At 71.2% G+C, this 113,123-nt stretch carries 103 protein-coding genes (1 of these 103 running past the window's edge); 79 read left to right on the top strand and 24 right to left on the bottom strand.

Annotated features, from left to right (window positions below; translation table 11 throughout):
* The first annotated feature begins 91 nt into the window (after window positions 1–91).
* A complete protein-coding gene (tuf, locus tag ACFYYH_RS12305) occupies window positions 92–1,285 on the top strand; it encodes an elongation factor Tu (RefSeq protein WP_046503245.1) in 1,194 nt (397 codons plus the stop codon).
* Window positions 1,286–1,606: 321 nt separating this feature from the next.
* Here tuf and ACFYYH_RS12300 read toward each other — a convergent pair whose 3' ends face one another.
* The gene (locus ACFYYH_RS12300) at window positions 1,607–2,920 is read right to left on the bottom strand and encodes a ThuA domain-containing protein (protein WP_388549322.1); all 1,314 of its coding nucleotides are present in this window, start codon (window positions 2,918–2,920) and stop codon (window positions 1,607–1,609) included.
* 353 nt (window positions 2,921–3,273) lie between these two features.
* A complete protein-coding gene (locus ACFYYH_RS12295) occupies window positions 3,274–3,729 on the bottom strand; it encodes a peptidase inhibitor family I36 protein (protein WP_388549319.1) in 456 nt (151 codons plus the stop codon).
* A 663-nt stretch (window positions 3,730–4,392) separates the two neighbouring features.
* Here ACFYYH_RS12295 and rpsJ point away from each other — a divergent pair.
* The 31 genes from rpsJ to truA all read left to right on the top strand — a co-directional run bounded on the left by rpsJ (window position 4,393) and on the right by truA (window position 21,760).
* On the top strand, window positions 4,393–4,701 hold the full coding sequence (gene rpsJ / locus ACFYYH_RS12290; RefSeq protein ID WP_003948644.1) for a 30S ribosomal protein S10: 309 nt from the start codon (window positions 4,393–4,395) through the stop codon (window positions 4,699–4,701).
* Window positions 4,702–4,715: 14 nt separating this feature from the next.
* A complete protein-coding gene (gene rplC, locus ACFYYH_RS12285) occupies window positions 4,716–5,360 on the top strand; it encodes a 50S ribosomal protein L3 (protein ID WP_388549316.1) in 645 nt (214 codons plus the stop codon).
* Window positions 5,361–5,370: 10 nt separating this feature from the next.
* Complete coding sequence (gene rplD / locus ACFYYH_RS12280) at window positions 5,371–6,033, top strand: 50S ribosomal protein L4 (RefSeq protein WP_388549313.1); 663 nt, start codon at window positions 5,371–5,373, stop codon at window positions 6,031–6,033.
* Entirely contained in the window at window positions 6,033–6,350 is a 318-nt protein-coding gene (rplW, locus tag ACFYYH_RS12275; RefSeq protein ID WP_388549311.1) for a 50S ribosomal protein L23, read from the top strand. The genes rplD and rplW overlap by 1 nt, the downstream gene beginning before the upstream one ends.
* A 47-nt stretch (window positions 6,351–6,397) precedes the next feature.
* Window positions 6,398–7,234: a 50S ribosomal protein L2 gene (gene rplB / locus ACFYYH_RS12270; protein ID WP_093600081.1), complete on the top strand. Its 837-nt coding sequence runs from the start codon at window positions 6,398–6,400 to the stop codon at window positions 7,232–7,234.
* A 14-nt stretch (window positions 7,235–7,248) separates the two neighbouring features.
* A complete protein-coding gene (gene rpsS / locus ACFYYH_RS12265) occupies window positions 7,249–7,530 on the top strand; it encodes a 30S ribosomal protein S19 (protein WP_030351437.1) in 282 nt (93 codons plus the stop codon).
* A gap of 41 nt (window positions 7,531–7,571) precedes the next feature.
* On the top strand, window positions 7,572–7,919 hold the full coding sequence (gene rplV, locus ACFYYH_RS12260) for a 50S ribosomal protein L22 (RefSeq protein ID WP_004571827.1): 348 nt from the start codon (window positions 7,572–7,574) through the stop codon (window positions 7,917–7,919).
* A complete protein-coding gene (rpsC, locus tag ACFYYH_RS12255; protein WP_030351439.1) occupies window positions 7,919–8,767 on the top strand; it encodes a 30S ribosomal protein S3 in 849 nt (282 codons plus the stop codon). Before rplV ends, rpsC begins: the two co-directional genes overlap by 1 nt.
* A 5-nt stretch (window positions 8,768–8,772) precedes the next feature.
* The gene (rplP, locus tag ACFYYH_RS12250; RefSeq protein ID WP_046504633.1) at window positions 8,773–9,192 is read left to right on the top strand and encodes a 50S ribosomal protein L16; all 420 of its coding nucleotides are present in this window, start codon (window positions 8,773–8,775) and stop codon (window positions 9,190–9,192) included.
* On the top strand, window positions 9,192–9,416 hold the full coding sequence (gene rpmC, locus ACFYYH_RS12245; protein WP_046504635.1) for a 50S ribosomal protein L29: 225 nt from the start codon (window positions 9,192–9,194) through the stop codon (window positions 9,414–9,416). The genes rplP and rpmC overlap by 1 nt, the downstream gene beginning before the upstream one ends.
* Window positions 9,416–9,697 carry a 30S ribosomal protein S17 gene (rpsQ, locus tag ACFYYH_RS12240; protein WP_388549306.1) on the top strand — a complete coding sequence of 94 codons (282 nt, stop codon included), beginning with the start codon at window positions 9,416–9,418 and terminating at the stop codon, window positions 9,695–9,697. Before rpmC ends, rpsQ begins: the two co-directional genes overlap by 1 nt.
* A 99-nt stretch (window positions 9,698–9,796) precedes the next feature.
* Window positions 9,797–10,165 carry a 50S ribosomal protein L14 gene (rplN, locus tag ACFYYH_RS12235; RefSeq protein WP_003974257.1) on the top strand — a complete coding sequence of 123 codons (369 nt, stop codon included), beginning with the start codon at window positions 9,797–9,799 and terminating at the stop codon, window positions 10,163–10,165.
* 2 nt (window positions 10,166–10,167) lie between these two features.
* On the top strand, window positions 10,168–10,491 hold the full coding sequence (rplX, locus tag ACFYYH_RS12230) for a 50S ribosomal protein L24 (RefSeq protein WP_388549303.1): 324 nt from the start codon (window positions 10,168–10,170) through the stop codon (window positions 10,489–10,491).
* A complete protein-coding gene (gene rplE, locus ACFYYH_RS12225) occupies window positions 10,491–11,051 on the top strand; it encodes a 50S ribosomal protein L5 (RefSeq protein WP_030351443.1) in 561 nt (186 codons plus the stop codon). Before rplX ends, rplE begins: the two co-directional genes overlap by 1 nt.
* Window positions 11,052–11,053: 2 nt before the next feature.
* Window positions 11,054–11,239: a type Z 30S ribosomal protein S14 gene (locus ACFYYH_RS12220; protein ID WP_003948630.1), complete on the top strand. Its 186-nt coding sequence runs from the start codon at window positions 11,054–11,056 to the stop codon at window positions 11,237–11,239.
* Between the two features lie 235 nt (window positions 11,240–11,474).
* Complete coding sequence (gene rpsH / locus ACFYYH_RS12215; RefSeq protein ID WP_030351444.1) at window positions 11,475–11,873, top strand: 30S ribosomal protein S8; 399 nt, start codon at window positions 11,475–11,477, stop codon at window positions 11,871–11,873.
* 22 nt (window positions 11,874–11,895) lie between these two features.
* Complete coding sequence (gene rplF / locus ACFYYH_RS12210) at window positions 11,896–12,435, top strand: 50S ribosomal protein L6 (RefSeq protein WP_388549299.1); 540 nt, start codon at window positions 11,896–11,898, stop codon at window positions 12,433–12,435.
* A 3-nt stretch (window positions 12,436–12,438) separates the two neighbouring features.
* Window positions 12,439–12,822 (top strand): 50S ribosomal protein L18, encoded by a 384-nt coding sequence (rplR, locus tag ACFYYH_RS12205; protein WP_388549296.1) that lies wholly within the window; start codon window positions 12,439–12,441, stop codon window positions 12,820–12,822.
* Between the two features lie 45 nt (window positions 12,823–12,867).
* Window positions 12,868–13,473: a 30S ribosomal protein S5 gene (rpsE, locus tag ACFYYH_RS12200; protein ID WP_066943594.1), complete on the top strand. Its 606-nt coding sequence runs from the start codon at window positions 12,868–12,870 to the stop codon at window positions 13,471–13,473.
* The gene (gene rpmD, locus ACFYYH_RS12195) at window positions 13,473–13,655 is read left to right on the top strand and encodes a 50S ribosomal protein L30 (RefSeq protein ID WP_066943591.1); all 183 of its coding nucleotides are present in this window, start codon (window positions 13,473–13,475) and stop codon (window positions 13,653–13,655) included. The genes rpsE and rpmD overlap by 1 nt, the downstream gene beginning before the upstream one ends.
* 1 nt (window position 13,656) lies before the next feature.
* Window positions 13,657–14,112: a 50S ribosomal protein L15 gene (gene rplO, locus ACFYYH_RS12190; protein ID WP_388549293.1), complete on the top strand. Its 456-nt coding sequence runs from the start codon at window positions 13,657–13,659 to the stop codon at window positions 14,110–14,112.
* Window positions 14,113–14,292: 180 nt separating this feature from the next.
* Window positions 14,293–15,612: a preprotein translocase subunit SecY gene (gene secY, locus ACFYYH_RS12185; protein ID WP_388549290.1), complete on the top strand. Its 1,320-nt coding sequence runs from the start codon at window positions 14,293–14,295 to the stop codon at window positions 15,610–15,612.
* Window positions 15,612–16,277, top strand: a complete 666-nt coding sequence (locus ACFYYH_RS12180) for an adenylate kinase (RefSeq protein ID WP_388549287.1) — start codon at window positions 15,612–15,614, stop codon at window positions 16,275–16,277. Before secY ends, ACFYYH_RS12180 begins: the two co-directional genes overlap by 1 nt.
* 157 nt (window positions 16,278–16,434) lie before the next feature.
* The gene (map, locus tag ACFYYH_RS12175) at window positions 16,435–17,271 is read left to right on the top strand and encodes a type I methionyl aminopeptidase (protein ID WP_388549284.1); all 837 of its coding nucleotides are present in this window, start codon (window positions 16,435–16,437) and stop codon (window positions 17,269–17,271) included.
* Between the two features lie 219 nt (window positions 17,272–17,490).
* Complete coding sequence (gene infA, locus ACFYYH_RS12170; protein WP_003956442.1) at window positions 17,491–17,712, top strand: translation initiation factor IF-1; 222 nt, start codon at window positions 17,491–17,493, stop codon at window positions 17,710–17,712.
* A 67-nt stretch (window positions 17,713–17,779) separates the two neighbouring features.
* A complete protein-coding gene (rpmJ, locus tag ACFYYH_RS12165; RefSeq protein ID WP_003956441.1) occupies window positions 17,780–17,893 on the top strand; it encodes a 50S ribosomal protein L36 in 114 nt (37 codons plus the stop codon).
* A 202-nt stretch (window positions 17,894–18,095) separates the two neighbouring features.
* Window positions 18,096–18,476 carry a 30S ribosomal protein S13 gene (gene rpsM, locus ACFYYH_RS12160; protein ID WP_217307094.1) on the top strand — a complete coding sequence of 127 codons (381 nt, stop codon included), beginning with the start codon at window positions 18,096–18,098 and terminating at the stop codon, window positions 18,474–18,476.
* A gap of 67 nt (window positions 18,477–18,543) precedes the next feature.
* A complete protein-coding gene (rpsK, locus tag ACFYYH_RS12155; RefSeq protein ID WP_003956432.1) occupies window positions 18,544–18,948 on the top strand; it encodes a 30S ribosomal protein S11 in 405 nt (134 codons plus the stop codon).
* Between the two features lie 141 nt (window positions 18,949–19,089).
* Complete coding sequence (locus ACFYYH_RS12150; RefSeq protein ID WP_003956430.1) at window positions 19,090–20,112, top strand: DNA-directed RNA polymerase subunit alpha; 1,023 nt, start codon at window positions 19,090–19,092, stop codon at window positions 20,110–20,112.
* A 142-nt stretch (window positions 20,113–20,254) separates the two neighbouring features.
* A complete protein-coding gene (gene rplQ / locus ACFYYH_RS12145; RefSeq protein ID WP_388549281.1) occupies window positions 20,255–20,782 on the top strand; it encodes a 50S ribosomal protein L17 in 528 nt (175 codons plus the stop codon).
* Window positions 20,783–20,872: 90 nt separating this feature from the next.
* Entirely contained in the window at window positions 20,873–21,760 is an 888-nt protein-coding gene (truA, locus tag ACFYYH_RS12140) for a tRNA pseudouridine(38-40) synthase TruA (protein WP_388549279.1), read from the top strand.
* 25 nt (window positions 21,761–21,785) lie between these two features.
* On the opposite strand, the gene ACFYYH_RS12135 is transcribed toward truA, so the two are convergent.
* Together ACFYYH_RS12135 and ACFYYH_RS12130 are read right to left on the bottom strand one after the other, a co-directional pair.
* Window positions 21,786–25,004, bottom strand: coding sequence for a glycosyltransferase (locus tag ACFYYH_RS12135; RefSeq protein ID WP_388549278.1), 3,219 nt, complete (start codon window positions 25,002–25,004; stop codon window positions 21,786–21,788).
* Window positions 25,005–25,150: 146 nt separating this feature from the next.
* On the bottom strand, window positions 25,151–26,023 hold the full coding sequence (locus tag ACFYYH_RS12130; protein ID WP_388549276.1) for a hypothetical protein: 873 nt from the start codon (window positions 26,021–26,023) through the stop codon (window positions 25,151–25,153).
* Window positions 26,024–26,173: 150 nt separating this feature from the next.
* On the opposite strand from ACFYYH_RS12130, the gene ACFYYH_RS12125 reads away from it, so the two are divergent.
* The 4 genes from ACFYYH_RS12125 to glmM all read left to right on the top strand — a co-directional run bounded on the left by ACFYYH_RS12125 (window position 26,174) and on the right by glmM (window position 30,674).
* A complete protein-coding gene (locus tag ACFYYH_RS12125; protein ID WP_388549274.1) occupies window positions 26,174–27,793 on the top strand; it encodes an ABC-F family ATP-binding cassette domain-containing protein in 1,620 nt (539 codons plus the stop codon).
* 317 nt (window positions 27,794–28,110) lie between these two features.
* Entirely contained in the window at window positions 28,111–28,554 is a 444-nt protein-coding gene (rplM, locus tag ACFYYH_RS12120; RefSeq protein WP_388549272.1) for a 50S ribosomal protein L13, read from the top strand.
* A 42-nt stretch (window positions 28,555–28,596) separates the two neighbouring features.
* Window positions 28,597–29,124 (top strand): 30S ribosomal protein S9, encoded by a 528-nt coding sequence (gene rpsI / locus ACFYYH_RS12115; protein WP_388549271.1) that lies wholly within the window; start codon window positions 28,597–28,599, stop codon window positions 29,122–29,124.
* A gap of 191 nt (window positions 29,125–29,315) precedes the next feature.
* On the top strand, window positions 29,316–30,674 hold the full coding sequence (glmM, locus tag ACFYYH_RS12110) for a phosphoglucosamine mutase (RefSeq protein ID WP_388549270.1): 1,359 nt from the start codon (window positions 29,316–29,318) through the stop codon (window positions 30,672–30,674).
* 400 nt (window positions 30,675–31,074) lie between these two features.
* Here the strand turns inward: glmM and coaA are convergent, their stop codons facing one another.
* Complete coding sequence (gene coaA / locus ACFYYH_RS12105; RefSeq protein ID WP_388549269.1) at window positions 31,075–32,070, bottom strand: type I pantothenate kinase; 996 nt, start codon at window positions 32,068–32,070, stop codon at window positions 31,075–31,077.
* A 152-nt stretch (window positions 32,071–32,222) separates the two neighbouring features.
* Between coaA and glmS the strand changes: the two genes are divergently transcribed.
* From glmS to ACFYYH_RS12070, 7 genes are all read left to right on the top strand, one after another.
* Window positions 32,223–34,070 (top strand): glutamine--fructose-6-phosphate transaminase (isomerizing), encoded by a 1,848-nt coding sequence (gene glmS, locus ACFYYH_RS12100; RefSeq protein WP_388549267.1) that lies wholly within the window; start codon window positions 32,223–32,225, stop codon window positions 34,068–34,070.
* A gap of 85 nt (window positions 34,071–34,155) precedes the next feature.
* Window positions 34,156–34,524: a holo-ACP synthase gene (locus ACFYYH_RS12095; protein WP_388549264.1), complete on the top strand. Its 369-nt coding sequence runs from the start codon at window positions 34,156–34,158 to the stop codon at window positions 34,522–34,524.
* Window positions 34,525–34,528: 4 nt separating this feature from the next.
* Entirely contained in the window at window positions 34,529–35,989 is a 1,461-nt protein-coding gene (locus tag ACFYYH_RS12090) for an NAD(P)H-hydrate dehydratase (RefSeq protein WP_388549262.1), read from the top strand.
* A 137-nt stretch (window positions 35,990–36,126) separates the two neighbouring features.
* Window positions 36,127–37,293 carry an alanine racemase gene (alr, locus tag ACFYYH_RS12085; RefSeq protein ID WP_388549260.1) on the top strand — a complete coding sequence of 389 codons (1,167 nt, stop codon included), beginning with the start codon at window positions 36,127–36,129 and terminating at the stop codon, window positions 37,291–37,293.
* Window positions 37,294–37,430: 137 nt separating this feature from the next.
* Window positions 37,431–38,765: an alpha/beta fold hydrolase gene (locus ACFYYH_RS12080; protein WP_388549258.1), complete on the top strand. Its 1,335-nt coding sequence runs from the start codon at window positions 37,431–37,433 to the stop codon at window positions 38,763–38,765.
* A complete protein-coding gene (tsaE, locus tag ACFYYH_RS12075; protein ID WP_388549256.1) occupies window positions 38,737–39,348 on the top strand; it encodes a tRNA (adenosine(37)-N6)-threonylcarbamoyltransferase complex ATPase subunit type 1 TsaE in 612 nt (203 codons plus the stop codon). The genes ACFYYH_RS12080 and tsaE overlap by 29 nt, the downstream gene beginning before the upstream one ends.
* A 472-nt stretch (window positions 39,349–39,820) precedes the next feature.
* Complete coding sequence (locus tag ACFYYH_RS12070; protein ID WP_388549254.1) at window positions 39,821–39,952, top strand: hypothetical protein; 132 nt, start codon at window positions 39,821–39,823, stop codon at window positions 39,950–39,952.
* 18 nt (window positions 39,953–39,970) lie between these two features.
* Here ACFYYH_RS12070 and ACFYYH_RS12065 read toward each other — a convergent pair whose 3' ends face one another.
* A complete protein-coding gene (locus ACFYYH_RS12065; protein ID WP_388549252.1) occupies window positions 39,971–40,534 on the bottom strand; it encodes a hypothetical protein in 564 nt (187 codons plus the stop codon).
* A gap of 103 nt (window positions 40,535–40,637) precedes the next feature.
* Here ACFYYH_RS12065 and tsaB point away from each other — a divergent pair, with 103 nt between their 5' ends.
* The 5 genes from tsaB to ACFYYH_RS12040 all read left to right on the top strand — a co-directional run bounded on the left by tsaB (window position 40,638) and on the right by ACFYYH_RS12040 (window position 44,044).
* Window positions 40,638–41,417, top strand: coding sequence for a tRNA (adenosine(37)-N6)-threonylcarbamoyltransferase complex dimerization subunit type 1 TsaB (tsaB, locus tag ACFYYH_RS12060; RefSeq protein ID WP_388549250.1), 780 nt, complete (start codon window positions 40,638–40,640; stop codon window positions 41,415–41,417).
* 221 nt (window positions 41,418–41,638) lie between these two features.
* Window positions 41,639–42,109 (top strand): ribosomal protein S18-alanine N-acetyltransferase, encoded by a 471-nt coding sequence (rimI, locus tag ACFYYH_RS12055; protein WP_388549689.1) that lies wholly within the window; start codon window positions 41,639–41,641, stop codon window positions 42,107–42,109.
* Between the two features lie 5 nt (window positions 42,110–42,114).
* The gene (gene tsaD, locus ACFYYH_RS12050; RefSeq protein WP_388549248.1) at window positions 42,115–43,260 is read left to right on the top strand and encodes a tRNA (adenosine(37)-N6)-threonylcarbamoyltransferase complex transferase subunit TsaD; all 1,146 of its coding nucleotides are present in this window, start codon (window positions 42,115–42,117) and stop codon (window positions 43,258–43,260) included.
* 7 nt (window positions 43,261–43,267) lie between these two features.
* A complete protein-coding gene (locus ACFYYH_RS12045) occupies window positions 43,268–43,519 on the top strand; it encodes a hypothetical protein (RefSeq protein ID WP_388549246.1) in 252 nt (83 codons plus the stop codon).
* A gap of 168 nt (window positions 43,520–43,687) precedes the next feature.
* Window positions 43,688–44,044 carry a YciI family protein gene (locus ACFYYH_RS12040; protein WP_388549244.1) on the top strand — a complete coding sequence of 119 codons (357 nt, stop codon included), beginning with the start codon at window positions 43,688–43,690 and terminating at the stop codon, window positions 44,042–44,044.
* A 277-nt stretch (window positions 44,045–44,321) separates the two neighbouring features.
* Here the strand turns inward: ACFYYH_RS12040 and ACFYYH_RS12035 are convergent, their stop codons facing one another.
* Window positions 44,322–44,828, bottom strand: coding sequence for a potassium channel family protein (locus ACFYYH_RS12035; RefSeq protein ID WP_388549241.1), 507 nt, complete (start codon window positions 44,826–44,828; stop codon window positions 44,322–44,324).
* 112 nt (window positions 44,829–44,940) lie between these two features.
* On the opposite strand from ACFYYH_RS12035, the gene ACFYYH_RS12030 reads away from it, so the two are divergent.
* Window positions 44,941–45,609 (top strand): hypothetical protein, encoded by a 669-nt coding sequence (locus tag ACFYYH_RS12030; RefSeq protein WP_388549239.1) that lies wholly within the window; start codon window positions 44,941–44,943, stop codon window positions 45,607–45,609.
* Window positions 45,610–45,680: 71 nt separating this feature from the next.
* Entirely contained in the window at window positions 45,681–46,046 is a 366-nt protein-coding gene (locus ACFYYH_RS12025; RefSeq protein ID WP_388549236.1) for a hypothetical protein, read from the top strand.
* Between the two features lie 136 nt (window positions 46,047–46,182).
* Here the strand turns inward: ACFYYH_RS12025 and ACFYYH_RS12020 are convergent, their stop codons facing one another.
* Window positions 46,183–47,451 (bottom strand): SAM-dependent methyltransferase, encoded by a 1,269-nt coding sequence (locus ACFYYH_RS12020; protein WP_388549235.1) that lies wholly within the window; start codon window positions 47,449–47,451, stop codon window positions 46,183–46,185.
* 212 nt (window positions 47,452–47,663) lie between these two features.
* Between ACFYYH_RS12020 and ACFYYH_RS12015 the strand changes: the two genes are divergently transcribed.
* The 4 genes from ACFYYH_RS12015 to groL all read left to right on the top strand — a co-directional run bounded on the left by ACFYYH_RS12015 (window position 47,664) and on the right by groL (window position 51,444).
* The gene (locus ACFYYH_RS12015) at window positions 47,664–48,677 is read left to right on the top strand and encodes a polysaccharide deacetylase family protein (RefSeq protein WP_388549232.1); all 1,014 of its coding nucleotides are present in this window, start codon (window positions 47,664–47,666) and stop codon (window positions 48,675–48,677) included.
* Between the two features lie 16 nt (window positions 48,678–48,693).
* Window positions 48,694–49,068, top strand: a complete 375-nt coding sequence (locus ACFYYH_RS12010) for a hypothetical protein (RefSeq protein ID WP_388549230.1) — start codon at window positions 48,694–48,696, stop codon at window positions 49,066–49,068.
* 340 nt (window positions 49,069–49,408) lie between these two features.
* Window positions 49,409–49,717 (top strand): co-chaperone GroES, encoded by a 309-nt coding sequence (groES, locus tag ACFYYH_RS12005; RefSeq protein ID WP_023539274.1) that lies wholly within the window; start codon window positions 49,409–49,411, stop codon window positions 49,715–49,717.
* A 101-nt stretch (window positions 49,718–49,818) separates the two neighbouring features.
* Window positions 49,819–51,444, top strand: a complete 1,626-nt coding sequence (groL, locus tag ACFYYH_RS12000; RefSeq protein ID WP_388549227.1) for a chaperonin GroEL — start codon at window positions 49,819–49,821, stop codon at window positions 51,442–51,444.
* Window positions 51,445–51,671: 227 nt separating this feature from the next.
* Here the strand turns inward: groL and ACFYYH_RS11995 are convergent, their stop codons facing one another.
* The 3 genes from ACFYYH_RS11995 to ACFYYH_RS11985 all read right to left on the bottom strand — a co-directional run bounded on the left by ACFYYH_RS11995 (window position 51,672) and on the right by ACFYYH_RS11985 (window position 54,913).
* Window positions 51,672–52,445 carry an SDR family NAD(P)-dependent oxidoreductase gene (locus ACFYYH_RS11995; RefSeq protein WP_388549224.1) on the bottom strand — a complete coding sequence of 258 codons (774 nt, stop codon included), beginning with the start codon at window positions 52,443–52,445 and terminating at the stop codon, window positions 51,672–51,674.
* A 22-nt stretch (window positions 52,446–52,467) separates the two neighbouring features.
* Window positions 52,468–53,982: a multicopper oxidase family protein gene (locus ACFYYH_RS11990; protein ID WP_388549221.1), complete on the bottom strand. Its 1,515-nt coding sequence runs from the start codon at window positions 53,980–53,982 to the stop codon at window positions 52,468–52,470.
* Window positions 53,983–54,232: 250 nt separating this feature from the next.
* Window positions 54,233–54,913: an MOSC domain-containing protein gene (locus tag ACFYYH_RS11985; RefSeq protein WP_388549219.1), complete on the bottom strand. Its 681-nt coding sequence runs from the start codon at window positions 54,911–54,913 to the stop codon at window positions 54,233–54,235.
* An 82-nt stretch (window positions 54,914–54,995) separates the two neighbouring features.
* Between ACFYYH_RS11985 and ACFYYH_RS11980 the strand changes: the two genes are divergently transcribed.
* Window positions 54,996–55,886 (top strand): LysR family transcriptional regulator, encoded by an 891-nt coding sequence (locus ACFYYH_RS11980; RefSeq protein ID WP_388549217.1) that lies wholly within the window; start codon window positions 54,996–54,998, stop codon window positions 55,884–55,886.
* A gap of 144 nt (window positions 55,887–56,030) precedes the next feature.
* Here ACFYYH_RS11980 and ACFYYH_RS11975 read toward each other — a convergent pair whose 3' ends face one another.
* Complete coding sequence (locus tag ACFYYH_RS11975; RefSeq protein WP_388549214.1) at window positions 56,031–56,390, bottom strand: WhiB family transcriptional regulator; 360 nt, start codon at window positions 56,388–56,390, stop codon at window positions 56,031–56,033.
* Window positions 56,391–56,817: 427 nt separating this feature from the next.
* Here ACFYYH_RS11975 and ACFYYH_RS11970 point away from each other — a divergent pair, with 427 nt between their 5' ends.
* The 4 genes from ACFYYH_RS11970 to ACFYYH_RS11955 all read left to right on the top strand — a co-directional run bounded on the left by ACFYYH_RS11970 (window position 56,818) and on the right by ACFYYH_RS11955 (window position 61,174).
* On the top strand, window positions 56,818–57,429 hold the full coding sequence (locus ACFYYH_RS11970) for a response regulator transcription factor (RefSeq protein WP_003948568.1): 612 nt from the start codon (window positions 56,818–56,820) through the stop codon (window positions 57,427–57,429).
* A gap of 297 nt (window positions 57,430–57,726) precedes the next feature.
* The gene (locus ACFYYH_RS11965; protein WP_066949642.1) at window positions 57,727–58,302 is read left to right on the top strand and encodes a sigma-70 family RNA polymerase sigma factor; all 576 of its coding nucleotides are present in this window, start codon (window positions 57,727–57,729) and stop codon (window positions 58,300–58,302) included.
* Window positions 58,303–58,423: 121 nt separating this feature from the next.
* Window positions 58,424–59,926 carry an IMP dehydrogenase gene (guaB, locus tag ACFYYH_RS11960; protein ID WP_388549211.1) on the top strand — a complete coding sequence of 501 codons (1,503 nt, stop codon included), beginning with the start codon at window positions 58,424–58,426 and terminating at the stop codon, window positions 59,924–59,926.
* Between the two features lie 123 nt (window positions 59,927–60,049).
* Complete coding sequence (locus ACFYYH_RS11955) at window positions 60,050–61,174, top strand: GuaB3 family IMP dehydrogenase-related protein (protein ID WP_388549209.1); 1,125 nt, start codon at window positions 60,050–60,052, stop codon at window positions 61,172–61,174.
* Between the two features lie 117 nt (window positions 61,175–61,291).
* On the opposite strand, the gene ACFYYH_RS11950 is transcribed toward ACFYYH_RS11955, so the two are convergent.
* The gene (locus ACFYYH_RS11950; RefSeq protein WP_388549206.1) at window positions 61,292–62,554 is read right to left on the bottom strand and encodes a nucleotide sugar dehydrogenase; all 1,263 of its coding nucleotides are present in this window, start codon (window positions 62,552–62,554) and stop codon (window positions 61,292–61,294) included.
* Between the two features lie 264 nt (window positions 62,555–62,818).
* Between ACFYYH_RS11950 and ACFYYH_RS11945 the strand changes: the two genes are divergently transcribed.
* From ACFYYH_RS11945 to ACFYYH_RS11920, 6 genes are all read left to right on the top strand, one after another.
* Window positions 62,819–64,525 (top strand): glycerol-3-phosphate dehydrogenase/oxidase, encoded by a 1,707-nt coding sequence (locus ACFYYH_RS11945; protein ID WP_388549203.1) that lies wholly within the window; start codon window positions 62,819–62,821, stop codon window positions 64,523–64,525.
* Window positions 64,526–65,038: 513 nt separating this feature from the next.
* A complete protein-coding gene (locus ACFYYH_RS11940; RefSeq protein ID WP_388549200.1) occupies window positions 65,039–66,988 on the top strand; it encodes a serine/threonine-protein kinase in 1,950 nt (649 codons plus the stop codon).
* A gap of 217 nt (window positions 66,989–67,205) precedes the next feature.
* Window positions 67,206–70,508 (top strand): protein kinase, encoded by a 3,303-nt coding sequence (locus tag ACFYYH_RS11935; protein WP_388549199.1) that lies wholly within the window; start codon window positions 67,206–67,208, stop codon window positions 70,506–70,508.
* A 269-nt stretch (window positions 70,509–70,777) separates the two neighbouring features.
* Window positions 70,778–72,496: a protein kinase gene (locus ACFYYH_RS11930; RefSeq protein ID WP_388549687.1), complete on the top strand. Its 1,719-nt coding sequence runs from the start codon at window positions 70,778–70,780 to the stop codon at window positions 72,494–72,496.
* A gap of 189 nt (window positions 72,497–72,685) precedes the next feature.
* A complete protein-coding gene (locus tag ACFYYH_RS11925) occupies window positions 72,686–74,356 on the top strand; it encodes a succinic semialdehyde dehydrogenase (protein WP_388549196.1) in 1,671 nt (556 codons plus the stop codon).
* Between the two features lie 205 nt (window positions 74,357–74,561).
* Entirely contained in the window at window positions 74,562–76,355 is a 1,794-nt protein-coding gene (locus ACFYYH_RS11920; protein WP_388549684.1) for an FAD-dependent oxidoreductase, read from the top strand.
* An 834-nt stretch (window positions 76,356–77,189) separates the two neighbouring features.
* On the opposite strand, the gene ACFYYH_RS11915 is transcribed toward ACFYYH_RS11920, so the two are convergent.
* Window positions 77,190–77,645, bottom strand: a complete 456-nt coding sequence (locus tag ACFYYH_RS11915) for a chorismate mutase (RefSeq protein WP_388549194.1) — start codon at window positions 77,643–77,645, stop codon at window positions 77,190–77,192.
* Window positions 77,646–77,982: 337 nt separating this feature from the next.
* On the opposite strand from ACFYYH_RS11915, the gene guaA reads away from it, so the two are divergent.
* The 3 genes from guaA (at window position 77,983) to ACFYYH_RS11900 (ending at window position 82,019) form a co-directional block, all read left to right on the top strand.
* Window positions 77,983–79,566 (top strand): glutamine-hydrolyzing GMP synthase, encoded by a 1,584-nt coding sequence (gene guaA / locus ACFYYH_RS11910; RefSeq protein WP_388549192.1) that lies wholly within the window; start codon window positions 77,983–77,985, stop codon window positions 79,564–79,566.
* A gap of 354 nt (window positions 79,567–79,920) precedes the next feature.
* Window positions 79,921–81,141, top strand: coding sequence for a hypothetical protein (locus ACFYYH_RS11905; RefSeq protein WP_388549682.1), 1,221 nt, complete (start codon window positions 79,921–79,923; stop codon window positions 81,139–81,141).
* A 359-nt stretch (window positions 81,142–81,500) separates the two neighbouring features.
* A complete protein-coding gene (locus ACFYYH_RS11900) occupies window positions 81,501–82,019 on the top strand; it encodes a DoxX family protein (protein ID WP_388549190.1) in 519 nt (172 codons plus the stop codon).
* 156 nt (window positions 82,020–82,175) lie between these two features.
* Here ACFYYH_RS11900 and ACFYYH_RS11895 read toward each other — a convergent pair whose 3' ends face one another.
* On the bottom strand, window positions 82,176–83,522 hold the full coding sequence (locus ACFYYH_RS11895) for a PspC domain-containing protein (RefSeq protein ID WP_388549188.1): 1,347 nt from the start codon (window positions 83,520–83,522) through the stop codon (window positions 82,176–82,178).
* A gap of 304 nt (window positions 83,523–83,826) precedes the next feature.
* Between ACFYYH_RS11895 and ACFYYH_RS11890 the strand changes: the two genes are divergently transcribed.
* Together ACFYYH_RS11890 and ACFYYH_RS11885 are read left to right on the top strand one after the other, a co-directional pair.
* A complete protein-coding gene (locus ACFYYH_RS11890) occupies window positions 83,827–85,131 on the top strand; it encodes a PspC domain-containing protein (protein WP_388549186.1) in 1,305 nt (434 codons plus the stop codon).
* A 40-nt stretch (window positions 85,132–85,171) separates the two neighbouring features.
* Window positions 85,172–85,897, top strand: coding sequence for a LuxR C-terminal-related transcriptional regulator (locus ACFYYH_RS11885; RefSeq protein WP_388549184.1), 726 nt, complete (start codon window positions 85,172–85,174; stop codon window positions 85,895–85,897).
* A 72-nt stretch (window positions 85,898–85,969) separates the two neighbouring features.
* On the opposite strand, the gene ACFYYH_RS11880 is transcribed toward ACFYYH_RS11885, so the two are convergent.
* The 3 genes from ACFYYH_RS11880 to ACFYYH_RS11870 all read right to left on the bottom strand — a co-directional run bounded on the left by ACFYYH_RS11880 (window position 85,970) and on the right by ACFYYH_RS11870 (window position 89,390).
* Window positions 85,970–86,347 carry a hypothetical protein gene (locus ACFYYH_RS11880; protein WP_388549182.1) on the bottom strand — a complete coding sequence of 126 codons (378 nt, stop codon included), beginning with the start codon at window positions 86,345–86,347 and terminating at the stop codon, window positions 85,970–85,972.
* 178 nt (window positions 86,348–86,525) lie between these two features.
* Entirely contained in the window at window positions 86,526–87,596 is a 1,071-nt protein-coding gene (locus ACFYYH_RS11875; protein WP_388549180.1) for an NlpC/P60 family protein, read from the bottom strand.
* Window positions 87,597–88,172: 576 nt separating this feature from the next.
* Window positions 88,173–89,390, bottom strand: a complete 1,218-nt coding sequence (locus ACFYYH_RS11870) for an NlpC/P60 family protein (RefSeq protein WP_388549178.1) — start codon at window positions 89,388–89,390, stop codon at window positions 88,173–88,175.
* 553 nt (window positions 89,391–89,943) lie between these two features.
* Between ACFYYH_RS11870 and ACFYYH_RS11865 the strand changes: the two genes are divergently transcribed.
* Window positions 89,944–92,604 carry an ATP-dependent DNA helicase gene (locus ACFYYH_RS11865; RefSeq protein ID WP_388549175.1) on the top strand — a complete coding sequence of 887 codons (2,661 nt, stop codon included), beginning with the start codon at window positions 89,944–89,946 and terminating at the stop codon, window positions 92,602–92,604.
* 183 nt (window positions 92,605–92,787) lie between these two features.
* Here ACFYYH_RS11865 and ACFYYH_RS11860 read toward each other — a convergent pair whose 3' ends face one another.
* Both ACFYYH_RS11860 and ACFYYH_RS11855 read right to left on the bottom strand, forming a co-directional pair.
* Window positions 92,788–94,545: a M23 family metallopeptidase gene (locus tag ACFYYH_RS11860; protein WP_388549172.1), complete on the bottom strand. Its 1,758-nt coding sequence runs from the start codon at window positions 94,543–94,545 to the stop codon at window positions 92,788–92,790.
* A gap of 236 nt (window positions 94,546–94,781) precedes the next feature.
* Window positions 94,782–95,621 (bottom strand): esterase/lipase family protein, encoded by an 840-nt coding sequence (locus ACFYYH_RS11855; protein ID WP_388549679.1) that lies wholly within the window; start codon window positions 95,619–95,621, stop codon window positions 94,782–94,784.
* A gap of 443 nt (window positions 95,622–96,064) precedes the next feature.
* On the opposite strand from ACFYYH_RS11855, the gene ACFYYH_RS11850 reads away from it, so the two are divergent.
* Window positions 96,065–96,478: a cobalamin B12-binding domain-containing protein gene (locus ACFYYH_RS11850; protein WP_388549169.1), complete on the top strand. Its 414-nt coding sequence runs from the start codon at window positions 96,065–96,067 to the stop codon at window positions 96,476–96,478.
* Between the two features lie 142 nt (window positions 96,479–96,620).
* On the opposite strand, the gene ACFYYH_RS11845 is transcribed toward ACFYYH_RS11850, so the two are convergent.
* Window positions 96,621–98,450 carry a DUF5691 domain-containing protein gene (locus tag ACFYYH_RS11845; RefSeq protein WP_388549167.1) on the bottom strand — a complete coding sequence of 610 codons (1,830 nt, stop codon included), beginning with the start codon at window positions 98,448–98,450 and terminating at the stop codon, window positions 96,621–96,623.
* A gap of 51 nt (window positions 98,451–98,501) precedes the next feature.
* Window positions 98,502–99,857, bottom strand: a complete 1,356-nt coding sequence (locus ACFYYH_RS11840) for an SWIM zinc finger family protein (RefSeq protein WP_388549165.1) — start codon at window positions 99,855–99,857, stop codon at window positions 98,502–98,504.
* Between the two features lie 173 nt (window positions 99,858–100,030).
* Between ACFYYH_RS11840 and ACFYYH_RS11835 the strand changes: the two genes are divergently transcribed.
* The 5 genes from ACFYYH_RS11835 (at window position 100,031) to sucD (ending at window position 107,258) form a co-directional block, all read left to right on the top strand.
* Window positions 100,031–101,152: an AAA family ATPase gene (locus ACFYYH_RS11835; RefSeq protein ID WP_388549162.1), complete on the top strand. Its 1,122-nt coding sequence runs from the start codon at window positions 100,031–100,033 to the stop codon at window positions 101,150–101,152.
* Window positions 101,149–103,740, top strand: a complete 2,592-nt coding sequence (locus ACFYYH_RS11830) for a DUF5682 family protein (RefSeq protein ID WP_388549159.1) — start codon at window positions 101,149–101,151, stop codon at window positions 103,738–103,740. The genes ACFYYH_RS11835 and ACFYYH_RS11830 overlap by 4 nt, the downstream gene beginning before the upstream one ends.
* Window positions 103,737–104,942 carry a VWA domain-containing protein gene (locus ACFYYH_RS11825; RefSeq protein ID WP_388549157.1) on the top strand — a complete coding sequence of 402 codons (1,206 nt, stop codon included), beginning with the start codon at window positions 103,737–103,739 and terminating at the stop codon, window positions 104,940–104,942. The genes ACFYYH_RS11830 and ACFYYH_RS11825 overlap by 4 nt, the downstream gene beginning before the upstream one ends.
* Before the next feature lie 209 nt (window positions 104,943–105,151).
* On the top strand, window positions 105,152–106,327 hold the full coding sequence (gene sucC, locus ACFYYH_RS11820) for an ADP-forming succinate--CoA ligase subunit beta (RefSeq protein WP_388549154.1): 1,176 nt from the start codon (window positions 105,152–105,154) through the stop codon (window positions 106,325–106,327).
* A gap of 46 nt (window positions 106,328–106,373) precedes the next feature.
* Window positions 106,374–107,258, top strand: coding sequence for a succinate--CoA ligase subunit alpha (gene sucD, locus ACFYYH_RS11815; RefSeq protein ID WP_388549151.1), 885 nt, complete (start codon window positions 106,374–106,376; stop codon window positions 107,256–107,258).
* Between the two features lie 106 nt (window positions 107,259–107,364).
* Here sucD and ACFYYH_RS11810 read toward each other — a convergent pair whose 3' ends face one another.
* The gene (locus ACFYYH_RS11810; RefSeq protein WP_388549149.1) at window positions 107,365–108,921 is read right to left on the bottom strand and encodes a sigma factor-like helix-turn-helix DNA-binding protein; all 1,557 of its coding nucleotides are present in this window, start codon (window positions 108,919–108,921) and stop codon (window positions 107,365–107,367) included.
* A gap of 116 nt (window positions 108,922–109,037) precedes the next feature.
* On the opposite strand from ACFYYH_RS11810, the gene ACFYYH_RS11805 reads away from it, so the two are divergent.
* A complete protein-coding gene (locus ACFYYH_RS11805; RefSeq protein WP_388549147.1) occupies window positions 109,038–111,065 on the top strand; it encodes a DUF6350 family protein in 2,028 nt (675 codons plus the stop codon).
* Window positions 111,066–111,135: 70 nt separating this feature from the next.
* Here ACFYYH_RS11805 and ACFYYH_RS11800 read toward each other — a convergent pair whose 3' ends face one another.
* Complete coding sequence (locus tag ACFYYH_RS11800; protein ID WP_388549144.1) at window positions 111,136–112,197, bottom strand: hypothetical protein; 1,062 nt, start codon at window positions 112,195–112,197, stop codon at window positions 111,136–111,138.
* A gap of 306 nt (window positions 112,198–112,503) precedes the next feature.
* Here ACFYYH_RS11800 and purN point away from each other — a divergent pair, with 306 nt between their 5' ends.
* Window positions 112,504–113,123: the 5' portion of a phosphoribosylglycinamide formyltransferase gene (purN, locus tag ACFYYH_RS11795; protein ID WP_388549141.1), read on the top strand. The gene runs 49 nt beyond the window's last position; only the first 620 of its 669 coding nucleotides appear in the window; the start codon lies at window positions 112,504–112,506; its stop codon lies beyond the right edge, outside the window.

Here is a 113,123-nt window from a genome sequence, read left to right as displayed (position 1 = left end):
CGGAGGGAAAGCCCCGGGCCCCGGCATCCCAGCAAAGATCACCTGGCGCCGATGAGTAAGGCGTACAGAACCACTCCACAGGAGGACCCCAGTGGCGAAGGCGAAGTTCGAGCGGACTAAGCCGCACGTCAACATCGGCACCATCGGTCACATCGACCACGGTAAGACGACCCTCACGGCCGCCATTACCAAGGTGCTGCATGACGCGTACCCGGACCTGAACGAGGCCTCGGCCTTCGACCAGATCGACAAGGCTCCTGAGGAGCGCCAGCGCGGTATCACCATCTCCATCGCGCACGTCGAGTACCAGACCGAGTCGCGTCACTACGCGCACGTCGACTGCCCCGGTCACGCGGACTACATCAAGAACATGATCACGGGTGCGGCGCAGATGGACGGCGCCATCCTCGTGGTCGCCGCCACCGACGGCCCGATGCCGCAGACCAAGGAGCACGTGCTCCTGGCCCGCCAGGTCGGCGTGCCGTACATCGTTGTCGCGCTGAACAAGGCCGACATGGTGGACGACGAGGAGATCATGGAGCTCGTCGAGCTCGAGGTCCGTGAGCTTCTCTCCGAGTACGAGTTCCCGGGCGACGACCTGCCGGTCGTCAAGGTCTCGGCGCTCAAGGCGCTCGAGGGCGACAAGGAGTGGGGCCAGACGGTCCTGGACCTGATGGCCGCCGTCGACGAGGCGATCCCGCAGCCCGAGCGTGACGTCGACAAGCCGTTCCTGATGCCGATCGAGGACGTCTTCACGATCACCGGTCGTGGCACCGTCGTCACCGGTCGTATCGAGCGTGGTGTCCTGAAGGTCAACGAGACCGTCGACATCGTCGGTATCAAGACCGAGAAGACCACCACCACGGTCACCGGCATCGAGATGTTCCGCAAGCTCCTCGACGAGGGCCAGGCCGGTGAGAACGTCGGTCTGCTCCTCCGTGGCATCAAGCGCGAGGACGTCGAGCGCGGCCAGGTCATCATCAAGCCGGGTTCGGTCACGCCGCACACCAGCTTCGAGGCCCAGGCCTACATCCTGTCGAAGGACGAGGGTGGCCGTCACACCCCCTTCTTCAACAACTACCGCCCGCAGTTCTACTTCCGTACCACGGACGTGACCGGCGTGGTGACCCTCCCCGAGGGCACCGAGATGGTCATGCCGGGCGACAACACCGTCATGACGGTCGAGCTGATCCAGCCCGTCGCCATGGAGGAGGGCCTCAAGTTCGCCATCCGTGAGGGTGGCCGGACCGTCGGCGCCGGCCAGGTCACCAAGATCAACAAGTAGTTCACCGATCTGGCAGACCCGGTCGCTCCTCGGAGCATCCAGGGAGCATCCAGCAGGGGCCCCGTATCCCGTCCGTGAGGACGGCGGTACGGGGCCCCTGTGCTGTGTGCGCGGGGCCGTGCGCCTGGGGGCGGGGGGCCGGCGCGGGGCCGCACGCCCGGGGGCGGTCGGCGCGGGACGGTCGGCGCGGGGCCTGGCGGTGTGGCGCCCCCCCCGGACTGATGAGCCCTCCGGCCTCGCGGATCACTCGGTGGGGTGATTCGCGGGGCCGGAGGGCCGGGGTTGCTCAGGGAGAGCCGGGGGACGCGGGGAAGCCGAGGGTCAGGGCTGCTGGACGAGCTGGAAGGACTGGGCCGCCGAGCCGTTGCAGGGGCGCTGGACGAGCTGGGTGCCGGAGCCGGAGCCGTCCGGGGCGCTCAGGCACTTTCCGCTGTGCCGGGCCGTGAAGTGGTAACGGCCCGGCGCCTCCGCCACGGCCTGCCACTGCTGGTTCGTGCCGCCCGTGTAGTTCCAGAGCTGGATCGGGGCGTTGTCGGCGGTCGACACATTGGTGACATCGATGGCCTGCTGGGCGTTGGCGCGGGGCCCGATGCGGGAGAACCCGCTGTCCGTGGAGCGGACCTGGTACTGCTGGGCCAGGGTGCTGTTGCAGGTGTACTGCTGGATCGCCGTCCCGTTCGCGGTCGCCGCGGCGCGGGCGTCCACGCACAGGTTGTTGGCGCCGTTCACGAGCGAGTACCAGGCGGACTCGTTGATCGGTCCCGGCGGGGTCGGGTTACCGCCCTCGCCCGTACCGAGCCACTTGAGGCTGTCCAGGATGAAACGGTTCTGGGTGGCGCTTCCGAAGGTGGAGGAGAGCGTCTGGCCCGTGCTGTAGTTCATGGCGTTGTGGCCGAAGTTGGCGTAGATCATCTTGTAGCCCGTGTTGGTCCACGTGATCGGGTAGTAGCCGCTGTACCAGGACTGGTTGGGGTCCGTACCGAGCGGGAAGCTCACCGGGTCGACCGACGACAGGATCTTGATGTTCGACCGGGTCCTGAGGTCGTTGGTCCAGCTGTACCACTCGCTGACCGACGAGGTGAACGTCCCGGGCAGGCCCACGGTCGTGGGGTGCGCCCGGTCCTCGACCTTGAGCGTCGCGGTCGTCGGGCCCCAGGTGTTCGACCGGAAGTTCCCGGTGCCGAGGAAGTCGTTGTAGTACCAGGACCAGCCGCCCGCGTTGGTGGTGAACGCGGAGACATGGAAGCCCATCCAGGCCCCGCCGCTGCGCATGTACCGCTCGAAGCCCGACCGCTGGGCGGCCGTCTGCGGCGCGTCGTCGAGGAAGAGCACCACCTGGTACTGGTCCTTGGTGATGTTCGTGAGCTGGTTCCAGTTGTTGGTCGCCGTGTACGAGAAGTTGTTGGCGGCGGCCTGCTGGGGGAACCAGGTGTTGGCTTCCCGTACGAAGCTGATGTGGGCGTCGTCCCAGGTGCCGTTGTAGAACGCCAGCACATTGAAGGGGGCGGCGGCGTTCGCCTTCTGAACCGCTCCGTGGGCGGCGGGGGCGGCGGTCAGGCCGAGGAGTACGGCGAGCAGCGCGAGGAGTCGTATGCCGACGTTCCTCGAGCGACCCCTGTCTCTGGTGATGGTCATCGCGGGGACGATCCCTTCTTCTGCCGGCGGTGGGGGGTGCGCGGGCCGGAACGTGCTCTATGTCATGTATATGACATCCATTCACGCATGCGGTCCGCTCGTGATTTAAGAAGTGAACTCACCCCACGTCAAGGTCCTGGTATGGACCAATGCACGGACAGTGTGGGTCCGGGGCGGTCGGGGCGGGCCGGCAGGCCCGCCGAGGGCGAGGGGCGGCCCCCGCCCGGGACGGGACCACCCGGCCTGCCCCGACCGCCCCTCGGTCATCCCCCGCGCGCTCTCCCTGCCGATTTCTCAGGTGACGCGCGTCCGCATCGCCGTCCGAATTCCCCGCCCGGCTCGGAGGTCCGGCGTCAGCCGCAATTGTTGTCGTTGATACGCACCGAAGAGCCCCAGCGGCCGACCGAATAGCCCTGGAGATCGGGGATGCTGCCGCCGGGGCGGATGCAGGTGTGCGATCCGCCGTACAGGCTGTTCCGGTAGATCCGGGCGGTGCGGCCGGAGTTGTTGATCACGGAGAAGGTGTTGTCGTTGATGGGCTGGTTGTGGAAGCGCGCGCCCCCGTCCGAGGCGCGCCGGACGTACGGCACGCCGCGGTAGTTCGTCTGGGGGTAGATGCAGACCATGCCGGCGCCGCAGGCCACCGTGGCCCCCGCCCCCTGTACCGCCGCCTGTACCGCTCCCGCCCTGCTCGCCGGCTGTACCGCTCCCGCCCTGCTCGCCGGCTCGGGCGGCCCTGCCGCGCTCGCCGTCGATGTCCCGGTCGCGAGAGCGACGGCGGCCAGCGCGATACCCATTGCTCGTTTCACCAGAAGTTCCCCGAATTCATTGGCGCGGTCGAATTGCTTTGCGCTTTCCGATGCTCCTCGGGGCGTCAAAGAATTGTCAATGAATGCAGTCAAACCATGATGAAATGCTGAAATGCTTTTCGTGCGGCCCGTCGGGGGTGTGCGGTCAGCCGCGGGCGAGCCGCATCGCGGAGTGCCGCGTCCGTGTCGCGTAGGTGTCACGTCGGCGCGCGCCGACGGCGCGTCGGAGTTCCGTCAGCCTCGGCATGCTTGGGCGATCCCTGGGTGGGGTACTCTTTCCGGCCCGATTGGCCAGGGCCAAGTCGCCTATGGCACACTAGCCAGGTTGCTCGGTTGAGTGCCGATGCTGCGCGCCTCCCGCCGGGAGGACCGGAAGCGAGTCCCACAGTACTCGTCGTCCCAACTGCCTCATGGGCAGCGCTGGGACGGACGTACGGGAATCTTCCGGGAAGTGTCAGCGGGGCTCCGGCCAGGCGCCCGGTGGCCAACGCTTCATACGCGGCCTGCGACCGGCTCGCGGACTTGGGCCGCACCCCCTTGGCTGGGAAATCCTTCGGGAGATCTTCGTGGAGGGGATGCGACACGCCCGACCGCGTGGGTCGGAGCAGAGCGCAAGGCCACCAGGTTCCAGAGCGTGACGAGAGACAGGACTACGAAGTAGCCATGGCGGGACAGAAGATCCGCATCCGGCTCAAGGCCTACGACCACGAGGTCATCGACTCATCGGCGAAGAAGATCGTCGAGACGGTGACGCGTACTGGTGCGTCGGTCGCGGGCCCGGTGCCGCTGCCCACTGAGAAGAACGTGTACTGCGTCATCAAGTCGCCGCACAAGTACAAGGACTCGCGCGAGCACTTCGAGATGCGCACGCACAAGCGCCTGATCGACATCCTCGACCCGACGCCCAAGACCGTTGACTCGCTGATGCGCCTGGACCTTCCGGCCGGCGTTGACATCGAGATCAAGCTCTGAGAGGCGCGGAAGAGATGGCAAAGCAGATCAAGGGTGTCCTGGGCGAGAAGCTCGGCATGACCCAGGTCTGGGACGAGAACAACCGTGTCGTCCCGGTGACCGTCGTCAAGGCCGGGCCCTGTGTCGTTACCCAGGTCCGCACGAATGACTCCGACGGCTACGAGTCGGTCCAGATCGCCTTCGGCGAGATCGACCCGCGCAAGGTGAACAAGCCCCTCAAGGGCCACTTCGCCAAGGCCGACGTGACCCCCCGCCGCCACCTGGTGGAGCTCCGCACCTCCGACGCCGCCGAGTACACGCTCGGCCAGGAGGTCACCGCCGCTGTGTTCGAGTCCGGCGTCAAGGTCGACGTCACGGGCAAGAGCAAGGGCAAGGGCTTCGCCGGTGTCATGAAGCGTCACAACTTCAAGGGCCTCGGCGCCGGTCACGGCACCCAGCGCAAGCACCGCTCTCCCGGTTCCATCGGTGGCTGCGCCACCCCGGGCCGTGTGTTCAAGGGCCTCCGCATGGCGGGCCGCATGGGCAACGAGCGGGTCACCACCCAGAACCTGACCGTTCACGCCGTTGACGCGGAGAAGGGCCTGCTCCTGATCAAGGGCGCGGTTCCTGGTCCGAACGGCGGCCTCGTCCTGGTCCGTACCGCGGCCAAGGGGGCCTGAGGTAATCCCGATGAGTACTCCAACCAGCATCGACATCCTTTCGCCCGCAGGCGACAAGGCCGGGACCGTCGAGCTCCCCGCGGAGATCTTCGACGCCAAGGTCAGCATTCCGCTGATCCACCAGGTCGTTGTCGCCCAGCTGGCCGCTGCCCGCCAGGGCACGCACAAGACCAAGACCCGTGGCGAAGTCCGTGGTGGTGGCAAGAAGCCGTACCGCCAGAAGGGCACCGGCCGCGCCCGTCAGGGTTCGACCCGCGCTCCGCAGTTCGCCGGTGGTGGCGTCGTCCACGGCCCCGTGCCGCGTGACTACTCGCAGCGGACCCCGAAGAAGATGAAGGCCGCCGCCCTGCGCGGTGCCCTCACCGACCGGGCCCGTCACTCCCGTATCCACGTCGTCTCCGGCGTGGTCGAGGGCGATGTGTCCACGAAGGCCGCCAAGACGCTGTTCGGCAAGATCTCGGAGCGCAAGAACCTGCTCCTGGTCGTCGAGCGCTCCGACGAGGCCGCGTGGCTGTCCGCCCGCAACCTGCCCCAGGTCCACATCCTGGCGCCGGGCCAGCTGAACACGTACGACGTGCTCGTCTCCGACGACGTGGTCTTCACCCAGGCCGCCTTCGAGTCCTTCGTGTCCGGCCCTTCCAAGGCCACTGAGAACGAGGGGAGCGAAGCCTGATGGCCGAGATCACCAGCAAGACCTACTCGGACCCGCGCGACATTCTTGTCAAGCCCGTGGTCTCCGAGAAGAGCTATGCGCTGCTCGACGAGAACAAGTACACGTTCATCGTCGCGCCCAACGCCAACAAGACCCAGATCAAGCAGGCCGTGGAAGCGGTCTTCTCGGTCAAGGTCGCCGGGGTCAACACGATCAACCGCCAGGGCAAGCGCAAGCGCACCCGCACCGGTTTCGGCAAGCGCGCCAACACCAAGCGCGCCATCGTGACCCTCGCTGAGGGCGACCGTATCGACATCTTCGGCGGCCCGGCCTCCTGACGGGGGCTGGATCGTTCAGAAGTCCGGAATCTTCCGAGGACTGAGAAATGGGTATCCGCAAGTACAAGCCGACGACCCCGGGCCGTCGTGGCTCCAGCGTCGCCGACTTTGTCGAGATCACGCGGTCCACGCCGGAGAAGTCGCTGGTCCGCCCCCTGCACAGCAAGGGCGGCCGTAACAACGCCGGTCGTGTGACCGTTCGCCACCAGGGCGGTGGCCACAAGCGCGCCTACCGTGTGATCGACTTCCGTCGGCACGACAAGGACGGCGTGCCCGCCAAGGTCGCGCACATCGAGTACGACCCCAACCGCACCGCGCGCATCGCGCTGCTGCACTACGCCGACGGCGAGAAGCGCTACATCATCGCGCCGCGCGGCCTGGCGCAGGGCGCCCGTGTCGAGAACGGCCCCGCCGCCGACATCAAGCCCGGCAACAACCTGGCGCTGCGCAACATCCCGGTCGGTACGACCATCCACGCCATCGAGCTGCGGCCCGGCGGCGGCGCGAAGTTCGCCCGCTCCGCCGGCGCCTCCGTGCAGCTTCTGGCGAAGGAGGGCTCCATGGCCCACCTTCGTATGCCGTCCGGTGAGATCCGGCTGGTCGACGTCCGCTGCCGCGCCACCATCGGTGAGGTCGGCAACGCCGAGCAGTCGAACATCAACTGGGGCAAGGCCGGCCGTATGCGCTGGAAGGGCGTCCGCCCGACCGTCCGCGGTGTGGCCATGAACCCGGTCGACCACCCGCACGGTGGTGGTGAGGGCAAGACCTCCGGTGGTCGCCACCCGGTCAGCCCGTGGGGTCAGAAGGAGGGTCGTACTCGTTCTCCCAAGAAGGCGAGCAACAAGTACATCGTCCGCCGCCGCAAGACGAACAAGAAGCGCTAGGAGCGGGTTTTCAGATGCCGCGCAGTCTCAAGAAGGGGCCCTTCGTCGACGACCACCTGATCAAGAAGGTGGACGTCCAGAACGAAGCAGGCACCAAGAACGTCATCAAGACCTGGTCCCGTCGCTCGATGATCGTCCCGGCCATGCTGGGCCACACGATCGCGGTGCACAACGGCAAGATCCATGTCCCGGTGTTCGTCACCGAGTCCATGGTCGGCCACAAGCTCGGTGAGTTCTCGCCGACTCGCACCTTCCGCGGCCACGTCAAGGACGACCGGAAGTCGAAGCGCCGCTAACGCGGGGTGGAACGACTATGACTTACACCGAAGGGACAACCATGGAAGCCAGGGCCCAGGCGCGGTACATCCGCGTCACGCCCATGAAGGCCCGCCGCGTGGTGGACCTCATCCGTGGCATGGATGCCACGGAGGCTCAGGCGGTCCTGCGTTTCGCCCCGCAGGCCGCGAGCGTGCCGGTCGGCAAGGTGCTGGACAGCGCCATTGCCAACGCCGCGCACAACTACGACCACACCGACGCCTCTTCGCTGGTCATCAGCGAGGCGTACGTGGACGAGGGTCCGACCCTGAAGCGGTTCCGTCCGCGTGCCCAGGGCCGTGCCTACCGGATCCGTAAGCGGACCAGCCACATCACCGTGGTCGTCAGCAGCAAGGAAGGAACCCGGTAATGGGCCAGAAGGTTAACCCGCATGGGTTCCGGCTCGGTATCACCACGGACTTCAAGTCCCGCTGGTACGCCGACAAGCTGTACAAGGACTACGTCAAGGAAGACGTCGCCATTCGTCGCATGATGACGAAGGGCATGGAGCGGGCCGGCATCTCGAAGGTCGAGATCGAGCGCACCCGCGACCGCGTCCGTGTGGACATCCACACCGCTCGTCCGGGCATCGTCATCGGCCGCCGCGGCGCCGAGGCCGACCGTATCCGCGGCGAGCTGGAGAAGCTGACCGGCAAGCAGGTCCAGCTGAACATCCTCGAGGTCAAGAACCCCGAGGTGGACGCCCAGCTCGTGGCGCAGGCCGTCGCCGAGCAGCTCTCCTCCCGCGTCTCCTTCCGTCGCGCCATGCGCAAGAGCATGCAGTCGACGATGAAGGCCGGCGCCAAGGGCATCAAGATCCAGTGCGGTGGCCGTCTCGGCGGCGCCGAGATGTCCCGCTCGGAGTTCTACCGCGAGGGCCGTGTGCCCCTGCACACGCTCCGTGCGAACGTCGACTACGGCTTCTTCGAGGCCAAGACGACCTTCGGCCGTATCGGTGTGAAGGTCTGGATCTACAAGGGCGACGTCAAGAACATCGCCGAGGTGCGCGCCGAGAACGCCGCGGCCCGCGCCGGCAACCGTCCGGCCCGTGGTGGCGGCAACGACCGTCCCGCCGGCCGCGGTGGCCGTGGTGGCGAGCGTGGCGGCCGTGGCCGTAAGCCGCAGCAGAACCCGGCAGCCGAGGCCCCCAAGGCCGACGCCGCCGCTGCGCCGGCCGCTGAGGCGACGTCCTCTTCTACCGGTGGAACGGAGGCCTGACCGACATGCTGATCCCCCGTAGGGTCAAGCACCGCAAGCAGCACCACCCGAAGCGAAGCGGGATGTCCAAGGGTGGGACGCAGGTCTCGTTCGGCGAGTACGGCATCCAGGCGCTGACCCCCGCGTACGTGACGAACCGTCAGATCGAGGCCGCTCGTATCGCGATGACCCGTCACATCAAGCGTGGCGGCAAGGTCTGGATCAACATCTACCCGGACCGTCCGCTCACCAAGAAGCCCGCCGAGACCCGCATGGGTTCCGGTAAGGGTTCCCCCGAGTGGTGGATCGCGAACGTCAAGCCCGGTCGGGTGATGTTCGAGCTGTCCTACCCGAACGAGAAGATTGCGCGTGAGGCGCTTACCCGCGCTGCTCACAAGCTTCCGATGAAGTGCCGGATCGTTCGGCGCGAGGCAGGTGAGGCGTGATGGCGGCCGTGACCAAGGCGTCCGAACTGCGCGAACTGGGCGACGAGGAGCTGGTGAACAAGCTCCGCGAGGCCAAGGAAGAGCTGTTCAATCTCCGCTTCCAGGCGGCGACCGGCCAGCTTGAGAATCACGGGCGGCTGAAGCTCGTCCGTAAGGACATCGCGCGGATCTACACCCTGATGCGTGAGCGCGAGCTGGGCATCGAGACGGTGGAGAGCGCCTGATGACTGAGAACAACGTGACCGAGACGACCGACCGCGGCTTCCGCAAGACCCGTGAGGGCCTGGTCGTCAGCGACAAGATGGACAAGACCGTCGTCGTCGCTGTCGAGGACCGTGTCAAGCACGCGCTGTACGGCAAGGTCATCCGCCGTACGAACAAGCTCAAGGCGCACGACGAGCAGAACGCCGCCGGCATCGGCGACCGCGTCCTCCTGATGGAGACCCGGCCGCTGTCCGCCACCAAGCGGTGGCGCATCGTCGAGATCCTCGAGAAGGCCAAGTAAACCCCTCCGAGGGGGAGTTCCTCCTCGGAACAGTTCCGCCAGGCTCCGGGGGCCGAGTGATCGGCCCCCGGGGAACCGGCAGACGATCAGGAGATAGACGTGATCCAGCAGGAGTCGCGACTGCGTGTCGCCGACAACACGGGTGCGAAGGAAATTCTCACCATCCGTGTTCTCGGTGGTTCCGGTCGCCGCTACGCGGGCATCGGTGACGTCATCGTCGCCACCGTGAAGGACGCGATCCCCGGTGGCAACGTGAAGAAGGGTGACGTCGTCAAGGCGGTCATCGTTCGCACCGTCAAGGAGCGCCGCCGTCCGGACGGCTCGTACATCCGCTTCGACGAGAACGCCGCCGTCATTCTGAAGAACGACGGCGACCCTCGTGGCACCCGTATCTTCGGCCCGGTGGGCCGTGAGCTGCGCGAGAAGAAGTTCATGAAGATCATCTCGCTCGCTCCGGAGGTGCTGTAAGCATGAAGATCAAGAAGGGCGACCTGGTCCAGGTCATCACCGGCAAGGACAAGGGCAAGCAGGGCAAGGTCATCGTGGCCTACCCCGCTCAGGACCGTGTGCTCGTCGAGGGTGTCAACCGGGTCAAGAAGCACACCAAGGCCGGTCAGACGGCCCGCGGTTCGCAGACCGGCGGCATCGTCACCACCGAGGCCCCCATCCATGTCAGCAATGTGCAGCTCGTCGTGGAGAAGGACGGCAAGAAGGTCGTCACCCGCGTCGGCTACCGCTTTGACGACGAGGGCAACAAGGTGCGCGTTGCCAAGCGGACCGGTGAGGACATCTGATGACTGCGACCACTACCGCGCCGCGTCTGAAGCTGCGCTACCGCGAGGAGATCGCCGGCAAGCTGCGTGAGGAGTTCTCGTACGAGAACGTCATGCAGATCCCCGGCCTCGTCAAGATCGTGGTCAACATGGGTGTGGGCGACGCCGCCCGCGACTCCAAGCTGATCGAGGGTGCCATCAAGGACCTCACCACGATCACCGGCCAGAAGCCGTCGGTCACCAAGGCCCGGAAGTCCATCGCGCAGTTCAAGCTGCGCGAGGGGCAGCCGATCGGCTGCCACGTCACCCTCCGCGGTGACCGCATGTGGGAGTTCCTGGACCGTACGCTGTCGCTCGCGCTGCCGCGTATCCGTGACTTCCGCGGTCTGTCGCCGAAGCAGTTCGACGGCCGTGGCAACTACACCTTCGGTCTCACGGAGCAGGTCATGTTCCACGAGATCGACCAGGACAAGATCGACCGGGTCCGGGGCATGGACATCACCGTGGTCACCACGGCGACCAACGACGACGAGGGTCGTGCCCTCCTTCGTCACCTCGGCTTCCCGTTCAAGGAGAACTGACCGTGGCGAAGAAGGCTCTGATCGCTAAGGCCGCCCGCAAGCCGAAGTTCGGCGTGCGCGGTTACACCCGCTGCCAGCGCTGCGGCCGTCCCCACTCCGTCTACCGCAAGTTCGGCCTCTGCCGCGTGTGCCTTCGTGAGATGGCCCACCGCGGCGAGCTGCCGGGCGTGACCAAGAGCTCCTGGTAATTCCCGTACGGGAACGACCAGGACTCTCGGTAAGCAGTTGGCCGGTGAGCGCCCTCCCTCACATGCCGTAGGCTTGTGGGGTTGGGCGCCCGCTGTCCATCAGTGCACGCGGGCCGAGCCCGCTAAGTAATGCTTACTACGCCGTAGGTCCCCGCACCGCACCCGTCCCGGCTCTGACCGGGGAGAGGGATGGCGCATACAGGAAACCCCGGCGAGAGAGGCCGAAGGCCAATTCATGACCATGACTGATCCCATCGCAGACATGCTCACGCGTCTGCGCAACGCGAACTCGGCGTACCACGACGATGTCGTGATGCCGCACAGCAAGATCAAGTCGCACATCGCGGAGATCCTCCAGCAGGAGGGCTTCATCACCGGCTGGAAGGTCGAGGACGCCGAGGTCGGCAAGAACCTCGTCCTCGAGCTGAAGTTCGGCCCGAACCGCGAGCGCTCGATCGCCGGCATCAAGCGCATCTCCAAGCCGGGTCTGCGTGTGTACGCGAAGTCCACCAATCTGCCGAAGGTCCTGGGCGGCCTGGGCGTGGCGATCATCTCCACGTCCCACGGTCTCCTGACCGGCCAGCAGGCCAGCAAGAAGGGCGTGGGTGGGGAAGTCCTCGCCTACGTCTGGTAGTCGGGAACGGAGGAAGAAGCTCATGTCGCGAATCGGCAAGCTCCCCATCCAGGTTCCCGCTGGTGTGGACGTCACCATCGATGGCCGCACGGTCGCGGTGAAGGGCCCGAAGGGCTCCCTCTCGCACACCGTCGCCGCGCCGATCGAGGTCTCCAAGGGCGAGGACGGCATCCTCACGGTGTCGCGCCCGAACGACGAGCGTCAGAACAAGGCCCTGCACGGCCTGTCCCGCACGCTGGTGGCGAACATGATCACCGGCGTGACCCAGGGATACGTCAAGGCGCTCGAAATCAGTGGTGTCGGTTACCGCGTCCAGGCGAAGGGCTCCAACCTGGAGTTCGCCCTGGGCTACAGCCACCCGATCCTCATCGAGGCGCCCGAAGGCATCACCTTCAAGGTCGAGTCGCCCACGAAGTTCTCCGTCGAGGGCATCGACAAGCAGAAGGTCGGCGAGGTCGCGGCGAACATCCGCAAGCTGCGGAAGCCCGACCCGTACAAGGCCAAGGGCGTCAAGTACGCCGGCGAGGTCATCCGCCGCAAGGTCGGAAAGGCTGGTAAGTAAGCCATGGCATACGGTGTCAAGATCGCCAAGGGCAAGGCCTACAAGGCCGCTGCCATCAAGCGCCGTCACATTCGCGTCCGCAAGAAGGTCTCGGGCACGCAGGAGCGCCCGCGCCTCGTCGTGACGCGTTCCAACCGCCACATGGTGGCTCAGGTCATCGACGACATCGCGGGCCACACGCTCGCGTCGGCGTCGACCCTGGACACCTCGATCCGTGGCACCGACGGTGACAAGAGCGCCCAGGCCAAGCAGGTCGGGTCGCTGGTCGCCGAGCGGGCCAGGGCGGCCGGTGTCGAGGCCGTCGTGTTCGACCGTGGTGGCAACCAGTACGCCGGGCGGATTGCCGCTCTGGCTGACGCCGCCCGCGAGGCCGGGCTGAAGTTCTAAGCCCCGGTTCCGGAGCTAGCGGACGTAACAGAGAGAGGTAATCCAATGGCTGGACCCCAGCGCCGCGGAAGCGGTGCCGGTGGCGGCGAGCGGCGGGACCGGAAGGGCCGTGACGGCGGTTCGGCTGCCGCCGAGAAGACCGCGTACGTCGAGCGCGTCGTCGCGATCAACCGCGTCGCCAAGGTTGTGAAGGGTGGTCGTCGCTTCAGCTTCACCGCGCTGGTCGTGGTGGGCGACGGTGACGGCACCGTGGGTGTCGGTTACGGCAAGGCCAAGGAGGTGCCGGCCGCCATCGCCAAGGGTGTTGAGGAGGCCAAGAAGCACTTCTTCAAGGTCCCCCGTATCCAGGGCACCATCCCGCACCCGATCCAGGGCGAGAAGGCCGCGGGCGTCGTGCTGCTCAAGCCGGCTTCCCCCGGTACCGGCGTCATCGCCGGTGGCCCGGTGCGTGCCGTGCTGGAGTGCGCGGGCGTTCACGACATCCTGTCGAAGTCGCTCGGCTCCGACAACGCGATCAACATCGTGCACGCGACGGTGGCGGCCCTCCAGGGCCTCCAGCGCCCCGAGGAGATCGCGGCCCGCCGTGGTCTGCCCCTCGAGGACGTCGCCCCCGCGGCTCTGCTGCGTGCGCGTGCGGGAGCGGGTGCGTAATGGCCCGTCTCAAGATCACGCAGACGAAGTCCTACATCGGCAGCAAGCAGAACCACCGCGACACCCTGCGTTCGCTCGGCCTCAAGCGGGTCAGCGACACGGTTGTCAAGGAGGACCGCCCCGAGTTCCGCGGCATGGTGCACACCGTCCGCCACCTCGTGACGGTTGAGGAGGTCGACTGACATGGCGGAGAACAAGCCGCTGAAGGTCCACAACCTCCGTCCTGCCCCGGGCGCCAAGACCGCCAAGACCCGTGTGGGTCGTGGTGAGGCGTCCAAGGGCAAGACCGCGGGTCGTGGCACCAAGGGCACCAAGGCCCGTTACCAGGTTCCGGAGCGCTTCGAGGGTGGGCAGATGCCCCTCCACATGCGTCTCCCGAAGCTCAAGGGCTTCAAGAACCCGTTCCGCACCGAGTACCAGGTCGTGAACCTGGACAAGCTCTCCGCGCTCTACCCCGAGGGCGGCGAGGTCACGGTGGCCGATCTGGTCTCCAAGGGCGCGGTGCGCAAGAACAGCCTCGTCAAGGTCCTGGGCCAGGGCGAGATCTCCGTGGCGCTCACGGTGACGGTGGACGCCGTCTCCGGGTCCGCCAAGGAGAAGATTGCCGCCGCCGGCGGCACCGTCACCGAGCTCGTCTGAGACAACTCGATGGCTTGAACACCCGACCGGGGATGCCTCTCATATGGGGCATCCCCGGTTGGTCGTTCCAAGGGAGGCACAGTCGCCGGTAAGGTGGCGTGCATTGTTGCTTGTTCCTTATCCGTCGATCCTCAAGACCATCACCCTTGACGCAGTAGCGCGGGGGTCGCAGGAGGCACCGTGCTCACCGCGTTCGCCCGGGCGTTCAAGACGCCCGACCTGCGCAAGAAGCTGCTCTTCACGCTCGGCATCATCGTGCTGTACCGGCTCGGGGCGCACATCCCCGTGCCCGGTGTCAGCTACGAGAATGTCCAGACCTGTGTCGACGCGGCTCAGAAGGGCAATAACAGCCTGTTCGGCCTCGTGAACATGTTCAGCGGCGGGGCGCTGCTGCAGATCACGATCTTCGCACTCGGCATCATGCCGTACATCACCGCGAGCATCATCCTTCAGCTTCTGACCGTGGTGATCCCCCGGCTGGAGGCCCTCAAGAAGGAGGGCCAGTCCGGCCAGGCCAAGATCACCCAGTACACCCGTTATCTGACCGTCGCCCTCGCCGTGCTCCAGGGCACCGGCCTGGTCGCCACCGCGCGCAGCGGTGCGCTCTTCAGCGGCTGCCCGGTCGCCTCGGAGATCGTGCCGGACCAGTCGATCTTCGTCACCGTCACCATGGTGATCACCATGACGGCGGGCACCGCCGCCGTGATGTGGCTCGGTGAGCTCATCACCGACCGCGGTATCGGCAACGGCATGTCCATCCTGATGTTCATCTCGATCGCGGCCGGCTTCCCGGGCGCGCTCTGGGCCATCAAGCAGAGCGGCACGCTGGCCAAGGGCTGGATCGAGTTCGGCACGGTCATCCTGATCGGCTTCGTGATGGTGGGCCTGGTCGTCTTCGTCGAACAGGCGCAGCGCCGGATCCCCGTGCAGTACGCGAAGCGCATGATCGGCCGGCGGTCGTACGGCGGCACGTCGACGTACATCCCGCTCAAGGTGAACCAGGCGGGTGTGATCCCGGTCATCTTCGCGTCGTCGCTGCTCTACATCCCGGCACTGGTCGCGCAGTTCTCCAGCTCGAACTCGGGCTGGAAGACCTGGATCGAGGCGCACTTCGTCAAGGGCGACCATCCGTACTACATCGCGACGTACTTCCTGCTGATCGTGTTCTTCGCCTTCTTCTACGTGGCGATCTCCTTCAACCCCGAAGAAGTCGCGGACAACATGAAGAAGTATGGTGGCTTCATCCCGGGTATCCGGGCAGGCCGCCCGACCGCCGAGTATCTGAGCTACGTGCTCAACCGGATCACTTGGCCGGGCTCGCTGTACCTGGGCCTGATCGCTCTTGTCCCGACGATGGCGTTGGCGGGCTTCGGAGGCGCGAACCAGAACTTCCCGTTCGGCGGGACGAGCATCCTGATCATCGTGGGTGTGGGTCTGGAGACCGTGAAGCAGATCGAGAGCCAGCTTCAGCAGCGCAATTACGAAGGGTTCCTCCGCTGATGCGAATCGTCCTCGTCGGACCGCCCGGTGCCGGCAAGGGAACGCAGGCCGCGTACCTTGCCAAGAACCTCTCGATCCCGCACATCTCCACGGGCGACCTCTTCCGGGCCAACATCAGCAAGGGCACCGACCTCGGCAAGCAGGCGAAGGCGTACATGGACGCCGGGAACCTGGTGCCGGACGAGGTGACCATCGCGATGGCCCTGGACCGGATGTCGCAGCCGGACGCCGCGAGCGGCTTCCTGCTGGACGGCTTCCCGCGGAACGTGTCGCAGGCGGAGGCGCTGGACGAGGCGCTCAAGCGCGAGGGTCTGAAGCTGGACGCGGTGCTGGACCTGGAGGTCCCCGAGGAGGAGGTCGTGAAGCGGATCGCCGGCCGGCGCATCTGCCGCAGCGACAGTTCGCATGTCTTCCATGTGACCTACAGCCCGCCGAAGCAGCCGGGTGTCTGTGACGTCTGCGGCGGCGAGCTGTACCAGCGGGACGACGACTCCGAGGAGACGGTACGGACGCGGCTGGAGGTCTACCACACGCAGACCGAGCCGATCATCGATTACTACCGGGCCCAGGGCCTGGTGGTGACGATCTCCGCGCTCGGCAAGGTCACCGAGGTGACCGAGCGTGCGATGGAGGCGCTCCAGGGGGCCAGGGCCGCACAGGCCTGACCCCGGGAGTGGCAAGAAGGCGGTAAGCGTACGGCCGTGGCGTCCCTCGGGCACCACGGCCGTAGTGTTGAGCGGGGTTGTCGGGGCGGGGGTACGGCGCCGCGGGGCAACCACGCGGGTACGAGTCGGACCGGACGTGAGGGTGGAAGGCAGAACGATGGTGGAGATCAAGACTCCCGAGCAGATCGCGAAGATGCGCGAGGCGGGACTGGTCGTCGCCGCCGTGCACGCGGCCACCCGCGCGGCCGCGGTGCCTGGTGCGACCACCCGGGATCTGGACGAGGTCGCCCGTGAGGTGCTCTCCGAGCACGGCGCGAAGTCGAACTTCCTCGGGTACGGCGGGTTCCCCGCGACGATCTGCACCTCGGTCAACGAGGTCGTCGTCCATGGCATCCCGGACGACAAGACGGTACTGAAGGACGGCGACATCATCTCCGTCGACGCCGGCGCGATCATCGACGGCTGGCACGGTGACGCGGCCTTCACGACGTTCGTGGGCTCGGGTCACGCTCCGGAGCTCGTCGAGCTGTCCCGGGTGACCGAGGAGTCGATGTGGGCCGGTATCGCGGCGATGCGCAACGGCAGCCGGCTGGTGGACGTGTCCCGGGCGATCGAGACGTACATCCGGCGCCAGCCGCGTCCCGGCGGCGGCAAGTACGGCATCGTCGAGGAGTACGGCGGGCACGGCATCGGCTCGCAGATGCATATGGACCCGCATCTGCTGAACTACGTCTCCCGCAAGCGCGGCAAGGGCCCCAAGCTGGTTCCCGGCTTCTGTCTGGCGATCGAGCCGATGGTCTCGCTGGGCACGCCCCGTACCGAGGTGCTGGCGGACGAGTGGACGGTCATCACCACCGACGGCACCTGGTCCTCCCACTGGGAGCACTCGGTGGCCCTCACCGAGCAGGGGCCGCTGGTCCTGACCTCCCCGGACGGCGGCAGGGCGAAGCTGGCGGAGCTGGGTGTCACGGCGGCCCCGGATCCGCTGGCCTGACCGCACCGGCCCGCGGGGGGTCACCGGCCCGCGGGGGTGCTCCCGGCCGCCGGGCGAGCGGTCCGGCCCGGTTCGCTTAATGATCTCCAGGACGGGCAAACTTCACGGATTCGTCTTTCCGGGTGTGCTGCCGTAGACTGACGCGTCGGCTCTGGTGTACCCGTGTGTCCGCATGCGGCTGCCAGAATCGATCAAGGTAGCCGATTCGAAGGGCGAAGCGTGGCCAAGAAGCAAGGTGCCATCGAAATTGAGGGCACCGTGATCGAGTCCCTCCCGAACGCCATGTTCAAGGTGGAGCTCCAGAACGGTCACAAGGTCCTCGCGCACATCAGCGGCAAGATGCGGATGCACTACATCCGGATCCTTCCCGATGACCGGGTCGTGGTGGAGCTGTCTCCGTACGACCTGACGCGTGGCCGGATCGTCTACCGATACAAGTAGATCTTGCTGAGCGGCCCGACCACCTCGTGGCGGGGCTGTCAGCACTGACCCGGAGAACCTCAATCCCATGAAGGTCAAGCCGAGCGTCAAGAAGATCTGCGACAAGTGCAAGGTGATCCGCCGTCACGGCCGGGTCATGGTCATCTGCGACAACCTGCGCCACAAGCAGCGCCAGGGCTGACGTACGACCGCCTGCCTCTCGCAGTACTTCGCGCGACGCGAGCAACATCGTAATTACGCAGTGTCCGGTACCCGTACCACCAGGGCGACCGACACCTCCGGCGGAGGCCGGGGACCCGGACCGGGCGCCTCTCGTGCAGACGAGGGGCCGGCCGCCGGGACAGCCACTGCGGAAGACCTCCGAACATCAACAGGAGCCATGAATGGCACGCCTCGCAGGCGTTGACCTTCCGCGCGAAAAGCGCGTCGAGGTCGCCCTCACCTACGTCTTCGGTATCGGGCGCACCCGGTCCAAGGAGACCCTCGCCGCCACCGGCATCGACCCGAACGTCCGCGTCCGCGACCTCGCCGAGGAAGACCTCGTCAAGATCCGCGAGTACGTCGACGCCAACCTCAAGACCGAGGGTGACCTCCGTCGCGAGATCGCCGCCGACATCCGCCGCAAGGTCGAGATCGGCTGCTACCAGGGTCTGCGTCACCGCCGTGGCCTGCCGGTGCACGGTCAGCGCACCAGCACGAACGCCCGTACCCGCAAGGGCCCGCGTCGCGCCATCGCCGGCAAGAAGAAGCCGGGCAAGAAGTAGTCCTCAGCGGACGCTCATCAGCGGTCTTCGCTGTAGGACCGATCACCTCCTCGCAGGAAGTCAAAACATGCCTCCTAAGGGCCGACAGGGTGCAGCCAAGAAGGTGCGCCGCAAGGAAAAGAAGAACGTCGCTCACGGGCACGCCCACATCAAGAGCACGTTCAACAACACGATCGTCTCGATCACGGACCCCTCGGGCAATGTGATCTCCTGGGCCTCCGCCGGCCACGTCGGCTTCAAGGGCTCGCGCAAGTCCACCCCCTTCGCCGCGCAGATGGCCGCCGAGTCGGCCGCCCGCCGCGCGCAGGAGCACGGCATGCGCAAGGTCGACGTCTTCGTGAAGGGTCCCGGCTCCGGCCGTGAGACCGCGATCCGCTCGCTCCAGGCCACCGGCCTGGAGGTGGGTTCGATCCAGGACGTCACCCCCACCCCGCACAACGGCTGCCGCCCGCCCAAGCGGAGGCGCGTCTGACCCGGACGCGGTAACCCGCGTCCGTGACTGATGTGTGGTATGGGCGGCTCGGCGCTTTCGCGCGGTGCCGCCCGTACGCTTGAACCGAGCAGTACCCAAGGACGTCAAATAGCGGGCGTCCCCAAAAAAAGGATTTCACGCATGCTTATCGCTCAGCGTCCGTCGCTGACCGAAGAGGTCGTCGACGAATACCGCTCGCGGTTCGTCATCGAGCCGCTGGAGCCCGGCTTCGGCTACACGCTCGGCAACTCGCTCCGCCGTACGCTCCTCTCCTCGATCCCGGGCGCGGCTGTCACCAGCATCCGGATCGACGGGGTCCTGCACGAGTTCACCACCGTGCCGGGCGTCAAGGAGGACGTCACCGACCTCATCCTGAACATCAAGCAGCTCGTGGTCTCCTCGGAGCACGACGAGCCGGTCGTGATGTACCTGCGCAAGCAGGGTCCCGGCCTGGTGACCGCCGCCGACATCGCGCCGCCGGCCGGTGTCGAGGTCCACAACCCGGATCTCGTGCTGGCGACGCTGAACGGCAAGGGCAAGCTGGAGATGGAGCTGACCGTCGAGCGCGGTCGCGGCTATGTCTCCGCCGTCCAGAACAAGCAGGTCGGCCAGGAGATCGGCCGTATCCCGGTCGACTCGATCTACTCGCCGGTGCTCAAGGTCACGTACAAGGTCGAGGCGACCCGAGTCGAGCAGCGCACCGACTTCGACAAGCTGATCGTCGATGTCGAGACCAAGCAGGCCATGCGGCCGCGTGACGCCATGGCGTCCGCGGGCAAGACGCTGGTCGAGCTGTTCGGTCTGGCGCGCGAGCTGAACATCGACGCCGAGGGCATCGACATGGGTCCGTCGCCGACGGACGCCGCGCTCGCCGCCGATCTCGCCCTGCCGATCGAGGAGCTGGAGCTCACCGTTCGGTCGTACAACTGCCTCAAGCGCGAGGGCATCCACTCCGTGGGTGAGCTGGTGGCGCGCTCCGAGGCCGATCTGCTCGACATCCGTAACTTCGGTGCCAAGTCGATCGACGAGGTCAAGGCGAAGCTCGCGGGCATGGGCCTGGCGCTCAAGGACAGCCCGCCCGGATTCGACCCCACCGCCGCCGCGGACGCGTTCGGCGCGGACGACGACGCGGACGCCGGTTTCGTGGAGACCGAGCAGTACTGAACCACCCCGTCCGGGGCCTGACCGGCCCCGGACGGCCTGGTCGCCGGTCCCCGGCGACCGTGCACGCTTCCGGCGGGCAGCAGCCCGCCGGTAACTGACACCGGTACCTGATACGGCCGGTGCAGACACAGGGAGAAACATCATGCCGAAGCCCGCCAAGGGCGCCCGTCTGGGCGGCAGCGCAGCGCACGAGAAGCTGCTCCTCGCGAACCTCGCGAAGTCGCTCTTCGAGCACGGCCGCATCACCACGACCGAGGCCAAGGCCCGCCGCCTGCGTCCGGTCGCGGAGCGTTTCATCACCAAGGCGAAGAAGGGCGACATCCACAACCGTCGTCTGGTCCTTCAGTCGATCACGGACAAGAGCGTCGTCCACACGCTCTTCACCGAGATCGCGCCGCGGTACGAGAACCGCCCCGGTGGCTACACCCGTATCACCAAGATCGGCAACCGTCGTGGCGACAACGCCCCGATGGCGGTCATCGAGCTGGTCGAGGCCCTGACCGTCGCGCAGCAGGCGACCGGTGAGGCCGAGGCCGCGACGAAGCGCGCGGTCAAGGAAGACGCCCTCAAGAAGGACGAGGCTCCGGCCGAGACCGTCGAGGACGCCGCTCCGGCCGACGACGCCGAGGCCAAGGCCAAGGCCGACGAGTCCGAGTCCAAGGACGCCTGAGCGTACTGACGACGACTGACGGACGGGTCCGCTCCCTCTGGGGGGCGGGCCCGTTCGGCCGTGAAGGGGAGCGGGCAGGTGAACGGGACCATGGAAGAGACGGGCGCGGGCCGGGGCGAGGGTGCGGCCGAGGGAGCGGCGCCCGGGTTCGTACGGGTGCGGCTGGATCTCTCGTACGACGGCAAGGACTTCTCCGGCTGGGCGAAGCAGGCGACCCGGCGCACCGTCCAGGGGGAGATCGAGGACGCGCTGCGCACGGTCACACGCTCCGCGCGGACCTATGAGCTGACCGTCGCCGGGCGCACGGACGCGGGGGTCCACGCGCGCGGGCAGGTCGCGCACGTCGATCTGCCGGAGTCCGTGTGGGCGGAGCACCGCGAGCGGCTGCTGCGGCGGCTGGCGGGGCGGCTGGCCCATGACGTACGGGTCTGGAGGGTCGAGGAGGCGCCCGCGGGGTTCAACGCGCGCTTCTCCGCGCTCTGGCGCCGGTACGCGTACCGCGTGGTGGACCATCCCGGCGGTGTCGATCCGCTGCTGCGGGGCCATGTGCTCTGGCACGACTGGCCGTTGGACGTCGCGGCGATGAACGCGGCGTCGGCCGGGCTGCTCGGTGAGCACGACTTCGCGGCGTACTGCAAGAAGCGCGAGGGCGCCACGACCATCCGTACGCTCCAGCGGCTGGAGTGGGAGCGGGACGCGCGCGGTGTGATCACCGCGACCGTACGGGCCGACGCCTTCTGCCACAACATGGTGCGTTCGCTGGTGGGCGCGCTGCTGTTCGTGGGGGACGGGCACCGGCCCGTGGAGTGGCCCGCGAAGGTGCTGGCGGCGGGGGTGCGGGACTCGGCGGTGCATGTCGTACGGCCGCACGGGCTCACGCTGGAGGAAGTCGGTTATCCCGCCGATGAGTTGCTGGCCTCGCGGAGCCGGGAGGCCCGCAACAAGCGGACGCTGGGCGGCGCGGCGGGCTGCTGCTGACCTCGGTGCCGGGGCTCGTGCGTGCTCAGGGGCGCCGCAGGCGCCTCCCCGCCCGCCGCAGCAGCCCCGGCTTCCCGGGCTCGGGCGGCCTGGCGACGGAGACCCGCAGCGACAGGTCAGCCCGCGGATCGGTCCAGTACGGCGTGATGCGGCGGTCGGGCGCGGCGGGGTGCGGTACGGGGGTGAGCCGCTCGGGGACACCGGGGCCGCGCACCCCGCCGAGCCGGGCGTTCTTCGTCCAGCCGAGGGCGGTGAGCCGTACGTACAGGTCCCAGACGCCGTCCGTGAGCGGTGTCCCGTCCACGGCGGTGGCGGGATCGAGGGACGCGGTCCCGGTCACGCCCAGGGCGCCGCCCTCCCGGCGGACGGTGATCTCCGTGGGCAGCCGGTGTTCGGCGCCGCCCGCGCGCTCGCGCAGGACGAGTACGGCGGTGGCCTTCCCGGGGGCGGCGGCGCCGGTGAGCGGCTCGCGCGCGAAGCGCTCCCGCAGGGCGGGGGAGAGCCCGTCCGGGGCCAGGGCCGGTGCGCCGTCGTCGGTGGTGGTCAGGCCCACGGGGCCCTCGGCGGCCAGCGGCTCGGCGGTGAAGCCGATCCTGAGCCGCCCGTCGTCCCGCCACGAGAGCGCGTCCAGCCGGGCACGGCAGCCGATGGAGGACTCCCAGCGGGTGAGGGCCAGGAGATCTTCCGGGCGGTCGTCGACGATCAGTCCGACGGCCAGCCGGCGCGCGGCGGGCAGTCCCGCCACGGCTGTGGGGGAGATGCCGTCCACGACGACCTTGCGGATCTCGTGGAAGAGCTCACGCCGGGCGTCGTCGTCCAGGTCGAGCAGCCGCTTGCCGCTCAGCCGGTCCAGGATCTCCACCCGCAGCCAGCGCCGGTGCAGCCGGTCCCGTGCGGCGCCGGGCCCGGTGAGCCGGTCGGTCATCTCCAGCAGCCCGCTCAGCGCGCCGTAGAACACCCCGGGCGGTACGGGCGCCTGCCCCTGGCGCGGGGGCCCGTACCGGTAGCAGACATGGCTGCCCAGGACGGCCGTACGGCCCGCCCGTAAGGTCGCCTCGGCCGTGAAGGCCTGACCGGCCAGGGGACGGCCCTCGGTGAAGCGGAGCCCGTGCCCGGCGAGGAAGGCGCGGTCGAAGAGCTTGTCGGGGGTGAGGCTGTCGGCGAGCGGGTCCCTGGCGAGGGTGGCCCGGGGCCGGTCCCGTACGAACAGCTCACGGGGAACGGGCCTGTCCTTGGCCGCCGGCTTGCCCGCGACGATGTCGGCGTCGTGCTCGACGCCGTACGCGTACATGCGCTCCAGGGCGTCCTCGGTGAGACGGTCGCCGGGCTCCATGAACATCACATACGCGCCGGTGGCGGCGTCGGCGCCCGCGTCGCGCGGCTCGGTGCCCGGCGGGGTGTGCGCCACCGGGATCACCTCGACGTCCCGGGCGGGCAGGGTCTGGGCGGTCAGCGAGGCGAGCGTGGCCCCGACGGCCTCCGGGTCCGCCCCGGCCGTGGGCAGGACGACGCTGACCTTCGGCGGACGGGGGCGGGGCGCCGCGTCGCTCGCGCGTACGGTCAGGGCCAGCCCGTCGCCCGAGAGCACGGGGGTGATCTCGTGGCCGCCGAGGATCTCGGGGGCGGGCAGGTCCACCTCGTCGGCGGCGGTGCTCCCGCCGAGCCGTGCGTACCGGTCGAATCCGGCGCCCATCAGCCGGATCCGCACCTCCCACACCCCCTCGGCCAGCGGCGCGCCGCCGGCCGCGCGGAGCGGGTCGACGGCGAAGCTGCCACGGACGACGGGACGGACGAGCACGGCCGTACCGTCGGCGCCTTCCCCGCTGCCGTCCGCCGTGGCGTCCCTGCTGCCGTCCGCCGTGCCGACTCCGCCGCTGTCCGCCGTGCCGACTCCGCTGCCGTCCGGCGTGCCGACCCCGCCGCTGTCCGGCGTGCCGCCGCCGGCCTCGGGGGTCTCCCGTGTGGTCCTCGGCGCGGGTTCCTCCTCCAGGGCGAGGGAGGTCTCGCGCGGCATCACCCACACATGCGCGCTCTCCGTGTGGCGCAGCAGCACATCGGCCTTGAAGCTCTTCAGTTCGTCGGTCACCTCGACGGGCTCGGAGAGCACACCGTCCGTGAGGGCGGGCGCGAGGAAGTACCGCTCGCCGCGGCGGGCCAGCAGCAGCCCGGAGCCGCCGGGGTCCCCGGCGAAGCGCGCGGTGAAGGAGGCCTTGAAGCGGTCGCGGTTCCAGAGCGGACGCTCGACCGAGCACCGGGCCACCAGATCGCTCTGGCGGCGGGTGAACTCGGTGAGGTCCTCGCGGCGGTCCTCCCGGAGCAGGACCGACCGGGTGCGCGGGACGGCGGCCAGCCCCTGGTGCACACCGTTCGTCATGAACTCCATGGCCAGGTCGCGCACGGCCTCGTACGGATCGTCACGGAACGGCGGGTCGGCCGGCAGCCCCCGGGGCGGCACACCGACCCGGGACAGCATCTCCACCCGGTAGAAGCGGCGCAGCAGCCGGTCGCGCTCGGGTCCCGGCCCGGTGCCCGCGACGACGGTCGCCATGACCTCGCGCAGATTGCCGTAGTACCACCGCGGGTCCATCGGCGAGGTGCCCGCGTTCTCGGCGTCCTCGCGGGCCCAGTACGTGTAGCAGACGTAGTCGCCGAGGACGGAGACGACGGACGCCTTGAGATAGGAGCGGACCATGAAGAGCTGGTCCTCCAGGATCCAGGGCCCCTCGGGGTGCGTGATGCCGTGCTCGCGCAGGAACGCGGTACGGAACATCTTGTGCGGGGTGAGGCTGTCGATGAGCGGCGCGTCCCACACCGTGCAGCGCTCGCGGGTCCGGCTCATCAGACCGTAGGGGACGCCCCGGCTGCGGAAGTTGCTGGCGACCTTGCCGATCACGATGTCGGAGCCGTTGCGCCGCCCCATCCCGGACAGCCGCTCCAGCGCCTGCGGCGCCAGCCGGTCGTCGTGGTCGACGAACTGGACGTACGCGCCGTTCGCCTGCTCCACCCCGACGTTGCGCGGCTTCCCCGGCCAGCCCGAACGGGGAACGCGTGTCAGACGGAAGTGGTCATGGGCGGCGACCAGCGCGTCCAGATGATCGGGTGTGCCGTCGGTCGAGCCGTCGTCGACGAAGAGCACCTCGAACCGGGAGCGCGGCAGCGTCTGCCGGAGCATCGACTCGACCAGTGGCTCGATATGGCGCCCCGAGTTGTACGTCGGGACCACCACCGTGACTTCGACCGCCATCCGCCCCACACCTCTTGATGTCTCGCTTACCGCACAAGTCGCATCGACTCTACGCGTACCGGACATCTACCCGGACCCGGACATGAGGGGCTCCGGGCCGGTGAAACGATGGGCGCTCGTCGTGCGCCGTGTCCCCGTGATCCGCGTCAGGCGGCGGGAGCGGTGGCCGCCGCCGAGGCCTGGGCCCGGCCCCGGCCCAGGATCTGACGGAACGTGAACTCCGCGATGTCGTCACCGGTGGTGTAGACGTCCTTGTCGGACTCGGTGACGTCCTTGCCGCTGGTGAACCCGCCGACCGTGAAGTAGACGTACCGGCCCACGGAGTTGGTGACCTTGCGGCAGACCGAGGGGGCCCGGCAGAAGGTCGGGACCCCGTCGCCCGAGAGCGAGGCGATGCCGCCCTTGGCCTCGTCCTTGGCCTTCAGCGCCTGCGCCTCCTTCTCGAAGACGGCGACCCCGACGGTCACCGCGACCCCGTCCTTGCTGTAGGTGGCGCGGATGACCTGGTCACAGCCGTTCGAGGCGAGGATGGAGCCGAGGGTGCCCTGCGCCGCCGCGGCGCAGTTGGTCGTACGGGTCGTGGCGCCCTTGCGGTAGACGCGGTCGCCCATCGTCAGCCTCCCGCCGGGGAAGAGGGTGTCGGCGCTCAGCGGCGCCTTGTCCTTGTCGGCGCTGGAGATGAAGTCCTTCGGGTTCGGCGGGGGGAGCGGATCGACCGAGGAGAAGGTCGGCTCCGGCGCCGCGCTCTCGGTCGGCAGCTCGGGCGGCGCGGGCAGCTCGGTGGCGTTCTTGTCCGAGGCCCGCTCGCCGCCCTTGTCCATGGAGACGACCGCGGTCGCCACGATCGCGCCGACCGCGGCGGTCGCCAGCACCCCGCCGCCGATCATCAGCCAGCGCTTGCGGCGCGCACGCGCGGCCGAGGCGTCCGCCAGCGCGGCCCAGTCCGGCGTCTGCGATCCGTACGGGTCCTGTCCGGGTCCGCCGGGGCCGCCCCAGGATCCCCCTTGCCCATAGCTCATGCCGCGCAGTTTAAGGCCGCCCGCGCGGGCGTCGCGCCCCGGAGGGAGAAGAGCCCGGCGACGAGCGCGACGGGAGGAACGGGAAGGGGTTCGGGAAAGGGGCCGGGAAAGGGTTTGGGTTCTCGCGGCGGCTGCCCCGACAATGCGGCCATGGGACATCTAGAGGCCGCGCACCTGGAGTACTACCTCCCCGACGGACGGGTGCTGCTCGGCGACGCCTCGTTCCGGGTCGGCGAAGGGGCCGTCGTGGCCCTCGTCGGTGCCAACGGCGCCGGCAAGACCACCCTGCTGCGTCTGATCGCGGGCGAGCTCCAGCCGCACGGCGGCACGGTGACCGTCAGCGGCGGGCTCGGGGTGATGTCGCAGTTCGTGGGCTCGGTACGGGACGAACGTACGGTCCGTGACCTGCTGGTCTCGGTCGCCCAGCCGCGTATCCGCGCCGCGGCGGACGCGGTCGACGAGGCCGAGCACGGGATCATGACGGTCGACGACGAGGCCGCCCAGATGCGGTACGCGCAGGCGCTGAGCGACTGGGCGGAGGCCCGCGGCTACGAGGCCGAGACGGTCTGGGACATGTGCACGATGGCCGCGCTCGGCGTCCCGTACGAGAAGGCGCAGTGGCGTGAGCTGCGCACGCTCAGCGGCGGCGAGCAGAAGCGGCTGGTGCTGGAGGCGCTGCTGCGCGGCCCCGACGAGGTGCTGCTCCTGGACGAGCCGGACAACTATCTGGACGTGCCCGGCAAGCGCTGGCTGGAGGAGCGCCTCAAGGAGACCCGCAAGACGGTCCTCTTCGTCTCCCACGACCGGGAGCTGCTGGCCACGGCGGCCGAGAAGATCGTGAGCGTGGAACCCAGCCCGGCCGGCTCGGACGTATGGGTGCACGGCGGCGGGTTCGGTACGTACCACGCGGCGCGCAAGGAGCGGTTCGCCCGGTTCGAGGAGCTGAAGCGGCGCTGGGACGAGGAGCACGCCCGGCTGAAGGCACTGGTGCACCGGCTGCGGCAGCAGGCGGCCATCAGCCCCGACATGGCCTCGCGCTACCGGGCGATGCAGACACGCTTCAAGAAGTTCGAGGACGCGGGACCGCCGCCCGAGCCGCCGCGCGAGCAGGAGATCACCATGCGGCTGCGCGGCGGACGCACCGGTGTACGGGCCCTGACCTGCGAGGGTCTGGAGCTGACCGGGCTGATGAAGCCGTTCTCGCTGGAGATCTACTACGGGGAGCGGGTGGCCGTCCTCGGCTCGAACGGCTCCGGCAAGTCGCACTTCCTGCGGCTGCTGGCCGGGGAGGACGTCCGGCACGAGGGGAAGTGGAAGCTGGGCGCCCGGGTGGTGCCGGGACACTTCGCACAGACCCACGCCCACCCGGAGCTGCTGGGCCGCACGCTGGTCGACATCCTGTGGACCGAGCACGCGAGGGACCGGGGCGGCGCGATGAGTGTGCTGCGCCGGTACGAGCTGGAGCGCCAGGGCGACCAGCCCTTCGAGAAGCTCTCCGGCGGCCAGCAGGCGCGCTTCCAGATCCTGCTGCTGGAGCTGCGGGGCACCACGGCGCTGCTGCTGGACGAGCCGACGGACAACCTGGACCTGGAGTCGGCCGAGGCCCTTCAGGAGGGCCTTGAGGCATACGAGGGCACGGTGCTCGCGGTCACCCACGACCGCTGGTTCGCGCGCTCCTTCGACCGGTATCTGGTGTTCGGCTCGGACGGGGTCGTACGGGAGACACCGGAGCCGGTGTGGGACGAGCGACGGGTGGTACGGGCGCGGTAGCGGCGGGGCGGGACCTCTTCCCCGCCCGCCCGGCCCCCGTCTCCGCCCGGCCCCCGCCCGCCCGTACCTCGTCTCCGCCCGGCCCCGGCCGGTACCGCACCCATCGTTTTGACCCGTACGGGGCCGCGACGGTATTCTTCTGGTTCGTTATGCGTATTGGCTTGGTCGTTCTCACGCGAGGGGCCCTTACGCCGGTCCACCGGGCCGATGACCAGCGGCAGGCTACGGGTTGCGTCCCCGTATGTCCGTCAAGGCTGTCGTGATCGTCCGGGTGGCCTTGTCAGGACCCACTCACTGAAGAAGCGAAGGCTACGACCGTGCGTACGTACAGCCCCAAGCCCGGCGATGTGACGCGCCAGTGGCACATCATCGACGCGCAGGACATCGTCCTGGGCCGTCTGGCGACCACTGCCGCCACCCTTCTCCGGGGCAAGCACAAGCCCATTTACGCGCCGCACGTTGACACCGGTGACTTCGTCATCATCATCAACGCGGACAAGGTGCACCTGTCCGGCAACAAGCGGACCCAGAAGATGGCGTACCGCCACTCCGGTTACCCGGGTGGTCTGCGCTCCGTCCGTTACGACGAGCTGCTCGACAAGAACCCCGAGAAGGCCGTCGAGAAGGCCGTCAAGGGCATGCTTCCCAAGAACACCCTGGGCCGCCAGATGCTCTCGAAGCTGAAGGTCTACGCGGGCGACCAGCACCCGCACGCCGCTCAGCAGCCGGTCCCGTTCGAGATCACCCAGGTCGCGCAGTAGTTCCGGCCACCCCCTAAGACGAAAAGAAATCTGAGGAGCATCGTGGCCGAGACCACTGTCGAGAACCCCGTCGAAGGCGCCGAGGGCGAAGAGACCTTCGAGGCGGTGACCACCTTCGAGTCGGAGGTCCCCGTCGAGGGCGAGTACACCTCCGAGTCCCTGGCGTCCCGCTTCGGCGACCCCCAGCCGGCCGCCGGCCTGGGCCGTCGCAAGAACGCCATCGCCCGCGTCCGGATCGTCCCGGGCAGCGGAAAGTGGAAGATCAACGGTCGCACCCTTGAGGACTACTTCCCCAACAAGGTGCACCAGCAGGAAGTCAACGAGCCCTTCAAGGTGCTCGAACTGGACAACCGCTACGACGTCATCGCCCGTATCTCGGGTGGCGGCGTCTCCGGCCAGGCCGGCGCGCTGCGCCTCGGCGTGGCCCGTGCGCTGAACGAGGCGGACGTGGACAACAACCGCGCCCCGCTGAAGAAGGCCGGCTTCCTGAGCCGCGACGACCGCGCGGTCGAGCGCAAGAAGGCCGGTCTCAAGAAGGCCCGTAAGGCCCCGCAGTACAGCAAGCGCTAATCGCTCGCTGGCCGGTCCAGGCATTACGCCTGTACGGCATTCGTTCGCCCCGGCGGCACTCCGTGCTGCCGGGGCGTTCGTTTTCTTGGTGATCTCGGGCGTATAACAGCATCAGGCGATCAATAGTTTGCATTTTCGGAGCATTTTCGCTCGGAGCGGTAATGGCTCGGAGTGTTCTCGGAGGGAGAGCTGTGGGACGACTCTTCGGTACGGACGGTGTGCGCGGTGTCGCCAACGCCGATCTGACGGCGGAGCTGGCGCTCGGTCTGTCGGTCGCGGCGGCGCATGTGCTCGCCGAGGTGGGGACGTTCGACGGGCATCGGCCCACGGCGGTGGTCGGACGTGATCCCCGCGCGTCCGGCGAGTTCCTGGAGGCCGCGGTGGTGGCGGGGCTCGCGAGCGCGGGCGTGGACGTCCTGCGCGTCGGTGTGCTGCCCACCCCCGCGGTGGCGTATCTCACCGGCGCGTTGGGTGCCGACTTCGGCGTGATGCTGTCCGCGAGCCACAACGCCATGCCGGACAACGGCGTCAAGTTCTTCGCGCGCGGCGGGCACAAGCTCGCGGACGAGCTGGAGGACCGGATCGAGACGCTGTACGAACAGCACCGCACCGGCGCGCCCTGGCAGCGGCCGACGGGGGCGGGCGTGGGCCGGGTCCGTACGTACGACGAGGGCTTCGACCGGTATGTGGCGCATCTCATCGGGGTGCTGCCGAACCGGCTCGACGGGCTCAAGGTCGTCCTGGACGAGGCGCACGGCGCGGCGGCCCGGGTCTCGCCCGAGGCCTTCGGGCGGGCCGGCGCCGAGGTGATCACCATCGGCGCGGAGCCGGACGGGCTGAACATCAACGACGGCTGCGGCTCCACCCATCTCGACCAGCTCAAGGCCGCGGTGGTCGAGCACGGCGCGGACTTCGGCATCGCGCACGACGGCGACGCGGACCGCTGCCTCGCGGTGGACGCGGCGGGCGAGGAGGTCGACGGCGACCAGATCCTCGCGGTGCTGGCGCTGGCGATGCGCGAGGCGGGCACGCTGCGCGGGAACGCGGTGGTCGGCACGGTGATGTCCAACCTCGGTTTCAAGCTCGCGATGGAGCGTGAGGGCATCCACCTCGTCGAGACGGCGGTGGGCGACCGGTACGTACTGGAGTCCATGAAGGAGCACGGCTACGCCCTCGGCGGCGAGCAGTCGGGCCATGTCATCGTGCTCGACCACGCGACGACCGGTGACGGCACCCTGACCGGGCTGCTGCTGGCGGCCCGGGTCGCGGCGACCGGCAGGACACTGACGGACCTCGCGGGTGTGATGCGGCGGCTGCCGCAGGTGCTGGTCAATGTGCCGGATGTCGACAAGTCACGGGTGCACACCTCGGCGGAGCTGGCGGCGGCGGTGTCCGAGGCGGAGTCCGAGCTCGGCACCACGGGCCGTGTCCTGCTCCGCCCCTCGGGCACGGAACCGCTGGTACGGGTGATGGTCGAGGCGCCGGACATCGACCAGGCGAGGTCGGTGGCGAGCCGGTTGGCGGACGTCGTGAAATCGGCCCTGGGCTGACGGACCCGACGAGGATCCGGGCCGTCCGGGCTCCGGAGTCCAGGGCCCGACCAACGGCACGGCGGGACGGAAACCGCCCGGGAACCACCGGGAAGGAACGATTTGCCGGAGTACGGGCGCCGGCGCCGGCTCCGGCCCAGGGCCTGGAGCCCGGCGTTCGTCGTTCGGCTCCCGGCGTTCGGCCCCGGACCTCGGGCCGCCCGGCCGCTGCGGCTGTGGCCGGGCTGCCGGGTCCCGGTGCCGCCGGGTGGCCCGGCCGCGGGCCCGTCATTTCTTCCCGGCGGTCCGGCACCTCGGCCTTCCCGGCGGGCCGGCCCCCGCCCGTCCGGCGGGCCGGAGCACCGCCCGGCCTACGCGACGGCGGGCCCGTCCCCCCGGGGCCGCATCTTCACGGAAGGGCTCAGAGCTTGCGGAGCGAGAGCCGCTGGACCTTGTGGTCGGGGCCCTTGCGCAGCACCAGCGTGGCACGGCCGCGGGTGGGGGCCACGTTCTCCAGCAGATTGGGCCGGTTGACGGTCCGCCACATCGTACGGGCGTACTCCAGGGCCTCGTCCTCGGAGACCCGGGTGTACTTCGTGAAGTACGAGGCGGGGTTCTGGAACGCCGTCTCGCGCAGCCTGCGGAACCGGTTCAGGTACCAGCTCTCGATGTCCTCGGCGCGGGCGTCCACATACACACTGAAGTCGAAGTAGTCCGCGAGCGCGACCCGTGTCCTGCCGTCCTTGCCGGGCAGCGCGGGCTGGAGGACATTGAGCCCCTCGACGATCAGGATGTCGGGGCGCCGTACGGTGAGCAGTTCGCCCGGCACGATGTCGTAGATCAGATGCGAGTAGACGGGCGCGGTGACCTCCTCCTTGCCCGCCTTGATGTCGGCGACGAACCGGGTCAGGGCCCGCCGATCGTACGACTCGGGAAAGCCCTTGCGCGCCATCAGCCCGCGCGCCGTCAGCTCCTCCATCGGCAGCAGGAAGCCGTCGGTGGTGACGCGCTCGACCCGGGGGTGCTCGGGCCAGCGCGCGAGCAGCGCCTGCAACAGCCGGGCCACGGTCGACTTCCCGACGGCCACACTCCCGGCCACCCCTATGACGAACGGTGTACCGCGCTGGGCGCCGTGCCCGTTGCCCGCGTCCCCCAGAAAGGTGTTCAGCGCGCCCCGCAGCCCGGCCGTGGCCTGGACATAGAGATTCAGCAGCCGCGACAACGGCAGATAGACGTCCCGCACCTCGTCGAGGTCGATGACGTCCCCCAGCCCCCGCAGCCGCTCCACCTCCTCGGCGGACAGCGGCAGCGGCGTCTTGTCCCGCAGCGCGCTCCATTCCTCCCGGGTGAGGTCCACATAGGGGGTCGGCCCATGGTCCGTCCGGCGGAGGGCACTTCGTGGCGACGAATTGATCACGCCCCATTGTCGGCTCCCGGCGCCCCGCGCGGAGGGTGTGCTCAGTCACGTACCGCCGGGCGCGGGGGCCGGACGGGTACTCGTGCGAGGGGTGTGAGGCGGGCGCTCCGCGGTTACGCGGGGTGCGGGGGTGTGCGCCGTAGGCTGCCGACATGTGTGGAATCGTGGGTTATGTCGGTGGACAGTCGGCGCTCGATGTGGTCATCGCGGGCCTCAAGCGGCTCGAGTACCGCGGATACGACTCGGCCGGGGTCGCGGTGCTCGCCGACGGGGGGCTGGCCGCGGCGAAGAAGGCGGGCAAGCTCGTCAATCTGGAGAAGGAGCTGGTGGAACGGCCGCTGCCGGCCGGAGTCACCGGGATCGGGCACACCCGGTGGGCCACGCACGGCGGGCCGACCGATGCCAACGCGCATCCTCATCTCGACAACGCCGGGCGGGTCGCGGTCGTCCACAACGGGATCATCGAGAACTTCGCCGCGCTCAGGGCCGAGCTGGCCGACCGGGGCCACGACCTCGGGTCGGAGACCGACACCGAGGTCGTGTCCCATCTGCTCGCGGAGGCGTTCTCGTCGTGCGGCGCCCTGGCCGAGTCGATGCGGCAGGTGTGCCGGCGGCTGGAGGGGGCCTTCACCCTGGTCGCCGTGCACGCGGACGAGCCGGACGTGGTGGTCGGGGCACGCCGCAACTCACCGCTGGTGGTCGGCGTCGGGCACGGCGAGTCGTTCCTCGCCTCGGACGTGGCCGCGTTCATCGCCCATACGCGCTCCGCGATCGAGCTGGGCCAGGACCAGGTCGTCGAGCTGCGCCGCGACGGGGTGACGGTGACGGACTTCGAGGGCGCCCCGGCCGAGGTGCGTTCGTACCACGTGGACTGGGACGCGTCGGCCGCCGAGAAGGGCGGCTACGACTACTTCATGCTCAAGGAGATCGCCGAGCAGCCCAAGGCCGTCGCGGACACGCTCCTCGGCCGGATCGACGCCCAGGGCGCGCTGACCATGGACGAACTGCGTATCCCGGAGTCCGTGCTGCGGGAGGCCGACAAGGTCGTCATCGTCGCGTGCGGTACGGCCTTCCACGCCGGGCTGATCGCGAAGTACGCCATCGAGCACTGGACCCGGATGCCCTGCGAGGTGGAACTGGCCAGCGAGTTCCGCTACCGCGACCCCATCCTGGACCGGCGCACCCTGGTGATCGCCATCTCGCAGTCCGGCGAGACCATGGACACCCTGATGGCGCTGCGGCACGCCCGGGAGCAGGGCGCGAAGGTACTGGCCATCTGCAACACGAACGGTTCGACCATCCCGAGGGAGTCGGACGCGGTCCTCTACACCCACGCGGGCCCCGAGGTCGCCGTCGCCTCGACCAAGGCGTTCCTCACCCAGCTCGTCGCCTGCTATCTGGTCGCGCTCTATCTGGGCCGGCGGCGCGGTACGAAGTGGGGCGACGAGATCCGGGCCGTCATCAGGGACCTGTCGCAGATCGCGGGCGAGGTGGAGCGCGTACTGGAGACGATGGAGCCGGTACGGGCCCTGGCGCGCTCGCTCGCGGACAAGCGGACGGTGCTGTTCCTGGGCCGGCACGTCGGATACCCGGTGGCCCTGGAGGGCGCGCTCAAGCTCAAGGAGCTGGCGTACATGCACGCCGAGGGATTCGCGGCCGGTGAGCTGAAGCACGGCCCCATCGCGCTCATCGAGGAGGATCTGCCGGTGGTGGTCGTCGTACCGTCGCCGCGCGGGCGTTCGGTCCTGCACGACAAGATCGTGTCGAACATCCAGGAGATCCGGGCCAGGGGCGCGCGGACGATCGTCATCGCGGAGGAGGGGGACGAGGCGGTGGTGCCGTACGCGGACCATCTCATCCGGATCCCGGCGACGCCGACGCTCCTTCAGCCGCTCGTCGCCACCGTGCCGTTGCAGGTGTTCGCGTGCGAACTGGCGACGGCGCGCGGCAACGAGGTCGACCAGCCGAGGAATCTGGCGAAATCCGTCACGGTGGAGTGAGGGGTGGTGAGGGGCGGGGGTGACGGGCGGGACGGGGGCGGGATCATGGCGGGTGAGCGTCGGACGATGGTGAAGGGATGGCGCAGTGATTATCGGGGTGGGGATCGATGTCGCGGAGATCGACCGGTTCGCGGAGTCCCTGGTGCGGACTCCCAAGCTGACCGAACGTCTCTTCTCGGAGCGGGAGTTGTACCTCCCGAGCGGTGAGCGGCGCGGTATGGCCTCCCTGGCGGCGCGGTTCGCCGCCAAGGAAGCCGTGGCCAAGGCGCTGGGCGCGCCCGGCGGACTGCGCTGGACCGACGCCGAGGTGTGTGTGGAGGACAGCGGGCAGCCACGGCTGCGGGTGCTCGGCACGGTCGCGGCGCGCGCCGCCGAACTGGGCGTACGGAGCTGGCATGTGTCGCTCAGCCACGACGCGGGAGTGGCGTCGGCCGTGGTGATCGCGGAGGGTTGACCGTATGCGAATCGCTTACAGCGTGGAGAGCGTCAGGAACGCCGAACGGGAACTGATGGGGCGGCTGCCCGACGGCACGCTCATGGGGCGTGCCGCCAACGGCCTCGCCGTCGTCTGCGCCGGACTGCTGGGAGATCTGCTGGGACGGGTCTACGGGGCGCGGGTCGCCGTACTCGCCGGCAGCGGGGACAACGGCGGTGACGCCCTGTACGCCGCGGCCCGCCTCGCCCGCAGGGGCGCCGGTGTCTCGGCGGTCCTCCTCGCCCCCGACCGGGCGCACGCGGGCGGGCTCGCCGCGCTGCTCGGCGCCGGCGGACGGGTCGCCGAGGACCCCGTCGCCGTCCTGGCCGCCGCCGATCTCGTCCTCGACGGCATCACCGGCATCGGCGGGCACGGCGGGCTGCGTCCCGACGCGGTGGCGTGGGCACGGGCGGCCCGGGAGTCGGGCGCGGTGGTCGTGGCCGTCGATCTGCCCAGCGGGGTGGAGGCGGACAGCGGGGAGGTGGCGGGCGAGGCGGTGCGCGCGGATGTGACGGTGACCTTCGGCACATACAAGCCGGGTCTGCTGATCGATCCCGCGCACGCGTACGCCGGCGCGGTACGGCTCGTGGACATCGGGCTCGCGCCGTATCTGCCCGCCGTCCCCGAGTTCGAGGCGCTCCAGCACGAGGACGTGGCACGGCTGCTGCCGATGCCGACGGGCGAGAGCGACAAGTACCGCCGCGGTGTCGTCGGCGTCGTCGCCGGGTCCGCGCGCTATCCCGGCGCGGCGGTGCTCGCCGTGGCGGGCGCGCTGCACGGCGGCGCGGGGGCCGTACGGTACGTGGGCCCCGGCGGCGACGCGGTGATCGCCCGCTTCCCCGAGACGCTGGTGCACGAGGGCCCGCCGTCGAAGGCGGGCCGTGTCCAGGCGTGGGCGGTCGGCCCCGGCCTGGGGGAGAGCCTCGAGGCCGGCGACGGGCAGGGGGTGGCGGAGGTGCTGGCCTCGGACGTACCGGTCCTGGTGGACGCGGACGGCCTGCGGCTGCTGGACCCCGCGACGGTACGGAGGCGGAGCGCGCCGACCCTGCTCACCCCGCACGCGGGCGAGGCGGCGGCGCTGCTCGGTGTGCCACGGGAGGAGGTCGAGTCGGGCCGGCTGACGGCCGTGAGGGAACTCGCGTCCCGCTACGGCGCGACCGTTCTGCTCAAGGGCTCCACCACCCTGGTCGCCGCACCGGACCATGACGTCCCGGTCCGGATCAACCCGACGGGCACGCCCTGGCTCGCCACGGCGGGCAGCGGTGACATCCTCTCGGGTCTGTCGGGCGCACTGCTCGCCACGGGCCTCGCGCCGCGCGACGCGGCGTCGGTGGCGGCCTATCTGCACGGCCTGTCGGCCCGTCTGGCGTCGCGGGGCGCGCCGGTCTCGGCGCTGGACGTGGCGGCGAGCCTGCCGGAGGCCTGGCGGAACGTGAAGGGCTGACCGGCCCCGGAGACAGGACCGGGGCGGCGCGCCGCCCGGTCCCCGGGCCGGGCGCCGTGCGGTCCCCGGGCCGTGCCGGTCCGAGGGGCCCGGGACGGCGCCCGGCCCCGGCCCCGCGCTCTGAGAGACTGGGCGTGATGACCGGAACCATGCAGACCTCGACCCACCTCAGGGCCCGCGCCGAGGTCGATCTCGCCGCCCTGCGGGGCAATGTGCGCGCCCTGCGCGACCGCGTGGGCCCCGGCACCGCGCTGATGGGCGTCGTGAAGTCCGACGCGTACGGCCACGGGATGGTGCCCGTCGCCCGCGCCGCCCTCACCGCCGGGGCCACCTGGCTGGGGACCGCCACCCCTCACGAGGCGCTCGCCCTGCGGGCCGCGGGCATCACGAGCAGAGTGCTCTGCTGGCTGTGGACCCCGGGTGATCCCTGGCGCGAGGGCATCGAGGCCGATCTCGACATGTCCATCAGCGGGATGTGGGCCCTGCGCGAACTGACCGCCGCCGCCCGCGAGGCGGGCCGCCCCGCCCGTATCCAGCTCAAGGCCGACACCGGCCTCGGCCGCAACGGCTGCCAGCCCGCGGACTGGCCGGAACTGGTCGGCGCCGCCCTCGCCGCGCAGGCCGCGGGCGAGGTGCGGATCACCGGCCTCTGGTCGCACTTCGCCTGCGCCGACGAGCCGGGCCACCCCTCCATCGCCGCCCAGCTCGACGTGTTCCACGAGATGGTCGCTTACGCCGAGAAGGAGGGCGCCGAGCCCGAGGTCCGGCACATCGCCAACTCGCCCGCCACGCTCACCGTCCCCGAGTCGTACTTCGATCTCGTACGGACCGGCATCGCGATGTACGGCATCTCGCCCAGCCCCCAGGTGGGCACCTCCGAGGACTTCGGCCTGCGGCCCGTCATGACGCTCTCCGCCTCCGTCGCCCTGGTGAAGCACGTCCCCCAGGGCCATGGCGTCAGCTACGGCCACCACTACCTCACCCCGCGCGGGACGACCCTGGGCCTCGTGCCCCTCGGGTACGCGGACGGCATTCCCCGCCATGCCTCGGGCCGCGGGCCCGTACTCGTCGGCGGGGTGACACGGCGGGTGGCCGGGCGGGTCGCCATGGACCAGTTCGTCGTGGACCTCGGCGGCGACACTCCCGAACCGGGCGCCACCGCCGTCCTGTTCGGCCCCGGCGACCAGGGCGAGCCGACGGCCGAGGACTGGGCCCAGGCCGCGGACACCATCGCGTACGAGATCGTCACCCGGATCGGCGCACGCGTCCCTCGCGTCTATGTCAACGAGCACGAACCCGTGTGAACACCGGGGCGAAGGCGCGTGCTTGGGGGGGCGTGAACGCGCGCGGACCCCGGGGACGACGCGAACAACCGGAGTGATCTCTCCGGGGTGAAGCGCGGTGCGGCGGGGAAGGCAACGCTGGACGACGAGGAGCGACGGTGAGCGAGAACAGCCCGGTGGGGGACGCGGCGGCCACGACGGCCGCCGCGGTGGCGACGGTCTCGGCGGCCTCGGCGGCGGCTGGCGGCACCTGGCGCAGGGCGGGGGTCGCCGGCGCCGCGATAGGCGTGATCGCCGCCGGAGCCGCCGCCGGTGTGGCGATAGAGAGGCTGACCGTCGGCCGCGGCATGCGCAGGAGGGCGCGGCTCGCGCTCGACGCGTCGGGACCGTACGGAGCGATGCGCGGCACACCGGGCAAGGCGCTCGCCGACGACGGTACGGAACTGCACTACGAGGTGGACGATCTGGACGCCATGGCTCCGCCGGGCGCCCTGGGCGCCGGTGGCGGTGTCGGTGGAGCCGGTGGCGGCGTCAGCGGGGTCGGTGGCGGGGCGTCGCCGGGTTCGCGCCGCCGGCGGCTCTTCGGCCGCAGGACGGCCGTCCCCGTGACCGTCGTGTTCAGCCATGGGTACTGCCTCAACCAGGACTCCTGGCACTTCCAGCGCGCCGCCCTGCGCGGACTTGTCCGTACCGTCCACTGGGACCAGCGCAGCCATGGCCGCTCCGCGCGCGGCGTCGGCCAGAGCGGTACCGGCGCCGTGCCCCTCACCATCGACCAGCTCGGCCGTGACCTCAAGGCCGTGATCGACGCGGCGGCGCCCGAAGGACCGCTGGTGCTGGTCGGCCACTCCATGGGCGGGATGACGATGATGGCCCTGGCGGACCAGTTCCCCGAGCTGGTGCGGGAACGGGTCGTCGGGGTCGCCCTCGTCGGGACGTCGAGCGGAAAGCTCGGCGAGGTCAATTACGGGCTGCCGGTCGCGGGCGTGAACGCCGTACGCCGGGTCCTGCCCGGCGTGCTCAAGGCGCTCGGCTCACAGACCGAGCTGGTCGAACGGGGCAGGCGGGCCACCGCCGATCTCTTCGCCGGGCTGGTCAAGCGGTACTCCTTCAGCTCGAAGGACGTGGACCCGGCCGTCGTACGCTTCGCCGAGCGGCTCATCGAGGGCACCCCGATCGATGTGGTCGCGGAGTTCTACCCGGCCTTCACCGACCACGACAAGGCGCAGGCGCTCTCGGTCTTCCTGGAGGTCCCGGCGCTGGTCCTGGCGGGGGAGAGCGATCTGATCACCCCCAGCTCCCACAGCGAGGCCATCGCCGATCTGCTGCCGGACGCGGAGCTGGTGCTCGTACCGGACGCCGGGCATCTCGTCATGCTGGAACATCCCGAGGTGGTCACGGCCCGGCTCGCCGAGCTGCTCGCGAGGGTGGGCGCGGTGCCCGCGGAGGCTAACGTTGGCAGACATGGAAGCACCGCACAGCCCGGCGGCTGAGACGGCCCCCGGGGCAGCCCGCACCCGCACCACGGGGACGGACGCCGTCCCCGGCACGACCGTCGCCATCGATTCCCCCGAACAGATGCGGGAGCTGGGGCGCGCGCTCGCCGCCCTGCTCCAACCCGGTGACCTGGTGATGCTCACCGGCGAACTCGGCGCGGGGAAGACGACCCTGACCCGGGGCCTCGGTGAGGGCCTCGGCGTCCGTGGCGCCGTCACCTCGCCCACCTTTGTGATCGCCCGGGTCCATCCGTCCCTGGCCGGCGGTCCTGCCCTGGTCCATGTGGACGCGTACCGGCTCGGCGGGGGGCTGGACGAGATGGAGGACCTCGATCTGGATGTCTCGCTGCCGGACTCCGTGGTGGTCGTGGAGTGGGGCGACGGCAAGGTCGAGGAGCTGTCGGACGACCGGCTGCGCGTCGTGATCCACCGGGTGGTGGGCGGCGCCCCCGGGAGCGAGGGCGCGGGGGACGGGGCGACGGGTCCCGGGGGCATGGAGTACGACGACCGGCGGACCGTCACGCTGACGGGATACGGAAGCCGCTGGTCGGACATCGATCTCGGGGTGCTCACCCACTGAGCCGCCGCGGCCCCGGCACCGATCCCCCCCGCCGGGGTCCGGCCGTCCGTTCCTCTTCCCCGGCCTTCCCCGGCTTTCCCCGGCCTTCCTCGGCTTTCCCCGGCCTTCCTCGGCTTTCCCCGGCCTTCCTCGGCTTTCCCCGGCCTTCCTCGGCCGTTCGTTCCTCCCCGGCCCGTTCTTCGCCCGTCCGTTCCCCGTCGGCCCGCTCTTCGTCGGTCCGACCGACGATTCCGTGGCGATTCGGCCAGCCGTTCCGTACGTTCCGACAAGACGTCGGCAAAATGTTGCGCGTGCCATGCCATGCGTGGTCACATGGTATCGAGACTTGGTTAGGTCTACCTAACTACCTACCTGACCACGCCTGCCCCCGGAGCCTCAGGAGGCACCCATGTCGGCGTCAGAACGCGCACCGCGTCCGCAGCCCTCAACGCCCCGGTCACCGTCCACGACGCCTTCGCCGTCGTCCGTATCCATGAGCGCGCTGCTCGCGTCGTGCGCGGCGGCCTCGGCCGTGTCCACACCGCCGAAGGAGCCCTCGGCGGTCGCGACCGCACGGGCCGCCGCGGAGGCGAGAGAACGGGAACGGCGGCGCGACGCCGCCTGACGGAGGGGGCTACGGAGGCTACGGAACGACAACAACGGTCGAGCCGACCGTCGCGAACGTCCACACCGCGTTTCCGTCCGCCACCTTCATCCTGACCCCGCCCGTCTTCAGCGTCGGGTCGGGGCTGGACAGCGTGCCGTCCACCGCGGCGCTGAATCCGATCGACACGTCGTTGACGGTCGTGAACCGTACGACGTGCTCGACCCGTACGCCGTCCGAGCCGGTGACCGCGCCGGAGCGCGAGGTGACCCGGTACGAACCCGGCAGCGGGCTGACCGTGCTCGGCATGACGGCGAAGCTCCGCGTCGCCTGCTCGTTCTGGTTCACCAGCCACACCCGGCGCTGGCCCAGCGCGTACACCACCCGTGCGCCGGTGCCTGATTCCGCGGGGATCGCCAGCGGGTTCTTCTTCTTCTGCGCGGGGGCGCCGCCCGAGGCGGGGGGAGAGGCGGACGGTGCGGTGGCGGGCTTCCCGAGGGTCTTGTCGGGAACGTTCGCGGACGCCTGGTAGGCGAGGAAGCCGACCACGGCGACGGCCGCCGCGGTGAGCCCGGCCACGATTCCCGAGCTGCTCCTGGACACCTTGATCCACCTCTCGTACGTATGACTCCGTGGTGACGGTAGCAGCAGCGGGCTGACGGTACGGGGCGCCGTGCCTTGGGCGCCGGAGCCGTAGGCTGTTTGCGTGCTTCTGCTCGCCGTTGATACCGCCACGCCCGCCGTCACCGTCGCTCTCCACGACGGAACCTCCGTCCTGGCCGCGGAGAGTCAGGTCGACGCGCGCCGCCACGGAGAACTGCTCCTTCCCGCCGTCGACCGTGTCCTCGCGGAGGCCGGGCTGAAACTGGACGCCCTCACCGATGTGGTCGTGGGGGTGGGGCCGGGACCGTACACGGGACTGCGCGTCGGACTGGTGACGGCCCTGACCTTCGGCTCGGCGCTCGGGGTGCCGGTGCGCGGGCTGTGCACCCTGGACGGGCTCGCGTACGCCTCCGGGCTGGAGGGGCCGTTCGTCGTGGCGACGGACGCCCGCCGCAAGGAGGTCTACTGGGCACGGTACGCGGACGCCCGTACGCGGCTGACCGAGCCGGCCGTCGACCGTCCCGCCGATATCGCCGGTCATGAACACGTGGTGGGGGTGCCCGCCGTGGGCGCGGGGGCGCTGCTCTATCCCGATGTCTTCCCGGACGCGCGCGGTCCCGAGCACCAGTCGGCCGCCGCGCTGGCGTCGCTGGCCGTGGAGAGACTCGCGGCGGAGGCCGGGTCCGGGGCCGCGCTCGGCTCCGGCTCCGGACCCGGTTCCGGTCCCGGAGCCGGACCCGGTCCCGGTTCGGATACCGGTTCGGATCCTGGGGCAGGGGCGTCCACCGGGCCCGGCGGGGGCTTCCTGCCGGCGCTCCCCCTGTATCTGCGCCGTCCGGACGCGCAGGTGCCCAAGAACTACAAGGTGGTCACCCCGAAGTGACCGATGCGACTGGCGCGGCGGACGAGGGCCGGAACGGGACAGAGGCGGTGCGGGCGGCCGGGGAGACCGGGACGGCCGGGGAGACCGGGACGGCCGGGGCGAGGGGGGCCACCGGGGAGCCGGACGGGTCCGGAGCACCCGGCGTGACGGCTCCTCCGGGCGCGGCGGCGGCTGCCTCCGTGCCGCCCGCCCCCGCCCGCTCTTCCGTTCTGCTGCGGGAGATGCGCTGGTGGGACATCGAGCCGGTGCTCGCCCTCGAACACGATCTCTTCCCCGAGGACGCCTGGTCCCCGGCCATGTTCTGGTCCGAGCTGGCCCACGCGCGCGGCCCGCGGGCCACCCGCCACTATGTGGTGGCGGTCGAGCCGGAGGACGGCCGGATCGTCGGCTACGCCGGACTCGCCGCCGCCGGGGGCCTCGGTGACGTACAGACCATCGCCGCGGCCCGCGGCCAGTGGGGCAGCGGCCTGGGCTCCCGGCTGCTCACCGATCTGCTCCAGCACGCCACCGCCTTCGAGTGCGAGGAGGTGCTGCTCGAAGTGCGGGTCGACAATCTCCGGGCCCAGCGGCTGTACGAGCGGTTCGGCTTCGAGCCGATCGGATTCCGGCGCGGCTACTACCAGCCGGGCAATGTCGACGCGCTCGTCATGCGCCTCCATATGAAGACCCATGAAGACCCATCAAGGAACTGAGATCCATGGCTGACGAACCCCTCGTCCTCGGTATCGAGACCTCCTGTGACGAGACGGGGGTCGGCATCGTCCGCGGGACGACGCTGCTCGCCGACGCCGTCGCGTCGAGCGTCGACGAGCACGCGCGCTTCGGCGGTGTGGTGCCGGAGGTCGCCTCCCGCGCGCATCTGGAGGCGATGGTGCCGACGATCGAGCGCGCGCTGAAGGAGGCGGGTGTCTCCGCCCGTGACCTGGACGGTGTCGCGGTGACCGCGGGGCCCGGCCTGGCCGGTGCGCTGCTGGTGGGGGTCTCGGCGGCGAAGGCGTACGCGTACGCCCTCGGCAAGCCGCTGTACGGCGTGAACCACCTGGCCTCCCACATCTGCGTCGACCAGTTGGAGCACGGTCCGCTGCCGGAGCCGACGATGGCGCTGCTGGTGAGCGGAGGGCATTCGTCGCTGCTGCTCGCGCCGGACATCACCAGCGACGTACGGCCCCTGGGGGCGACGATCGACGACGCGGCGGGTGAGGCGTTCGACAAGATCGCGCGCGTGCTGCACCTCGGCTTCCCCGGTGGTCCCGTGATCGACCGGCTGGCGAAGGAGGGCGATCCGGCGGCGATCGCGTTCCCGCGCGGGCTGACCGGGCCGCGTGACGCGGCGTACGACTTCTCCTTCTCCGGCCTCAAGACGTCCGTGGCCCGCTGGATCGAGGCGAAGCGGAACGCGGGCGAGGAGGTGCCGGTACGGGATGTGGCGGCCTCCTTCCAGGAGGCGGTGGTGGACGTACTGACCCGGAAGGCCGTACGCGCCTGCAAGGACGAGGGCGTGGACCATCTCATGATCGGGGGCGGGGTCGCGGCCAACTCACGGCTGCGGGCGCTCGCGGCCGAGCGCTGCGAGCGGGCGGGGATCCGGCTGCGGGTGCCGCGTCCGGGGCTCTGCACGGACAACGGCGCGATGGTGGCGGCGCTGGGCGCGGAGATGGTGGCGCGCGGCCGGCCGGCGTCCGACTGGGAGCTGTCGGCGGACTCGTCGCTGCCGGTGACGGAGCCGCACGTACCGGGCGCCGCCCCCGGCCACGACGAGGGCGATCGGCACGGCCACCATGGCCACCACGACCACGGTCATGATCATCTGCATGAACTGGGCAAGGACAACCTGTACTCGTGAGGCATTCATGACCGTGGCGCTGATGTGGGAGGCGAAGGCGGTGCCCGGCCGGGGCGCGGAGCTGCTGGCATGGGCGCGGGCGCAGGACCTCCCGTACGCCCCGCTGCGGCGCGAGGTCTTCCGGGCGCCGCAGGACCGCGTGCTGGTCATCACCTGGTGGGACGGTCCGTACGACGCCGATGTCCCCGAACTGCCGGACCCGGCGCCGGACATGACGGCCCGGCCGGTCCACCGCTGGCGCTTCGAGGCGCTGGATTAGCGGGGGGCGGGGGAGCGGACGGGCGGATTCCGCGGAAGAGGTTCCCGGCGTGTGTCGATCCGGGTGGCTTCCGCTCGACGTAGAGGTGAGGAGCGGGAAACGGTCCGCCCCTGCCGACACCGACACCCACACGGACCCCGACACCGGCCCCGACACCGAGGAGTCACCATGCCGCGCTTTCTGTCCTTCATCAGCGTCGACGAGAAGAACGCGCCCGAGGGCGGGCCGAGCCCCGAGCTGACGCGGCGGATGGGCGAGCTGATCGAGGAGATGACCAAGGCCGGGGTGCTGCTCGACACCGCCGGGCTGACCTCGTCCGCCCACGGCGTGCGCTTCCGGCGGACCGGGGGGAGGCTCACGGTCACCGACGGCCCGTTCACCGAGGCCAAGGAGGTCATCGGCGGGTACGCGATCGTGCAGGCGAAGGACAGGGAACAGGCCGTCGAGTGGACGCGGCGCTTCGTGGACGTCCACGAGGACGAGTACGACCTCACGGTCGAGCTGCGCGAGATCGCCGAGCCGTAGGCCCTGTCCGGCGGAGCTGGACGGCGAGGGGTGGCTCGTTCCGGTCGGTGTGCCCAGGGGGCGCCTTCCGGTTCTGCTGGGGAGACTTGACGTGGTGCGGACGGGGACGAGGAGGCTGGGGTGCTGCGGATTCACTTCACGGCCAACGATCTCGCGTGAACGCGGATCTCGACCACGTGGGGGCCTCTGGGTGAGACCTTCTTCGGTCGGGCTGAAGGAGTTCGCCGACTGACGGGCGCCGGTCCGGCCGGAGCGGGCCGAGGGGCTTCGCCGGGTGTCAGTCGCCTCTGTTCCTCGACGGGCCGCCCGGGGGTTTCAGCAGGAGTTCCAGGCGGTCGAAGCGTTCGTGCAGGGCGCGCATGTCCTCGGAGACATCGGTCCTGCCCTCGCGTTCGGCGTGTTCCAGGGTCAGGGCGAACCGGCGCATACGGTGGGCGGCGCTGCTGACGAACCAGGTGGCCAGGGACGCCGTGACGATGCTGAAGACGGAGATGCCGACGAGCATCACCACACCGGCGACGACCCGCCCCCACGGGGTGACCGGATACATGTCCCCGTAGCCGACGGTGGTGGCGGTCTCCACGGACCACCACAGGGCGCGGGGGAAGGACGTGATCGTCGCGCGGGAGGCCGATGCCTCGACCGGGACGATGATCCACGAGCCGATCAGCAGGACGAGCACCAGGAGCAGGGTGGCCCATACGGCGGCCTTCACATGGAGCCGTTGCCAGGGTTCACCTCTCAGCAGCCGTTTCAGCAGGTACGTGAGGGAGATCGGCGGCATGGCCCCGAAGCTACTGCCGGCCGGGCCGGGGCGCCCCGCCCGACACTCGCCCCCTGGTCCCGAACGTCACCCCGCGTCGTCGGGCCCCGCCCGTCCCGTTACCCTCGGCCGGGTGATCAGCAAGGTCAGCGTGGCCGGCCGTCTGCGGCTGCCGCCGCCCCCGCCGCCCCCGCATCTGCGCTCCTGGCCCGACCGTGAGGCGCTGCTCGCCGACCGGGCCGCCACCATGGCCGCGCTCGCCGGACGGCGGCTCGGCATCGGGCGGCTGGTGCTGCTCTGGCTGACCGGAGCCGTCGCCGCGCTCGGCTGGGCGTCCGTGGGGCTGGCGATCCAGAGCTTCGAGCAGGGCGGGCTCGGCCAGGTGACCGGGCTGGTGGCGCTCTTTCTCGCGGCGGTCCTGCTGATACCCGCCGGGGTCGCGCTCGGTTACTGGCTGGAGCGTGGCCGTACCGTACGGCAGCGGCTGGAAGCCTGGGCCGAGCTCGACCAGGACCCCCCGAGGGACCTCCGTGTCCGCGCGCACGGGCGGAGCGTGATGTGGCTGCTGCTCTCCGTGGTCCTGTGCGCGCTCGGGGTGTGGGCGACGGCCGCCGCCTGGACGGGGGCCGCGCCGGGACCCGGTTCTGTCACCGTGGGTGAGACGGTCTACGCGCTGGGTCTCGCGGTCACGGCCCTGGCGACCGGGGTCCTGGGCGCTGTCCAGTCGTATGCGCATCAGGCCTGGTCAGGGCGGTTGCTGAGTCCTGTACCCGAGCGCAGGGGCGGGGGCGCCCACCGCTGAGGCCGTTCCTCGGGTGTCCGTCCTATGCTGAAGAGAGAACGCATGCGCCATTCACGGTGAAGGGGCGGCGGATGGAATGGCTTTGGTGGATTTTCGTCTTCTTCATCGTGGGCGGATTCGGATGGATCGCCGACACCGGCCGGACCGCGCTCCGGACCCGGCACGAGCGGCGGATCGAGCTCCTGAGGCTGGAGAAGAAGGAACGGCTGGCCCTGGAGCAGGCGCACAAACCGCCGGAGCCCGTCTGTGGCTGTACGCACCATCTCGCGAAGCATGACAAGCGGGGCAAGTGCCACGAGGAGGTCGAGGTCGCGACGGAGTGGGACGAGAACAAGAAGCCCCTGCGGTACGAGCGCAGGCAGTGCAACTGCCAGCAGTACGTCGGCCCGCAGCCGCTGTCGCAGATCTACGCGGACGAGCTGACCGACCTCCAGTAGCCGCGGACCTCCAGTAGCCACGGACCTCGCCACGGACCTCGCCACGGACGTCGCATGGACCTCCGGTGGGCAGGCGGGTCACGCCCCCGCCCCCTCCGGGCGGTGGCCGCCGTTCTCGCGGGCCCTTTCGGGGGCCCTACTTTTTCGCCGGGTGGCCGAGCAGCATGGTCGGGGCGCCCGCGACGCGGGTGAGGAAGACCGTGGAGGCGTGCGGCCCCTTGAGCTTCAGCCGGCGGCGGAGTTCCTCCGGTTCCACGGCGGAGCCGCGCTTCTTCACCGTCAGGACACCGACCTCGCGTTCGCGCAGCAGGGCCTTGAGTTTCTTGAGGCCGAAGGGGAGTTCGTCGGTGATCTCGTAGGCGGTGGCGTACGGGGTGGAGCGCAGTTCGTCGGCCGTGATGTACGCGATCGTCTCGTCGAGCAGTCCGCCGTCCAGCTCTTCGGCCACCTCGGCCACCAGATGCGCGCGGATGACGGCCCCGTCCGGCTCGTACAGGAAGCGGCCCGTCCCGCGGACGGCCGGGTCCGGCAGGCCACGGCCGGTGAGCGTGCGGACCGAAGGAGCGCCGTCGGTGCCAGGAGCGCCGACGGCACCGGCGGCGGGCGGCGTGGCGGTACCGGCGGTGAGCAGCGTGGCGCGGCGGCTGCCCGGGGTGACGGAGCCGGGCGTTCCGCCGTGCCAGAGCACGGCCTCCTTGACATCGCCGCCGTCCGAGATCCACTCGGCCTCGAAGTCGTCGGGGATCAGCTCGTGCGGAATACCGGGCGCGATCTTGACCGCGCCCGCGCCGGCCCGGCGCACCGCGTCGACCGCCCAGGACAGGGGTGGCGAGTAGGCCTCCGGATCGAAGATCCTGCCCCGGCCGCCACGCCGGGCCGGGTCGATGAACAGGGTGCGGGACCCCGTCAGGTCGTACTCCAGGACGTCCGCCCGCGTCACCGTCGCGGCCGGTGCCGCCGGTGCCAGATTCCGTAGGTTCTCGGCCGCGATCTCGCAGGTCAGCGGGTCGAGATCGACGGCGGTCACGGCGAAGCCCGCACGGGCCAGCTCGATCGCGTCGCCGCCGATGCCGCAGCACAGATCGGTGATCCGGAGCTCCGGCGCCAGGGCGCGCAACCGGTCGGCCCGGTACGCGGCGACGCTGCCGCGCGTGGCCTGTTCGATCCCGTTCGGCGTGAAGTACATCCGGGACGCGTCCCGTGCGCCGAACTTCGCCGCTCCGCGCTGGCGCAGCCGCGCCTGGGTCAGCGCCGCCGAGACCAGTTCCGCCGGGTGCTCACGGCGCAGCCGGGTGGCGAGAGCCAGTTCGCCGGCCGGGTCGTGGTCGCGCAGGTCGGCGAGGAGCGCCTGGCCCTCGGCGGAGAGCAGCGGGGCGAGGAGGGGAGGGAGAGGCGAGGGAGACATGGCGGACGGGGCGGTCGTGGGAGGCAGGGGAGACGACGAGGGAGACGAGGGGGACGAGGGGGACGTGCGCGACGAGGAGGGCGAGCGGGGGGAGACGGGGGAAGGGGCGCGGTCGGTCACCCGGTCCATTGTGGGCCAGCCGGGGGACGGTGCGCGCCGGGGCGGCGGTGTCGGCCGGACGCGGACGTGGCGCGCTGACAGGATACGACACCATGCAACTAGTACGACAAAAAGAAGAAATGACCGCAAAGGTGACGGAGACGGCGAAGGGGGTCGGGAGCGGCATGGGTGGGGGCGGTAAGGGGGGCAGCCACGGCAGACGAGGGCGTGCGGTGCTGGCCGCCCTGCTCGTCGCGGCGATCGGTTCGGGATGCGCCGTCGGATCCGGTGAGGTGCCCAAGCCCACCGCCGGGCACCCGGGCCAGCCGGGCGGACCGGGCCATCCGGACGCGAAGAAGGAGGCCCCGGCCGGGATGATCACCGGCTATGCCGAGAACCTCCGCCGCAACCAGGCGGCCCGTGCGATCGCGGCCAAGAAGTGGGGGCTCGGCGCCACCCCGCTGCCCGCGCCCAGACCGCCCGCGGTCAAGCCGGCCATCACCACCCGCGAGGGCTTCGAGGTCGAGAGCAGCGAGGATCTGCCGCCGGTCTTCACCACCGTCCCGACCAAGGACAAGGTCGTCTTCCTGACCATCGACGACGGCGTGGAGAAGGATCCCGAGCTGCTGCGGATGATGAGCGAGCTGAAGATCCCGTACACCGCCTTCCTCAGCGACTACGTGATCAACAGCAACTACGACTACTTCAAGAAGATGCAGGACAACGGGGTGACGCTGAACAACCACACCCTCAACCACCCCTATCTGCCCGGTCTGACCTACGACGAGCAGAAGCGGGAGATCTGCGGCCAGCAGGACAAGCTCCAGAAGCGGTACGGCCACCGGCCCGCGCTCTTCCGGCCGCCGTTCGGCAACTACAACCGGGACACCCTGGTCGCCGCCAAGGAGTGCGGTGTGAAGGCCGCACCCCTGTGGGCGTCGGAGGCATTTCCCGACCACATGGAGTGGCGGGAGTGGGACCGCGACATGCACCCCGGGGACATTATCCTCACCCACTTCCGCGGGCCCGACGAGTGGTCGGGCTCCATGCCCGACATGATCCGGCATGTGATGAAGGTGATCACGGACAAGGGGTACGCCGTGGGCAAGCTGGAGGACTACGTATGACACCGGCGGAGTACCTGTGAGGCTCGGGGAGGACGCGTGCGGCCCCGTCGCCCCGGTGGGCGCGGCACGGGCGCGGAGAGCCGCCGGGGGCCGCGGGAGAGCCGAGTACCGGCTGCTGGCCGGTGCGCTGGCGGCCGGCGCGCTCATCACCGCCGGCTGCGCGCAGTCGTCCGATCCGGTGGACCCGATCGAACGGCTCGGCCGCAAGGCGGCGCAGAAGGTCGGTCCGCACGCCCCGCCCCCGGTCTCGCGGCCCGAGCACCGGCCGGGCGCCGTACGGCTCGCCCCGCAGCCCCGGGAGATGTGCCCCGGGGAGGAACCGCGGGAGGGGCGGCCGGTCATGGACACGGGCCCCGGCGGCCCCGGCGGGAACGCGGGGGCCCGGCTGTGAGCGCCGGTGTCGCCCCGGGATGAGACCGGGGCGAGCCATGGCCGCCGGAGCCGGGCCGTTCGCGTCGGCGCGGGCGCGGGCGTGTGCGCCGCTCGTACGGGTGTGCGGAATCAGGGGCCTCACACGGGCGTTTCCGTACCGGTACGGAAACGCCACGCGCAGCCGTATTGGCACTCCGCTTGACCGAGTGCTAATCGCGGTCATAGTCTCGGGTCTGGCACTCCCCACTGGAGAGTGCCAAAGCGCGACTGGCAGATCCGGCACCCGCGACGACGGATCGACCTGGTCGCCACCCTCAGACAGTTAACCCCGTGAGATCTCCGAAGGGGGAGGTCGGATCGTGACGACCGCCAGCACCAAGGTTGCCATCAAGCCGCTCGAGGACCGCATTGTGGTCCAGCCGCTCGACGCCGAGCAGACCACGGCCTCTGGCCTGGTTATCCCGGACACCGCCAAGGAGAAGCCCCAGGAGGGCGTCGTCCTTGCTGTCGGTCCGGGCCGTTTCGAGAACGGCGAGCGGCTTCCGCTCGACGTTTCCGTCGGCGATGTCGTTCTGTACAGCAAGTACGGCGGCACCGAGGTGAAGTACAGCGGCGAGGAGTACCTCGTCCTCTCGGCTCGCGACGTGCTCGCGATCATCGAGAAGTAATCACCCACGTACGAGTTTGCTTGTGAACCGCGCCCCTGGCCGCCCTTCGATTGCCGGGCGGACAGGGGCGCGGTTCGTGTGAGAGGACAGAGAAAGCTCCCATGGCGAAGATCCTGAAGTTCGACGAGGACGCCCGTCGCGCCCTCGAGCGCGGCGTCAACAAGCTTGCCGACACGGTGAAGGTGACGATCGGCCCCAAGGGCCGCAACGTCGTCATCGACAAGAAGTTCGGCGCCCCGACCATCACCAACGACGGTGTCACGATCGCCCGCGAGGTGGAGATCGACGACCCGTTCGAGAACCTGGGCGCGCAGCTCGTGAAGGAGGTGGCGACCAAGACCAACGACATCGCGGGTGACGGCACCACCACCGCCACGGTGCTGGCCCAGGCGCTGGTCCGCGAGGGCCTGCGCAATGTCGCCGCCGGCGCTTCCCCGGCCGCCCTGAAGAAGGGCATCGACGCCGCCGTCAAGGCCGTCTCCGAGGAACTGCTCGCGACCGCCCGTCCGATCGACGACAAGTCCGACATCGCCGCCGTGGCCGCGCTCTCCGCGCAGGACCAGCAGGTCGGCGAGCTGATCGCCGAGGCGATGGACAAGGTCGGCAAGGACGGTGTCATCACCGTCGAGGAGTCCAACACTTTCGGTCTGGAGCTGGACTTCACCGAGGGCATGGCCTTCGACAAGGGTTACCTGTCCCCGTACATGGTGACCGACCAGGAGCGTATGGAGGCCGTCCTCGACGACCCGTACATCCTGGTCCACCAGGGCAAGATCTCCTCCATCCAGGACCTGCTGCCGCTGCTGGAGAAGGTCATCCAGTCGGGTGGCTCCAAGCCGCTGCTGATCATCGCCGAGGACGTCGAGGGCGAGGCGCTCTCCACCCTGGTCGTCAACAAGATCCGCGGCACCTTCAACGCGGTCGCGGTGAAGGCCCCCGGCTTCGGTGACCGCCGCAAGGCCATGCTCGGCGACATCGCCACCCTCACGGGTGCGACCGTCATCGCCGAGGAGGTCGGCCTCAAGCTCGACCAGGCCGGTCTGGACGTGCTGGGCTCCGCCCGCCGCGTCACCATCTCCAAGGACGACACGACCATCGTCGACGGCGGCGGCAACTCCGCGGACGTCGTCGGCCGCATCAACCAGATCAAGGCCGAGATCGAGGGCACGGACTCCGACTGGGACCGCGAGAAGCTCCAGGAGCGCCTCGCGAAGCTGGCCGGCGGCGTGTGCGTGATCAAGGTCGGCGCCGCCACCGAGGTGGAGCTGAAGGAGAAGAAGCACCGTCTGGAGGACGCCATCTCCGCGACCCGCGCCGCGGTCGAGGAGGGCATCGTCTCCGGTGGTGGCTCCGCCCTGGTGCACGCCGCCAAGGTGCTGGAGGGCAACCTCGGCAAGGAGGGCGACGAGGCCACCGGTGTCGCGGTCGTCCGCCGCGCCGTCGTCGAGCCGCTGCGCTGGATCGCCGAGAACGCCGGTCTTGAGGGCTACGTCATCACCTCGAAGGTGGCGGAGCAGGACAAGGGCCACGGCTTCAACGCAGCGACCGGCGAGTACGTCGACCTGGTGAAGGCCGGTGTCATCGACCCGGTGAAGGTCACGCGCTCCGCGCTGGAGAACGCCGCGTCCATCGCGTCGCTGCTGCTCACGACCGAGACCCTGGTCGTCGAGAAGCCGGCCGAGGAAGAGGCCGAGGCGGGCCACGGCGGCCACGGCCACAGCCACTGACCGCCGGCACGTCCGCGCGTACGGTCTGAACGCACCGAGGCCCGGCGCCCCCTCCACGGGGGCGGCCGGGCCTCGGCGCGTTCCACCACCATGACCCGCCCGCCCGGCACGGGCCCGCACGCGTCCGCAGGTGCCGCACCGGGGGCGGGGGTCTTCCGTTCGGATCAGGCCGCGCGGCCCGGGGGTCTTCCGTGCTCCCCGACCCAGCCGGATCCGAACGAAAGACCCTAGCGCGGGCCGTACTTGCGGCCCGTCTTCGCGGTGATTCCGCCCAGCAGGCCGCGCGGTGCCAGCTTGGCCGCGCCCATCAGCGCCTTGTACCGGGGGTCGGGCACGGACACCGTCCTTCCCCGGGACAGATCCGCCAGCGCCGCCGTCACCACCTTGTCCGCGTCGAGCCACATCCAGCCCGGGATGTTGTCCGTGCCCATCCCGGCCCGTTCGTGGAACTCGGTCCGTACGAAGCCGGGGCACAGCGCCATCAGCCGCACCCCCGTCCCCGCCAGATCCCGGGACACGCCCTGGGTGAACTGCACGACCCAGGCCTTCGAGGCGCCGTACGTACCGCGCGGCAGGAACGCCGCCACCGACGCCACATTGACGACTCCGCCCCGGCCGCGCTCCCTCATCCCCGCGACCCCCGCCGAGGTCAGCCGGAGCACGGCCTCGCAGTGCACCTTCAGCATCGTCAGCTCATCGGCCATGGAGACATCGAGAAAACGGCCCCTGTTGCCGAAGCCCGCGTTGTTGACGAGGAGATCGACCGGCTGTCTGCGGTCCGAGAGCCGCCTCTCCACCGACTCGATCCCGCTGTCGGTGGAGAGGTCGGCCGTCAGCACCTCGGCCTCGATGCCATGCCGGTCGTGCAGCTCGGTGGCCTGTTCCCGCAAGCGCGTGGTGTCGCGCGCCACCAGTACGAGATTGTGCCCGTCCGCCGCCAGCCGGCGCGCGAAGGCGGCACCGATCCCGGCCGTCGCGCCCGTAATCAAAGCAGTCGTCATACGCGGCACGTTAGTGCCTGAGTCAGTGCCCCTGATGTGCGTGGACAGCAGATGGACGGCCCGCCCGCCGCCCCTTCCCGACCACCACGAACTGGCCCATCATCCCCTGGTCCTCGTGGGCGAGCAGATGACAGTGGTACATGTACGGGGAGTTGGGGTCGGCCGGCCCGTCGAAGCGCATCGCCAGCACGACGGTCGTACGGTCGGGGACGAAGACGGTGTCCTTGGCGCCGCGCAGCGCCGGTCGCGGCGCACGGCCGTTGACCGACAGGATCCTGGACTGCACGCCGTGGACATGGAAGTTGTGCGGTATCCCGTTGGTGTTCCGTACGGTCCAGACCTCCGTCGTACCGCGCGCGACCGTGGCGTCGACCCGGCCCATGCTCATCCTCCGGCCGTTGATCCCGGAGACCTTGAGGTCGAAGAAGCGTGTGCGCGCGGCCTGCGAGCCGTCGGGTATCTCCGGTTTTCCCAGGGTGACCGGCAGGGCGGAGGAGTGACGCAGCCGCTCGCGGGCACGCAGTTCCAGGATGTCGAAGCTGTCGTCGCCCCCGTTGAAACGCTGGTTGTAGAAGTCCTGGCCGATGGAGAGCGGATAGCTGCGCAGTACGGTCCGCTCCCCGGGCCGCACCCGCACCACGATCTCGGCGCGCTCGCCCGGTGAGAGCTGGATCCGGTCCATGGACGCGGCCTTCTCCAGCAGTCCGCCGTCCGTGGCGATCAGCGAGAAGGCGCGGTTGTCGTCGAAGCCGAAGTCGTAGGTGCGGGCCGTCGAGGCGTTGAGCAGCCTCAGCCGTACGAGGTCGTCGCCGACCACGCGGTACGGGTCGAGCGTGCCGTTCACCATCGTCCGGTCACCGAGGAAGCCGGTGGTCTGCAACAGCCCGTGCCCGTGGTCGAACCGCGCTCCGTCGAACTTCACGTCCTGGACGATCAGCGGCAGATCGTTCACCCCGTAGGTGTCGGGCAGTCCGAGTCCGAGGGACTTCGCGTCGTCCAGGATGAACATCCCGGCGAGCCCGCGCTGCACATGGTCCTCGGTCTCGCCGTGCGGATGCGGGTGGTACCAGAGGGTCGCGGCCGGCTGGTCGACCTTCCACTGCGGCGACCAGGTCGCTCCGGGAGCGACCATCTGGTGCGGGCCGCCGTCCATCCGCGCGGGCAGACGCATCCCGTGCCAGTGCACGGTCGACGCCTCGCCGAGTGCGTTGCGCACCCGTACCCGCACCTTCTCACCGCGCGCGGCGCGCAGTGTGGGCCCCAGATAACTGCCGTTGAAGCCCCAGGTCGGAGTCCTTCTCCCGGCCGTGAACTCCGTCTCGCCGGCCTGCATCCTCAGGTCGAAGACCCGGGTGCCGTCGGGACCGACCGTCGACCGGGCGAGCGGCGGAACGGCCAGTTCGTTGCGGAAGCCGCCCCGGCCGGCCGTGGACACCTTGGCGCCGGAGTACACCCAGAGGAAACCGCCGCCGGCCGCCAGGGTGAGAACGATCCCGGCCGACAGGAGAATGATGAGAACGCGCTTGAAGCCAGACATGCTCAGAGCGTCCCGGCGGGGCCCGTCCCCCTTCATCGGGGGCGCCCCCGAGGCGCCCCCGAGACCCCACCCGTCCCTCTCAGGGGCATCCCCTACACAGGAAGTATTCCGTCCGAGGAGCCCCAGGTCAGGGCCGTTTCACCGGGCCTCATGTGCCGCTCGCCCATGTGCCGCCGACCTATGGTGCCGCACCCCCTGTGCCGCCGACCTATGTGCCGCACCCCCTGTGCCGCCGGCCCGTGTGACGCCGCTATGCCGTGGTGCCCGCTCCGTACCGGGCGACGTACTCCCGTGCCGTCCTCAGCTTCTCGGCGTGCAGCGCCTCCCCGGCCACGAGGATGCGCGGCAGCAGTTCACGCTCGGTGGTGACGGCACGGAAGGCCATGGACACCGTGACCTCGTGCGCGGGCCGGTGGATTATCTCGATCGCGTCGCCCGCGCGGATCTCGCCGGGGGTGATGACCCGGAGATACGCCCCCGTCACGGCCTGCCGCGTGAAGCGCTTGAGCCAGCCCGTCTCGCCCAGCCAGCCCTGGAACGTACGGCACGGAATCCGGCCGCTCGTCGTCTCCAGCACCACCTCGGAACCGATCCGCCAGCGCTCACCGATCTTCGCGCCGGTGATGTCGAGCCCGAGCGTGGTGAGGTTCTCACCGAACGCGCCGTTGGCCAGCGGCCTGCCCAACTCCCTTTCCCAGTAGTCCAGATCCTCCCGCGCGAACGCGTACACCGCCTGGTCGCTGCCACCGTGGTGGCGCAGATCGCAGACGGTGTCCCCGGCGAGACCGCTGCCGCCCCGGCCCTTCGGCCCGGGATCGGTCACCCGTACGGGACCGTCGGCCGGCCGCTTGTCGATTCCGGTGGCGCCGCCAGGGGCGTCGGTGTACCCCACGGCCTTCGGCCGCCCCACATTCACGGTCAGAAGCTTCATGGCCGTCACGTTATCCGGCCCTCATTCAAAGCAACCAGCCGTTATATGGCGGTGGCCCAAAGACTCTCTTATGGTGTGGCGTGTGATCGAGGCCCGTCATCTCCGTGTTCTGCGCACCGTGGCCGCCACCGGCTCCTTCTCGGCGGCGGCGCGCGAACTGGGCTGCACCCAGCCCGCCGTCAGCCAGCAGATGAAGGCGCTCGAATCGTCCGCGGGCACCCCGTTGATCGTCAGGACCGGCCGGGAGACGCGGCTGACGGAGGCGGGCGAGGTCCTCGTGCGCCATGCGACGGGCATCCTCGCCGGACTCACCGCCGCCGAGGAGGAGATGGCGGCCATCGCGGGACTGCGGGCGGGCCGGGTCAGGCTCGTCTCGTTCCCCAGCGGCAGCTCCACCCTGGTGCCCGCCGCGCTCGCCGCCCTGCGCGCGGCCCATCCCGGCACCCGGGTCTCGCTCGTCGAGGCCGAGCCGCCGGCCTCCGCGGCGATGCTGCGGGACGGCGACTGCGATGTGGCGCTGGCGTTCCGGTACGGCGGCTCCGCCACGGAGTGGGACGACCTGGTGGTGCGCCCCCTGCTGGTGGACCGGCTCGTCGGGGTCGTCCCCGAGGGCCACCGGCTCGCGGACGCGGGGACGGTCGCGGTCGGCGCGCTGGCGGACGAGTCATGGATCGCGGGCTGTCCGCGCTGTCGTGAACAACTCGTCGGCGCCTGCGAGGAGTCGGGGTTCACGCCCCGGATCGACTTCGCGACGGACGACTATCCGGCCGTGATCGGCCTGGTCGCGGCGGGGCTGGGGGTGGCGATGCTGCCGGAGCTGGCGCTGGAGGCCGTACGCCCCAAGGGGGTCCGTACGCTCACGGTCGAGCCGTCGGTCCACCGGGAGATCGTCGCGCTCACGCTGCCGGATCTGGCGCGGGTGCCGGCCGTGGCGGCGACTCTGGATCAACTGGTCCTGGCCGCCGCGCGCTGAATCCTTCGCGGGCGGGAGGCGGGGAGCGGGGGTGGCGGGAGCGGGAGTGGCGGGAGTTGCGGGAGTAAGAAGTTCAGGAGGTGCGGAAGGCGCGGGAGGTGCAGGAGGTGCAGGAACGTTTCTGCGTCGGCTGTGCGCGTGGGGTCAGTCGTTGTCGTGGCCGTCGTGCCCGTGGGTGCCGCCCGGCCCCGGTGCGGAGGCCGAGGTCGACGCTGTGATCAGCCGGGTACGCGCGCGCCCCATCAGTTCCTCACGCTCGTCCTCGGTCAGTCCGCCCCACACGCCGTACGGCTCCCGTACCGCGAGCGCGTGCGCCGCGCACTCCGCGCGGACCGGGCATCGCATGCACACCTCTTTCGCCGAGTTCTCGCGCGCGCTCCGTGCCGCGCCTCTCTCCCCCTCCGGATGGAAGAAGAGTGAACTGTCTACACCACGACAAGCCGCCAGGAGCTGCCAGTCCCACAGATCCGCGTTCGGTCCGGGAAGGCGGGAGAAATCTGCCATTGCTCATGTCCCCTTGGAAACCGTGCTGAGGCGGGTGCGGGCCGCGTGGACGCCGGGTTCGAGCCCGACGCGCAACTCGCACCGGTGCTCACGACCGTACATCTACTATCCAAGTAGATGTAAATATGACTCATTGCGAATCTAGCCACAGACACCAGCAAAAGTGAAGAAAAGCCGCTAAATGGGGCATAGCTCTGTGTGAACCGCCCGCCCACCTGCGACGCTCTGCTCTGTGTCCGACCCCTCACAGGGAGTGCTGAACTCCGCCGTCCGACCCGTAACTCTTTCGAGTGACCGTCGTTGAGTGTGTGAGGCGGTTGAGAGAACGAGCGCTCGGGCACATGTCCGAGCGCGTCAATCGCACAGGTGACGATATGTACCCAGCCTGGAGGCTCAAGGTGACGCGCATCAGCTGCGGAGGACGGTCATGACATCCGTCCTCGTCTGTGACGACTCCCCGCTTGCCCGAGAGGCGCTCCGCCGCGCGGTCGCGACCGTGCCCGGCGTCGAGCGCGTGACGACGGCCGCCAACGGCGAGGAAGTCCTCCGCCGCTGGGGCGCCGATCGGTCCGACCTGATCCTGATGGACGTCCGCATGCCCGGCCTGGGCGGTGTCGAGACGGTCCGCCGACTGCTCTCGGCCGACCCCGGGGCCCGGATCATCATGCTCACGGTCGCGGAGGACCTGGACGGGGTCGCGCTCGCGGTCGCCGCCGGTGCCCGCGGCTATCTCCACAAGGACGCCTCGCGCGCCGAGCTGCGTGCGACCGTCACCCAGGCGCTCGCCGACCCGACCTGGCGGCTCGCGCCGCGCCGGCTCCGCTCGGCCGAGATGGGGGCCGCGCCCACGCTCACCGCGCGGGAGATCCAGGTGCTCGAAGGCATGAGCCACGGCCGCTCGAACGCGGAGATCGGCCGTGAGCTGTTCCTCTCCGAGGACACGGTCAAGACCCACGCCAGGCGGCTCTTCAAGAAGCTCGGTGCCTCGGACCGCGCGCACGCCGTGGCGCTCGGCTTCCGCTGGGGCCTGGTCCGCTGAGGCGACAGGTCCTCACCACCCGTCCGCTGCCGGGTCCTGTTCAGCCGGACAGGACCTGGGCGGGGCGGGGCGCGGGGGGCCGCAGGATCTGGGCGGGACCGGACGACGTACGCCCGCGGGCATCCGTTTCCCGCGCGATGCCGCATCCTTGAGGGTGTGGAGTTCCTCGGGGACGAGTCGGACGAGCGCGAGGGGAGGGCGCAGGGGATGAGTTCTGCCGCACCCGCTCATAACGCTTCGGTGCACAACTACGGACGCGGTGCCACCGATCAGCAGCCGCCAAGGCACCATGGTCCGATGCGCGATGACGAGACCACGGTGATCGGTGCGCTCGTTCACCGTGCCGTCGACGGCGACGCACAGGCCACGCACGATCTCCTGGCCCGCGTGCACCCGCTCGCGCTGCGCTACTGCCGTACGCGCCTGAGCAGGCTGCCGGGCGACGCGCGGCACTTCGTGGAGGACCTCGCGCAGGAGGTCTGTGTCGCGGTTCTCATGGCCCTGCCGCGGTACCGCGACACCGGCAGGCCCTTCGAGGCGTTCGTCTTCGCCATCGCCGGGCACAAGGTCGCCGATCTCCAGCGGGCCGCCATGCGCCATCCGGGATCCACGGCCGTACCGTCCGACGAGATGCCCGAGCGGCCGGACGATTCGCTCGGCCCGGAGGAGCGGGCCCTGCTCAGCAGCGATGCCGAGTGGGCCAAGAAACTGCTCGCCAATCTGCCGGAGAACCAGCGCGAACTGCTGGTGCTCCGGGTCGCGGTCGGGCTGACCGCGGAGGAGACGGGCCAGATGCTGGGGATGTCCCCGGGCGCGGTCCGGGTCGCCCAGCACCGCGCGCTGAGCAGGCTGCGGGCGCTGGCGGAGCAGTGACACCGCCCACGGCCGAGGGCCCGGGGGTGACCCGATCGGTATACCGGGTGTGGAATGTGAGGCGTGCGGAGCCCGTTAGCATGGACATCCGCACCGATCAAGGCCATTTGGGGAAGGTGTCATGACTGCAAACGTCGACGGAGTGCCCGAGAAATTCGCGACGCTCGGGCTGACATACGACGACGTGCTGCTGTTGCCGGGCGCGTCCGACATGTCGCCCGACGCCATCGACACCTCCTCGTACCTCTCCAAGAACGTACGGGTGAACATCCCGCTGCTCTCCGCGGCGATGGACAAGGTCACCGAGGCCCGGATGGCGATCGCCATGGCGCGGCAGGGGGGCGCGGGTGTGCTGCACCGCAACCTCTCCATCGCCGACCAGGCCAACCAGGTCGACCTGGTGAAGCGTTCGGAGTCCGGCATGGTCACCGACCCGATCACGGTCCACCCGGACGCGACGCTCGCCGAGGCCGACCAGCTCTGTGCCAAGTTCCGGATCAGCGGTGTCCCGGTCACCGACCGCGGCGGCAAGCTGCTGGGCATCGTCACCAACCGTGACATGGCCTTCGAGGCGGACCGCTCGCGCCAGGTGCGCGAGGTCATGACCCCGATGCCGCTCGTCACCGGCAAGGTCGGCATCTCCGGTGTGGACGCCATGGAGCTGCTGCGCCGCCACAAGATCGAGAAGCTGCCGCTGGTCGACGACTCCGGTGTCCTCAAGGGCCTGATCACGGTCAAGGACTTCGTCAAGGCCGAGAAGTACCCGAACGCGGCCAAGGACAAGGACGGCCGGCTGCTCGTCGGCGCGGCCGTCGGGGTCGCGGGCGACGCGTACGAGCGCGCCCAGGCGCTGGTCGAGGCCGGTGTCGACTTCATCGTCGTCGACACCGCGCACGGCCACTCCCGGCTCGTCGGGGACATGGTCGCCAAGATCAAGTCCAACTCCGCGGTGGATGTCATCGGCGGCAACATCGCCACCCGTGAGGGCGCGCTGGCGCTGATCGACTCCGGTGCGGACGGCATCAAGGTCGGTGTCGGACCGGGCTCCATCTGTACGACGCGGGTGGTCGCCGGTATCGGCGTGCCGCAGGTCACCGCGATCTACGAGGCCTCGCTCGCCGCGAAGGAGGCCGGGGTCCCGGTCATCGGCGACGGCGGTCTCCAGTACAGCGGCGACATCGCCAAGGCCCTGGTCGCGGGCGCGGACACGGTGATGCTGGGCTCGCTGCTCGCCGGGTGCGAGGAGTCGCCGGGCGAGCTGCTCTTCATCAACGGCAAGCAGTTCAAGTCGTACCGCGGCATGGGGTCGCTGGGCGCGATGCAGTCCCGCGGCGACCAGCGTTCGTTCTCCAAGGACCGTTATTTCCAGGAGGGCGTGGCCTCCGACGAGAAGCTGGTGCCCGAGGGCATCGAGGGCCAGGTGCCCTACCGCGGCCCGCTCTCCGCGGTCGTCCACCAGCTCACCGGCGGACTGCGCCAGTCGATGTTCTATGTCGGCGGGCGCACGGTGCCCGAGCTCCAGGAGCGCGGCCGGTTCGTACGGATCACCTCGGCGGGGCTCAAGGAGAGCCACCCGCACGACATCCAGATGACGGTCGAGGCGCCGAACTACACCAGGAGCTGACCGAGCACTGAGCGTGTGTGCCCATGAGGGGCGGCCCCGGGAGTACGGGACCGCCCCTCAGGGATGTGCGAGAGGTGTCGGCGATACTGGAAAACGCAGACGTAGAGGGAAAGGCCACACATCGTGACTGAGATCGAGATCGGGCGCGGCAAGCGCGGCCGCAGGGCGTACGCCTTCGACGACATCGCCGTCGTCCCGAGCCGGCGCACCCGGGACCCGAAGGAGGTCTCGATCACCTGGCAGATCGACGCCTACCGGTTCGAGCTGCCGCTCCTGGCGGCTCCGATGGACTCGGTCGTCTCCCCGTCGACCGCGATCCGGATCGGGGAGATGGGCGGTCTGGGGGTGCTCAACCTGGAAGGCCTGTGGACCCGGTACGAGGACCCGGCGCCGCTGCTCGACGAGATCGCCGGTCTCGACGGGCCGAGCGCCAACCGCAGGCTCCAGGAGATCTACGCCGAGCCGATCAAGGAAGAGCTGATCGGGCAGCGCATCAAGGAGGTGCGGGACTCGGGCGTGGTCACGGCCGCCGCGCTCTCGCCGCAGCGCACCGCGCAGTTCTCCAAGGCCGTGGTGGACGCCGGGGTCGACATCTTCGTCATCCGGGGGACGACGGTCTCCGCCGAGCATGTCTCCGGAGCCGCCGAGCCGCTGAACCTGAAGCAGTTCATCTACGAGCTGGACGTGCCGGTCATCGTCGGCGGCTGTGCCACGTACACGGCGGCGCTGCATCTCATGCGTACGGGCGCGGCGGGCGTGCTGGTCGGCTTCGGCGGCGGCGCCGCGCACACCACGCGCAATGTGCTGGGCATCCAGGTCCCGATGGCCACGGCGGTCGCGGATGTCGCGGCGGCCCGCCGGGACTACATGGACGAGTCCGGCGGCCGGTACGTCCATGTGATCGCGGACGGCGGGGTCGGCTGGTCCGGCGATCTGCCCAAGGCGATCGCGTGCGGCGCGGACGCGGTGATGATCGGCTCCCCGCTGGCGCGGGCGTCGGACGCGCCGGGCAAGGGGCACCACTGGGGCATGGAGGCGGTCCACGAGGACGTGCCGCGCGGCAAGCTGGTGGATCTGGGCATCGTCGGGACGACGGAGGAGGTTCTGACCGGGCCTTCGCACATCCCGGACGGCTCGATGAACTTCTTCGGCGCGCTGAGGAGGGCGATGGCGACGACGGGGTACAGCGAACTCAAGGAGTTCCAGCGGGTCGAGGTGACGGTGGCGGACTCGCAGCACCGCCGCTGACGCGGGCGGCTCCCGGGCCGGATACCGCCGCGGGCGGCGGGTGTGGCTGTGGGGGCAGGGTGTCGCTGTGGGGGGTCGGACGGCCGAGGCTGTCCGGCCCCCTCGGACGTGCCTGTCTCACAACCGGTACGCGGTGCCCGCCGGGCTCGCCCCCCGTGTGTCCAGCAGGAGTTGCGCCTTCACCGCCAGGCCCTGGAGGTCGTACGTACGGTGGTGCTGGAGCAGCACCGTCAGATCGGCGGCGGCGGCGTCGTCGTAGAGCGAGTCCGCGCGCGGGACGGGCACCTGGCGCACCCGCCAGTCGGGCACATAGGGATCGTGGTAACTGACCGTCGCGCCCAGGTCCATCAGCCGGCAGGCGATCTCCGTGGCCGGTGAGCGCTGCTGGTCGGCGAGGTCCTGCTTGTAGGTCACACCGAGGAGCAGGACCCGTGCGCCGCGCGCGGACTTGCCGTGCTCGTTGAGCAGCGTGGCGCAGCGCTGGATGACGTACTGCGGCATGCGCGTGTTGATCTCCTGGGCGAGACCGACCATGCGCAGCGGATGGCCGGGGGTGCGGCCCGCGTGCGGCAGATAGCTGGGGTCCATCGGTACGCCGTGGCCGCCCACGCCGGGGCCCGGCCGGAAGGCCTGGAAGCCGAAGGGCTTGGTCTCGGCGCAGCGGATCACGTCCCAGAGGTCCACATCGAGTTCGTGGCAGAGCACCGCCATCTCGTTGGCGAGCGCGATGTTGACGTGCCGGAAGCTGGTTTCGAGGAGCTTGACGGTCTCCGCCTCGCGCGGACCGCGCGCGCGTACGACCTTCTCGGTCAGCCGTCCGTAGAAGGCGGCGGCCGATTCGGTGCAGGCGGGGGTGAGACCGCCGATCACCTTGGGGGTGTTGGCGAAGCCGTGGGTGCGGTTGCCGGGGTCGAGCCGGCCGGGGGAGTACGCGAGATGGAAGTCGCGGCCGGCGCGCAGGCCCGAGCCCTCTTCCAGGATGGTGCGGAGGAAGCCCTCCGTGGTGCCGGGCGCGGCGGGCGACTCCAGCAGCACGGTGGTGTGCGGGCGCAGCCGGGCGGCCAGCGCGCGGGCCGCCTCGCCGACCGCGCCGAGATCGGGGGTGCGGTCGGGGCCGAGGGGGGTGGGGGCGCAGATGACGGCGGTACGGACCCGGCCCAGCTCGGTCGGGTTGGTGGTCGGCCGGAAGCCCCCCGAGAGCATCCGGCGGATCTCCGAGGCGGTGAGCGAGCCCTCGACCGGGGGGTGCCCCGCGGCCAGCTCGGCGACGGGCCACGGGTCGGTGTCGTAGCCGATGGTGTCGACGCCGGCGGCCACGGCGGCCTGGGCGAGGGGCAGGCCGAGGTGGCCGAGTCCGATGACGGCGAGATCTGCGGGCACGGTGGTGGCCGTCCTTCCCTTAGCCGAGGTGGACAGTGAGCGCAAGCCCGGTGGACAGAATGGGGAAGCGCAATGTCAGACTAGGGTTAAATATGACCGTTATGCGGTATTGCGCGGCCGGGCATGTTCGGTTTCTCCCGCCTGGCCGTCTCCTCGTCACCCCAGGTGTGACCGGCGTTATCCACAGCCGGTGGCTGAAGTCGTGCCGTGCGGACAGAATCGATGATGTGAGCCCGACCAGACGGGGGACGACGGGAGGCAGCGGTGAGGACAGCGACACTGGGACCGGCCGAGCGCGTGCGGGCGCTCGCGGCGATGGCCGAGCGTGAACTGGACGTACTGGTCGTGGGCGCGGGTGTGGTCGGAGCCGGGACCGCCCTCGACGCCGTGACCCGGGGACTGTCGACCGGACTCGTCGAGGCGCGCGACTGGGCGGCCGGCACGTCGAGCCGTTCGAGCAAGCTGATCCACGGCGGTCTGCGCTATCTGGAGATGCTCGACTTCGCGCTCGTGCGGGAGGCACTCAAGGAGCGGGGACTGCTGCTGGAGAAGCTGGCGCCCCATCTCGTCAAGCCGGTGCCCTTCCTGTATCCCCTGCGGCACAAGGGGTGGGAGCGGCTCTACGCGGGCTCGGGCGTCGCGCTGTACGACGCGATGTCGGTGTCGTCGGGGCACGGCCGGGGGCTGCCCGTCCACCGCCATCTCTCCCGCCGGCACGCGCTGCGGGTGGCGCCCTGCCTGAAGAAGGACACGCTGGTGGGCGCGTTGCAGTATTACGACGCGCAGATGGACGACGCGCGCTATGTGGCGACCCTGGTCCGTACGGCGGCGACATACGGCGCCCATGTGGCGGCCGGGGCACGGGTGGTGGGCTTTCTGCGGGAGGGCGAGCGGGTCGTCGGCGCCCGTGTGCAGGACGTGGAGGCCGGCGGGGAGTACGAGATCAGGGCCAAGCAGATCGTCAACGCCTCCGGAGTGTGGACGGACGACACCCAGGCGCTGATCGGTGAGCGCGGACAGTTCCATGTCCGGGCCTCCAAGGGCATCCATCTCGTCGTGCCCAAGGACCGGATCCACTCCACGACCGGGCTGATCCTGCGGACGGAGAAATCGGTCCTGTTCGTCATCCCCTGGGGACGCCACTGGATCGTCGGCACCACCGACACCGACTGGGATCTGGACAAGGCCCATCCCGCGGCCTCCAGCGCCGATATCGACTATCTGCTGGAGCGGGTGAACGAGGTGCTGTCCGTCCCGCTGACACGGGACGACGTCCAGGGGGTGTACGCGGGGCTGCGCCCGCTGCTCGCCGGGGAGTCGGACGCGACCAGCAAGCTCTCCCGCGAGCACACGGTCGCGCATCCGGTGCCCGGCATGGTGGTGGTCGCCGGCGGCAAGTACACGACGTACCGGGTGATGGCCAAGGACGCGGTGGACGAGGCGGTGCACGGCCTCGACCAGCGCGTGGCGGAGTGCGTCACGGAGGATGTGCCGCTGCTCGGCGCCGAGGGATATCACGCCCTGTGGAACGCGCGAGCGAGGATGGCCGCGCGCACCGGCATCCATGTGGCGCGGGTCGAGCACCTGTTGAACCGGTACGGGACCCTGGTCGAGGAGCTGTTGGAGATGATCGCCGCCGATCCCGGTCTGGGGGAGCCGCTGGCGGCGGCGGACGACTATCTGCGCGCCGAGGTGGTCTACGCGGCCTCGCACGAAGGGGCACGCCATCTTGAGGATGTGCTCACCCGGCGGACCCGGATCTCGATCGAGACCTTCGACCGGGGCACGCGCAGCGCGCGGGAGTGCGCGGAGCTGATGGCGCCGGTGCTCGGCTGGGACAAGGACCAGATCGAGCGCGAGGTGGAGTACTACGAGAAGCGGGTGGAGGCGGAGCGGGAGTCGCAGCGGCAGCCGGACGACCAGACGGCGGACGCGGCGCGGCTCGGGGCGCCGGACATCGTGGCGATCTGACGGCCGTGACGCCCACCGTGACGGGGCGGGACGGGGACGGGGCGGGACGCGCGACGGGGCTCCGGCGCCGGGGCTCCGGCGCCGGGGCCGGCGCGACGCGGGTGCGCCAGGACGCGTGTGCGCGGCGACTGGTGCCGGGGTGGCTCGGTCGCCTGTCGCCTGTCGCCTGTGCCCGGTGGCCCGGTGGCGCGGTGGCGCGGTGGCGCGATGTCCCGGGGCCCGGTGCTCGGTTCTCCGGTGGTTCGGGGCTCTTGTGCCGTGGTGGCCCGCCGACTTGACGAGGGCGGGGCGGCTGTCGGCTTTCGCTGTAACTTCACTCACTTCAGCCCCCTGAGGCACACGCGGCACGCAGCACATTTGTGTCAAGTCCGAACAAGGCCATGATGGACTCGGGCCCCGGGAGCAGTGACGGTCCCGGAGTGAGGGACAATGAAGGCTCTGTCAGGGCGCGTTACGGCACCGCGCGGGCGGCCGGTGGTCGCGGGCCAGGATCAGGGATCGCAGAGGGGACGCATGTCGGAGTCGAAGCAGTCGCGGGACACGGCGCAGGAGCCTCAGCGGGACGAGGAGAAGAGCGCCGACGCCGTCGGCAGCCCGGAAGGGCGCCTCCTCGCGGGCAGGTACCGGCTGGGCGCGGTGCTCGGCCGCGGCGGTATGGGGACGGTCTGGCGGGCGCTCGACGAGACGCTCGGCCGTACGGTCGCCGTGAAGGAACTGCGCTTCCCCTCCAGCATCGACGAAGACGAGAAGCGCCGGCTCATCACGCGCACCCTGCGCGAGGCCAAGGCGATCGCCCGGATCCGCAACAACGGCGCGGTCACGGTGTACGACGTCGTCGACGAGGACGACCGGCCGTGGATCGTCATGGAGCTGATCGAGGGCAAGTCGCTGGCCGAGGCGGTCCGCGAGGACGGCACCCTGACCCCGAGGCGCGCCGCCGAGGTGGGGCTCGCGATCCTCGACGTGCTGCGCTCGGCGCACCGCGAGGGCATCCTGCACCGCGATGTGAAGCCGTCCAACGTGCTGATCGCCGAGGACGGGCGCGTGGTGCTCACGGACTTCGGCATCGCCCAGGTCGAGGGCGATCCGTCGGTCACCTCGACCGGCATGCTCGTCGGCGCCCCCTCGTACATCTCGCCGGAGCGCGCCCGCGGTCACAAGCCGGGGCCCGCCGCCGACCTCTGGTCGCTCGGCGGTCTGCTCTACGCGTCGGTGGAGGGCTGCCCGCCGTACGACAAGGGCTCCGCCATCGCCACCCTGACCGCCGTGATGACCGAACCGCTCGACCCGCCCAAGAACGCGGGCCCGCTGGAGGAGGTCATCTACGGGCTGCTCGCCAAGGATCCGGCGCAGCGCCTCGACGACGCGGGCGCGCGGGCGCTCCTCAACGCCATCATCGACGCGCCCGAACAGCCGCCGGGCGGGGCCGAGCCGGCCCCCGACGCCACCCGGGTCGTACCGCTGCCGCCCCTGCCCTCCGAGGACACGTCCGCGCGTGCGGCGGCCGCCTCGGCCGGTGACACGGGTGGGGACCGGGTACGCGGTGCGCTGCGCTCCGTACGGAACGCCACCGGGGCCACGTCCACGTCCGGGGCCGGGCAGCGGTCCGAGCCGGTCCAGCCGGCGCGGCCCGCCCCGCCGCGTGCCTCGCTCACCGATGTGGTGCCCCGGCGCACGCTGGTGATCATCGCGATCGTGGCGGCGCTGGCCCTGGTCTCCACGGTCCTGATCGTCGCTCTGAACGGGGGCGGCGGCGAGGCGTCGGGGCAGGGCGAGGACACCACGGCCTCGTCGGCCGGCTCCGCCGACGACAACGCCAAGGGCGGGGACCAGGGACAGAGCCCGGAGCCGGGCACGAGCACCGACGGCGAGGGCCAGGGGGACCCGGCGGCCTCGGCGGGGCAGGAGTCCGACGATTCCGATTCCGATTCCGGGTCCGGGTCCGGCTCCGGCCCGTCGGACGGCTCCGGTGGTTCCGGCGGTAAGGAGGCCGGGGGAGACGCGCTGCCCGCGGGGTACTCCACGGTGACCGACGGCCGGTTCCGGTTCTCGATGGCGATGCCCAAGGGATTCCACCGAACGGGCATAGCCGGGCAGAACTCCGGTGGTATCTACAGCGCCGACGGCGGATTCCCGCGTGTGCAGGTCGACTTCAACAGCAGCCCGACCGACGACGCGGTGGCCGCCTGGCAGGGGCTTCAGTCGGCCGTCAGCGGCAGCAGCAGCAACTACAAGCTCCTCGGTATCAAGAAGGTCGACTACAACGGCTATCCGACCGTCGCCGACTGGTCGTTCGAGCGCGACCAGAGCGGCCAGCGGATCAGGATCCTCAACCGAGGCTTCAAGATCGACGCCAAGCGCGGCTATTCGATCATGGTCAGTTGCCCGGCGGCCGAGTGGGACGCGACGGAGTGCAGGACGCTGCGCGAGACGGCGTTCGCCACATTCAAGCCGAAGGGCTGACCGGACCGGAGGATTCCAGCCGCCGGGTGATCGGCTCCGCGCCACGGATGTAAACGTTCCGCACCGGGTTGCCCCGACCCTGCGGCATGTTGGGCTGCCGCCACGTATCGTGAGAGGCGGCGAACCGTACGCATCCACAATGAGCCGGTAAACGACCGGAATTGGCGGTTTCGCGAGTCTCCGGGACCGGGAGACGGCGTGTGTGTGGGGAGGCGTTGTGGACGACTACGCGGGGCGGGTGCTGGCCGACCGCTATCGCCTGCCGTTGCCGCCGTCCGACGAGTACGAACTCGTCGAGACCCGGGCGTTCGACACGTACAGCGGGCAGGAAGTCCTCGTCAGACAGGTGCCGTTGCCGGAGGTCGTGGAGGCGGAGGTCGTCGACGCGGAAGGGGCCGCCGCGCCCCGGCGTGTCCCCGGGCGCGCGCCGCGCAAGGCCACCGACCCGGCGGTGCGGCGGGCCATAGAGGCCGCGCAGAGCGCCGCGCAGATCCCCGACCACCCCCGGCTCGACCAGGTCTTCGACGTGTTCGCGGACGGCGGCTCGCTGTGGATAGTCAGTGAACTCGTCGCCGCCAGACCGCTGGCCGCGCTGCTCGCCGAGAAGCCGCTCAATCCGTTCCGGGCGGCGGAGATCGCCTCCGATGTGCTCACCGCCGTGCGGGTGCTGCACGCGCACGGCTGGACCCACCGCAACATCACGGTCCGTACGGTGCTCGTCTGCGACGACGGCCGGGTCGTGCTGACCGGGCTCGCGGCGGGCGCGGCGGAAGAGGCACTGTGCGGATACGCGCCGGTCCCCGAGCCCCCGGAGCAGCGCGGGTCCGACGAGCAGCCGGCACACGAGAGGGAGCTGGGCTCCGACGGGCGGCCGGGCGCCGAGCGGCAGTTGGGCACCGACGAGACCTCCGGTACGCACCGGCTCGGCGCCGACCCCGGGTTTGGCGCCGCCGGACAGCTCGGACAGCGAGAGGGGTTCGCGGCGCAGCCGGAGGCGCCGGCGGGACGTGAGACACCCGGGCTGCCGTACGACCCCGGGCCGACCGCGGGGGTGCCCGGAGCGCCGGGCCGTGCCGCGCTGGGCACCGGCCGGACCGCCGAGAGCCCGTACGACGACGGCACCTCGTCCGGTACGTCCGGCGCGATGCCGCGTCCGCACACCGGTACACCGGGGATTCCCGCGCCGTACGGCGGACGCGCCGCGCTGCCCGGCGGGACGGCCTCCGGGGACATCAGGGCCGCGCGCGCCGGTGCCATCGCGGCGTACCGCGCGGGAGCACGCGCCGCCGCGCGCGCCAGCGAGGACCAGCGCGCCGCCGGACAGGGCGGGCCCGTGGTGCCGCCGCTGCCCGAGTCCCCCGGCGGTACGGGCCCGCAGGACCCGCCGCAGGGCGCCAGCCCCGATCCCGACTGGTGGGCCCAGCCCCGCGCGTCCGAGGAGACGGACGCCGACGAGGACGACGACCCGCGGACGCCCCGCCGCGCCGAACTGGCCGGCACCTGGCGCGACGGCCCGGCCCCCTGGAACGACGCCTCCGGCTCCGTCCCGGCGGGCGGGAGCCCGTACGGCCCGGACTCGGCGGGCCCCTTCGCGGGCGGTACGTCCGGCATCCCCGTCGGGGAGAGCGGCACGGGCGGTACGGGCACCGGTGGCGCGAGCGGCGTGGGCGGTACAAGCGGTCCGGGCGGCCCAGGTGGTGCGGGCGGCGCGGGCAGCGCGCCCGGCGGCGGCCGGAAGCAGACCGGAGCGCCCGGCGCGGGCGGCCCGGCGCCCGCGCGCGGTGGTGCGCCCGCGCTGCCGCCCGGCGGAAGCCCGTACGGTCCGGCCGGGACCCCGGGGGGCGGTGAGGTCGTCAGGGCCCGGGGCGGGGACTCCCCGTACTCCGGGCCCGGCAGCGGTGGCGGCGGCTGGCCGTCGGGCGGTGCGAGCGACGCGCTGCGCGCCGACGCCCAGCGGGAGACCGCCCGGCTGCCCGCCGTGGCGGCCCGGAGCGCGGGCGCCGGGCGGTGGGACGACATCGTGGCGAGCGGGTCCGTGCCCGCCTACCGCGGCCCCGCCACCCCGCTCGCCGCGGAGCGCGCGCGGCAGGCGCGGATCGCGGTCGTCGGCGCGGTCACGGAGCGCTGGGCCCCCGAGCAGGCGGGCCCCGTGCACGAGAACTGGCAGCTCGCGCCGCCCATCGGCCCCGCCACCGACCTGTGGGCGCTCGGCGCGCTGCTGTACCGCGCGGTGCAGGGGCACGCCCCGTACCCCGAGGAGAGCGCCGTCGAGCTGGTCCAGCTCGTCTGCGCCGAGCCGCCCGCCTTCGCCGAGGAGTGCGGCCCGCTGCGCCCCGTCGTAGAGTCGCTGCTGCGTCAGGATCCCACCGAACGGCCGGACTTCGAGGAGCTGCGCGGCTGGCTGCGTTCGCTCATCCGGTCGGCGCCCGAGCCGGAGGCCGGGGTGGACGTCGTACCGGTACCGGCGGACGAGACTCGGCTGCCCATAGTGCGCCGGCGCGGTGAGCTGGTGCGCAGGCGCCGTGGACGCAAGGGCGACGCGGGACGCCACCGCCACAAGAAGGGCAAGGAACGCAAGGAGAAGGGCGGCAGGGGCGGTCCGGACGACCAGCGGCCGTATCCGTACGAGCAGCGGCCCGAGGCTCAGTACCAGCAGCCCCGTCCGCCCGCGCACCCGCAGGCACACGAGCCCGACGAGCCGTACGACGAGCGGCTGGACCGGCTGGAGCGCCGGTCGGACAGGTCCGAGCGGTACGAGCGCCATGAGCGGGAGGGGAGGAGCGGCGGCCGTGGCCCCCGTTCCCTGGGCCGTACGCTCCTGGTGCTGATACTGGTCCTGCTCGTGGCCGCCGTCGTGTATGCCGTGATGTTCATGCCCAAGTCCGGTACGGGGCAGGGGCAGAGCGTCGGCGAGGCGACCCCCGGCGCGTCCTCCGCGCCGCAGGTCCCGGACGACCAGGCTCCGGACGACCAGGCTCCGGACGACCAGGGTCCGGCCGAGGAGGAGCCCCCTCCCTCGGACACCGGGACGTCCGTCCCGCCGACGTCCGGTTCCGCCGTCGATCTCGCCGACGGATACGCCCTGCGCACGGACTCCGAGGGCTTCCGGATCGGGGTCGACAAGGACTGGCAGCGGCGGCCCATCAACGACAGCGGCCAAGTCCGCTACGAGGGCGGCGACTTCACCCTGATCGTCGTCCCGGGCCGGGACAGCGTGGCGGACAACGGCGACGATCCGCTGGCCTACCAGCGCGACACGGAGCGGGAGCTCCAGCCCTTCCGCGACTCGTCCTGGGCCACGTCCACCGGCGTGCGCCGGATAGACGTGGGCCGGCAGGCCATGGCGGAGGGGCAGTTCACCTGGCAGGACAGCAGCGGGCGGGATGTCTTCGTACGGAATCTGGCCATGATCGTCGGTGGCCGGTACCACATCATCCAGGTCATCGGCCCGGACAGTCAGCGCGACAAGGTCGACGAGATCTACCAACAGGCCACGACCGCCTACCAGGTCACCGGCTGAACGCTCCTGCCCGGGGCGCCGGCTCACCGGCCGGCGCCGCGGCGGGCGTTCCGCGTCACAGTGATGTCTCCGTGGGCGACCCGAGGTTCCGTGCGCGCGGGTCCCCTCCGTAACCTGTGATCCCAAGGAACGGGGCGGGGGACGTGGATCATTCACAGAGCACGGGCACGGGCGGCACGGGCACGGGCGGCGCGGGCACAGGCGCGGCCGCGGGGGCCGGCGCGGGTGCGGGTGCCGGCGCCGGTACGGGGGCCGGCACGGGCGCGGGGCTGCTCGCCGGACGCTACCGGCTCGGCGAGACCATCGGCGCGGGCGGCATGGGCAAGGTGTGGCGCGCGCACGACGAGGTGCTGCACCGGACCGTCGCCGTCAAGGAGTTGACGGCCGGGCGCTATGCCTCCGAGGCCGACCGCGCCGTACTGCACCAGCGCACCCAGAAGGAGGCGCGCGCCGCGGCCCGTATCACCCATCCCGGCGTCGTCACGGTCCACGATGTCCTCGACCACGACGACCGGCCGTGGATCGTCATGCAGTACGTGGACGGCCCCTCGCTCGCCGACACGGTGAAGGAGTCGGGCCGGGTCGACTTCCGTGAGGCCGCCAGGATAGGGATCGAGGTGCTGAGCGCCCTGGGCGCCGCCCATGCCGCCGGGGTGCTGCACCGCGATGTGAAGCCGGGCAATGTGCTGCTCGCACGCGACGGCCGGGTACTGCTCACGGACTTCGGCATCGCGGCGATCGAGGGCGATTCCAGCCTCACCAGGACCGGTGAACTCGTCGGGTCCATCGACTATCTGGCACCCGAACGGGTACGGGGCAGCGACCCCGGCCCCGCCTCCGACCTCTGGTCGCTGGGCGCGACGCTCTACACGGCGGTCGAGGGCAGCTCACCGTTCCGCCGCACCTCGCCCCTCTCCACGATGCAGGCCGTGGTCACGGACGAGCCGGTCCACCCGGGGCACGCCGGGCCGCTGGCCCCCGTGATAGCCGCGCTGCTGTGCAAGGACCCGGCCGGGCGGCCCGGGGCGGCCGGGACCGAGCGGATGCTGCGCGCGGTGCTGGAGGGACGCGCGTCCGACGAGGCGCGGACCCGGGTCGTCCCGTACGGTGAACGGCCGTCGGCCACCACGCCGCCGCCGTACACCGCGACGGCCGTGTCTTCGCCCGTGCCCGGACCCGTGCCCGGCCCCGCACCCGCGTTCGTATCCGCGCCGGCGGCCGTGCCCGCGCCCGGGTCGGCTCCCGCCACCGTCGTCGGCACCCCGCCCGCGAGCGCGGGGAACGGCCGCCGTGGCCGGTGGCGTACGACGGTCGTGGCCGTCGTCGTCGCTGCGGTCCTCGGCGGTGGCGCCGGATACGCCGCCCTGAAGTACTCCGGGAACGGCGACGGCAAGGACGAGGGCGCGCAGAGCGCGGGGATCACCGGCGGCCGGTCGGCGAGCGCCGGTACGGGAGAGAGCGACGGCACCCAGGGGACCGGGGACACGCAGGAGATCGGCGGCGCGCCGGAGGACAGCGCCTCCATAACCGAGGGGTGGGTGCGCGTCGAGGCTCCCGAGGGCTTCAGCCTCAGCGTTCCGCCGGGATGGGAGCGTCAGATGGACGGCGACCAGATCGACTTCACCCCCGACAACGGCCGCCATCTGATCCGGATCAGCGTCGGTCCGCCCGAGTTCGAGAACCCGTATCTGCACATGCTGAGCATGGAGAAAGCCCTCCAGCGGCTGCCGGAGTACGCGCGGGTCAAGCTGGCGCCGAACACCTTCCGCGGTCAGACGCAGGCGGCCCTCTGGGAGTTCACCTGGACCGAGGAGAAGGGGCAGTCGGGGGAGCGGCACGCGATCGACCAGATCTACTACTCGGACGACAACAGCACCGAGTACGCGATCTACATGTCCGGTCCCGAGGAGGACTGGAGGACGACGCGCAAGCAGTTCGACGCCGTACTCCAGAGCTGGCAGCCGCCGCCCGGAGTCTCCGGCCGGTGACCGCGGGGGCCGGTCACGGCTCTGTACCCGCTCGGCTGCCACGGTGGCGACCGCGACCGCTCTTCGCAAGGATGTGCGCATGACCGACAACATGACCGACAAGGGGGGCGTCGGCGTGACGCCGGGCGGCCGGTGAAAGGTGTTACCGACGGGTATCCAAAGCCTCGGATGCGGCCTACCCTCGGCCTCATGACGGACTCGCAGGCCTCCGCCGCCACCCCCGGTCCTGGCGCCACCCCCGGTCCCGGTGCGGATGCCGCCCCCGGCCCGGACGTCCGCACCAACCCCGTGGCCGCCGCCCCGGCCGGTGCGCGCACCGCGGCCGATGTGGTCACGCCCGAGGTGGTCGCCCAGCTCACGCACGGCGTCATCGGGTCCGGCCGTACCGCCGGCCACAGCCCCTTCACCGGTCAGAAGCTCGCGGACCTGCCCGAGTCGACGCCCGAGGACGTCGCGGCCGCCTTCGAACGGGCCCGTTCCGCGCAGCCCGTCTGGGCCGCCCTCCCGGTGCGGCAGCGGGCCGCCGTACTGCTCCGCTTCCACGATCTCGTCCTGGAACGCCAGGCCGAGGTCCTGGACCTCATCCAGCTCGAAACCGGCAAGGCCCGGCTGCACGCCCATGAGGAGGTCCAGGCCGTCGCCGTCGCCGCCCGCCACTACGGGCGCACGGCACGGTCGTATCTGCGGCCGAAGCGCCACATCGGCGCCGTACCGGCCCTGACCAAGGTCACCGAACTGCGCCGGCCGCGCGGGGTCGTCGGGCAGATCGCCCCCTGGAACTACCCCTTGGAACTGTCCGCCGGGGACGCCCTGCCCGCGTTCGTGGCGGGCAACGCCGTGGTGATGAAGCCCGACACCGGAACGGCGCTCACCGCGCTCTGGGCACGCGATCTGCTGATCGAGGCCGGACTGCCGGCCGAGGTCTTCCAGGTGGTCCTGGGCGAGGGCCCGGTCGTCGGCCCGGAGGTGGTGAGACACGCCGACTACGTCTCGTTCACCGGCTCCACCCGCACCGGCCGTGAGGTCGCCCGGGGCGCGGCGGACCGTCTCGTCGGTGTCTCGCTCGAACTGGGCGGCAAGAACGCCATGCTGGTCCTGAGGGACGCGGATGTGGAGAAGGCGGCGGCGGGCGCGGTCCGTGCCTGCTTCTCCTCCGCGGGGCAGCTCTGCGTCTCCATCGAGCGGTTGTACGTCCATGAGTCGGTGGCCGACGCGTTCGTGGCGCGGTTCGCCGCCCGTACGAAGGCGATGCGGCTCGGCAACTCCCTCGCCTACGGGGCGGACATGGGCTCGCTCGTCGGTGAGCGCCAGTTCACCACGGTCACCCGCCATGTCGAGGAGGCCGTCGCCAAGGGCGCCACGGTCGTCGCGGGCGGGGTCGCGCGCCCCGACATCGGGCCGTTCTTCTACGAGCCGACCATCCTCGAAGGTGTCGAGGCGCCGATGGCGGTGTGCACGGAGGAGACGTTCGGACCGGTCGTGTCCGTCTACCGGTTCGATGACGAGGACGAGGTGATCCGCCTCGCCAACGCCACACCGTACGGCCTCAACGCCAGCGTGTGGACGAAGGACGCGGGACGCGGACACGCGGTGGCGGCCCGGCTGCGGACGGGCACGGTCAACATCAACGAGGGGTACGCGTCGGCGTACGGCAGCGTGCGGTCGCCGATGGGCGGCATGAAGGACTCCGGGCTGGGCCGGCGGCACGGCTCCGAGGGCATCCTCAAGTACACCGAGGCCCAGACCGTCGCGCAGCAGCGGATCATGCCCATCGCCCCGTCCTTCGGGATGGACGACGAGAAGTACGCCGCCTTCATGAGCCGCGGTCTGCGGGCCATGAAGGCGTTGCGGCTGCGGTAGTGCCCGAGGAGGAGAGCCGGTGTCACAGAACAGCCATGCCCGGAATCAGGGTGACGCGGGGGACCGGGGGGACGCACGGCGGGAACCGGCCCCCGACGGCCACGACCACGGCTACGGGTGCGACCACGGCCACGACCACGGCTACGGGTGCGACTGCGACTGCGACCACGACCACGGGTGCGACTACGACTACGACTACGACGTGATCGTGGTCGGCTCGGGTTTCGGCGGCTCGGTCTCCGCGCTGCGGCTGACCGAGAAGGGATACCGCGTCGGCGTCCTGGAGGCGGGCCGCCGCTTCACCCGCGAGACCCTCCCCAGGAACTCGTGGGACCTCAGGAACTACCTCTGGGCCCCGGCCCTCGGGCTCTACGGCATCCAGCGCGTCCATCTGCTCGGCAATGTGATGGTGCTGGCGGGCGCCGGGGTCGGCGGCGGCTCGCTCAACTACGCCAACACCCTGTACGTACCGCCCGCCGCCTTCTTCGACGATCCCCAGTGGGCGGCCATCACCGACTGGGAGCGGGAGCTGAGGCCGTACTACGAGCAGGCCCGGCGGATGCTCGGGGTACGGCTCAATCCGACCATGACCCCCTCGGACGTCCATCTCAGGGCGGCGGCCGAGGCGATGGGCGTCGGTGACAGCTTCCATCCGGCGCCGGTCGGCGTCTTCTTCGGGGACGGCGCGGACGCCGACGGCACGGCGAGGGCCGAACCGGGGGCGGCCGTGGACGATCCGTACTTCGGCGGGGCCGGCCCGTCGCGCACGGCCTGCACCGAGTGCGGCGAGTGCATGACGGGATGCCGGCACGGCGCGAAGAACACCCTCAACGAGAACTATCTGTATCTCGCCGAGCGGGCCGGGGCGGTCATCCACCCGATGACCTCGGTGATCGCCGTGGAGGAGGAGAGCGCGGGCGGCTTCCGCGTGACCACCGTCCCGACGGACGCGCGCGGCAGGGGCCGCCGACGGCGCCGTACGACGACCCTGCGCGCCCGCCGGGTCGTGATCGCGGCGGGCACCTACGGCACCCAGACCCTGCTGCACACCATGCGGGACCGGGGGCTGCTGCCACGGATCTCGGCGCGGCTGGGCGAGCTGACCCGTACCAACTCCGAGGCGCTGGTGGGCGCGCAGACCGACGACCGGCGCTACCGCGCGCGGCACGGCACCGCGAAGGCCGACTTCACGCGGGGTGTCGCCATCACGTCCTCGATCCATCCGAACGGTTCGACGCATATCGAGCCGGTGCGGTACGGCAAGGGCTCCAACGCGATGGGCGCGCTGTCCATCCTCCAGGTGCCGCCGAGCGACCGCCGCGTACGGGCCTGGCTCGGGAGCGCCGCCAGACACCCCCTGCTGCTGCTCCGTTCCCTCTCCAACCGCCGCTGGTCGGAGCGGACCATCATCGGCCTCGTCATGCAGTCGCTGGACAACTCGCTGACGACCTACCGCAGAACGGGCGGCCCGGGGAAGGGCCTGCTCACCGCCCGCCAGGGGCACGGCGCCCCCAACCCGAAGCAGATCCCCGAGGCGACGCGGGCCGCGACGCTCATCGCCGAGGAGATCAACGGCTTCCCCGGCAGCAATGTGGGCGAGCTGATGGGCACACCGCTGACCGCGCACTTCCTGGGCGGGTGTGTGATCGGCGCGTCGGCCGAGGAGGGCGTGATCGACCCGTACCACCGGCTGTACGGACACCCCGGCATCTCGGTGGTGGACGGCTCGGCGGTCTCGGCGAACCTCGGTGTGAACCCGTCCCTGACGATCACGGCCCAGGCGGAGCGCGCGATGTCCTTCTGGCCGAACAAGGGTGAGCAGGACCCCCGGCCCGAGCAGGGCGCGGGCCCCGCGTATGCGCCGGTCGCCCCGGTCGGACCGGTGTCCCCGGCGGTCCCTCCGGAGGCGTTCGGCGCGCTGAGACTGCCGTTCCTGGGCCTGCCGGTGGTCCCGCCGAAGGAGTCCCCCGCAGCGGACACCCGAGCCGCGGAGGCGTGAGCCCGAGGCGGAGAGGCTTTGGGACGTGGACGCGCCAGAGGCGCTGCACCCCCCTCCGAGTGCAGCGCCCCTGGCGTGTATGCGGGCCGTACGCGGGTTACGCGGTGGCGTCAACCCCGACGGCGCTCCCGCGGCGCCGAGAACAGCGCCTCGGGAGCGATGACGGCGGTCGCGGCGGCGACGGCCATGGCGCGGCGCGGTTTCATGAAGACCTCGGCGAAGTCCGGCGCACCGCGCGGACGCGGTACGGAGTCATGGGGCCTTTCCCAGCGTGACGTTCCCAGGTGAGGCCGTTCATTACGCAAGCAAGACCCGCGACATGGGGGGAAGGTTGCGGCCGACTTCACAGAATCTTTAAGTGTCCTGCGTCACATGCGCGAGGTCACATGCGCGAGGTCACATGCGCGAGGCCCGTACGGCGTCCCGCGTCGGAGCGGGCGCGCGGCCGTGCGTACGCGGATACAGCTGTACGTACTGCCGTGCGTACGGCAGTACGTACAGCCGTACGCACGAAAGCTACGGAGCGTCATGGAGCGTCATCGGGAGCGGGGACGCTCGCCGGAGCGGCCGGTCCGGGCGTCCCCGGAGCCGGCCGCCGCTGGGTGACCGGGCTGCTGTCCCCTGCCTACCGGTCACGAGCGCCGGGGCGAGGTCCCACGACGTATCTGCGGTACGTCGCACGCCCCGGCGGTGGCCACGCGTGGTTCTCATCCATCTCTGCGAGCCCGCCCCTGGGTGACACGGACGCCTGGTCCAACGAAGCCCCGTCGGGGCCGGTCACGCGCCGTACGGGTGAGAGCGGTGCCCGAACTCAGATACGGCCCCGGCTCAGCCTCAGACACGGCCCCGGCTCAGCTCCAGCAGGGTCATCGCCAGCGCCGTACCGGGCCTGCCGAGGGCCTCCCGGTAGCGGCCGAGGATCTCCATCTCGCGGGAGAGGCTGACCCGCCGTCCGCCGGAGGTGATCCGCGCCTCCTGGATGACGGCCGAGACGGCCATCCGTTCCTGGACGAGACCGATGATCCGGTCGTCCAGCGTGTCGATGCGGGTCCGCGCGTCACCGATCAGCGCGGCGGCCTCGCCCGTACGCGCGCCCGTGGTTCCGGTGTCCACCGGTGCGGTGGGTGCGGTGGGTGCGGTGGTGGCGGCGGTCGTCACCGTGCCGGTGCCGGTGCCGGTGCCGGTGCCGGTGCCGGCGGTGGCGGTGGCGGTGGCGGTGGTGGTGGTGGTGGTGGGGGTTGCGGTGGCCGTGTCGGCGGACGAGTCGCCGGTGGTCGGGTCGGTCTTCATCTCGGGTTCCTTGTCGGGGAGTGCGGTGCGCCCCGGAGGTCGTAGGGCCCCGAACGCGACAGGCGCCCCGGGCCTTGTCGGCCCGGGGCGCCTGGGAAGTCGCGTGTCAGCTCACGCGGCACGACCATGGCAGCCGGACGGGCCGGTGCCATAGGTAAAGACGAAGGTCTGCTGCGCGCGCATGCGGACAGTATGGACCCGGCGGCCCCACCCGGGTCGAAGCGGGCCGCATGCTGAGACATATCGGGAGACATATCGGCGGCCCCGGGCCGTCGTCGCTCCCCGTTAGAATCGACATCACCAGATCCCACGCAAGTCACCGCCGGAAGGCCGCCCCGTGCCAGCAGCGCCCCCCGCCGCCCCCGACGTCGTCCTCGTCGTCGACTTCGGCGCGCAGTACGCCCAGCTCATCGCCCGACGCGTCCGCGAGGCCCGGGTCTACAGCGAGATCGTTCCGTCCACGATGCCCGTGGCCGAGATGCTGGCGAAGAAGCCCAGGGCGATCATCCTCTCCGGCGGCCCCTCCTCCGTCTACGCGGAGAAGGCGCCCAGCGTCGACCGCGCGCTCTTCGAGGCCGGCGTTCCCGTCTTCGGTATGTGCTACGGCTTCCAGCTCATGGCGACCGCGCTCGGCGGGACCGTCGACAACACGGGGGCGCGCGAGTACGGCCGTACGCCGCTGCATGTCTCCAAGACCGGTTCCACCCTCTTCGAGGGCACCCCCGCCGAGCAGGCGGTCTGGATGTCGCACGGGGACGCCTGTTCCGCGGCGCCCGCCGGGTTCACCGTCACCGCCTCCACGGCCGTCGTGCCCGTCGCCGCCTTCGAGAACGACGAGAAGAAGCTGTACGGGGTCCAGCACCACCCCGAGGTGATGCACTCCACCTACGGCCAGCAGGTCCTGGAGCACTTCCTCTACCGGGGCGCCGGTATCGAGCCCACCTGGACCACGGCCAATGTGCTGGACGAGCAGATCGCCCTCGTCCGTGAGCGGGTCGGCACCAAGCGAGCCATCTGCGGTCTGTCGGGCGGCGTGGACTCGGCCGTGGCCGCCGCGCTGGTCCAGCGGGCCATCGGTGACCAGCTCACCTGCGTGTATGTCGACCACGGCCTGATGCGCAAGGGCGAGACCGAGCAGGTCGAGAAGGACTTCGTCGCCGCCACGGGTGTGCAGCTCAAGGTCGTCGACGCGCAGGAGCGCTTCCTCGCCGCGCTGGCCGGGGTCTCCGACCCCGAGCAGAAGCGCAAGATCATCGGCCGGGAGTTCATCCGGGTCTTCGAACAGGCCCAGGCCGAGATCGTCGCCGAGGCGGGCGCGGAGGGCGAGGACGTCGCCTTCCTCGTGCAGGGCACGCTCTACCCGGACGTCGTCGAGTCTGGCGGCGGCACCGGCACCGCCAACATCAAGTCCCACCACAATGTCGGCGGGCTCCCCGACGACATCGAGTTCGAACTCGTCGAGCCGCTGCGTCAGCTCTTCAAGGACGAGGTCCGGATGGTCGGCCAGGAACTGGGCCTGCCGGACGAGATCGTCCACCGCCAGCCCTTCCCCGGCCCCGGCCTCGGTATCCGTATCGTCGGCGAGGTCACGCGCGAGCGTCTCGACCTGCTGCGGGAGGCGGACGCGATCGCCCGCGAGGAACTGACCGCGGCCGGTCTCGACCGTGAGATCTGGCAGTGCCCGGTGGTCCTGCTCGCGGACGTACGGTCCGTCGGTGTCCAGGGCGACGGACGGTCGTACGGTCATCCGATCGTGCTGCGTCCCGTCTCGTCCGAGGACGCGATGACGGCGGACTGGACCCGCATGCCGTACGACGTCCTGGCCAGGATCTCCACGCGGATCACCAACGAGGTCGCGGAGGTGAACCGCGTGGTCCTCGATGTGACGAGCAAGCCGCCGGGCACCATCGAGTGGGAGTGACCGCGGACGGGGAGTGAGCCCCCGGCGGGGAATGAGCACGGCGGGGAGTGAGCGCGGCTGGGCCATGGGTCCCGGCGGCGGGGACGGGTCCGGACGGCGGGGGACGAGCTCGGACGGCGGCGGAGATCGCGTCCGGACGGCGGCGGAGATCGCGTCCGGGGTGCGCGTCCGGGCCGGTGAGTCAACACCGTAACCGTGTTCTCACCCGTGGCGACCGGGCCGACCGCGCGCGTACCTCACCGAGTACGGCACAATTCCCAGGCGTAGCAAGGAAGTTCGTGGGCGGGGCGGGGAAGGCGGGCATTCGGCGTGGCGGTGCAAGTGGCGAGAGAGGGCGCGCACGGCGGGGGCTGTATGTGCGGCGACTGCCCGCACGGTGCGCGCGAGGGGCACCGGCGGGCCGTGGCCGCGTTCCTGGAGAAGCGGGACGAACTGGCCGCCGGACAAGGGCTGCCCGCCGCGGTCGCGCACTCGGCGGGAGCCTCCCGGCAGTGGGTGTCGGACGAACTCACCCAGTCCGCGCGCGCGGTGGCCGATCGCAGCCGTGAGGCGGGCGAGGCCTGGCTCTACACCGTCTGGCGGCACACGCTGCTGGTGGTGTGGGGCGCCGTCGTGGCGCTCGCGCTGGCACAGACCGCGACCGCGATCGGGGCCGGCTGGAGCGCCGCCCGTACGGCCGGACTGGTCGCCGCCGTGGTCGTCGCGGGACTGCTGACCGTCGCGGCGCGACTCCACCGGGCCCGTGGCGGACTGCTCGCGCCGCTGATCGGTGAGGACAACCGGCTGTCGACCTCCCGGACCGTCGCCTCCGCCTGGGTGCTGTTCGTCGTCTTCTCGGTGCTCGTGCTGGCCCTTCAGCTCGCGGGTGCCTCCGGCCACGGCCGGCGCGACGAGCTGATCGCCGGGCTCGATCTCGCCCGGGGCGCGGGCATGGTGACCGTCCTGGCCGTGGTGTGCGGTATCGCCGTCGTCGTCCGGGGTGTGGTGTCCGTACGCGTCCTGGCCCAGCGGCTCCAGAAGGTACGGGCAGAGCGCCCCCGGCCGGCCGATCTCCTCTGCGACGACGGCGGGCGCGGCAGCTTCACCGATGTGCAGTACACGGTGGTCAATGTCGTCGCCCTGCTCTTCGCGGGTGTCCGGCTGGCCCGGCGGCCCGAGCAACTGCCCGATCTGCCCTGGGCGCTCGCCCTGCTGGTCGCCGTCTCCGCCGCCACCTACTTCGCCGGAAAATACGCGGAGGGCGGTCGGCCCCTCGTTCTGTCGGTGGTGCGCGCCAGGGAGGCGGGCGATCTGGACGCCCCCATCCGTACCGGCGACGACATCGAGATCCGCGGTGCCGGTTTCGTACCGCCGGGCGCGGGCACCCCGGACCGGCTGGCCCGGATGGTCGTGCGGATCGGCTCCGTGCACGTCCATGTGCCGCTGGTGCCGGTCCCCGGAGGCTTCGCCAACCCTTCGGACACCGTCCTCACCGTGCCCGTACCGGTGGATGTGGAGCCGGGCTCCGTCGAGGTGCAGGTCGTGACCGCGGCGGGCGTGGAGACGAACCGCGTGATCGTCGAGGTCATGGACTGACTGTCCTGCCAGGGGGGCCGATGACCTCACCTCACCGCCTCCTTGCGTGATCGCCTCACCGCCTCACCGCCTCACCGCCTCACCGCTCGCCGCTCACCGCCCCCCCATGTCACCGCCCCCCCATGTCACCGCCTCCCCATGTCACCGCCTGAGCCATCACTGGATCTGATCGGTCGCGACAGCGACTGAACGTATCCCAGGCGCAGTTGTTCACATCCTTCACAGACATGGCCGGATTTCTGGCTCCGGCGGCTGGTTCACTGAGCGTCGTACGGGTCGTATCCGTATGTATGGGCAAAGGCATGCGGGAGCACTGGCTTTCGTGGCAGCGGCGTGGGACAGGGAGAGGCGGACCGGCGATGACGTATGGCTACCGGACGGACACCTACGGGCAGCTCGGCGGTGAGCGCGGCGGCTGGCGGGAGAACGCCACCCGCTACGCCCTGCTGCCGTTGCGGATCTTCCTCGGCGTCACCTTCATCTACGCGGGAATCGACAAACTGACCCAGGGCGGGTTCTTCGCGGCGACCGGCACGGGGTCCGTCGGCGAGCTGATGCGCGGGGTACGGGACAGCTCGGCCATCCCCGCACTGGTCGATCTCGCGCTCAAGAGCCCCTCGGGATTCGGGTACGCCATCGCCTTCGGCGAACTCGCCGTGGGCCTGGGCACCCTCTTCGGCGTGCTGGCCCGGCTCGCCGCGTTCGGCGGCGCCCTCATCTCGCTGAGCCTGTGGCTGACCGTGAGCTGGCAGAGCGACCCGTACTACTACGGCAACGACCTGGTCTATCTGATGGCGTGGCTGCCGCTGGTGCTCGCCGGTGCCCCGGTCTTCTCCCTCGACGCCCTCTGGGCCGGCCGGCGGCGGCGTATGACGTAATCCGCCGCCGACACGAAGGAGGCGAGGAGGAGACCGCCGAAGACCACCGGGAAGACGGTGTACCACGGGGTGTGCCAGGAGCCCGCCGCGTCCCCGGCGTACGCGACGGCCGCGCCCAGCACCGCCAGGCCCGCGATCAGCCGTCCGGGCCGGATCTCATGACGTGGCACGGGTCACCTCCACCTGGCCGAGGCCGACCTCCAGCGTGAGATCCAGGGTGCCGGCCGGGGCGGTGCCCGCTCCTGGTGTCAGCGTCCGCCGCCGCGACTGGTCCGGGGCGATGTCCACGTCGTTCGGCGGATCCCCGGGCAGCCGGACGTCCCCCAGCCCCGCCTGGGCCCGCAGCCTCACGGTCACTCCTCGCGGGACGACGACCTTGAGCTGTCCGGCGCCCACCTCGGCGGACGTGCTGACCGTCCGGCCCTCCGGCACGGCGAGCCCGGACAGGTCGAGGGTGCCGACGCCCGAGCCCAGCTCGTACCTCGGCTGTACGGCGGCGGCCGACGCGGGCGTCCAGTGCTGGCGGCCCCACTCCGTGGTGATGTTCTTCGGGACGGCCGACGCGGCCGCGAGCAGCCCCGCGGTGACGACCGTCAGAAAGATCGTGCCGACACCGGTACGGCCGACGAACGCACTGACCGCCAGACCGATACCGAAGGCCGCGAGCGCGCAGGCCAGACCTATCTCCAGACTCGTGCCGAACGGCCGGCTCTCCCACGACAGGCCCGTGCCGAGCCCGCCCGCCATCAGCGCGAGCAGCAGGACGCTGCCGCCGATCCCACGCCGTCCCGGGGGCCGTGACGGGCGCGGGGAGACGGGCGAGTGGTGCCACGACCGCTTCTGTCCGGCCCCGGTGTCCTCCGGGCCCCACAGATAGATCCCCACGCCCGGTCCCGTGGTGCCGTCCTTGACTATCGGGTCGCGCCACCACGAGTGGATGGCCGGAGTGGGCGGCGCCATCGTCTCCGGGGGTGCCTCCGCCACGGCCTGTGCCGTGGCCGGGCCGAGCGGTGAGCCGTCGGGCACGGCGGCACGGCGGCGCTGGGACCACACCGCCGAGCCCACGACGGCTATCGAGAGCATGGCGGCGAAGCCGAGGGTGCCGTCATTGCCCAGCATGGACAGGAACAGCCCGCAGCCGATCAGCGCCAGCAGCACCGCGATCAGCGAGGCACCGTCGACCCGTCCCGACAGCAGTCTGCGGGCCTCGTTCTCCTCCTCGCCGTCGAGCGGGATCAGCAGCCACGCGAAGCCGTAGAAGATCAGCCCTATACCGCCGGTGACCGTGAGCACCCCGACGACGATCCGGAAGATCACCGGATCCACGTCGCAGTACCGCCCCAGTCCGCCGCACACACCGGCGAACACCTTCTGCCGCGGGCTGCGGTGAAGATGCGGGGGCGCGGCGGGCGGCGGCGCGGAACCCGGGGCGGACGCGGAGGCGGACACCGGGGGCGGCGCGGCGGCCGACGCGGGGGGCGACGGGGCCGACGGCTGGGTCATAGGTCCATGGTGACGGTCCGTGTCCCGCGCCTCCAGCCACCCCGACCCTGGGCTCACCCTGATATTGGCCCGGGGCGGATCTCGGGGATCTTGGACGTTTGCGCTCCCGTGCCGCCCCGTGTGCTCCCGTGCCGCCCCCCTGCCGCTCCGGCACGGCGTCCCCTGCCGCTCCCGGCACGGCGTCCCCTGCCGCTCCGGCAGGGTGCCCCCTTGCCGCTCCGGCAGGGTCAGGGGCGGCATCAGGGTCGCGTCAGGGGTCCGACCCTGATGTCCCCCGGCACCCCGCCGTGTGACCATCGAAGGCATGCCAGCCGCCCCGCCCCGCCCCGCCGCGCCCTCCTCTCCCCGCGCCCCCGCGCCGGAGGAGCAGCCGGCGCGCAAGCTGTACCGCAGCGCGGACGGCCGTCTCCTCGGCGGTGTGGCGCGCGGTCTCGCCGGTCATCTCGGGCTGCCGGTCGTCTGGGTACGGCTCGTCTTCCTCGGCCTCTTCCTCTCCCAGGGCCTCGGCGCGCTGCTCTACGCCGTCTTCTGGATCGTCGTCCCGCTCGGCGTCGGCGGCACCGCGCTCCAGTCGTCGCGCTCCGTCTTCGAGATCAGCCCCGACGGCAGACGCCGGCTGCGCAAGCCCGACAAGGGCCAGGTGTTCGCGCTGATAGCCCTGGTGATCGGCGCGGGCGTCTTCGTCGGCAACATCAATTTCGGGCGCAGCCACGCCGACCGTTACATCTGGCCGGCGCTGCTGATCGGTGCCGGTGTCGTCCTGGTCTGGCGGCAGGCGGACAACGCACGCCGCGCCCGCTGGACCGAGGTCGGCCGGCGCCGGAGGCTGTTCCAGCTCGCCCGCACCCTCGCGGGAGTCGCCCTGGTCGGTCTGGGCCTCGCCGTCTTCATGGTGGTGCGCGGTGCGGCGGCCCAGCTCGGCAACGTACTGACCGGCGCCATCGCCGTCGTCGCCGGGGTCGCCCTGCTCGCCGGGCCCTGGCTCGTACGGATGACCCAGGACCTCTCCGAGGAACGTCTGATGCGCATCCGCGCCCAGGAACGTGCCGAGGTCGCCGCCCATGTCCATGACTCCGTGCTGCACACCCTCACCCTCATCCAGCGGAACGCCGACGAGGCGGGCGAGGTGCGCAGGCTCGCCCGCGCCCAGGAGCGTGAACTGCGCGCCTGGCTCTACAGGCCGGAGGGCCGGGGCAAGGACGAGGAGGACGAACCCGCCACGCTCGCCGAGGCGGTGAAAAGGACGGCGGCCGAGGTGGAGGACTACCACGGGGTGCCGATCGAGGTCGTGGTCGTCGGTGACTGCCCGCTCGACGAGAAACTGGCGGCGCAGATGCAGGCCGCACGCGAGGCGATGGTCAACGCCGCCAAGTACGGTGGCGAGGGGGGCGCGGTACAGGTCTTCGCGGAGGTGGAGGGCCGTACGGTCTTCCTCTCCGTACGGGACCGCGGCCCCGGGTTCGACCTGGACGCGGTGCCGGCCGACCGGATGGGCGTACGGGAGTCGATCATCGGCCGGATGCAGCGCAACGGCGGGACGGCCCGGCTGCGCTCGGTGCCGGGCGGCGGCACCGAGGTCGAGCTGGAGATGGAGCGGGCGGACGGATGACCCGTGGCCCGCGCGGTGACGAGGACGAGGGGCAGAGGCCATGAACGAGGGCGTACAGGCCGAGGGCGGTCCGGCGGACAGCGGCGCGAGCCCGGCCGGGGACGGCCGCCGGGTGCGGGTCGTGCTCGTCGACGACCACCGGATGTTCCGTACCGGCGTACAGGCGGAGATCGGCCGCACCGAACAGACGGGCGTCGAGGTCGTCGGTGAGGCGGCCGATGTGGACCAGGCGGTCACCGTGATCACGGCGACCCGCCCCGAGGTCGTGCTGCTCGATGTCCATCTGCCGGGCGGCGGCGGGGTGGAGGTGCTGCGCCGGTGCGCGCCGCTGATGGCCGCCGGGGAGAACCCGGTGCGCTTCCTGGCGCTGTCGGTCTCCGACGCCGCCGAGGACGTCATCGGAGTGATCAGGGGCGGCGCACGCGGCTATGTCACCAAGACGATCACCGGCACCGATCTGGTCGACTCGATCTTCCGGGTGCAGGAGGGCGACGCGGTCTTCTCACCCCGGCTGGCCGGGTTCGTCCTGGACGCCTTCGCGTCGACGGACGCGCCACCGGTGGACGAGGACCTGGACCGGCTCACCCAGCGGGAGCGCGAGGTGCTGCGGCTGATCGCCCGGGGGTACGCGTACAAGGAGATCGCCAAGCAGCTCTTCATCTCGGTGAAGACCGTGGAGTCGCATGTCTCGGCGGTCCTGAGGAAGCTCCAGCTCTCCAACCGGCATGAGCTGACCCGCTGGGCGACGGCGCGCAGGCTGGTCTGACGGGGCCGCCGCACGGCACACCCGCGCGACGTCAGTACACCTGCGGGACGGTCAGTACACCCGCGGGAACGGTCAGGAGCAGTGCCACTCGGTCACATATGTCGTGTCCCCGTGCTCCAGCAGGCCGCGGACGCACTCGCCCGGCGCAGTGTCGAGCGTGCCGCCCAGCTCGGCGCGGCCGTGCCGGGTGTGCTGGGTCCCGAACCAGCCGGGGAACGCGACGATCCGGTCGTCCTTGCGCTGATAGCCGAGGCGTACGGCGGTGCCCGGCCGGTCCGCGTGCTGGACGTACCACGTGGTGAACCGGCCCGCACCGCCGACGGGGCCCTCGATACAGAGCCGGCCGCCGGAGAGATCGCCGCAGCCCCTGGGCGTGACACCGACGGGGGCCAGGACGAAGAGCGCGCCGACGGTGAGGACGGACGCCCTGACGGCGGCGGTTCGTCTCACGGTTCGTCTCACGGCTCGTCTCACGGTTTCCCTTCCACGGCCGACGGCACACTGCTGCTCATCGTGGCGCGGGGAAGGGAACCGGGCACCCCGGCATGGTCCGTCCTGGTGACGCGGTGACGCGGTGACGCGGTGACGCGGGCCGGTCCGTCGGGCGGGTGGTCCGTCCTGGTTACGGTTACGCGGGCCGGGTGGCGCCCGCGAACGGCATCTGGCCGATCGGTGCCAGACGGACCGCCGAGCCGGGGCGCGGGGCGTGGATCATCTGCCCGCCGCCGACATAGATCCCGACATGGCTGACACCGGAGAAGAAGAACACGAGATCGCCGGGGGCGAGCCGGTCGCGTGTGACGCGCTGTCCCGCGTTGATCTGCGTGTACGTCGTACGGGGCAGGGAGACACCCGCGGCGCGCCAGGCCGCCTGGGTCAGCCCCGAGCAGTCGAAGGCGCCGGGTCCCGTCGCGCCCCAGACGTACGGCTTGCCGAGCGCCCCGTAGGCGAAGGCGACGGCCGTGGCCGCGCGGGCCCCCGGCGCCGTCGCCGCGCTCCCGGCCGCCCCGAGGCCGGTGCGTGCCGCGTACGCGCCGTCCTGGCGCCCCTCGGGCCCGCCCGCCGCGCCCGAGGCGTACTGGGCGCGCTCCGCGGCCGTCAGCCGGTCCAGCAGCCGCTGGGCGGAGTCGAGCTTCCCCTCGACGGTGGCCTTGTGCCGGGCGAGCTCCGACCGGCGGGCTTCGAACTCCCCGAGCCGGCTGTCGGCCCGGGTGCGGAGCTGGGCGATCGAGGCGAGTTCCTTGCGGATCCCGGTGACCATGGCGGCCTGACGGGCTCCCGCGCGCTCGGCCAGCCCGGCGCGTTCGAGGAAGTCGTCGGGCTTCGAGCTGAGGGCGAGCTGTACGGCGGGGTCGAGGCCGCCCGTGCGGTACTGGGCGGCGGCGATCGAGCCGAGTGCGTCGCGTGAGGCGTTGAGCAGGTCCGTTCTGCGGGTGGCCTCGTCCCGTAGCTCCGTCAGCGAGGCCCGTGCCGCCTCCGCCTTCTCCTTCGCCCCGTTGTACCGCTCCGTGGCCGCCTCGGCCTGCTCGTACAGCCCGTCGACGTCGGCCTTGATCTGCGCCGGGGTGAGCCGGGGATCGGTGTGCGCGGGAGCGGCCGAGGCGGCGGCGGTCGCGGCGCCGGCGATGGCGAGGGTGGCCGCGGTGCGGCCGGTCGGGCCGGTGAGCCGGCGCTGCTTGGGTTTTCGGTGCGCTGCCACGAGGGCGTCCACTTCCTTCGGTTCCCTGGGTCCGTACGGTCCCAGTGGTCCACGTGGACCACGTGGTCCAGGTGGTCCATGTCGTCCGTACGGTCCGGCGGTACGAGTCGGCCGCCTGGAGAGGGACGCTAGGGCGCAAGGTCACAGCTCGGTGTCGGCAGGCCGCTATTGGCCGGAGGTGACGTTTCCGCGGCGTTTTGTGACCGGGATGATCCCGGCGGAACCGTTCCCTTTCGGTCCGACCCGGTCGATTGGGAACAGCGCCCCCACCTCGCCTCGGGGAGCTGCTACGGGCCTCGTTAGGCTCCGGCCATGGACGTACTCATCAACGCCGTCGTCGCCCTGCACATCATCGGCATAGCGTCGCTGCTCGGCGGCAGGGCCTGTTCACCACGGTCGGCGGCCTGACCACGGCCAATATCTTCATCGCCACCCTCTGGACCTGACGGACGGACCGGTCGTCGACGGACCGGTCGTCCGTCCGTCAGGCCGGGCGGAAGATCCAGAGGGCGTGGCGTGGCGTGACGCTGCGCGGTGCGCGGTGCGGCGGTGCGGCGGTGCGCGGTGCGGTGTGTGTCAGGCGGGGCGGATGCTTCCGTAGATCGGCATGTAGTAGATCGACTCCTCACGGACGTTCGCGCCCGGCTTGGGGGCGTGGATCATCATCCCGTCACCGATGTAGATGCCGACATGGCTGATGTCGTCGTAGAAGAAGACCAGGTCTCCCGGGAGCAGATCCCCGGTCGCGACCCGGGTGCCCGCCTCGACCTGGTCCCAGGTGGTACGCGGCAGCGCCACACCCGCCTCCCGCCAGGCGGCCTGGGTCAGGCCCGAGCAGTCGTAGGAACTGGGGCCGGACGCGCCCCAGACGTACGGCTTGCCTATCTGCGCGCGTGCGAAGGCGAGCACCTTCGCGGCCTTCGTGGCATAGCCGCTGTCGGAGGAACCCGAGCCGGTGCCGGTGCCGGTGTCGGTGCCCGAGTCGGTGCCCGTTGCCGAGTCCGCCCCCGTGGCCGTTCCCGTGCCTGTGCCCGTCCCGGACGCCGGGGCCTGGGCCTCCTGCCGCTCGCGCTCGGCCTCCGCCTTCGCGCGGGCCTCCTCCTTGGCCTTGGCCTCCGCCTTCCGGCGGGCCTCCTCCTCCTTCTTGCGCTCCAGGGCCGCCAGCCGCTCCTGCTCCGCCGCGGTCAGTTGCGACAGCAGCGCGCGAGCGGTGTCGAGCTTCTTCTGTACGTTCTCCTTGCTGGTCCGCAGCGAGGCCTGCGACGCCGTGAGCGACTCCAGGCTCTCCGTCGCCTCGGCCCGCTCCTTCGCCGCCGCGGCCTGCTGCGCCTGGTAGTCGGCGAGGACTCCGCGCTGACGGTCCGCCAGCCGGTCCATCACCTGGTTCTGCTCGAAGTAGGCCTGCGGGCTGTCGGAGAAGAGCAGGGCCGCGGTCTGGGTGAGCCCGCCCTCGCGGTACTGCTCGGCCGCGAAGCTGCCGAGCGTACGGCGGGCCTCGTTCAGCTTGTCCGCGCGCTTGGCGACCTCGTCCAGCACCCGGCCGACCGAGCGCTTCTGCTTCTCGGTGGCCTCCTTGGCCTTGTTGTACTGCTGGGTCGCCCCACCGGCCTGGCGGTACAGGTCGTCGACCTTCTTCTGCACCTCTTCGACGGACGGCCTGGGCTCGGTGGGAGCGGCGTTCGCGCTCTGCGTCGAGAGCAGTGTGACCGAAGCGAGGGCGGCCGTCGTGATCCCGACGGCGGGGGAGTTGGTGCGTACTCCGCTACGGGTGCGCGACTTGCGATGCGACGCCAAGGCCAGCATCTCCTTCCGTCGAACTTCCTTATGGAATGTCCGATTTCGGCATAGGCGGCCCGCGCGGCGCGGGTCGCCTTCGGGGGTACGGGCTGCCTGACCGTGCACGCTAGCCAAAGTGTGGTCCTGATGTGAAGGACGATGGGCGATATGCCCGATACATTTCCGTGACCATTTGCTCATGCGACGAGGGAATGTCTCCGTGAAGGGCCGAACGGGGTCGGACGGGGCTTTCGGTCACACCGTGTGATCGAGTGGCTGCCGTGCGGCGGACGCCCCTTCGCCGGGCGGCCGACGTGCAGTCGCCGGGCGGCCGACGTGCCTCTGCCGGGTGGCCGAAGGGCCTCCACCGAGCGGTTGACGGGCCTCCACCGGGCGGTTGACGGGCCTCCACCGGGCGGCGGCGCACCTGCCCGGGGGCGGCGCGCACCCGCCCGGCGCCGGAGACTTCCCACGCCGTGCGCGGACTGTCAGTGCGGCGGCCTAGGCTCTGTCCGTCGGTCTTCACGGGCCCATGAAAGACCGGCCGGACAGCGCCTAGACTCGGAGAGCGATGAGCAGCCTCTTTGACGACAGTTTCCTGGCGGATCTCCAGCCCTCCGGCGACGAGCACCCACCGCCGCCCGAGGACCACGACGAGCATGCCCGGGAGGCGGTGCCCGAAGATCTCTTCGAGGGCGCGTTCGACGTGCCGCCGCGCGATCCGTACCACCGGGGCGGCTCGCCGCGTACGGTCGTGGACCCCGCCGCACTGCTCGAAGGGCTGAACGAGGAGCAGCGCGCCGCTGTCGCGCACACGGGTTCGCCTCTGCTCATCGTGGCCGGCGCCGGCTCGGGCAAGACCCGGGTCCTGACCCACCGGATCGCGTATCTGCTGGGCAACCGCAGGGTCCACCCCGGCGAGATACTGGCGATCACCTTCACCAACAAGGCCGCGGGCGAGATGAAGGAGCGCGTCGAGCAGCTCGTCGGACCGCGCGCCGGGGCCATGTGGGTGATGACGTTCCACAGCGCCTGTGTGCGGATCCTGCGGCGCGAGTCCAAGCGGCTCGGATTCACCTCGTCGTTCTCGATCTACGACGCGGCCGACTCCAAGCGGCTGATGGCCCTGGTCTGCCGCGATCTGGACCTCGACCCCAAGCGGTATCCGCCGAAGTCCTTCAGCGCCAAGGTCTCGAATCTGAAGAATGAGCTGATCGACGAGGAGACCTTCGCCGACCAGGCCGCCGACGGCTTCGAGAAGACGCTCGCCGAGGCGTACCGGATGTATCAGGCGCGGCTGCGCGAGGCCAACGCCCTGGACTTCGACGACATCATCATGACCACCGTCCATCTGCTCCAGGCGTTCCCCGATGTCGCCGAGCACTACAGGCGCCGCTTCCGCCATGTGCTGGTGGATGAGTACCAGGACACGAACCACGCCCAGTACACGCTCGTACGCGAGCTGGTGGGCCCCTCCGGCGAGGGCCAGGACCCCGCCGAGCTGTGCGTGGTCGGTGACGCCGACCAGTCCATCTACGCCTTCCGTGGCGCCACCATCCGTAACATCCTCCAGTTCGAGGAGGACTACCCGGACGCGACCACCATTCTGCTGGAGCAGAACTACCGCTCCACGCAGACGATCCTCAGCGCCGCCAACGCGGTCATCGAGCGGAACGAGAGCCGCCGCCCGAAGAACCTCTGGACCAAGGCCGGCGCCGGCGCCCAGATCACGGGCTATGTCGCGGACACCGAGCACGACGAGGCGCAGTTCGTCGCCGACGAGATCGACCGGCTGACCGACGCCGGCGAGGCCAAGGCCGGAGATGTCGCGGTCTTCTACCGTACGAACGCGCAGTCCCGTGTCTTCGAGGAGATCTTCATCCGGGTCGGCCTGCCGTACAAGGTCGTCGGCGGTGTGCGCTTCTACGAGCGCAAAGAGGTCCGCGATGTGCTGGCCTATCTGCGGGTGCTGGCCAACCCGGAGGACAGCGTTCCGCTGCGCCGCATCCTCAATGTGCCCAAGCGCGGCATCGGGGACCGCGCGGAGGCCATGATCGACGCCCTCGCGCAGCGGGAGAGGATCACCTTCCCGCAGGCGCTGCGCCGGGTGGACGAGGCGTACGGCATGGCCGCCCGCTCGGCCAACGCCGTCAAGCGCTTCAACACGCTGATGGAGGAGCTGAGCACGGTCGTCGAGTCGGGTGCGGGGCCCGCGACGGTGCTGGAGGCCGTGCTCGAACGGACCGGTTATCTGGCGGAGCTTCAGGCCTCGACCGACCCGCAGGACGAGACCCGTATCGAGAACCTCCAGGAACTGGCCGCGGTGGCGCTGGAGTTCGAGCAGGCCCGCGCGCAGGCAGCCGGGGCGACGGGCGACGGCACCGACGACGGTACGGGAGCGGCCGCGGGTACGACGGATGCCGCTGGTGCTGGTGCTGGTGCGGGCGGGGGCGCGGACGCGGACGCGGGCGCCGACGCGGGCACGGCGGGTGGCGGTGCGGCGGGCGGTGACGGAGGCGCGGCGGGAGGCGCGGCCCCGGCCGCCCCGGCCGCCCCGGCCGGCACGCTCGCCGAATTCCTGGAGCAGGTGGCGCTCGTCGCGGACTCCGACCAGATCCCCGACGAGGACGAGGAAGGCTCCGGTGTCATCACGCTGATGACCCTGCACACCGCGAAGGGCCTGGAGTTCCCCGTGGTGTTCCTGTCGGGCATGGAGGACGGCGTCTTCCCGCACATGCGCGCGCTCGGTCAGACGAAGGAGCTGGAGGAGGAGCGGCGGCTGGCGTACGTCGGTATCACGCGCGCCCGTGAACGGCTCTATCTGACGCGCTCGTCGATGCGGAGCGCCTGGGGCCAGCCCTCGTACAACCCGCCCTCACGGTTCCTGGAGGAGATCCCGGGACACCATCTGGAGTGGAAGCGGACCGGAGCGCAGATTCCGGCCGGTCCCACGGCCGGGATCGCGTCCTCGCTGTCCGGAGCCATGTCGGGGTCCGGGGCCGGATCTTCGCGCTCCAGGTCCGGTGGCCCTTCGGGCTTCGCCACCCGCCGTACGAACGACAAGCCGGTGATCTCCCTGGCGGTCGGCGACCGTGTCACACACGACCAGTTCGGTCTGGGCACGGTGACGGCGGTGACGGGGACGGGCGCGGACGCCCAGGCGACGGTCGACTTCGGGGACACCAAGCCCAAGCGCCTGCTGCTGCGTTACGCACCGGTGGAGAAGCTCTAGCCGTCCTGCCGTCCCGCCGGCCCGGGATCCCGGGCCGGAACAGAAAGCGGTGAGCCCCTCGGTCCAGGACCGAGGGGCTCACCGCTTACCGTTCACCGCTGGGCAACCGTGCGCATGCCCATGCGCATCCGCGAATTCGCTACGCGTGGAGGCTCCGATGGGGCCGAGGCCCTCGGTCTGGTCCTAGGTCGGGTCGAGGCCGTGGCTGCGGAGCCAGGACAGCGGGTCGATCGCAGAGCCACCGGCGGGACGTACCTCGAAGTGCAGATGGGGGCCGGTGGAGTTGCCCGAATTCCCCGAATAGGCGATCACGTCACCGGCCTTGACCGTACCGGACCGGATCTTCGTGCTGCTGAGGTGGCAGTACCACGTCTCGGTGCCGTCGGGTGAGGTCACGATGGCCATATTGCCGTAGGCGCTGTTGTACTGCGTGCGTACGGTGCCGTCGGTCGCGGCCATCACCGGTGTGCCGTACGAGACCGGGAAGTCGATCCCGGTGTGCACGGACATCCAGTTGACGCCAGCCTGGCCGTAGTAGGCGCTGAGACCGTGCAGGGACACGGGAAGGGCGAACTTGGGGCGCAGGGCCTCCTTGCGGGCGGCGTCCGCGAGGCGCTGCTTGCGCTCCGCCTCCTGCCGCGCCTTGAGGTCGATGCGCTCCTGCGTACGGCTGGCGCGGTCACCGAAGTCACGTGCGTCCGCGCTGAGGGCGGCGAGCTGGGTGTCCAGCTTGTTGTTGGCGGCGACCGGCTTCACGGAGCCGGGGTCGGCGGCCGTCGCCGTAGTCTTCGTGTCGTCCTGGGCCTCTTCCGCGCTGAGGCCGCCGACCGAGGCGGCGGCGATCCCCGCGACGCCCATTACACAGGCGGAGGGGACGGCGACGGTGAGGAGCGCGGAGCGTTTGGCGGGGGTGCGGCGGCGGCCACGGCTGCCGTTTCCGCCTCCGCCGGCCCGGCGTCCCGGGCGGGACGTCACCGGTGCCACGGTTATGGCGGGCACGGTCATGGTCGGAGCCATGTGCAGCGAATCGACCGCGGGGTCGAACTCGAACTCGGCGTCGGCCCCCGCCTGGTCACCGGTGCGGTCCCGGTCGTCGGCCTCGTAACCGGTCGCCGCGTCGAAGCCGTGCTCGGCGTCGGCGCGTTCAGGTTCGGGCCCGGGGGCGCCGTACTCGGCCTCGGGGTCGTAGGAGGCGTCGGCGTCGTACGAGCTGTTCGTGCCGTACTGGCCATCGGGGCCGTACTGGCCCTCCGGGGTGTACTGCCCCTCGGCGTCGTAGTGGCCCTGCGCCGGATCGGGCGCCGTCCCGGCCGAGTTCCACCCGGTGGCGTCGAACGCGCCGGTCTCGAACGAGGGCGCCACCCACAGCGCGGTCGGTTCGTATCCGACGGGCGCGGTCCTGAACTGCTCCGCGTCGAACGCGGCGGTCTCGAACTGCGCGGCCTGCGCCGGGTCGAACGGTGCCGTCAGGATCTGGCCCGACGCGTCGTAGCCGAACGGCGCGTTCTCGAACTGCCCTGGGTGGCCGGTGCCGTTGAGCTGGTTCGCCTGGTTCGCCTGGTTCCAGGAGTCGGCGTCCCACTGGCCCGTCATGTCCGGCTCGGAGGCCTGGGCCGGGATGTCCGCCGACGGCTGATAGTCCGTCGACTGCTGGTAGTCCCCCGAGGGGTGGTACCCGGTACCGCTGGTGGTGACGTCCGCCCACTGGCCGCTCGTGTCGTACTGCGGCGCGGCGTACGCGTCGTACCCGGCGCTCTGGTGCTGATGCGCGCCGTTGTCCCACTGGCCGCCGGCGTCGTACTGCGTCTCGTACGGCCCGTTGGGGGCCGGAGCGCCTTCATAACCGCCCGGCAGGGAGCCGAAGAGCGGGTCAGTCTCATAGCTGCCGGTCTGGTAACCGTCGTATGCGGCGTACCCGGCGTGGGCGTGCTGGTCGTTCACCAACTTCTCTCTCGCCTCGGCAGCAGAACCAGGGTCTGGGAAATCCGGTCCTGTGTGGAGAGGATCCCAGAGGGAAAGCAGTGGCCGCGACTGTACCCGGCGGTATGCGACGGCGACAATCTTCCGCAGGGTTTGGGATTTACGGAAACGGGCATTCGGCCGTGTTTCGGCGGACGGCGGGCACAGGCTTGGCCGTACGTTCGAAGGGTGTTCGAGTGGGCGAGGCGTTTCCCGGGTCAGGCGACGGACGCCGGCCCGTCGCTCCCGGACCCCTCGGCGAGCTCGCTGCCGGAGCCGAGATCGGGCAGAAAGTCCGATTCGAGAATCTGCCGGACACCGGCCGCGACCGCGGGGTGCACCGGGAGGGTGAGATGGCCGAGACCGCTCACACGGACGTTCTGCGTGAAGAGATCGGGATGCTCGATGCGCGCCGCCTCCACCGGGTCCATGAACTGGTCGAGATCGCTCCAGAAGCTCGCGAACCGGGTGCGGCAGCCGGGCGCGGGCATGCGCAGCTCCTCGATCAGGGCCGATCCCGGGCGCATCTGCCGCACCACGGGGTGCGCGTCCGCCAGCGGCACGGCGGTGGTGCCCTCGTGGGGTGTACCGAGCGTGACCAGGGCGCGGATCCGGAGGTCACCGCCCAGACGCTGTGCGTAGTAGCGGGCGATCAGACCGCCCAGGCTGTGCCCCACCACATCGACCTGACGGTGGCCGGTACGGGCACAGATCTCCTCGATGTGCCTGCCGAACAACTCGGCGGCCGTGCGGATGTCGAAGGTGAGCGGTGAGTAGTTGAGCGAGATCAGACGCGTCCAGCCGTGCCGTGAGAGGGAGCGGCGCAGCATCACGAAGACGGAGCGGTTGTCGACGAAGCCGTGGAGGAGCACGACGGGGGGCCGGGCGCGGCCCTCGGTGGGGAGCTGAGGGGTCTCGGGTGGCAGAGGGGCGGCACGGCGCTCCTGGATGATTCCGGCCGGGTAGAGCACGAGGTGGCCGGTCAGGATGGCCAGATCGATCGCGCTGGCGCGGAGCAGGGCGGCCGGGGGCGTCGTCACCTGGCATACGCGGCTCATCTGGCGCAGCAGTGGAGGCAGGAGCGGAGAGAGCGGAAAGAACGGCGGAATGTGCATGGCCGACCTCCGAACGGCACCCGGGAGGCGGCTCTGACGCCCGCGTGCCCTCATGGGGCGCCGCTCACGGCGGTTCGGGTCGCGGCCGACGTGCTCGAACCGGCGGACGAGCGCCTCCACCGCACCGCCGCCCGGCGGTCCGGTGGAGCCGCGCCCGTATGGCGGCTCCTCTGCGGCTCCCCTTGCGGTTGTCCCGACCCGGCCCTACGGCCGAGTGGTACCGGAACACCGCAAAGCGAACATGTCCCACGTGTGATTTCCCCCTCGCCGACCGCCGCGAAACAGCCGGGTACGGGATGCTGTGGATAACGTTCGTTCACCTCTCCGGGCCAGGCGGGCGCGGGGACCCGTGCCAGTGACGGCGCAGTCGGTATGTGGAGGCAGTGATGGGTGTGACCGGTCCGATCCGCGTGGTGGTGGCCAAGCCGGGTCTCGACGGCCACGATCGCGGGGCCAAGGTGATCGCGCGTGCGCTGCGTGACGCGGGTATGGAGGTCATCTATACAGGGCTCCACCAGACCCCCGAGCAGATCGTGGACACCGCGCTCCAGGAGGACGCCGACGCGATCGGGCTGTCCATCCTCTCCGGAGCGCACAACACCCTCTTCGCGAAGGTGATCGAGCTGCTCAAGGAGCGGGACGCGGAGGACATCAAGGTCTTCGGCGGCGGTATCATCCCGGAGGCGGACATCGCCCCGCTGAAGGAACTGGGCGTGGCGGAGATCTTCACCCCCGGCGCGACGACGACCTCGATCGTCACCTGGGTCAACGAGCACGTCCGCCAGCCGACGGACGTGTGACACCCGGCCGCCGTCGGGGCGGGACCACCGGTGCGCACCAGGGCCGGAGCCCGGCCTGATGAGGCATGCCGGGTACGGCTACGGCAGGCGGGCAGGCGGGCAGGCGGGCAGGCATCCGAACCGGTACGGCCGCGGCCGGCCGCTACGGCGCTGACGGCTCGGCCGGTACGGGCGATATCGGCGGCAGCGACGGTTCGGCGGGTCCTGCGGGTCCTGCGGGTCCTGCGGGTTCGGCAGGTTGGGCGGGTTCTGCCAGTTCCGCCAGCATCGCCGCGCGCAGGCGCAGGGTGGAGACCAGACGCTGGAAAGCCTCCGACCAGTAGCCGCCCGCGCCCGGCGAGGCGTCCTCGGACTCGTCCGGAGTCGCCGTGAGCAGCTCAAGCCGGCCCGCCTCCGCGGGGTCGAGGCACCGCTCGGCGAGTCCCATCACTCCGCTGAAGCTCCAGGGGTAACTGCCCGCGTCCCGGGCGATGTCGAGCGCGTCGACGACCGCCCGGCCCAGCGGCTCCGCCCAGGGGACCGCGCAGACCCCGAGCAGTTGGAACGCCTCGGACAGACCATGGGCCGATATGAACGCGGCGACCCAGGAGGCCCGTTCACCGGACGGCAGCGTCGCGAGCAGTTTCGCCCGCTCGGCGAGGGACGGGGTGCCGGGGCCGCCCTCCCGGGACGCCACGGGTGTGCCCAGCAGCGCGGCGGACCAGCGCGCGTCGCGCTGCCGGACGGCCGCCCGGCACCAGGCGGCGTGGAGTTCGTCCGCCCAGTCGTCCAGGACGGGCAGTGCGACAATCTCCTCCGGAGTGCGGCCTCCGAGCCGGTCCGGCCAGATGCTCAAGGGGGCGGCCTCGACCAACTGGCCCAGCCACCAGGAGCGTTCGCCCCGCCCGGAGGGCGGTGTCCTGACCACTCCGTCGCGCTGCATGTCCGCGTCGCACTCGTGCGGGGCCTCGACCACGATGACCTGGCCGCCGCCCGTACGGTCCATGCTCACGCAGGTCGCCGCCCGCGCCGCCATCCGTCCCGCGAACGCGGAACGCGGCAGCGCCGAGAGCAGCTCGGCCGCCGTGGAACGGACATTGCGGCTGCGGTCCGACAAGGCCCGCTCCAGGAAGGGTTCGTCCGCCCCGGACAGCCCGGTCCGCAGGGAGTCGAGGAACATCAGCCGGTCCTCGGCGCGCTCCGCCGGCCAGGTGGAGCCCAGCAGGGCGAGGGCCGCCGCCCCGTCCTGGGCCCGTACGGCGCCGAGCAGGGCGATCCGTTCGGCGAACAGGCCCTCCTCCCAGAACTGCCGTACGGCCTCGGCGTCCCGCACATCGGGCAGCAGCGAGCCGCCGGAAGCGCCGCGCAGGGCGAACTTCCACTCGGGATTGAGCCGGGCGAGCCAGAGTCCGCGCGGCCCCGCGAACGCCAGGGCCTGCGGGCGCAGATCGGTGCGCGCGCGGGCCGCGTCGAGAAGCGCCGGGAGTACGGGGGCGGGGGCGCCATAGCCCTGTTCATTGGCGACGGCCAGCCACTGGGGGAGCAGCTCGGTGAGGTCGGGCGCCGTACCACGGCGCCCTCCGCCGCCCGAGGGGGCCGACCGGTCGGTGAGCAACTGCCCGAGCCGTCTCCTGGCCGGCTCGGGCAGCAGCCGGCGCCCGTCATGGGGCGCGGGAGCGGGACGGGCGGCGGCGGGCGCGGGGAGAAGGCCCGCCCTGCGCCGGACGGTGTGGAGGGCGGCGGCGTCCAGCAGGGCGACCGGCGCGTCCTGGCCGGGCGTCATGATCTCCGCGGGCGGGGTGCGGCGGTCCGTACCGAGCAGCGCCGCGGTGACCAGCCCTTCCCAGGCGGTCGTCCCGTCGTGCGCGCCGCCGGTGGTGCCCTCCCCTCTGCCGGTCGAGTGGGTCGAGCCGGTCGCGTGGGTGGTGCCCGTCGTGCCGGTCGTCATGGGCGTGGGGGTGGGGGTGGGGGTGGGGGTGGTGGAGCTTGTCATCGGGTCCTCCGTCCGTGCATCGGGTCCTCCGAAGGTGCGCGTGCGGCGCGGTCAGGTGAGCGGGACCGTCCCCGGTATGTCCTCGGCCCAGGCCGCGAGCGGATGGAAACCGCGGTGGCCGCACTCCCCGAAGACCGTCACGGGCCCGCCGCCGGAGACCGCGGCCAGCTTCCACAGCCCGGGGTGCCCCAGCGCGGCGGGAGCCACGGGCAGGGCAGAAGCGCCGTCGGCGTCGGCCACTTGCCAGCCGCCGCCCGCCTCGGGCACGGGGATGACATCCCGCAGCGTCACCGGCCACGCGTCGAGCCACGGGTCGTCCCGCAGCGCGACGCCGTACGCCTCGACCGCCGCTGACGTGGATCCGCCCGGCGGCGGCTCCTGGATCGGGCCGGGCACACCGAACTGCCGCCCCCAGTCGGCCCGTAGCTGCCCCGCCCCCGCGTGCGGGGTGACCTCGGCGTCGATCACCAGACCCACCGGCAGCCCCAGCTCCGGGGACCGGCCCGCGGCACCGAAGGAGAGCAGCAGCGCCGAGCGCCCCGACTCCCGTCCGTACAGCCGGATCCTGCGGGTGACCAGCTTGCCGTCCGAGGAGTCGTACTGGGCGAGGATCAGCCAGTGGTCCCTGACCGGAGCGCTCTCGACGGGCGACGGGAGGCCCACCCGGGTGCGGACCGTCGTGGCCAGGGACTCCGGCAGCCGGTCGAGCCCCTGCCAGCCCGCGTTCAGCAGATGCAGCAGCGCGGACTCCTCCAGCAGCCGCACCGGCCAGCCGGCCCCCGAGCCCGGGATCGCCCCCAGCTCCCGCACCCGGCCCGCCAGCCCCGGTGCCTGCGCGTCGACCATCCGGGCCGCCGTCTCCTCCCACAGTCCGTACCCCGACTGCTCCGCCGCCGCCAGCCCACCACGCAGCAGGTCCGTCAGCCGCTGCTCCAGCTCCGACGTCCCCGCCGTGATCCGCGCGGCCCTGCGCTCGGCCCTGCGCCGCGCGGCCTCGGGATCGGCCGTCCTCGCCGGTCCGTCCCCGCCCGCCGGTCCGCCGGCCGTCTGCTCCTCGCTCCGCTTCCTGCGTCCTTCGAGCCACTCCTCGGCCCAGTCCGGCGCCTCCGCCTGTCCTACGGCCTTCTCGTCGGCCGCCCAGAGCAGCAGCAGTCCGAGCGCGTGCTTGCACGGGAACTTCCGGCTGGGGCAACTGCACCTGTACGCGGGCCCCGTGGTGTCGACCACCGTCTGGTACGGCTTGCTGCCGCTGCCCTTGCACAGCCCCCACACGGACCCGGTGCCACTGGCGCCCGCGTCCGACCACGGTCCTGCCGTGCCCAGTCTGTTCCCCGCCTTGCGTGACGCCGCGTCAGGAGCCAGAGCCAGCACCTGTTCCGTCGTCCAGCGCACCCCCGTTGGATTCATGACCACGACGTTAGGACCCCCCACTGACAATCGCCCTGACCTGCGTATTCGAGGCCGTCCCTGTCCCGGCTCAGAGAGCCCGGACCCCCTCTCGGGGGCCGTCGGCGGCCGATTGTCAGTGGCGTGGTGCACCGTGGAATCCACATCCGGCCGAACGATCTGGAGGGGGATCCATGACCGTGCCCGAAACCACCGCAGCCACCGCCACCACGGGAGGCGAGGCGCTGCGTCCGCACGCCGAGGACGCGTTCGCCGACGAGCTGAAGGCCCTGGCCGCGGCCGACGACCGGCAGCGGCCCGCGAGATGGCGGCTGTCGCCCTGGGCCGTGGCCACCTATCTGCTCGGGGGCACGCTGCCCGACGGCACGGTGATCACACCGAAGTACGTGGGCCCGCGGCGGATCGTCGAGGTCGCGGTCACCACCCTCGCCACCGACCGCGCCCTGCTGCTCCTCGGGGTGCCGGGCACCGCCAAGACCTGGGTCTCCGAGCATCTCGCGGCGGCCGTCAGCGGTGACTCCACGCTGCTGGTGCAGGGCACGGCGGGCACACCGGAAGAGGCGATCCGGTACGGCTGGAACTACGCGCAGTTGCTCGCCCACGGCCCCAGCCGCGGCGCGCTCGTGCCCAGCCCGGTGATGCGGGCCATGTCCGAGGGCATGACCGCCCGGGTCGAGGAACTGACCCGTATCCCCGCCGATGTGCAGGACTCGCTCATCACGATCCTGTCCGAGAAGACGCTGCCCGTCCCCGAGCTGGGACAGGAGGTGCAGGCCGTCCGGGGCTTCAATCTGATCGCCACGGCCAACGACCGCGACCGCGGGGTCAACGACCTCTCCAGCGCGCTGCGCCGCCGGTTCAACACCGTCGTCCTGCCGCTGCCCGCCACGCCCGAGGCGGAGGTCGACATCGTCTCCCGGCGCGTCGACCAGATCGGACGCTCGCTCGACCTGCCCGCAGGACCCGAGGGCATCGACGAGATCCGCCGGGTCGTGACGGTCTTCCGCGAACTGCGCGACGGCGTCACGACCGACGGCCGTACGAAGCTCAAGTCCCCGTCGGGGACGCTCTCCACGGCCGAGGCCATCTCGGTCGTCACCAACGGCCTGGCACTCGCCGCCCACTTCGGCGACGGCGTGCTGCGGCCCGGGGACGTGGCGGCGGGCATTCTCGGCGCGGTCGTCCGTGACCCGGCGGCGGACCGCGTGATCTGGCAGGAGTACGTCGAGACGGTGGTCCGTGAGCGTGACGGCTGGAAGGACTTCTACCGCGCCTGCCGCGAGGTGAGCGCATGACCGCGTCCACGCCGGTGCGCACCGCTTCCCCGGCCGCCGCCGGGTCCGCCGCGGCGGCCGGCCCGGGGGCGGCGGCACCCGCGGCCGCCGGCGCCGTCCGGCGCGGTCCGCTGCTGCTCGGGGTCCGCCACCATGGGCCGGGGTCCGCGCGGGCGGTGCGGAGGGCGCTCGACGCGGCGGGGCCGCGCGTCGTGCTGATCGAGGGGCCGCCCGAGGGCGACGCGTTGCTGGCGCTCGCCGGGGACGAGGCGATGCGCCCGCCCGTGGCGCTGCTCGCGTACGCGGTGGACGATCCGGGACGGGCCGCGTTCTGGCCGCTGGCCGCCTTCTCCCCGGAGTGGATCGCGATCCGCTGGGCGCTCGCCCACGGCGTACCGGTGCGGTTCATCGATCTGCCCGCGGCGCACTCACTGGCACAGCCCACGGAGGACGGGCCCGAGCACGAGCCCGTGGGCGGGCCCGAGGAGGCGGACGGATCCGCGGAGGTGGACGGATCCGAGGATGGGCACCAGGCCGGGGACGAGCCCGGCGCCGGCGCTCGGGCCGATGCCGACGGGGTGCGGATCGATCCGCTCGCGGTACTCGCCGAGGCCGCCGGATACGACGATCCTGAGCGCTGGTGGGAGGACGTCGTCGAGCACCGGGGCCCCGGCCGCGCCGACGACCCCTACGCGCCGTTCGAGGCGGTCGCCGAGGCGATGGGAGCCCTGCGTGAGGAGTACGGCGCGGGCGGCCACCGGCGGGATCTCGTCCGCGAGGCCCATATGCGTATCCACCTGCGGGCCGCCCGCAAGGAGTTCGGTGACGAGGGCGTCGCGGTCGTCTGCGGTGCCTGGCACGTCCCGGCGCTGGCGGAGAAGACCACCGTCTCCGCAGACCGCGCGCTGCTGAAGGGGCTGCCCAAGGTCAGGGCCGAACTGACCTGGGTGCCCTGGACCCACCGCAGGCTCGCCCGGCACAGCGGTTACGGCGCGGGAATCGACTCGCCCGGCTGGTACGGACATCTCTTCGCCGCTCCCGACCGTCCCGTGGAGCGATGGCTCACCAAGGTCGCGGGCCTGCTGCGGGAGGAGGACCGGACCGTCTCCCCCGCGCATGTGATCGAGGCGGTCCGGCTCGCCGAGACCCTGGCCGCGATGCGCGGTCGTCCGCTGGCCGGTCTCACCGAGACCATCGACGCCGTACGGGCCGTGATGTGCGAGGGGTCGGACATACCGCTCGGGCTGATCCAGGACCGGCTGATCGTCGGGGAGGCGCTCGGGGAGGTCCCCGACACGGCGCCCGCCGTGCCGTTGCAGCGTGATCTCACCCGGCTCCAGCGCTCGCTGCGGCTCAAGCCGGAGGCCCTGGAGCGCGAGCTGGACCTCGATCTGCGCAAGGAGACCGACACGGCGCGCAGCAGGCTCCTGCACCGGCTGCGGCTGCTGGGCATCGGCTGGGGCGAGCCCGCCACGGGGCGGGGAAGCACCGGCACCTTCCGGGAGAGCTGGCGGCTGCGCTGGGAACCCGAGCTGTACGTACGGGTCGCGGAGGCGGGCGTGTGGGGCACCACCGTGCTCTCGGCCGCCACCGCCAGAGCCGAGTCCCAGGCCGCGTCCGCGACCTCGCTCGCCGAGGTCACGGCCCTGGCCGAGCGCTGTCTGCTGGCCGAGCTGCCCGATGCGCTGCCCCTGGTGATGCGGGCCCTGGCCGACCGCGCCGCGCTGGACGCCGATGTCGGCCATCTCGCGCAGGCGCTGCCCGCGCTCGCCCGCTCGCTGCGGTACGGGGACGTACGGTCCACCGACACGGCGGCGCTCGGGGAGGTGGCGGCCGGGCTCGCGGAGCGGATCTGTGTCGGTCTGCCGCCCGCCTGCGCCGGTCTGGACGCGGACGGCGCCGCCGAGATGCGCGGCCACCTCGACCGTGTCCACACGGCGATCGGCCTCCTCCCGGACAGCCGCGACCCGGACAGCCGTGACCACGACAGCCACCACCCGGACGGCCGTGACCACGACCGCGTTCGGGAGCGCGCCCACGGCCGGGATCTCACCGGGCGCTGGGAAGCCGTTCTGCGCAAGCTCGCGGAGCGGGACACCGTGGCCGGGGTGATCAGAGGGCGGGCCGCACGGCTGCTGCTGGACGACGGACGGCTGGGGGAGGACGACGCCGCGCGGCTGATGGGCCTCGCCCTGTCGCCCGGCACCCCGCCGGCCGACGCCGCCGCCTGGATCGAGGGCTTCGTCGGCGGCGCGTCCGGCGGAGGCATGCTCCTGATCCACGACGAACGGCTGCTCGGCATCGTCGACGGCTGGCTGAGCGGAGTGCCGGCCGATTCCTTCACCGGTGTGCTTCCCCTCCTGCGCCGCACCTTCTCGGCGTACGAGCCGGGCGTACGCCGCACGCTGGGCGAGCTGGTCCGGCGCGGGCCCGCCGCCGGGCGGCCCGCGCGGTCCGGGGCCGTCGCGTCCGGCTTCGGCGCGGGGCTCGACGAGGCACGGGCGGACGCCGTACTGCCGGTGCTGCGGCTGCTGCTCGGACCTGCCCGGACCGCCGGACAGGACCAGGACCACGACCAGGACCACGACCTCACGGGGGTGACGGGATGACCGGGGAGACGGCGACCGGGAAGACGGTGACCGGGGACAGCGCCGCGGACGAGCGGCTGCGCCGGTGGCGGATGGTGCTCGGCGGGGAGAGCGCCGACGGGACGGGATGCGCGCTCTCCGGCGGGGACGCGGCGATGGACGGCGCCCTGTCGGCGCTCTACGGCGCGGGCAAGGAGCGCGGCGCGGGCGGCCGCTCGGCCGGGCTCGGTGCCTCCGCGCCGTCCGTGGCGCGCTGGCTCGGGGACATCCGTACGTACTTCCCCAGCTCCGTGGTCCAGGTGATGCAGCGCGACGCGATCGACCGGCTCGGTCTCTCCGCCCTGCTGCTGGAACCGGAGATGCTGGAGGCCGTCGAGGCCGACGTCCATCTCGTCGGCACCCTGCTCTCGCTCAACAAGGCCATGCCCGAGACGACCAAGGAGACCGCCCGCGCCGTGGTGCGCAAGGTGGTCCAGGACATCGAGAAGCGGCTCGCCACCCGCACCAGGGCCACCCTGACCGGCGCGCTCGACCGGTCCGCGCGGATCAGCCGGCCGCGCCACCGGGAGATCGACTGGGACCGTACGATCCGGGCCAATCTCAAGAACTACCTTCCCGAGTACGGCACGGTCGTCCCCGAGCGGCTGATCGGCTACGGCAGGGCCGCGCGGTCCGTGAAGAAGGAAATCGTCCTCTGCATCGACCAGTCCGGGTCGATGGCCGCCTCCGTCGTCTACGCCTCGGTCTTCGGCGCGGTCCTCGCGTCGATGCGTTCGATCGCCACCCGGCTCGTCGTCTTCGACACGGCCGTGGTCGATCTCACCGACCAGCTCGACGACCCGGTCGACGTCCTCTTCGGCACCCAGCTCGGCGGCGGCACGGACATCAACCGCGCGCTCGCCTACTGCCAGTCGCGGATCACCAGGCCCGCCGACACCGTGGTCATTCTGATCAGTGATCTCTACGAGGGCGGCATACGGGACGAGATGCTGAAGCGGGTCGCGGCCATGAAGGCCTCGGGCGTCCAGTTCGTGGCGCTGCTCGCGCTGTCCGACGAGGGAGCACCGGCGTACGATCGGGAGCACGCGGCGGCCCTCGCGGCCCTGGACGCACCGGCGTTCGCCTGTACACCGGACCTCTTTCCTGACGTGATGGCCGCGGCGATCGAGAAGCGCCCGATCCCCGTGCCGGACAGCGATCAGCCGAGTGTGAGACTCATGTGACAGGTATCACCGCTCAGGTGTGATCCGCGATTTAGGGACCCACGGCCCTCGGGGATAACCTGCGAGACGGACATGCCGCGTACCGGACAGAGCGAGTACGCCTCCCTCAGTGACAGCGCAGTCACGTTGCCCTTCGCGGCACGCCCACGCAGACAACGAACCCGCGATCACCAGGCTGCGGTTTAAAAGACAAAGGGACGGACACACGCGTGGACCTGTTCGAGTACCAGGCGAGGGACCTCTTCGCCAAGCACGGTGTACCGGTGCTGGCCGGTGAAGTCATCACGACGCCTGACGCGGCCCGCGAGGTGACCGAGCGTCTCGGCGGCAAGGCCGTTGTCAAGGCGCAGGTCAAGGTCGGCGGCCGGGGCAAGGCGGGCGGCGTGAAGCTGGCCTCCGACCCCGCGGACGCGGTCGAGAAGGCCGGTCAGATTCTGGGCATGGACATCAAGGGCCACACGGTCCACCAGGTGATGCTGGCCGAGACGGCCGACATCGCGGAGGAGTACTACGTCTCCTTCCTGCTGGACCGCACCAACCGCACCTTCCTCGCCATGGCCTCGGTCGAGGGCGGCGTGGAGATCGAGGTCGTCGCGGAGGAGAACCCCGACGCGCTCGCCAAGGTCCCGGTCGACGCCAACGAGGGCTGCACCCCCGAGAAGGCCGCCGAGATCGTCGCCGCCGCGAAGTTCCCCGCGGAGATCGCCGACCAGGTCGCCGACGTGCTCCAGAAGCTGTGGACCGTCTTCATCAAGGAGGACGCGCTCCTTGTCGAGGTCAACCCGCTGATCAAGTCCGGCGACAACAAGATCATCGCGCTGGACGGCAAGGTCTCGCTGGACGAGAACGCCGACTTCCGTCAGCCCGAGCACGAGGCGCTGGAGGACAAGGCCGCGGCCAACCCGCTGGAGGCCGCCGCCAAGGCCAAGAACCTCAACTACGTCAAGCTCGACGGCGAGGTCGGCATCATCGGCAACGGCGCGGGTCTGGTCATGTCGACCCTCGACGTCGTCGCGTACGCCGGTGAGGCGCACAACGGCGTGAAGCCCGCCAACTTCCTCGACATCGGCGGCGGCGCCTCCGCCGAGGTCATGGCGAACGGTCTGGAGATCATCCTCGGCGACCCGGACGTCAAGTCCGTGTTCGTCAATGTCTTCGGTGGCATCACCGCGTGCGACGAGGTCGCCAACGGCATCGTCCAGGCCCTGGAACTGCTCAAGTCCAAGGGCGAGGACGTCACGAAGCCGCTGGTCGTGCGTCTCGACGGCAACAACGCGGAGCTGGGTCGCAAGATCCTGTCCGACGCCAACCACCCCCTCGTGCAGCGCGTGGACACCATGGACGGCGCGGCGGACAAGGCCGCCGAGCTGGCCGCGGCCCGCTGACTCTCACGCGTCTCCGACACGACAAAGGACCAGGAACTCCAACACCATGGCTATCTTCCTCACCAAGGAAAGCAAGGTCATCGTCCAGGGGATGACCGGCGCCACCGGCATGAAGCACACCAAGCTCATGCTCGCCGACGGCACCAACATCGTCGGCGGTGTGAACCCGCGTAAGGCCGGTACGTCCGTCGACTTCGACGGCACCTCCGTACCCGTCTTCGGCTCCGTGGCCGAGGCGATCGAGAAGACCGGCGCCGACGTGTCCGTCGTCTTCGTGCCGCCGGCTTTCGCCAAGGCCGCCGTCGTCGAGGCGATCGACGCCGAGATCGGCCTCGCCGTCGTGATCACCGAGGGCATCGCGGTCCACGACTCCGCCGCCTTCTGGGCGTACGCGAGCAGCAAGGGCAACAAGACCCGCATCATCGGTCCGAACTGTCCCGGCCTGATCACCCCCGGCCAGTCCAACGCCGGCATCATCCCGGGCGACATCACCAAGCCCGGCCGTATCGGTCTTGTCTCCAAGTCCGGCACGCTGACCTACCAGATGATGTACGAGCTGCGTGACATCGGCTTCTCGTCGGCCGTCGGCATCGGTGGCGACCCGGTCATCGGCACGACGCACATCGACGCCCTCGCCGCGTTCGAGGCCGACCCCGACACCGACCTGATCGTGATGATCGGCGAGATCGGCGGCGACGCCGAGGAGCGTGCGGCCGACTTCATCGCCAAGAACGTCACCAAGCCGGTCGTCGGCTATGTCGCGGGCTTCACCGCGCCCGAGGGCAAGACCATGGGCCACGCCGGCGCCATCGTCTCCGGCTCCTCCGGCACGGCGCAGGCGAAGAAGGAGGCCCTGGAGGCCGCGGGCGTGAAGGTCGGCAAGACGCCGACCGAGACGGCCGGGCTGGCGCGCGCCCTTCTGGCCGGCTGACCCGTACGTACAGCACCACGCGCGTGGGCCCGCACCCCGGGACAGGGGTGCGGGCCCACGCGCGTGGTGCGTCGGGCGACGGCTCGGAACGGACCGCGGGACCCGCTCAGAACGGATCCGGTACGAGCCGGTGCGGCCCGTTCGTCAGCTCGTGGCGGAGCTTGTTCCGCAGCTTCTGGTCCTCCCTGCTCAGCTTCTGCGGCCCGCTGGGCACCGGCACGTCACCGATCTGCTCGCCCGGTGCCTGGGGCGCCTCGTACCGTGTCGGAGCGGTGGCCAGGGTGAAGCTCGTCGCACCCACGATCAGCGCCGTGAGCGCGATGGCGGCCCGGGTCCAGAGCTTGGACCGGCGCTCGCATCCGGTCCTGATCACGCGGGGCGCCGCGAGCGTCGGAAGCTGCACGGCCTCGGCGAGGACGCCCAGCCGCTCCTGGAGCAGCGCCGGGTCGGCCAGCTCGGGATCCTCCGCGGCGACCGCCTCACGGGCGTGCATCAGCCGCTTCGCGGCGGCCGGGGTGCTCGCCTCGGTCTCGGCCGCGGTCTCCGGCAGATCGAGCCCCAGCCCGTCGTACAGCAGCAGCGTGCGGCGGTACGACGGCGGGAGGGACAGCAGAGCCTCGCGGAGCAGCTTCCTGGCGGGCGAGTCCAGCTCGCCCGGCATGGGCTCGGGATGCTTGGGCGCACGGCGCAGCCGGTGCCAGGGCGACAGGGCGTACTCATGTGCGGCGGCCCGGACCCAGCCCGCCGGGTCCCGGTCGACGGCGACCTCGGGCCAGCTCTGCCAGGCGAGCCGGAAGGCGCGTTCGACGGACTCCTGGGAGAGGGAGCGCCGCCCCGTGAGCAGATAGGCCTGGCGTACGAGGGAGGGCGCGGCGCAGGTGTACAGGGCGTCGAAGGCCTGGTCGGGGGTGAGCGGTCGGCTCCCGATGCCGAAGCCGCTCCCGCTGCCGATGCCGAAGCCGCTCCCGGTGTCGGTCGCGGCCCCGATGCCGCTGTCGGTGCCGGCGCCGGTCCGGCTGCCGGTCTCATCGCTGGTGCCGCTGGTGCCGCTGGTGCCGTCGCCGTGACCGCCGTCCGTGCCTGTGCCGGTGCCTGTGCCTGTGCCGGTCCCGGCTCGGCTCCCGGGGGCGGGGGTCACGCTCCGGGGGCCGGTGCCCGCGCCCGCACGGGCCCTGAGTTCCGTTCCGGTGCCCGGCCGGGCCGTGCTCAGGGGGGCCCGGGGCGCCATGGGCATCTGCGATCCGGCGGACGGCCGGTGGGCCGCCGGATCGCGTGACGGCTGGACGCCGGGCCACGGCGACCTCGGGGGGGACGGCGGCTGCCCGGCCCTGCTGCGCCGCGGTGCGGATGTGCCCTGCTGCCGTGCGGCGGAACGTTCCATCGCCGCCCTGCGCGCCGCCTTCTCGGTCTGCGCGGCCTTCTCCCGCAGTTCGGCGTCGAGGGCGGCCAGCAGCTTGGCGTAAATCTCCGCCTTGCGCCCGCGCGGCGTCGTACGGCCGGCCTCCCAGGACCGGACCGTCGCCCGGGAGACCCCCACCGCCGTCGCTACCTGCTTCTCGGTCATCGACCTCGCCTCCCGCAGCCTGCGCCGCTCCTTCGGAGGCGGCAGCGGCGGGACGGCGGAGGAGCCGTCCGCGGTGCTCTGCGTGGTGTTCTGCGTCATGAGGGACTCCCCGCAGCACGATTCTGGCCAAAAAAGCACATAAACGTATATTGAGCGACACGGCGAACATTCGCCTGTTACGTGGATCAAGCGCGTGTCGTGGGCAGCATGATCGCGTGACCCAATTGACCGATCGCAGCGCGCCGTTGTCCTCGGCCTCCGCGGTGGAACGTGGCAGGGCGGCGGCCCTGACCGTCTCGTTCCTCCGCGGAGCCATCGCCGCCTGCCTCGGCCTCGGCGTGTTCGCCGTGCTGGTGCTGGCGATGTGGATCATTTCGCCGTACCCCGACAGCGGGGCCGGCGGAGCCCTGCGTGTGGCGGCCGCCCTGTGGCTGCTGGCCCACGGTGTCGAACTGGTGCGCGCCGACACCCTCTCGGGAAATCCCGCGCCGCTGGGGGTGATCCCGCTGCTCCTGATGGCCCTGCCGGTCTGGCTGGTCCACCGGACGGCCAGGGACGCCCTCGAACCGGACGACGGGCCGCCACGGCTCTCCGTGTCGGCCGTCGTGGCCACCCTGACCGGCGGCTATCTGCTGGTCGGCGCGGCCTCGGTGCTCTCCGTCATGGGCGCCCCGCTCGCGGTGCGTCCGGTGCGCGCCGCGCTCGCCCTGCCCGCCCTGGTGGTCCTGTCCGCGCTGGCCGGGGCATGGCGGGCGGGGGCGCGTCCGCGCGGCCCGCTGCCGTCCTGGCTGCCCGGCGCCCTGCGGAGCGGTCTCGTCCGTGCCCTCGGGGGGCCCGCCGCGCGGCGGGGGGCCGCCGTGGCGCTGCGGGCGGGCGCCGCGTCCGTTCTGCTGCTGCTGGGCGGGGGCGCGCTGCTGGTCGGGATCTCGCTGGCGTGGCACGGCGAAGCGACGCACACATCCTTTGCGGGGCTCGCCTCCGACTGGTCGGGACGGTTCGCCGTGCTGCTGCTGGGGACGGCCCTCGTGCCGAACGCGGCGGTGTGGGGCGCCGCGTACGGCCTGGGACCGGGTTTCGCGCTCGGCACGGCGGCGACGGCCACGCCGTTCGGGGTCACGGGTGACCGCGCGCTGCCGCCCTTTCCGCTGCTCGCGGCGGTTCCCGACGGGCCGGGGTCGGCGCTGACCTGCGGCGCGGTGGTGGTGCCTGTCCTCGCGGGAGGGGCGCTGACGTGGTTCACCGTACGGGTGGCCGCCCCGCCGCACGGAGAGAAGGAGGAGGCCTGGCGGCCGGGTGCCACCGCGCTGACGGCGGCGTTCGGGGCGGTGGTGTGCGCGGTGCTGACGTCGCTCCTGGCGGCGCTGTCCGGCGGGCCGATGGGCACCGGCAGACTGGCGGTCCTCGGCCCGGTGTGGTGGCTGACCGGCGGGGCGGCCCTGGTGTGGGCGCTGGGGCTCGGTGTACCGATGGCGCTGCTGCTGAGGGCCTGGCGGCTGCGGGAGCGGCCGTGCAGAACCGTACCTGCGCAGCAGTCCGAGCCGACGGTGGGGACAGGGGCGGGGCCATCGGATGGCGCCGGTACCGGTACCGGCGCCGGTGGTGCCGGTGGCAGTGCCGGGCCCGAGGAGCCCGACGGTCCGGCGGCGCCCTGGTGGCCCGCGCCCTGGCGGCGGCTGATGTGGCTGCTGAGCGGCAGAGCGGTGGCGGAGGGCAGTGCGCACATGCCGTCGTCGGAGGCGGCCGGCGGCCTGGGTGTCCTGGTCGCCGGGGGGAAGGCCGCCGAGGGGAAGGCCGCCGAGGGGAAGGCCGCCGGGGGGAAGGCCGCCGGGGGGAAGGCGGAGTCGCGCGGGGGCCGCCCGGTAGCGGGAAGGGCCGCGGCCGCGCGCGGGGTTCGGGTCGCGCGCGCGGCTGTGGAGGCACGCCGGGGCCGCGTCGGGCGCCGGGCCTCGGACGGGCGCGGGGTCCGGGTCGGGGCCGGGGGCAGGAGGGAGCCGAGAGGGCGGGGCTTCGAGGAGGAGCCGGGGTTCGAGCCGTACGACTTCCTGCTGGACGACACCTGGCACGACCGCGGTACGCGGCAGACACGGTGGGCCGCGATCAAGGCGGCCTCGGTCGCTCCGACGGCCGACCTCCGGGCCACCGGAACGGCGTCGGGGCCGCCCTCCGTCAGGAAGGGCGGCCCCAAGGGGTCCGTCCCGGATTCCGGCGCGGCGCCGGGTGCCGGGTCCGGCGCCGCGCGTTGACGTCCGGTGTCACCCCTGACATCACGCCTGACGTCCGGTGCCACCCGGACACCACGCCCGACGTCCGGTGTTACTCCTTGACGCCGAAGACCGGGACCAGCGAGGGCGGCAGCTCCTCGTTGCAGGAGAGCTGGCCGGTCTTGGTCAGGGAGTCGTTGAGGCAGGTGTAGTAGTCGCGGTAGACGATCTGCACGGTGAATGTCGCCGCCACGATCGCCAGCGCGATACCGGCCGTCACCAGACCGCTCACCGCGGCCGTCGTCTGCTGTCTGCTCGGCGGCCCCGTCGGACCGGCCGGCCCGACGGCGCCGCCGGGGCCTTGGGCCCGCCCCGGGGTGGCGGCCGGGGCGTTCTGCCCGGCGGCCGGTGCGGGCAGGGAGGAACCGTCCGTCGGCGATCCGCCGTCCGCCGCGGTGTCCCGGCCGGCGGACGATCCGGTCACGGGCTTGTTGCGCAGGGAGCTGATGCCCCAGTACAGCGCGAGCGCCCCGAGCAGCAGGGCGATCTCCGGGAAGTCGAAGAGCGCGAAGAAGAAGGCCCACATGCCGCCGAGCAGCGCGTAGCGGGCGCGCCGCTGGATCGGGTCCGTCGGATCCCAGCGCAGGCCCCCGCCGCGGCCTCCCTCGGGACCGTCCTGACCGCCGTCCCGGCCGTGCTGCCCGTTCTGGTTGCCGGGGCGGCTGCCGAAGCCGCCACTGGAACGGCCCGGCTGACGGCTGCTCCACTGGCTGCCCCAGCCACCGCGGTCGGAGCCGGAGCCCGAGCCGGAGCCGTCGCCGGCCGGTCCGGCGCCCTCGGGGTGCCGGGGGCGCCACGGCTGGTCGGGCGCGCCCTCGGGCGGCGGTGCGAAAGGATTGTCGTCGGCGGGCCCGGAGGAGCCACCGGATCCCGCCGGACCCGAGCCCGAGCCGGCGCCCGGACCCGAGCCGGCGCCCGAACCTGAGCCCGAGCCGAAGCCGGTGCCCGAGCCGGCATCCGCGCCGGAATCGGGGGTATCCGGGGTACCGGAGGACCCGGAGGATCCCTCCGTCCCCGACGGGCCCGTGGAAGAGGACTGGCGTTCCCGCGGCAGCAGCACCGGCCCAGCGGGCGGCGGGAGGTGGAGTGCCGTGCGGCGGCGTCGGTCCTGCATCTGGTGAACGTCTTCCCCTCAGACCCTGCGCGCGGGGGTCTTGTCTCGTATGGCCCGTCCCGGAGACGGAAACCCTGTCCCCAGACGCTACCTCTCGGCCACGCCCCCGTCCCGTGGGGGCCGTCCGGTGTGCCGGTATCGTTGCTGACGGTCGGCTCCTTCGTAGAGTTCCCCGTATGGGGGAATGTGATTCGTTCGTAGGACCACACAAAGCCCGCGAGCGCGTCGCCTCACCGACCCCACAGCCGACCACCTGACGCCGCACGACCCCGCGAGGCTGTGCTCGCTCCCAGAAAGGCGCCCGCCGTGGCCTCCCCGCCCCCCGCCTCCCCCCCGACCGCCGACTTCCCGCCCGCCACGGCCGGTCCGGCCCGTGTGGTGGTCCTGGTCTCCGGATCCGGCACCAATCTCCAGGCCCTGCTCGACGCCATCGGCGACGACCCGGCGGCCTTCGGCGCACGGATCGTCGCGGTCGGCGCGGACCGGGGCTCCATCGCGGGCCTGGAGCGCGCCGAGCGCGCCGGGCTGCCGACCTTCGTCCGCAGGGTCAAGGACTACGGCACACGCGACGAGTGGGACGCGGCGCTGACCGAGGCGACCGCGGCCTACACGCCGGATCTGGTGGTCTCGGCCGGCTTCATGAAGATCGTGGGGAAGGAGTTCCTCGCGCGCTTCGGCGGACGGTTCGTCAACACGCACCCCGCGCTGCTCCCCAGTTTTCCCGGTGCCCATGGCGTCCGTGACGCGCTCGCGTACGGCGCGAAGGTCACCGGCTGCACCGTCCACTTCGTCGACGACGGCGTCGACACCGGCCCGATCATCGCGCAGGGCGTGGTCGAGGTGCGGGACGAGGACGAGGAAGACGCTCTCCACGAGCGCATCAAGGAAGTCGAGCGACGCCTGCTCGTCGAGGTCGTGGGGCGTCT

The organism is Streptomyces sp. NPDC002018, from assembly GCF_042890865.1.
GTDB lineage: Bacteria > Actinomycetota > Actinomycetes > Streptomycetales > Streptomycetaceae > Streptomyces.
The sequence above is the reverse complement of the archived record's forward strand: the minus strand, read 5'-3'. Positions and strand labels throughout refer to the sequence as shown.

What these genes read in the sequence shown, in the direction of transcription:
- ACFYYH_RS12300 (WP_388549322.1), bottom strand. Translation starts at nt 2,920, where the DNA reads ATGACCATCACCAGAGACAGGGGTCGCTCGAGGAACGTCGGCATACGA.
- rpsJ (WP_003948644.1), top strand. Translation starts at nt 4,393, where the DNA reads ATGGCGGGACAGAAGATCCGCATCCGGCTCAAGGCCTACGACCACGAG.
- rplC (WP_388549316.1), top strand. Translation starts at nt 4,716, where the DNA reads ATGGCAAAGCAGATCAAGGGTGTCCTGGGCGAGAAGCTCGGCATGACC.
- rplD (WP_388549313.1), top strand. Translation starts at nt 5,371, where the DNA reads ATGAGTACTCCAACCAGCATCGACATCCTTTCGCCCGCAGGCGACAAG.
- rplW (WP_388549311.1), top strand. Translation starts at nt 6,033, where the DNA reads ATGGCCGAGATCACCAGCAAGACCTACTCGGACCCGCGCGACATTCTT.
- rplB (WP_093600081.1), top strand. Translation starts at nt 6,398, where the DNA reads ATGGGTATCCGCAAGTACAAGCCGACGACCCCGGGCCGTCGTGGCTCC.
- rpsS (WP_030351437.1), top strand. Translation starts at nt 7,249, where the DNA reads ATGCCGCGCAGTCTCAAGAAGGGGCCCTTCGTCGACGACCACCTGATC.
- rplV (WP_004571827.1), top strand. Translation starts at nt 7,572, where the DNA reads ATGGAAGCCAGGGCCCAGGCGCGGTACATCCGCGTCACGCCCATGAAG.
- rpsC (WP_030351439.1), top strand. Translation starts at nt 7,919, where the DNA reads ATGGGCCAGAAGGTTAACCCGCATGGGTTCCGGCTCGGTATCACCACG.
- rplP (WP_046504633.1), top strand. Translation starts at nt 8,773, where the DNA reads ATGCTGATCCCCCGTAGGGTCAAGCACCGCAAGCAGCACCACCCGAAG.
- rpmC (WP_046504635.1), top strand. Translation starts at nt 9,192, where the DNA reads ATGGCGGCCGTGACCAAGGCGTCCGAACTGCGCGAACTGGGCGACGAG.
- rpsQ (WP_388549306.1), top strand. Translation starts at nt 9,416, where the DNA reads ATGACTGAGAACAACGTGACCGAGACGACCGACCGCGGCTTCCGCAAG.
- rplX (WP_388549303.1), top strand. Translation starts at nt 10,168, where the DNA reads ATGAAGATCAAGAAGGGCGACCTGGTCCAGGTCATCACCGGCAAGGAC.
- rplE (WP_030351443.1), top strand. Translation starts at nt 10,491, where the DNA reads ATGACTGCGACCACTACCGCGCCGCGTCTGAAGCTGCGCTACCGCGAG.
- rpsH (WP_030351444.1), top strand. Translation starts at nt 11,475, where the DNA reads ATGACCATGACTGATCCCATCGCAGACATGCTCACGCGTCTGCGCAAC.
- rplF (WP_388549299.1), top strand. Translation starts at nt 11,896, where the DNA reads ATGTCGCGAATCGGCAAGCTCCCCATCCAGGTTCCCGCTGGTGTGGAC.
- rplR (WP_388549296.1), top strand. Translation starts at nt 12,439, where the DNA reads ATGGCATACGGTGTCAAGATCGCCAAGGGCAAGGCCTACAAGGCCGCT.
- rpsE (WP_066943594.1), top strand. Translation starts at nt 12,868, where the DNA reads ATGGCTGGACCCCAGCGCCGCGGAAGCGGTGCCGGTGGCGGCGAGCGG.
- rpmD (WP_066943591.1), top strand. Translation starts at nt 13,473, where the DNA reads ATGGCCCGTCTCAAGATCACGCAGACGAAGTCCTACATCGGCAGCAAG.
- rplO (WP_388549293.1), top strand. Translation starts at nt 13,657, where the DNA reads ATGGCGGAGAACAAGCCGCTGAAGGTCCACAACCTCCGTCCTGCCCCG.
- ACFYYH_RS12180 (WP_388549287.1), top strand. Translation starts at nt 15,612, where the DNA reads ATGCGAATCGTCCTCGTCGGACCGCCCGGTGCCGGCAAGGGAACGCAG.
- map (WP_388549284.1), top strand. Translation starts at nt 16,435, where the DNA reads ATGGTGGAGATCAAGACTCCCGAGCAGATCGCGAAGATGCGCGAGGCG.
- rpmJ (WP_003956441.1), top strand. Translation starts at nt 17,780, where the DNA reads ATGAAGGTCAAGCCGAGCGTCAAGAAGATCTGCGACAAGTGCAAGGTG.
- rpsM (WP_217307094.1), top strand. Translation starts at nt 18,096, where the DNA reads ATGGCACGCCTCGCAGGCGTTGACCTTCCGCGCGAAAAGCGCGTCGAG.
- rpsK (WP_003956432.1), top strand. Translation starts at nt 18,544, where the DNA reads ATGCCTCCTAAGGGCCGACAGGGTGCAGCCAAGAAGGTGCGCCGCAAG.
- ACFYYH_RS12150 (WP_003956430.1), top strand. Translation starts at nt 19,090, where the DNA reads ATGCTTATCGCTCAGCGTCCGTCGCTGACCGAAGAGGTCGTCGACGAA.
- rplQ (WP_388549281.1), top strand. Translation starts at nt 20,255, where the DNA reads ATGCCGAAGCCCGCCAAGGGCGCCCGTCTGGGCGGCAGCGCAGCGCAC.
- truA (WP_388549279.1), top strand. Translation starts at nt 20,873, where the DNA reads ATGGAAGAGACGGGCGCGGGCCGGGGCGAGGGTGCGGCCGAGGGAGCG.
- ACFYYH_RS12135 (WP_388549278.1), bottom strand. Translation starts at nt 25,004, where the DNA reads ATGGCGGTCGAAGTCACGGTGGTGGTCCCGACGTACAACTCGGGGCGC.
- ACFYYH_RS12130 (WP_388549276.1), bottom strand. Translation starts at nt 26,023, where the DNA reads ATGAGCTATGGGCAAGGGGGATCCTGGGGCGGCCCCGGCGGACCCGGA.
- ACFYYH_RS12125 (WP_388549274.1), top strand. Translation starts at nt 26,174, where the DNA reads ATGGGACATCTAGAGGCCGCGCACCTGGAGTACTACCTCCCCGACGGA.
- glmS (WP_388549267.1), top strand. Translation starts at nt 32,223, where the DNA reads ATGTGTGGAATCGTGGGTTATGTCGGTGGACAGTCGGCGCTCGATGTG.
- ACFYYH_RS12090 (WP_388549262.1), top strand. Translation starts at nt 34,529, where the DNA reads ATGCGAATCGCTTACAGCGTGGAGAGCGTCAGGAACGCCGAACGGGAA.
- alr (WP_388549260.1), top strand. Translation starts at nt 36,127, where the DNA reads ATGACCGGAACCATGCAGACCTCGACCCACCTCAGGGCCCGCGCCGAG.
- tsaE (WP_388549256.1), top strand. Translation starts at nt 38,737, where the DNA reads ATGGAAGCACCGCACAGCCCGGCGGCTGAGACGGCCCCCGGGGCAGCC.
- ACFYYH_RS12070 (WP_388549254.1), top strand. Translation starts at nt 39,821, where the DNA reads ATGAGCGCGCTGCTCGCGTCGTGCGCGGCGGCCTCGGCCGTGTCCACA.
- rimI (WP_388549689.1), top strand. Translation starts at nt 41,639, where the DNA reads ATGCGCTGGTGGGACATCGAGCCGGTGCTCGCCCTCGAACACGATCTC.
- tsaD (WP_388549248.1), top strand. Translation starts at nt 42,115, where the DNA reads ATGGCTGACGAACCCCTCGTCCTCGGTATCGAGACCTCCTGTGACGAG.
- ACFYYH_RS12045 (WP_388549246.1), top strand. Translation starts at nt 43,268, where the DNA reads ATGACCGTGGCGCTGATGTGGGAGGCGAAGGCGGTGCCCGGCCGGGGC.
- ACFYYH_RS12040 (WP_388549244.1), top strand. Translation starts at nt 43,688, where the DNA reads ATGCCGCGCTTTCTGTCCTTCATCAGCGTCGACGAGAAGAACGCGCCC.
- ACFYYH_RS12035 (WP_388549241.1), bottom strand. Translation starts at nt 44,828, where the DNA reads ATGCCGCCGATCTCCCTCACGTACCTGCTGAAACGGCTGCTGAGAGGT.
- ACFYYH_RS12025 (WP_388549236.1), top strand. Translation starts at nt 45,681, where the DNA reads ATGGAATGGCTTTGGTGGATTTTCGTCTTCTTCATCGTGGGCGGATTC.
- ACFYYH_RS12020 (WP_388549235.1), bottom strand. Translation starts at nt 47,451, where the DNA reads ATGTCTCCCTCGCCTCTCCCTCCCCTCCTCGCCCCGCTGCTCTCCGCC.
- ACFYYH_RS12015 (WP_388549232.1), top strand. Translation starts at nt 47,664, where the DNA reads ATGCAACTAGTACGACAAAAAGAAGAAATGACCGCAAAGGTGACGGAG.
- groL (WP_388549227.1), top strand. Translation starts at nt 49,819, where the DNA reads ATGGCGAAGATCCTGAAGTTCGACGAGGACGCCCGTCGCGCCCTCGAG.
- ACFYYH_RS11995 (WP_388549224.1), bottom strand. Translation starts at nt 52,445, where the DNA reads ATGACGACTGCTTTGATTACGGGCGCGACGGCCGGGATCGGTGCCGCC.
- ACFYYH_RS11990 (WP_388549221.1), bottom strand. Translation starts at nt 53,982, where the DNA reads ATGTCTGGCTTCAAGCGCGTTCTCATCATTCTCCTGTCGGCCGGGATC.
- ACFYYH_RS11985 (WP_388549219.1), bottom strand. Translation starts at nt 54,913, where the DNA reads ATGAAGCTTCTGACCGTGAATGTGGGGCGGCCGAAGGCCGTGGGGTAC.
- ACFYYH_RS11975 (WP_388549214.1), bottom strand. Translation starts at nt 56,390, where the DNA reads ATGGCAGATTTCTCCCGCCTTCCCGGACCGAACGCGGATCTGTGGGAC.
- ACFYYH_RS11970 (WP_003948568.1), top strand. Translation starts at nt 56,818, where the DNA reads ATGACATCCGTCCTCGTCTGTGACGACTCCCCGCTTGCCCGAGAGGCG.
- ACFYYH_RS11965 (WP_066949642.1), top strand. Translation starts at nt 57,727, where the DNA reads ATGCGCGATGACGAGACCACGGTGATCGGTGCGCTCGTTCACCGTGCC.
- guaB (WP_388549211.1), top strand. Translation starts at nt 58,424, where the DNA reads ATGACTGCAAACGTCGACGGAGTGCCCGAGAAATTCGCGACGCTCGGG.
- ACFYYH_RS11940 (WP_388549200.1), top strand. Translation starts at nt 65,039, where the DNA reads ATGTCGGAGTCGAAGCAGTCGCGGGACACGGCGCAGGAGCCTCAGCGG.
- ACFYYH_RS11925 (WP_388549196.1), top strand. Translation starts at nt 72,686, where the DNA reads ATGACGGACTCGCAGGCCTCCGCCGCCACCCCCGGTCCTGGCGCCACC.
- ACFYYH_RS11915 (WP_388549194.1), bottom strand. Translation starts at nt 77,645, where the DNA reads ATGAAGACCGACCCGACCACCGGCGACTCGTCCGCCGACACGGCCACC.
- ACFYYH_RS11905 (WP_388549682.1), top strand. Translation starts at nt 79,921, where the DNA reads ATGTGCGGCGACTGCCCGCACGGTGCGCGCGAGGGGCACCGGCGGGCC.
- ACFYYH_RS11900 (WP_388549190.1), top strand. Translation starts at nt 81,501, where the DNA reads ATGACGTATGGCTACCGGACGGACACCTACGGGCAGCTCGGCGGTGAG.
- ACFYYH_RS11895 (WP_388549188.1), bottom strand. Translation starts at nt 83,522, where the DNA reads ATGACCCAGCCGTCGGCCCCGTCGCCCCCCGCGTCGGCCGCCGCGCCG.
- ACFYYH_RS11890 (WP_388549186.1), top strand. Translation starts at nt 83,827, where the DNA reads ATGCCAGCCGCCCCGCCCCGCCCCGCCGCGCCCTCCTCTCCCCGCGCC.
- ACFYYH_RS11885 (WP_388549184.1), top strand. Translation starts at nt 85,172, where the DNA reads ATGAACGAGGGCGTACAGGCCGAGGGCGGTCCGGCGGACAGCGGCGCG.
- ACFYYH_RS11865 (WP_388549175.1), top strand. Translation starts at nt 89,944, where the DNA reads ATGAGCAGCCTCTTTGACGACAGTTTCCTGGCGGATCTCCAGCCCTCC.
- ACFYYH_RS11855 (WP_388549679.1), bottom strand. Translation starts at nt 95,621, where the DNA reads ATGAGCCGCGTATGCCAGGTGACGACGCCCCCGGCCGCCCTGCTCCGC.
- ACFYYH_RS11850 (WP_388549169.1), top strand. Translation starts at nt 96,065, where the DNA reads ATGGGTGTGACCGGTCCGATCCGCGTGGTGGTGGCCAAGCCGGGTCTC.
- ACFYYH_RS11845 (WP_388549167.1), bottom strand. Translation starts at nt 98,450, where the DNA reads ATGACAAGCTCCACCACCCCCACCCCCACCCCCACCCCCACGCCCATG.
- ACFYYH_RS11840 (WP_388549165.1), bottom strand. Translation starts at nt 99,857, where the DNA reads ATGAATCCAACGGGGGTGCGCTGGACGACGGAACAGGTGCTGGCTCTG.
- ACFYYH_RS11835 (WP_388549162.1), top strand. Translation starts at nt 100,031, where the DNA reads ATGACCGTGCCCGAAACCACCGCAGCCACCGCCACCACGGGAGGCGAG.
- ACFYYH_RS11830 (WP_388549159.1), top strand. Translation starts at nt 101,149, where the DNA reads ATGACCGCGTCCACGCCGGTGCGCACCGCTTCCCCGGCCGCCGCCGGG.
- ACFYYH_RS11825 (WP_388549157.1), top strand. Translation starts at nt 103,737, where the DNA reads ATGACCGGGGAGACGGCGACCGGGAAGACGGTGACCGGGGACAGCGCC.
- sucD (WP_388549151.1), top strand. Translation starts at nt 106,374, where the DNA reads ATGGCTATCTTCCTCACCAAGGAAAGCAAGGTCATCGTCCAGGGGATG.
- ACFYYH_RS11810 (WP_388549149.1), bottom strand. Translation starts at nt 108,921, where the DNA reads ATGACGCAGAACACCACGCAGAGCACCGCGGACGGCTCCTCCGCCGTC.
- ACFYYH_RS11800 (WP_388549144.1), bottom strand. Translation starts at nt 112,197, where the DNA reads ATGCAGGACCGACGCCGCCGCACGGCACTCCACCTCCCGCCGCCCGCT.